98 protein-coding genes (2 of these 98 running past the window's edge) are annotated in these 115343 nt (G+C 60.3%); 43 read left to right on the top strand and 55 right to left on the bottom strand.

Translation table 11 applies throughout. From position 1 onward, the window contains the following. The 4 genes in view from I9H07_RS01540 to I9H07_RS01525 are tightly spaced (each overlapping or abutting the next) and all read left to right on the top strand, a layout consistent with a single transcriptional unit that may run on beyond the window. On the top strand, nt 1-1030 hold the 3' portion of the coding sequence (locus I9H07_RS01540) for a beta-ketoacyl-[acyl-carrier-protein] synthase family protein (protein ID WP_024675895.1). The gene continues 167 nt to the left of window position 1, outside the view; 1030 of the gene's 1197 nt are visible here — the last part of the coding sequence; the start codon falls outside the window, past its left edge; the stop codon is at nt 1028-1030. Next, nucleotides 1027-1482 carry a hotdog family protein gene (locus I9H07_RS01535; protein ID WP_024675894.1) on the top strand — a complete coding sequence of 152 codons (456 nt, stop codon included), beginning with the start codon at nt 1027-1029 and terminating at the stop codon, nt 1480-1482. The genes I9H07_RS01540 and I9H07_RS01535 overlap by 4 nt, the downstream gene beginning before the upstream one ends. Beyond that, complete coding sequence (fabG, locus tag I9H07_RS01530) at nt 1479-2207, top strand: 3-oxoacyl-ACP reductase FabG (protein WP_024675893.1); 729 nt, start codon at nt 1479-1481, stop codon at nt 2205-2207. The genes I9H07_RS01535 and fabG overlap by 4 nt, the downstream gene beginning before the upstream one ends. Beyond that, nucleotides 2207-3433 (top strand): beta-ketoacyl-ACP synthase, encoded by a 1227-nt coding sequence (locus tag I9H07_RS01525; protein ID WP_236425138.1) that lies wholly within the window; start codon nt 2207-2209, stop codon nt 3431-3433. Before fabG ends, I9H07_RS01525 begins: the two co-directional genes overlap by 1 nt. 103 nt (nt 3434-3536) lie before the next feature. Here the strand turns inward: I9H07_RS01525 and I9H07_RS01520 are convergent, their stop codons facing one another. After that, the gene (locus I9H07_RS01520; RefSeq protein WP_236425131.1) at nt 3537-4427 is read right to left on the bottom strand and encodes a LysR family transcriptional regulator; all 891 of its coding nucleotides are present in this window, start codon (nt 4425-4427) and stop codon (nt 3537-3539) included. A gap of 116 nt (nt 4428-4543) precedes the next feature. Here I9H07_RS01520 and I9H07_RS01515 point away from each other — a divergent pair, with 116 nt between their 5' ends. The 4 genes from I9H07_RS01515 (at nt 4544) to I9H07_RS01500 (ending at nt 9719) form a co-directional block, all read left to right on the top strand. After that, entirely contained in the window at nt 4544-5797 is a 1254-nt protein-coding gene (locus tag I9H07_RS01515; RefSeq protein ID WP_236425132.1) for an MFS transporter, read from the top strand. A 232-nt stretch (nt 5798-6029) separates the two neighbouring features. Continuing rightward, nucleotides 6030-7379: a GntP family permease gene (locus I9H07_RS01510; protein WP_236425133.1), complete on the top strand. Its 1350-nt coding sequence runs from the start codon at nt 6030-6032 to the stop codon at nt 7377-7379. Beyond that, nucleotides 7380-8240, top strand: a complete 861-nt coding sequence (locus I9H07_RS01505) for a MurR/RpiR family transcriptional regulator (RefSeq protein WP_024674915.1) — start codon at nt 7380-7382, stop codon at nt 8238-8240. Between the two features lie 3 nt (nt 8241-8243). Further along, nucleotides 8244-9719, top strand: coding sequence for an N-acyl-D-amino-acid deacylase family protein (locus I9H07_RS01500; RefSeq protein WP_024674916.1), 1476 nt, complete (start codon nt 8244-8246; stop codon nt 9717-9719). A 60-nt stretch (nt 9720-9779) separates the two neighbouring features. Here the strand turns inward: I9H07_RS01500 and hemE are convergent, their stop codons facing one another. The 13 genes from hemE to I9H07_RS01435 form a co-directional block, all read right to left on the bottom strand. Then, nucleotides 9780-10844 (bottom strand): uroporphyrinogen decarboxylase, encoded by a 1065-nt coding sequence (gene hemE, locus I9H07_RS01495; protein WP_024674917.1) that lies wholly within the window; start codon nt 10842-10844, stop codon nt 9780-9782. Nucleotides 10845-10977: 133 nt separating this feature from the next. Beyond that, nucleotides 10978-14211, bottom strand: a complete 3234-nt coding sequence (locus I9H07_RS01490; RefSeq protein ID WP_236425134.1) for a dermonecrotic toxin domain-containing protein — start codon at nt 14209-14211, stop codon at nt 10978-10980. Between the two features lie 327 nt (nt 14212-14538). Then, complete coding sequence (locus tag I9H07_RS01485) at nt 14539-16086, bottom strand: amidase family protein (RefSeq protein WP_236425135.1); 1548 nt, start codon at nt 16084-16086, stop codon at nt 14539-14541. 165 nt (nt 16087-16251) lie between these two features. Then, on the bottom strand, nt 16252-17670 hold the full coding sequence (locus I9H07_RS01480) for an FAD-dependent oxidoreductase (protein ID WP_024674920.1): 1419 nt from the start codon (nt 17668-17670) through the stop codon (nt 16252-16254). Between the two features lie 118 nt (nt 17671-17788). Beyond that, nucleotides 17789-22234, bottom strand: a complete 4446-nt coding sequence (gene gltB, locus I9H07_RS01475) for a glutamate synthase large subunit (protein ID WP_058825213.1) — start codon at nt 22232-22234, stop codon at nt 17789-17791. A gap of 357 nt (nt 22235-22591) precedes the next feature. Continuing rightward, a complete protein-coding gene (locus I9H07_RS01470; RefSeq protein ID WP_024674922.1) occupies nt 22592-24211 on the bottom strand; it encodes an SPOR domain-containing protein in 1620 nt (539 codons plus the stop codon). Nucleotides 24212-24221: 10 nt separating this feature from the next. Then, entirely contained in the window at nt 24222-25325 is a 1104-nt protein-coding gene (gene aroB / locus I9H07_RS01465) for a 3-dehydroquinate synthase (protein ID WP_024674923.1), read from the bottom strand. Nucleotides 25326-25441: 116 nt separating this feature from the next. Beyond that, nucleotides 25442-25960 carry a shikimate kinase AroK gene (gene aroK / locus I9H07_RS01460; RefSeq protein WP_024674924.1) on the bottom strand — a complete coding sequence of 173 codons (519 nt, stop codon included), beginning with the start codon at nt 25958-25960 and terminating at the stop codon, nt 25442-25444. Between the two features lie 4 nt (nt 25961-25964). Then, the gene (gene pilQ, locus I9H07_RS01455; RefSeq protein ID WP_236425136.1) at nt 25965-28043 is read right to left on the bottom strand and encodes a type IV pilus secretin PilQ; all 2079 of its coding nucleotides are present in this window, start codon (nt 28041-28043) and stop codon (nt 25965-25967) included. Between the two features lie 47 nt (nt 28044-28090). Beyond that, on the bottom strand, nt 28091-28618 hold the full coding sequence (gene pilP / locus I9H07_RS01450) for a type 4a pilus biogenesis lipoprotein PilP (protein WP_236425137.1): 528 nt from the start codon (nt 28616-28618) through the stop codon (nt 28091-28093). After that, nucleotides 28615-29238: a type 4a pilus biogenesis protein PilO gene (pilO, locus tag I9H07_RS01445; protein WP_024674927.1), complete on the bottom strand. Its 624-nt coding sequence runs from the start codon at nt 29236-29238 to the stop codon at nt 28615-28617. The genes pilP and pilO overlap by 4 nt, the downstream gene beginning before the upstream one ends. Beyond that, complete coding sequence (locus I9H07_RS01440) at nt 29235-29810, bottom strand: PilN domain-containing protein (RefSeq protein WP_024646247.1); 576 nt, start codon at nt 29808-29810, stop codon at nt 29235-29237. The genes pilO and I9H07_RS01440 overlap by 4 nt, the downstream gene beginning before the upstream one ends. After that, a complete protein-coding gene (locus I9H07_RS01435) occupies nt 29810-30874 on the bottom strand; it encodes a pilus assembly protein PilM (RefSeq protein WP_024674928.1) in 1065 nt (354 codons plus the stop codon). Before I9H07_RS01435 ends, I9H07_RS01440 begins: the two co-directional genes overlap by 1 nt. 209 nt (nt 30875-31083) lie before the next feature. On the opposite strand from I9H07_RS01435, the gene I9H07_RS01430 reads away from it, so the two are divergent. Continuing rightward, nucleotides 31084-33525 carry a penicillin-binding protein 1A gene (locus I9H07_RS01430; RefSeq protein WP_419149708.1) on the top strand — a complete coding sequence of 814 codons (2442 nt, stop codon included), beginning with the start codon at nt 31084-31086 and terminating at the stop codon, nt 33523-33525. A 655-nt stretch (nt 33526-34180) separates the two neighbouring features. Here the strand turns inward: I9H07_RS01430 and I9H07_RS01425 are convergent. From I9H07_RS01425 to rpmE, 3 genes are all read right to left on the bottom strand, one after another. After that, nucleotides 34181-35449: a malic enzyme-like NAD(P)-binding protein gene (locus I9H07_RS01425; RefSeq protein ID WP_024672916.1), complete on the bottom strand. Its 1269-nt coding sequence runs from the start codon at nt 35447-35449 to the stop codon at nt 34181-34183. Between the two features lie 120 nt (nt 35450-35569). Further along, the gene (locus I9H07_RS01420; RefSeq protein ID WP_236425183.1) at nt 35570-36373 is read right to left on the bottom strand and encodes a thermonuclease family protein; all 804 of its coding nucleotides are present in this window, start codon (nt 36371-36373) and stop codon (nt 35570-35572) included. Nucleotides 36374-36391: 18 nt separating this feature from the next. Continuing rightward, complete coding sequence (gene rpmE, locus I9H07_RS01415) at nt 36392-36619, bottom strand: 50S ribosomal protein L31 (protein ID WP_007248065.1); 228 nt, start codon at nt 36617-36619, stop codon at nt 36392-36394. Between the two features lie 166 nt (nt 36620-36785). On the opposite strand from rpmE, the gene I9H07_RS01410 reads away from it, so the two are divergent. From I9H07_RS01410 to I9H07_RS01360, 11 genes are all read left to right on the top strand, one after another. Next, on the top strand, nt 36786-39005 hold the full coding sequence (locus I9H07_RS01410) for a primosomal protein N' (protein ID WP_236425184.1): 2220 nt from the start codon (nt 36786-36788) through the stop codon (nt 39003-39005). Between the two features lie 97 nt (nt 39006-39102). Continuing rightward, nucleotides 39103-40839: an arginine--tRNA ligase gene (gene argS / locus I9H07_RS01405; protein ID WP_024672913.1), complete on the top strand. Its 1737-nt coding sequence runs from the start codon at nt 39103-39105 to the stop codon at nt 40837-40839. A 1-nt stretch (nt 40840) separates the two neighbouring features. Further along, nucleotides 40841-41536: an SPOR domain-containing protein gene (locus I9H07_RS01400; RefSeq protein WP_024672912.1), complete on the top strand. Its 696-nt coding sequence runs from the start codon at nt 40841-40843 to the stop codon at nt 41534-41536. 746 nt (nt 41537-42282) lie between these two features. Continuing rightward, on the top strand, nt 42283-43536 hold the full coding sequence (gene glyA / locus I9H07_RS01395) for a serine hydroxymethyltransferase (protein ID WP_236425185.1): 1254 nt from the start codon (nt 42283-42285) through the stop codon (nt 43534-43536). Between the two features lie 17 nt (nt 43537-43553). Then, a complete protein-coding gene (locus I9H07_RS01390; protein WP_002555602.1) occupies nt 43554-44804 on the top strand; it encodes a sarcosine oxidase subunit beta family protein in 1251 nt (416 codons plus the stop codon). Between the two features lie 15 nt (nt 44805-44819). Beyond that, the gene (locus tag I9H07_RS01385; protein WP_058825112.1) at nt 44820-45116 is read left to right on the top strand and encodes a sarcosine oxidase subunit delta; all 297 of its coding nucleotides are present in this window, start codon (nt 44820-44822) and stop codon (nt 45114-45116) included. Beyond that, nucleotides 45113-48133 (top strand): sarcosine oxidase subunit alpha, encoded by a 3021-nt coding sequence (locus I9H07_RS01380; protein ID WP_058825113.1) that lies wholly within the window; start codon nt 45113-45115, stop codon nt 48131-48133. The genes I9H07_RS01385 and I9H07_RS01380 overlap by 4 nt, the downstream gene beginning before the upstream one ends. Nucleotides 48134-48169: 36 nt before the next feature. Next, nucleotides 48170-48802: a sarcosine oxidase subunit gamma gene (locus I9H07_RS01375; protein ID WP_024673003.1), complete on the top strand. Its 633-nt coding sequence runs from the start codon at nt 48170-48172 to the stop codon at nt 48800-48802. Nucleotides 48803-48996: 194 nt separating this feature from the next. Next, on the top strand, nt 48997-49854 hold the full coding sequence (gene purU, locus I9H07_RS01370) for a formyltetrahydrofolate deformylase (protein WP_058391327.1): 858 nt from the start codon (nt 48997-48999) through the stop codon (nt 49852-49854). Nucleotides 49855-49944: 90 nt separating this feature from the next. Continuing rightward, nucleotides 49945-51144 carry a formaldehyde dehydrogenase, glutathione-independent gene (fdhA, locus tag I9H07_RS01365; RefSeq protein ID WP_024673475.1) on the top strand — a complete coding sequence of 400 codons (1200 nt, stop codon included), beginning with the start codon at nt 49945-49947 and terminating at the stop codon, nt 51142-51144. Between the two features lie 292 nt (nt 51145-51436). Further along, complete coding sequence (locus I9H07_RS01360) at nt 51437-51997, top strand: DUF2780 domain-containing protein (RefSeq protein WP_024673474.1); 561 nt, start codon at nt 51437-51439, stop codon at nt 51995-51997. Here I9H07_RS01360 and I9H07_RS01355 read toward each other — a convergent pair. Further along, nucleotides 51977-52876, bottom strand: a complete 900-nt coding sequence (locus I9H07_RS01355) for an acyltransferase (RefSeq protein WP_024673473.1) — start codon at nt 52874-52876, stop codon at nt 51977-51979. The genes I9H07_RS01360 and I9H07_RS01355 overlap by 21 nt on opposite strands. Before the next feature lie 193 nt (nt 52877-53069). Between I9H07_RS01355 and I9H07_RS01350 the strand changes: the two genes are divergently transcribed. Continuing rightward, a complete protein-coding gene (locus I9H07_RS01350) occupies nt 53070-53573 on the top strand; it encodes an ATP-dependent zinc protease family protein (RefSeq protein ID WP_024673472.1) in 504 nt (167 codons plus the stop codon). 676 nt (nt 53574-54249) lie between these two features. Here I9H07_RS01350 and I9H07_RS01345 read toward each other — a convergent pair. From I9H07_RS01345 to I9H07_RS01300, 10 genes are all read right to left on the bottom strand, one after another. Beyond that, on the bottom strand, nt 54250-54879 hold the full coding sequence (locus I9H07_RS01345) for a glutathione S-transferase family protein (RefSeq protein WP_024673631.1): 630 nt from the start codon (nt 54877-54879) through the stop codon (nt 54250-54252). 69 nt (nt 54880-54948) lie between these two features. Next, entirely contained in the window at nt 54949-55131 is a 183-nt protein-coding gene (locus I9H07_RS01340) for a hypothetical protein (protein WP_058392826.1), read from the bottom strand. Beyond that, a complete protein-coding gene (locus I9H07_RS01335; protein ID WP_024673633.1) occupies nt 55128-56261 on the bottom strand; it encodes a PepSY-associated TM helix domain-containing protein in 1134 nt (377 codons plus the stop codon). The genes I9H07_RS01340 and I9H07_RS01335 overlap by 4 nt, the downstream gene beginning before the upstream one ends. A gap of 118 nt (nt 56262-56379) precedes the next feature. Next, nucleotides 56380-57363 (bottom strand): FecR domain-containing protein, encoded by a 984-nt coding sequence (locus I9H07_RS01330; protein ID WP_236425186.1) that lies wholly within the window; start codon nt 57361-57363, stop codon nt 56380-56382. Then, a complete protein-coding gene (locus I9H07_RS01325; RefSeq protein ID WP_024673635.1) occupies nt 57360-57878 on the bottom strand; it encodes an RNA polymerase sigma factor in 519 nt (172 codons plus the stop codon). The genes I9H07_RS01330 and I9H07_RS01325 overlap by 4 nt, the downstream gene beginning before the upstream one ends. A gap of 334 nt (nt 57879-58212) precedes the next feature. Continuing rightward, nucleotides 58213-59919 carry a choline dehydrogenase gene (betA, locus tag I9H07_RS01320; protein ID WP_024673539.1) on the bottom strand — a complete coding sequence of 569 codons (1707 nt, stop codon included), beginning with the start codon at nt 59917-59919 and terminating at the stop codon, nt 58213-58215. Between the two features lie 140 nt (nt 59920-60059). After that, nucleotides 60060-61532 carry a betaine-aldehyde dehydrogenase gene (betB, locus tag I9H07_RS01315; protein ID WP_024643499.1) on the bottom strand — a complete coding sequence of 491 codons (1473 nt, stop codon included), beginning with the start codon at nt 61530-61532 and terminating at the stop codon, nt 60060-60062. A gap of 104 nt (nt 61533-61636) precedes the next feature. Next, on the bottom strand, nt 61637-62230 hold the full coding sequence (gene betI, locus I9H07_RS01310; RefSeq protein WP_010432384.1) for a transcriptional regulator BetI: 594 nt from the start codon (nt 62228-62230) through the stop codon (nt 61637-61639). 435 nt (nt 62231-62665) lie between these two features. After that, entirely contained in the window at nt 62666-64054 is a 1389-nt protein-coding gene (locus tag I9H07_RS01305; protein ID WP_236448564.1) for a GTPase/DUF3482 domain-containing protein, read from the bottom strand. Next, nucleotides 64047-65426: a DUF2868 domain-containing protein gene (locus I9H07_RS01300; protein WP_236424094.1), complete on the bottom strand. Its 1380-nt coding sequence runs from the start codon at nt 65424-65426 to the stop codon at nt 64047-64049. The genes I9H07_RS01305 and I9H07_RS01300 overlap by 8 nt, the downstream gene beginning before the upstream one ends. A gap of 109 nt (nt 65427-65535) precedes the next feature. On the opposite strand from I9H07_RS01300, the gene I9H07_RS01295 reads away from it, so the two are divergent. Both I9H07_RS01295 and I9H07_RS01290 read left to right on the top strand, forming a co-directional pair. Continuing rightward, nucleotides 65536-66048, top strand: a complete 513-nt coding sequence (locus tag I9H07_RS01295; protein ID WP_236424095.1) for a dihydrofolate reductase — start codon at nt 65536-65538, stop codon at nt 66046-66048. Between the two features lie 190 nt (nt 66049-66238). After that, the gene (locus I9H07_RS01290; protein ID WP_024672813.1) at nt 66239-67297 is read left to right on the top strand and encodes a hypothetical protein; all 1059 of its coding nucleotides are present in this window, start codon (nt 66239-66241) and stop codon (nt 67295-67297) included. A gap of 61 nt (nt 67298-67358) precedes the next feature. On the opposite strand, the gene trmB is transcribed toward I9H07_RS01290, so the two are convergent. The 4 genes from trmB to I9H07_RS01270 form a co-directional block, all read right to left on the bottom strand. Further along, complete coding sequence (trmB, locus tag I9H07_RS01285) at nt 67359-68006, bottom strand: tRNA (guanosine(46)-N7)-methyltransferase TrmB (RefSeq protein WP_229631596.1); 648 nt, start codon at nt 68004-68006, stop codon at nt 67359-67361. Nucleotides 68007-68103: 97 nt separating this feature from the next. Further along, on the bottom strand, nt 68104-68898 hold the full coding sequence (locus I9H07_RS01280; RefSeq protein ID WP_005896373.1) for a thiazole synthase: 795 nt from the start codon (nt 68896-68898) through the stop codon (nt 68104-68106). 52 nt (nt 68899-68950) lie between these two features. Further along, nucleotides 68951-69151, bottom strand: a complete 201-nt coding sequence (gene thiS, locus I9H07_RS01275) for a sulfur carrier protein ThiS (protein ID WP_024645177.1) — start codon at nt 69149-69151, stop codon at nt 68951-68953. Nucleotides 69152-69250: 99 nt separating this feature from the next. Next, nucleotides 69251-69631, bottom strand: coding sequence for a DUF423 domain-containing protein (locus tag I9H07_RS01270; protein WP_024672812.1), 381 nt, complete (start codon nt 69629-69631; stop codon nt 69251-69253). A gap of 80 nt (nt 69632-69711) precedes the next feature. Here I9H07_RS01270 and mtgA point away from each other — a divergent pair, with 80 nt between their 5' ends. Beyond that, entirely contained in the window at nt 69712-70422 is a 711-nt protein-coding gene (gene mtgA, locus I9H07_RS01265) for a monofunctional biosynthetic peptidoglycan transglycosylase (protein WP_024672811.1), read from the top strand. A 389-nt stretch (nt 70423-70811) separates the two neighbouring features. On the opposite strand, the gene rpoH is transcribed toward mtgA, so the two are convergent. From rpoH to ftsY, 4 genes are all read right to left on the bottom strand, one after another. Then, nucleotides 70812-71666, bottom strand: a complete 855-nt coding sequence (rpoH, locus tag I9H07_RS01260) for an RNA polymerase sigma factor RpoH (RefSeq protein WP_236424097.1) — start codon at nt 71664-71666, stop codon at nt 70812-70814. Nucleotides 71667-71784: 118 nt separating this feature from the next. Beyond that, a complete protein-coding gene (gene ftsX / locus I9H07_RS01255) occupies nt 71785-72819 on the bottom strand; it encodes a permease-like cell division protein FtsX (RefSeq protein WP_058392818.1) in 1035 nt (344 codons plus the stop codon). Next, the gene (ftsE, locus tag I9H07_RS01250) at nt 72816-73487 is read right to left on the bottom strand and encodes a cell division ATP-binding protein FtsE (protein ID WP_003379871.1); all 672 of its coding nucleotides are present in this window, start codon (nt 73485-73487) and stop codon (nt 72816-72818) included. The genes ftsX and ftsE overlap by 4 nt, the downstream gene beginning before the upstream one ends. Continuing rightward, on the bottom strand, nt 73484-74980 hold the full coding sequence (gene ftsY / locus I9H07_RS01245) for a signal recognition particle-docking protein FtsY (RefSeq protein ID WP_236424099.1): 1497 nt from the start codon (nt 74978-74980) through the stop codon (nt 73484-73486). Before ftsY ends, ftsE begins: the two co-directional genes overlap by 4 nt. Nucleotides 74981-75236: 256 nt before the next feature. Between ftsY and I9H07_RS01240 the strand changes: the two genes are divergently transcribed. The 4 genes from I9H07_RS01240 (at nt 75237) to I9H07_RS01225 (ending at nt 80013) form a co-directional block, all read left to right on the top strand. Then, the gene (locus I9H07_RS01240; protein ID WP_024645172.1) at nt 75237-76589 is read left to right on the top strand and encodes a M16 family metallopeptidase; all 1353 of its coding nucleotides are present in this window, start codon (nt 75237-75239) and stop codon (nt 76587-76589) included. Beyond that, nucleotides 76586-78097, top strand: coding sequence for a M16 family metallopeptidase (locus tag I9H07_RS01235; RefSeq protein ID WP_236424101.1), 1512 nt, complete (start codon nt 76586-76588; stop codon nt 78095-78097). Before I9H07_RS01240 ends, I9H07_RS01235 begins: the two co-directional genes overlap by 4 nt. Further along, on the top strand, nt 78097-78681 hold the full coding sequence (gene rsmD, locus I9H07_RS01230; RefSeq protein ID WP_024672487.1) for a 16S rRNA (guanine(966)-N(2))-methyltransferase RsmD: 585 nt from the start codon (nt 78097-78099) through the stop codon (nt 78679-78681). Before I9H07_RS01235 ends, rsmD begins: the two co-directional genes overlap by 1 nt. Before the next feature lie 285 nt (nt 78682-78966). After that, nucleotides 78967-80013: a hydrolase gene (locus I9H07_RS01225; RefSeq protein WP_268946315.1), complete on the top strand. Its 1047-nt coding sequence runs from the start codon at nt 78967-78969 to the stop codon at nt 80011-80013. Between the two features lie 4 nt (nt 80014-80017). Here the strand turns inward: I9H07_RS01225 and I9H07_RS01220 are convergent, their stop codons facing one another. Together I9H07_RS01220 and I9H07_RS01215 are read right to left on the bottom strand one after the other, a co-directional pair. After that, on the bottom strand, nt 80018-80875 hold the full coding sequence (locus tag I9H07_RS01220) for a sulfurtransferase (RefSeq protein WP_236424105.1): 858 nt from the start codon (nt 80873-80875) through the stop codon (nt 80018-80020). A gap of 55 nt (nt 80876-80930) precedes the next feature. After that, complete coding sequence (locus I9H07_RS01215; protein WP_024672707.1) at nt 80931-81593, bottom strand: TetR/AcrR family transcriptional regulator; 663 nt, start codon at nt 81591-81593, stop codon at nt 80931-80933. Nucleotides 81594-81883: 290 nt separating this feature from the next. On the opposite strand from I9H07_RS01215, the gene coaD reads away from it, so the two are divergent. Then, nucleotides 81884-82363, top strand: coding sequence for a pantetheine-phosphate adenylyltransferase (gene coaD, locus I9H07_RS01210; protein ID WP_024646639.1), 480 nt, complete (start codon nt 81884-81886; stop codon nt 82361-82363). A 102-nt stretch (nt 82364-82465) separates the two neighbouring features. Then, nucleotides 82466-82717, top strand: coding sequence for a YfhL family 4Fe-4S dicluster ferredoxin (locus I9H07_RS01205; protein WP_003316325.1), 252 nt, complete (start codon nt 82466-82468; stop codon nt 82715-82717). A 4-nt stretch (nt 82718-82721) separates the two neighbouring features. Here the strand turns inward: I9H07_RS01205 and I9H07_RS01200 are convergent, their stop codons facing one another. The 3 genes from I9H07_RS01200 to I9H07_RS01190 form a co-directional block, all read right to left on the bottom strand. After that, the gene (locus I9H07_RS01200) at nt 82722-83060 is read right to left on the bottom strand and encodes a hypothetical protein (protein ID WP_024672708.1); all 339 of its coding nucleotides are present in this window, start codon (nt 83058-83060) and stop codon (nt 82722-82724) included. Between the two features lie 94 nt (nt 83061-83154). Continuing rightward, nucleotides 83155-83967 carry a bifunctional DNA-formamidopyrimidine glycosylase/DNA-(apurinic or apyrimidinic site) lyase gene (mutM, locus tag I9H07_RS01195; protein ID WP_236424107.1) on the bottom strand — a complete coding sequence of 271 codons (813 nt, stop codon included), beginning with the start codon at nt 83965-83967 and terminating at the stop codon, nt 83155-83157. A 46-nt stretch (nt 83968-84013) separates the two neighbouring features. Then, nucleotides 84014-84826 (bottom strand): HDOD domain-containing protein, encoded by an 813-nt coding sequence (locus I9H07_RS01190; protein ID WP_201022782.1) that lies wholly within the window; start codon nt 84824-84826, stop codon nt 84014-84016. Nucleotides 84827-85065: 239 nt separating this feature from the next. Between I9H07_RS01190 and I9H07_RS01185 the strand changes: the two genes are divergently transcribed. Next, nucleotides 85066-85605, top strand: coding sequence for a type 1 glutamine amidotransferase domain-containing protein (locus tag I9H07_RS01185; protein WP_058823839.1), 540 nt, complete (start codon nt 85066-85068; stop codon nt 85603-85605). 81 nt (nt 85606-85686) lie between these two features. After that, the gene (locus I9H07_RS01180) at nt 85687-86883 is read left to right on the top strand and encodes a class I SAM-dependent rRNA methyltransferase (protein ID WP_024672712.1); all 1197 of its coding nucleotides are present in this window, start codon (nt 85687-85689) and stop codon (nt 86881-86883) included. A gap of 358 nt (nt 86884-87241) precedes the next feature. Here I9H07_RS01180 and I9H07_RS01175 read toward each other — a convergent pair whose 3' ends face one another. Next, on the bottom strand, nt 87242-87988 hold the full coding sequence (locus tag I9H07_RS01175) for a TraX family protein (RefSeq protein ID WP_236424108.1): 747 nt from the start codon (nt 87986-87988) through the stop codon (nt 87242-87244). A 99-nt stretch (nt 87989-88087) separates the two neighbouring features. On the opposite strand from I9H07_RS01175, the gene I9H07_RS01170 reads away from it, so the two are divergent. From I9H07_RS01170 to msrA, 6 genes are all read left to right on the top strand, one after another. After that, nucleotides 88088-89137, top strand: a complete 1050-nt coding sequence (locus tag I9H07_RS01170; protein WP_024675807.1) for a low specificity L-threonine aldolase — start codon at nt 88088-88090, stop codon at nt 89135-89137. 104 nt (nt 89138-89241) lie between these two features. Next, nucleotides 89242-90684: a TldD/PmbA family protein gene (locus I9H07_RS01165; RefSeq protein WP_236424110.1), complete on the top strand. Its 1443-nt coding sequence runs from the start codon at nt 89242-89244 to the stop codon at nt 90682-90684. Next, nucleotides 90684-92009, top strand: a complete 1326-nt coding sequence (locus tag I9H07_RS01160; RefSeq protein ID WP_236424111.1) for a TldD/PmbA family protein — start codon at nt 90684-90686, stop codon at nt 92007-92009. The genes I9H07_RS01165 and I9H07_RS01160 overlap by 1 nt, the downstream gene beginning before the upstream one ends. 9 nt (nt 92010-92018) lie before the next feature. Continuing rightward, the gene (mdtD, locus tag I9H07_RS01155; RefSeq protein WP_058392981.1) at nt 92019-93431 is read left to right on the top strand and encodes a multidrug transporter subunit MdtD; all 1413 of its coding nucleotides are present in this window, start codon (nt 92019-92021) and stop codon (nt 93429-93431) included. 253 nt (nt 93432-93684) lie between these two features. Then, nucleotides 93685-96378 (top strand): sensor domain-containing phosphodiesterase, encoded by a 2694-nt coding sequence (locus tag I9H07_RS01150; RefSeq protein WP_058392980.1) that lies wholly within the window; start codon nt 93685-93687, stop codon nt 96376-96378. Nucleotides 96379-96523: 145 nt separating this feature from the next. Next, nucleotides 96524-97171: a peptide-methionine (S)-S-oxide reductase MsrA gene (gene msrA / locus I9H07_RS01145; RefSeq protein WP_024675812.1), complete on the top strand. Its 648-nt coding sequence runs from the start codon at nt 96524-96526 to the stop codon at nt 97169-97171. Nucleotides 97172-97430: 259 nt separating this feature from the next. Here the strand turns inward: msrA and I9H07_RS01140 are convergent, their stop codons facing one another. Continuing rightward, nucleotides 97431-98267: a 23S rRNA (adenine(2030)-N(6))-methyltransferase RlmJ gene (locus I9H07_RS01140; RefSeq protein WP_024673770.1), complete on the bottom strand. Its 837-nt coding sequence runs from the start codon at nt 98265-98267 to the stop codon at nt 97431-97433. A 379-nt stretch (nt 98268-98646) separates the two neighbouring features. Here I9H07_RS01140 and I9H07_RS01135 point away from each other — a divergent pair, with 379 nt between their 5' ends. After that, the gene (locus I9H07_RS01135; RefSeq protein ID WP_024673771.1) at nt 98647-98877 is read left to right on the top strand and encodes a DUF6124 family protein; all 231 of its coding nucleotides are present in this window, start codon (nt 98647-98649) and stop codon (nt 98875-98877) included. Between the two features lie 122 nt (nt 98878-98999). Beyond that, the gene (locus I9H07_RS01130) at nt 99000-99266 is read left to right on the top strand and encodes a hypothetical protein (protein ID WP_024673772.1); all 267 of its coding nucleotides are present in this window, start codon (nt 99000-99002) and stop codon (nt 99264-99266) included. Between the two features lie 224 nt (nt 99267-99490). Here the strand turns inward: I9H07_RS01130 and gbcB are convergent, their stop codons facing one another. Beyond that, entirely contained in the window at nt 99491-100591 is a 1101-nt protein-coding gene (gene gbcB, locus I9H07_RS01125) for a glycine-betaine demethylase subunit GbcB (protein WP_024672101.1), read from the bottom strand. A 309-nt stretch (nt 100592-100900) separates the two neighbouring features. Between gbcB and gbcA the strand changes: the two genes are divergently transcribed. Beyond that, complete coding sequence (gene gbcA, locus I9H07_RS01120) at nt 100901-102199, top strand: glycine-betaine demethylase subunit GbcA (protein ID WP_024672100.1); 1299 nt, start codon at nt 100901-100903, stop codon at nt 102197-102199. A gap of 686 nt (nt 102200-102885) precedes the next feature. On the opposite strand, the gene I9H07_RS01115 is transcribed toward gbcA, so the two are convergent. The 6 genes from I9H07_RS01115 to I9H07_RS01090 all read right to left on the bottom strand — a co-directional run bounded on the left by I9H07_RS01115 (nt 102886) and on the right by I9H07_RS01090 (nt 110631). Beyond that, entirely contained in the window at nt 102886-103683 is a 798-nt protein-coding gene (locus I9H07_RS01115) for an electron transfer flavoprotein subunit beta (RefSeq protein ID WP_236424128.1), read from the bottom strand. Beyond that, nucleotides 103673-104893 (bottom strand): electron transfer flavoprotein subunit alpha/FixB family protein, encoded by a 1221-nt coding sequence (locus I9H07_RS01110; protein ID WP_236424113.1) that lies wholly within the window; start codon nt 104891-104893, stop codon nt 103673-103675. Before I9H07_RS01110 ends, I9H07_RS01115 begins: the two co-directional genes overlap by 11 nt. Beyond that, a complete protein-coding gene (gene dgcB / locus I9H07_RS01105; protein ID WP_236424115.1) occupies nt 104893-106854 on the bottom strand; it encodes a dimethylglycine demethylation protein DgcB in 1962 nt (653 codons plus the stop codon). The genes I9H07_RS01110 and dgcB overlap by 1 nt, the downstream gene beginning before the upstream one ends. Nucleotides 106855-106963: 109 nt before the next feature. Beyond that, a complete protein-coding gene (gene dgcA, locus I9H07_RS01100) occupies nt 106964-109024 on the bottom strand; it encodes a dimethylglycine demethylation protein DgcA (protein WP_024672096.1) in 2061 nt (686 codons plus the stop codon). Between the two features lie 15 nt (nt 109025-109039). Further along, nucleotides 109040-109570 (bottom strand): DUF5943 domain-containing protein, encoded by a 531-nt coding sequence (locus tag I9H07_RS01095; RefSeq protein WP_024672095.1) that lies wholly within the window; start codon nt 109568-109570, stop codon nt 109040-109042. A gap of 83 nt (nt 109571-109653) precedes the next feature. After that, nucleotides 109654-110631: a dipeptidase gene (locus I9H07_RS01090; protein WP_024672094.1), complete on the bottom strand. Its 978-nt coding sequence runs from the start codon at nt 110629-110631 to the stop codon at nt 109654-109656. A 228-nt stretch (nt 110632-110859) separates the two neighbouring features. Here I9H07_RS01090 and I9H07_RS01085 point away from each other — a divergent pair, with 228 nt between their 5' ends. Together I9H07_RS01085 and I9H07_RS01080 are read left to right on the top strand one after the other, a co-directional pair. Further along, nucleotides 110860-111270 carry a lysozyme inhibitor LprI family protein gene (locus I9H07_RS01085; RefSeq protein ID WP_236424117.1) on the top strand — a complete coding sequence of 137 codons (411 nt, stop codon included), beginning with the start codon at nt 110860-110862 and terminating at the stop codon, nt 111268-111270. Nucleotides 111271-111325: 55 nt separating this feature from the next. Continuing rightward, the gene (locus I9H07_RS01080; RefSeq protein ID WP_024672092.1) at nt 111326-111745 is read left to right on the top strand and encodes a DUF3010 family protein; all 420 of its coding nucleotides are present in this window, start codon (nt 111326-111328) and stop codon (nt 111743-111745) included. Nucleotides 111746-112415: 670 nt separating this feature from the next. On the opposite strand, the gene fba is transcribed toward I9H07_RS01080, so the two are convergent. From fba to I9H07_RS01055, 5 genes are all read right to left on the bottom strand, one after another. Next, the gene (fba, locus tag I9H07_RS01075) at nt 112416-113480 is read right to left on the bottom strand and encodes a class II fructose-bisphosphate aldolase (protein ID WP_007252810.1); all 1065 of its coding nucleotides are present in this window, start codon (nt 113478-113480) and stop codon (nt 112416-112418) included. A 114-nt stretch (nt 113481-113594) separates the two neighbouring features. Then, entirely contained in the window at nt 113595-113921 is a 327-nt protein-coding gene (locus I9H07_RS01070; protein ID WP_024672592.1) for an MliC family protein, read from the bottom strand. A gap of 33 nt (nt 113922-113954) precedes the next feature. After that, nucleotides 113955-114152, bottom strand: coding sequence for a hypothetical protein (locus tag I9H07_RS01065; protein ID WP_024672591.1), 198 nt, complete (start codon nt 114150-114152; stop codon nt 113955-113957). A gap of 86 nt (nt 114153-114238) precedes the next feature. Further along, entirely contained in the window at nt 114239-114472 is a 234-nt protein-coding gene (locus I9H07_RS01060; protein WP_024672590.1) for a hypothetical protein, read from the bottom strand. A gap of 27 nt (nt 114473-114499) precedes the next feature. Then, nucleotides 114500-115343 carry the 3' portion of a phosphoglycerate kinase gene (locus tag I9H07_RS01055; protein ID WP_058823828.1) on the bottom strand. 320 nt of this gene lie beyond the right edge of the window, so the window shows 844 of its 1164 coding nt (coding positions 321-1164); its start codon lies beyond the right edge, outside the window; its stop codon occupies nt 114500-114502.

The raw sequence follows: 115343 nt of genomic DNA, 5'->3' as shown, positions 1-115343 counted from the left end.
CATGCCGCCCGCCATGGGGGCGCAGCACAGTCGCAATAACCAGTTGCTGCTGGCCGCCGCCTTGCAGATCGAAGACGACATTCGCCTCGCCATTCAGCGCTATGGCGCTGCGCGTATCGGCGTGATCATCGGCACCAGCACCTCCGGCATCGATGAAGCCAGCAGCAGCATGGCCATCTGGCTGCGTGACAAGGCGTTTCCCGAGCATTACGACTATCAACAGCAGGAACTCGGCGCACCCGCCAATTTCCTCGCCAGCTGGTTGCAATTGACCGGCCCGGCTTACGTCATTTCAACGGCCTGCACCTCCAGCGCGCGGGCGTTGCTCAGTGCCCGGCGGGCGCTGGACATGGGCCTGTGCGACGCGGTGCTGTGTGGCGGCGTCGACAGCCTGTGCAAGCTGACGTTGAATGGCTTTCTGTCACTTGAAGCCATGTCCTCACAGTTATGCAACCCGTTCTCCAGCAACCGTGACGGGATCAATATCGGCGAGGCGGCGGCATTGTTTCTCATGACCCGCGAAGCCAGTGGCACGCACTCGATTGCGCTGCTGGGCGCAGGCGCCAATTGCGACGCTCACCACATCTCCGCCCCGGAACCCAGCGGGCGCGGCGCACGCGATGCCATGCTGCAAGCGTTGCACAGCGCCCGCCTGGAAGCGGCGCAGATCAGTTACCTGAACCTGCACGGCACGGCCACGCCGCTTAACGATGCGATGGAAAGCCTGGCGGTGCAGGCAGTGTTTCCGGACGGCGTGACCTGCTCCTCGACCAAACCGCTCAGCGGCCACACGCTGGGCGCGGCAGGGGCGCTGGAAGTCGCGTTCTGCTGGCTGAGCCTGGCGCCGCACAACAGCGAACAGGCCCTGCCCCCGCACGTGTGGGATGGCGAGGCCGATCCGCTATTGCCTGCACTGCGCTGGACAGCGCCGGGGACGCGCCTGACACCTGCCGACGCTCGCTACATGATGAGCAATTCCTTTGCCTTCGGCGGCAACAACATCAGCCTGATTATCGGAGATGCCCCATGATCGAGTGGTCGCTCGCCGAACTCATCCCCCATGCTGGCGACATGATCCTCATCGATCAGGTGCTGGCGTTTGACGAAGAGCAGATTCATACCCGCCTGACCGTACGCGCCGACGGCCTGTTCAACCAACCGGACGGCAGCCTGCCCGCCTGGCTCGGCATAGAGCTGATGGCACAAAGCGTGGCGGCCTACGCGGGCTGTCAGGCGCGCAGCAAGGGCGAAACGGTCAAGCTGGGCTTTCTGCTGGGCAGCCGCAAGTTCGAATGCAACGTGGACCGTTTTGCGCCGGGCAGCGAACTGCACATTCACGCGGTGCGTTCCCTGCAGGACGACAGCGGCATGGGCGTGTTCGAATGCACCCTCACCGGCCCGGACATCACAGCGCTTGCCCGCCTCAATGTATATTGCCCACCCAACACTGCTGACTATCTGGCTGAAGGAGCCCCGGCATGACTGAATCGATACTGGTCACCGGCTCCAGCCGTGGCATCGGCCGCGCCATTGCCTTGCGTCTGGCGCAGGCCGGATTCGACCTGATCCTGCATTGCCGCACCGGACGCAGCGAAGCCGAAGCCGTGCAAGCCGAAATCATCGCGCTGGGCCGTCAGGCGCGGGTGCTGCAATTCGATGTCTCGGACCGTGCGGCCTGCAAGGCCATTCTCGAAGACGACGTGGAAACCCACGGCGCGTATTACGGCGTGGTGCTCAATGCGGGCCTGACCCGCGATGGCGCCTTTCCAGCGCTCAGCGACGACGACTGGGATCAGGTGCTGCGCACCAATCTGGATGGTTTCTATAACGTCCTGCACCCGCTGACCATGCCGATGATTCGCCGTCGTGCGGCGGGCCGCATTGTCTGCATCACCTCGGTGTCGGGCTTGATCGGCAATCGCGGTCAAGTCAATTACAGCGCCTCCAAGGCAGGCCTGATCGGCGCCGCCAAAGCGCTGGCCATCGAGTTGGGCAAACGCAAGATCACGGTCAATTGCGTCGCACCGGGGTTGATCGATACCGCGATGCTGGACGAAAACGTTCCCGTGGATGAACTGATGAAAATGATCCCCGCACAGCGCATGGGCACCCCGGAAGAAGTGGCGGGCGCGGTGAATTTCCTGATGTCGGCGGAAGCCGGTTACATCACTCGCCAGGTGCTGGCCGTCAACGGGGGGCTGTGTTGATGAAGCGCGTGGTGGTCACCGGCATGTCCGGCATTACCTCGGTGGGCAGCGACTGGCCCACCATCAATGCGAGCTTTACCGCCAATCGCAGCGGTATTCGGCGGATGGACGAATGGGAACGCTTCATTGAGCTGAACACTCGGCTGGCCGGCCCTATCGATGACTTCGCCGTGCCTGCGCACTGGACACGCAAACAATTGCGCAGCATGGGCCGCGTGTCACGCCTGGCGGTGGCCGCTTCGGAGCGGGCGCTGATCGACGCCAGGCTGCTGAATGATCCGATCATCCGCGACGGCCGGATGGGCACAGCCTGTGGCTCGTCCACCGGCAGCACCGACGAGATCAAGGCGTTCGGCAACATGCTGATCAACTCGGTGGCGCTGAACCTGAACGCCAACTCGTACGTACGCATGATGCCGCACACCACAGCGGCCAATATCAGCATCTTTTTCGGTCTGACCGGGCGGCTTATTCCCACCTCCAGCGCCTGCACCAGCGGCAGCCAGGGCATCGGCTACGCTTACGAGGCGATCAAATTCGGACGTCTGCCGCTGATGCTGGCGGGCGGTGCGGAAGAACTGTGCCCGACCGAAGCGATGGTATTTGACGCGCTGTACGCCACCAGCCTGAAAAACGACGCACCCCACACCACGCCACGCCCCTACGACAGCGGGCGCGACGGCCTGGTGATCGGCGAAGGCGGCGGCATGATGGTGCTTGAAGAGCTTGAACACGCCCAGGCACGTGGCGCGCCCATCTATGCCGAGATCGTCGGCTTCGGCAGCAACGCCGACGGGGCCCACAGCACTCGCCCGGAGCAAGCCACCATGCGCCGCGCCATGGAGCTCGCTCTGGAAGATGCCGGTTTGCCGCCCGAAGCCATTGGCTACGTCAACGGCCACGGCACCGCTACCGAACAGGGCGACATCGCCGAAACCCTGGCCACCAGCAGCCTGTTCGGCTCACGCATGCCGATCAGCTCGCAGAAAAGCTTCCTCGGCCATACGCTGGGTGCGTGCGGAGCGCTGGAATCGTGGTTCAGCATCGAAATGCTCAATAGTGACCGGTACATCCACACGCTGAACCTCACCGACATCGACCCACAGTGTGGCGAACTGGACTACATCGTCGGCGAACCCCGGCAGATGAGTAACGAATACGTGATGAACAACAACTTCGCGTTTGGCGGGGTGAATACCTCGTTGATCTTCAAGCGCTGGGGCTGAGACCTCGCACGCCGGGGCGTGGGGAACGATAGGCGTCCGAAAGAACACTATCGTGCCCATGCTCCGCGTGGGCATGCCGTTCTGGACGCTCTGCGTCCGATCCTCACCCCACGTTGCGCGTTAACAGCTCGGTGAACGCTTTCGCCATCGGCGATTGTTCGTCCTTGCGCTGCACCAGCCATACGGCGCTGGTCGCGCCGGGGTCGAGGACGTTGCGGTAGACCACGCTGTCGATACGCATCCTTCGGTAGGATGCGGGCAACACCGTCACGCCCAATCCGGCCGCAACCAGACCGATGATGGTCATGACTTCGCCCGCTTCCTGGGTGATCAACGGGCTGAAACCTGCGGCGCGTGCCAGGCTCAGGACCTGCGCGTAGATGCCGCTGCCATAGGTACGCGGAAAGAATACAAACGGCTCGTTGGCCAGTGCCGACAGGTAGATCCCGTCCTCGCTGCCCGCCGCCAGCGGATGGTCAGCGCGCATGATTGCCACCAGCGGTTCGTTCAGCAACTCGAACACCACCAATGAGTCGGGCAACGCCAGCGGGCGCATGATGCCGACCTGTATGGTTCTGTCCTCAAGACCTGCGGCCACTTCCTGGCTGGTGATTTCGCTCAGGGTCAGGTGGACGTCAGGGTAGGCCTGGCGGAACGCAAAGATCGCCTGCGGGATGCTGGACGTAAAGGGCGCCGACGAGGTGAAGCCAATTTTCAGCTCGCCGATTTCCCCCAGTTGCGCACGCCGTGCGACATCAGTGGCTTTGTCGACTTGCACCAACACCAGCCGCGCCTCATCCAGAAACAGCCGTCCGGATTCGCTCAGTTCAACCCGACGATTGGTGCGGTCGAACAGGCGCGTGCCCAGTTCCTGCTCCAGCGTCTGGATCTGCTGGCTGAGCGGCGGCTGAGAAATCCCCAGCGCCTGCGCTGCACGGCCAAAATACAGCTCCTCGGCAACCGCGATGAAGTAACGCAGATGGCGGAATTCCATGCGACCTCCATTAAGTCGTTTTACCTATCAAACAGGTCGAACAATATATTGGATGGAATGATTGGCGGGCTATATGATTTTTCCATTGCCCGCCCCATCGTGCCCCGAGGTCTCCCTTGAATCCTGCCGTCGCCCCGCACACCACCGACCTGCATACGCCTGCCCAGCCGTCCGGCGACAGCTACATCGAAAAGAACACACCGCTGTTCAAACGCACCGCATTGGCACTGTTTGCTGGCGGGTTCTCGACCTTCACCCTGCTGTATTGCGTACAGCCGATGATGCCGACACTGTCCAGCGAGTTCTCGCTCTCGGCAGCCCAGAGCAGCCTGATCCTGTCGGTCGCCACGGCAATGCTCGCCATCGGTCTGCTGATCACCGGGCCGATATCAGACCGGCTCGGGCGCAAGTCGGTGATGGTCATGGCGCTGTTCTGCGCATCGCTGTTCACCATCGCCAGCGCCTTGATGCCCAGTTGGGAGGGCGTGCTCATCACCCGGGCACTGGTCGGCCTGTCGCTGAGCGGGCTGGCGGCAGTGGCGATGACCTACCTGAGCGAGGAAATACATCCCTTGCACCTCGGCCTGGCGATGGGACTGTATATCGGTGGCAGTGCAGTCGGCGGCATGAGCGGCCGATTGATCGTCGGGGTATTGATTGACTACGTGAGCTGGCACGCAGCAATGCTGGTGGTCGGCGGGCTGGCGTTGATCGCAGCCGTGGTGTTCTGGAAAATCCTGCCGGAATCACGCAACTTCCGCCCGCGCTCGCTGCACCCTCGCAGCCTGCTGAATGGCTTTGTCGTGCAGTTTCGGGATGCCGGGCTGCCGCTGCTGTTTCTGGTCGGTTTTCTGCTGATGGGCGCATTCGTCACACTGTTCAACTACATCGCGTATCGCTTGCTGAGCGAGCCCTACAACCTGAGCCAGGCGGTGGTCGGCGTATTTTCGGTGGTGTATCTATCCGGCATCTACAGCTCGGCAAAGATCGGTTCACTGGCCGATAGACTGGGCCGCAGGCAAGTGCTATGGGCCGTGATCGTCATGATGCTGGCAGGCTTGATCCTGACGCTTTTCACGCCTCTGCCGCTGGTCATCCTCGGCGTACTGATCTTCACCTTCGGCTTCTTCGGCGCACACTCTGTGGCCAGCAGCTGGGTCGGCCGCAGGGCCACGACCGCCCGAGGTCAGGCAGCCTCGCTGTACCTGTTCTGCTACTACGCCGGCTCCAGCGTGGCCGGAACCGGCGGCGGCGTGTTCTGGCACTACGCGGGCTGGAACGGCATCGGGCTGTTTATCGGCGTGTTGCTGTTGATTGCTCTGGGGGTGGCTTTGCGGCTGGCAAGGTTGCAGCCGCTGGGAACCACATAAAAGCCAGGCAAGAAATTTATTTTCATATATTTGTTTATATTTCATTTTCGTGTAATTTATTTTCATCACGAAAACAGAGATAAAAACAATGAATGCCTGTGATCGCCCTGAAACCTTGCTGCTCCCTTTTCTTGCGTCATCCCTGCCGAGTACTCACGGGTCGCCTCCAGGCTGACGGCTTCAGCCGTTGGTGTTGCGCCCTCGCCCCTCTACTCTGCAAGGAACCGTCGCTATGTCGCCGTCACCCGGTATGTCGCTGTTGGTCTACGCCGCTGTCGCAATCATTGCCTTGATCGTGCTGATCGCGCGCTATCGTCTCAATCCGTTTATCGTCATTACGCTGGTTTCGGTCGGTCTGGCGCTGGTTGCCGGGATGCCGGCCAGTGGTGTGGTTGCCTCGTATGAAGCAGGGGTCGGCAAAACACTCGGGCATATTGCGCTGGTGGTTGCACTGGGCACGATGCTTGGCAAGATGATGGCCGAGTCCGGCGGTGCCGAGCAGGTGGCGCGTACCCTGATTGACCGCTTTGGTGAACGAAACGCGCACTGGGCGATGGTCTGTATTGCGTTTCTGGTGGGTTTGCCGCTGTTTTTCGAGGTGGGCTTCGTGCTGCTGGTGCCGATTGCCTTTACCGTAGCGCGCCGTGTCGGGGTGTCGATTCTAATGGTCGGCTTGCCGATGGTCGCCGGCCTGTCGGTCGTACACGCGCTGGTGCCGCCGCACCCTGCGGCGATGCTGGCTGTGCAGGCTTATCAGGCATCGGTCGGGCAAACCTTGTTCTACGCCATTCTGATCGGTATACCCACGGCCATTATCGCCGGCCCGGTGTATGCAAAATTCATTGTGCCGCGCATCCATCTGCCTGCTGAAAACCCGATGGCCAGGCAGTTCCTCGACCGCGAACCACGGCAAAAACTGCCCAGCTTCGGCCTGACCATGGCAACCATTCTGTTGCCGGTGGTGCTGATGTTACTGGGCGGCTGGGCCAACCTGATCAGCACGCCGGGCAGTGCCTTCAATGGCTTCCTGTTGTTCATCGGTAACTCGGTGATCGCCCTGCTGCTGGCCACGTCGCTGAGTTTCTGGACGCTGGGCATCGCGCAGGGTTTCAATCGCGACTCGATCCTGAAATTCACCAATGAATGCCTCGCGCCGACCGCCAGTATCACCTTGCTGGTCGGTGCCGGTGGCGGCTTGAACCGCATCCTGATCGACAGCGGCGTGACCAATCAGATCGTTGGCCTGGCGCAGGACTTTCATCTGTCACCCTTGCTGATGGGCTGGCTGTTCGCGGCATTGATGCGCGTTGCGACGGGCTCGGCGACGGTGGCGATGACCACCGCATCAGGCATCGTTGCACCGGTTGCGATGGGCCTCGGTTATCCGCACCCTGAGTTGCTGGTGCTGGCAACGGGCGCGGGCTCAGTGATCTTTTCCCACGTCAACGACGGCGGTTTCTGGCTTATCAAGGAATACTTCAACATGACCGTAGCGCAAACATTCAAGACCTGGACGGTACTGGAGACGCTGATTTCCATTGTCGCCTTTGCCTTGACGCTGGGCCTGGCACAGGTGCTCTGAGTGGACATTCTGTACCAGATACGTGCCCGTCAGGAGTCACTCAGCGCAGGCGAAGGCCGGATCGCCAGGCTGCTGCTCAGCGACATTGCCTTTGCTGCCAGTGCCAGCCTGGATGAGCTGGCCAGCCGCGCCGAGGTCAGCAGCGCTACATTGTCGCGCTTTGCACGCAGCATCGGTTGCCGGGATTTACGCGACTTGCGGCTGCAACTGGCCCAGGCCAGCGCGGTCGGCAGTCGCTTTCTTCATCCGGAACAGGCTCCAGAACAGTCAGCCTTTTTCACCCAGATTGTCGGCGACATCGAAGCCACGTTGCGTCAGCACCTGGCCGGGTTTGATGCGTCGCGCTTTGCGGCGGCCGTGGCATGTGTCGCTGAGGCAAGCATGATTCATGCGTTCGGCATGGGCGGATGCTCCAGCCTGTGCAGCGAGGAACTGCAAACCCGGCTGGTGCGCCTGGGCTACCCGGTAGCGGCCTGCCGCGATCCGGTGATGATGCGCATGATTGCCGCCACGTTCGGCCCGCAACACAGTTTGATTGTCTGCTCGCTCAGTGGCCGTACGCCAGAACTGCTCGACGCGGTGGCCCTGGCGCGCAGCTATGGCGCCCGCGTGCTGGCTATCACCTTGCCCGACTCACCCCTGGCCCAACTGGCCGAGGTGGTGTTGCCGCTGCAGATTGCTGAAACCAATTTCATCTACAAACCCACGGCAGCACGTTACGGCATGCTGCTCACCATCGATGTGCTGGCCACTGAACTGGCGTTGTTGAACCCTGAAGATAATCAGGAGCGGCTGCGCCGGATCAAACTCGCGCTGGATGAATACCGTGGCGGCGAAGACGGCCTGCCACTGGGAGACTGAACCATGCTGTATGACCTGATCATTCGTGACGCACTGGTGATCGATGGCAGTGATACGCCGGGGGTGCGCGCCGATGTGGCGATCAGCGACGGACGCATCCAGCGCATCGGCAGCCTGACCGATGCCCGTGCGCGGGAAGAGACGGATGCTGCGGGTCGCGTACTGGCCCCCGGATTTATCGACGTGCACACCCATGACGACACGGTGGTCATTCGCAGACCCGAGATGCTGCCCAAGATCAGCCAGGGCGTCACTACGGTTATTGTCGGTAACTGCGGGATCAGCGCGTCCCCCGTTTCGCTGAGCGGCAACCCGCCCGACCCGATGAACCTGCTGGGCGACGCGGCGGCGTTTGTCTATCCACGTTTCGCCGACTACCGCGCAGCCGTGGATAACGCCCGGCCGGCCGTGAACGTGGCCGCACTGATCGGTCATACGGCACTGCGCAGCAACCACATGGATGACCTGTTGCGTAGCGCCAGCCTGGAAGAGATCGCTGCAATGCGCGAACAGTTACGCGACAGCCTCGAAGCCGGGGCGCTGGGGTTGTCGACCGGCCTGGCGTACGCCTCGGCGTTCTCGGCCGAAACCAGCGAGGTCAAGCAATTGGCCGAAGAGCTCACCGCGTTTGGCGCGATCTACACCACCCACTTGCGCAGCGAGTTCGAGCCCGTGCTGGAGGCCATGGCAGAGGCATTCGATATCGGCCGCCATGCGCGCTCGCCAGTGGTGATTTCGCACATGAAATGCGCGGGCGCAGGTAACTGGGGCCGCAGCCCGCAACTGCTGGCGGCGCTGGAAAAAGCCGCGCAGGACCATCCGGTAGGCTGCGATTGCTATCCCTATGCGGCCAGCTCTTCGACGCTGGACCTTAAACAGGTCACCGACGCTTTCCGCATTACCATCACCTGGTCAACGCCGCACCCGGACCAGGGCGGCCGGGATCTACAGGACATTGCTGCCGACTGGGGGCTGTCTTTACAGGCCACCGCCCGCAAGTTGCAACCTGCGGGCGCGGTGTATTACGGCATGGATGAGGGCGACGTCGAGCGGATCATGTCGCACCCGCTGTCGATGATCGGCTCCGATGGCCTTCCGGAAGACCCGTTTCCCCATCCGCGCCTATGGGGAGCGTTCCCCCGGGTACTCGGCCACTTCAGCCGGGACAAGGGACTGTTTGCACTGCACACCGCCGTACACAAAATGACCGGGATTTCGGCAGCGCGCTTCGCCTTGCATGAACGCGGGCTGATCCGCGAGGGCTATTGGGCGGATCTGGTGTTGTTCAACCCGCACACCGTGCGTGACGTCGCGGACTTCAAAGACCCCCAGCGAGCGGCAGAAGGCATTGACGGCGTTTGGGTCAACGGCCACTTGAGCTATGCCGAAGGCAAGCCGCAAGGCCAGCGTCAGGGTAGATTCCTGCCGCGCAGCGGTTCATTGAGGGACGGTTTTACCGATGGAAAAACGCCGACGTAGCCGTCGGCGCTGACCAGGATGGATGCGTCTTGAGCTATCGACGCATCGTTATCTCAACAGTTACTGATGATACTGCGCCGACAACTCATGCACCGCTTCGATGAAGGCACCGGCATTGGCCGGGTCGACTTCAGGGGTGATGCCGTGGCCGAGGTTGAAGACATGGCCGGTGCCGCTGCCGTAGCTGGCAAGGATGCGCGCGACTTCCTTACGAATGGCTTCCGGGCGGGCATAGAGCACGGTCGGGTCCATGTTGCCTTGCAGCGAAACCTTGCTGCCGACACGCTGACGCGCTTCGCCGATGTCGCAGGTCCAGTCCAGGCCAAGTGTGTCAGCACCGATATCGGCGATGCTTTCCAGCCACAGACCGCCACCTTTGGTGAAGACGATAACCGGCACCTTGCGGCCGTCGTTTTCGCGAATCAGGCCGTTGACGATCTTGCGCATGTAGGCCAGCGAGAACTCCTGATACGCCGCTGAAGACAGGCTGCCGCCCCAACTGTCGAAAATTTGTACAGCCTGGGCACCGGCCAGAATCTGGCCGTTCAGGTACGAGGTCACCGACTGTGCCAGTTTGTCGAGCAGCAGGTGCATGGCCTGCGGGTTGTCGTAGAGCATGGCCTTGGACTTGCGGAAGTCCTTGGAGGAGCCGCCTTCGACCATGTAAGTCGCCAGGGTCCATGGGCTGCCCGCGAAACCTATCAATGGCACTCGACCGTTGAGTTCACGGCGAATGGTGCTGACTGCATCCATCACGTAGCCCAGGTCTTGTTGGGCATCCGGGATCGGCAGTGCTTCGATATCGGCCAGTGTCCTGACGGTTTTCTTGAAACGCGGGCCTTCGCCGGTCTCGAAGTACAGGCCCAGGCCCATCGCATCGGGAATGGTCAGGATGTCGGAAAACAGGATCGCTGCGTCCAGCGGGTATCGATCGAGCGGCTGCAGGGTGACTTCACAGGCGAACTGCGGGTTCTTGCACAGGCTCATGAAGTCCCCGGCACTGGCGCGGCTGGCACGGTATTCCGGCAAGTAGCGGCCCGCCTGACGCATCATCCATACCGGTGTGACGTCTACGGGTTGCTTGAGCAAAGCGCGAAGGAAACGGTCGTTCTTCAGGGCAGTCATGTCGGCATCCGCAATAAAAGTGCGCGCATTTTCTCAGAGCGCGACGCAAAAGGCACGGCGAGAGCCGTGCCTTTTGTCTATCGGGGCGATTTGCGTTAGTTAAACGCCGCGGCTGAGTGTGCCGCAGCGGTACCTAGCCTCTCTTTTTGTGGGTGTCCTTGATGTTTACAGCCTTGATGACGCCCTTTTTGCTTGGCTCGAGTATCAAGCGCCATTTCCCCCGTCCGGTACTCCCGCCGATGCTGGGAAGATCCAGCGAAAAACCCGTGTCACCATGCTTATGCAGACTGCCGTTGCCGTCATCCAGGAATCTTTTAACTGCCTTCTCGACCGCAGCGACAAGGTCACCGTCGATGTCTTTCAGAGCGTTATTGAAGTTGCGACTTTCAAAGAACCCCTCTAGATCAATCTCGTACCTCTTTACGCGGTGACCGTTGTCCGGCGATCCGCTATCGCTGCCCGAGCCACTGGAGGACTTGGGTTTTGAATGCTTCTTGCCACCGCGCAATCCTACCGAGGCGTGTACCCACACATTTTGCCTGTCGAGCTGAATCGGCAATTGGTAATACGCATCTGGCCGGCGCGGATCGATCACCCGCCACGCGGCGGAGTCGGCGTCGTACCTGACGGCATAGGCTTTACCGTTCTGCACGGCATAAAAACGGCTTGCCGCACCGTCCGGAGTCTTTTCGTAAACACCTTTGTAAAAGCCGTCATCGCGTAATTTCAACCCGCCGGGGATTTTTGCCACGGCGGTTTTCGGATCGAGGACAGAACGACCAATAGAGTTCGCCGCGGGCGTCTTGACCCGTCGTCCCTTGGGCAGCGCCAATCCATCGGCCAGTAGCAGCGCCGCCTGGACCAAATACAGCGGCGCGCTTGCCTTGTCGGCAGCCGTCGTTGCGACGCCCTGCCATATGGCATAAAAACTGCGCAACGCGGCAATCGGCAGCCTCACCTTGAAAGGTGCGAAGGTGAGCACGATGTCACCAACGGCTTTGGTGATTTCCCAGGCGCTCTCCCAATTGGTTTCCCATGTGGTGTTGGTCTGTTCATCGACAGCAGAAATCACCCGTGCGACTTCAGACTCATAAACCGCATCGAGAAAACTGCCGGTGCAGGGCTGCAGTTCCATGAACAGCGTGTCACGGCCAGAGGTCAGGACGCGCCTGACATGGGCCTGGGACGTTAGAGGTGCCCTGCTCACCAGATAGTCCAGCAATTCAGGCTCAAGCAGTACTTGTTGCTGAAATGCCTGCGTATCGCTCACTTCCCGGAAGCATCTGCCGTCGGGCACCTGCGGAGTGAACACCACCAGGCTGGCCACGCTGGAGAGAGACTCCGCGCCGACCAGCAATATGCCGCTCAATGTCACACCATTGATCGACAACTGACTGACCTGAATACGGTGCCCCTCCACCGCCGCACGATCATTGCCTTCAGCCGGGTGATCCAGCACGGCGGCGAGCCATTTGTAACCTCTGTTCGCCAACTCGGGAGGAAGCCCGCCATCGCCAAGAAAGTCTCCGGCCATTTTTGCTTCGAGGGCATCCAGACGCATCTGTGCGCGCATGACGCTCGCGAAACGTTCGCGGTGCCATTGCCCGGCTGTCGAGGTCAATAATTCAGTGTTGAGGAATCGGACATAGTTTTCGCCGACGTTCAGATCACGAATCAGACTGAACAGATAACCGGCGCTCAAAAAGCTGATCAGTTGCTCCTGATCGTCAAACGCGCGACCGGTGAGCAGAAAGTTGATATCGGTAACGGCAATGTTTTCCAGAGACAGCTCCGTCAGGCTGCGCTGCTGCGTTTCAATATTCGGCTCGACTTCTGAAGGACCGACGTAGGTGTAATCCGTATCAATGATAATGCCTGGGTCAATCTCGATGCTCGCGGTGTGGACAGTGATAGCGTCAGGGTCCACTGCCACCCCATGGTCGAGCAGGATTCGCTCCTGGAGTTTCTCGCGCGCATATTTGCGCAACAGATCAGGCTCTCCGTACCCGGAAGGATCGAGCAGCTCCGGCGCCTGAGCCTCGAGCAATGCCTGAGTGTAATCCTGCACTGCCGCTTTCCAGCGTTGCTTTTCGACATCCGCCGCATTCGCGAACCACTCGGGTAGAAACCCGCTTTCGATTTCAGTCGGCTTTTCGGGGTCAAACCAGCCGCGATTTTCCTTGATGGCGAGGCGGGTCAGAAGGTCGCGAAAACTCTTGACGTCCTGTTCGAACTGCATGCCCAGCAGTGCTCGTTGTTCGGCCTTCAACTGCGCACTGATCGCCAGATAAAAGCTGTCGGTGCCCTCTTTGAATGAGGTGATTTCACCGTTGCCGATGTCCTGTGCACTGTAATTGCCGTAGTTGTCATGCAGCAAAACGATGCTCGTATCGTCAGGGCCTGGGGTGAGATACCGGGTCATGCCGGAGTCGATGATCACCAGCTCTCGTCCCAAGGTGTCAGCCAGCAGCTGACCGGCAAGGTCGCGGGCCAGCTCATCCGTATGGATATTGAAACTGCGCGTTCGCGCCAGACCATCGATAGCCAGACTGCTGCGCCACTCATCCAGAGAAATGTTCAGCGCTTCGCCAAGAGCATCCGGCAATAGCGTTTTCTCCAGCAAGTCGGCTGTCTCCTGCTCCGTCAACGGCATCTGCTCCAGCAACTCCTCAAGACGTGCGACCGGAACCTCGGGGCATAAGGCACACAGCACACCCAGCGTCGGAGTCAGAAAAATCTGCTGGCGAACCCACAATGGCAGGAGAGGGTTACGCGTGCGGGTATCCAGCTGGCTTTTCGAAACGCCCTCATTCGCCGCCACCAGGGCATCGAACAACAGCGGCCTCTGGTCTTTTGCCAAGCCGGCGATCTGCTCACGCAGGGTCACTATTCGTCCGGCGACACTGTGGCTGCCCGGAAAGTTACCGCCCATCCCGAGGTCAGAACCCGCAGGCAACTGGCTGAACACCAAGTGCAGCAGCGGCTCCTCAGCGGAGATCGGAACATCATCCGGCGCGACATAAGCGTCACCGTTTTGCATCAGGACAATACTGTTCTGAACGACGCGGTCATCGCTGCCCTTCAGAAAAACCGCAAGCACTTCGTCGTTCTCGTTGTGAATCCTGATCGACAGGTCTGCTGGCCATTCAGGCAACTGAACCAGCAAGGCAAACAAGGCGTCATCGCCGTCATCCGGAAAAAAATCTTTCTCTGTGAAGCGCTCGACGAACTGGTCGATGATGCGGTCGGCCCTTTCCCGGTTGCGGTGTTCGCGGACGGCAACGCTACTGGGCGTGAACCTGTCCGGGCCGAGAGATTGCTGTTCAGTGGAGCGCGCAAGCTTGCCCATGGGTGCTGCTTTCAACATGGCTATTTCCTTATAGCGACATGGATGGCGGGAGTATCGAAGGCTTAAGCTCCCGATGAGGATCAGGAGCTTAAGCCTTTTCAGGAGCGGGTACAGGGGGCGGAAAAAAGCTGTAAACAATCACCTGTCGCATACGCCGCAACAGGCCTTGACCGGGGTTCGGGGAAGGGGTTGAAAGCTTGATACACCGCCCTTGGCAGGGCGGTGTATCTCGATGAAAAGCGCGTTGTAATACCGGGATCGAGTTATTTCAAAACGTCACAAACCCGTTTTCCGAGCCCCGTCGCTGCCATCCAGGCCTGGCCTGCGCCACGCTGGAATAGGGAGTCAATTATCCTGGCTGACACCCGAATGACTCGAAGCTGCAGACGCTGCAAGCGACTGTTCAAGTGCGTAGGCATAGCTCAGCAAATCAGCTTCATCCCAGGCCGTGGAAAGAAAATATAACCCTCTTGGCAGGCCATTCTCTTCGAGCCCGACGGGCACGGTTATTCCCGGATATCCCGCGATTGCGCCAACCGCTTTGAACGAAACCTCTGACCAGTCAATCAGCGCGTCAAGCGCGTGTTGTTGCAGGAGCCCATCGATCAATTGCCGATGGGCAGTGCGCAGACTGGTTGCAATGGACAGGTAATCCTCCTGATCGAGAATCGCGCCCGAGGAGTCGATCATTAAATCCTGGTCATAGGCTTGCGCCCCATCCGACGCGGTGTTGAATGCAATGATGTCATCCAGCGTGCTGACACCCAGCCCGGTGCGTGTGCTCAAGTAAGCGTTAAGCTCACGCTTGAAGTCATGCAGCAGCACTAGATACTCCGGGGTGCTGTCAATCGACGGAACGTCGACTGGAACCAGTATCGCCCCGGCCGAAATCAAACGACTCTTCACCTTTTGGAATTCAGGATCGTCGTCCATCAGCATGCCGTCATGGGTGCGGCTCGAATAGCCCAGGCGCCTGCCATTCAACGCGTCCGCTCTGAGCTGATCGACATAGTTCACGGTGTTAGCGGTGGCTTGGGCGGTGGCGTCGTCGAGAGGGTCGGTGCCGCTCATCGCCGTCAGCAGGATGGCGGCATCCGTGACCGTTCGCGCCATGGGTCCGGGGGTGTCCTGACGACTGGAGAGCGGAATCATGCCGGTGCGGCTGAGCAGACCCAGCGTAGGCCTCAGCCCTATCACACCACTCGTGGCGGCAGGCTGGATGATCGACCCATTAGTCTCGGTACCCACTGCCAGGGGTGAAAATCCAGCCGCAAGGCCCACTGCCGAACCGGAGCTGGAGCCAAGCGGATCAGCGCTCAGGTCATAGGGATGACGCGTCTGCCCGCCGCGACCACTCCAGCCGCTCGGCACCTCGTATCCACGGAAATACGCCCATTCGCTGAGATTGGCCTTGCCGATAATGATCGCGCCGGCCTCGCGAAGCCGCTGCACCACAAAAGCATCGCGTTGCGCAGGCAAGCCGACCATCGAGAGAGAGCCCGCAGTGGTCTGCATCTGATCGCCCGTATCGAGATTGTCTTTCACCAGTACGGGAATGCCGTGCAGCGGCCCACGTTCCTCACCGCGAGAACGCTCTTCATCCATTTGCGCGGCTAGCTGGAGCGCGTCGGGGTTGATTTCAATGACCGCGTTAAGCGCCGGGCCATTTTTGTTCAGCGCTTCGATGCGCTGGAGCAGGTCTGTCACCAGCCCGGCAGAGGTCAGGCTGCCTGCGCTCATGCGTCGCTGGAGCTCGACACTGGATTCAAAGTAAACCGCCTTGTTTTCGATGATCGAACCGAAAACCGGTCCATCGAAGCTGGCGTGCGCCTGGCTGGCAAATGTGCAAGACGCTATCGAGAGCGCGAGACAGAAACCAAACTGATTTTTCATGATGTCCTTCCTTGGTTGATAAAACGCTCGTCTTGAGCGAGTTACACCGAGCTTAGGAAGGAGGGGGCAGAAGGGATGTCAGAGAAATCGGTAAATCACCCGTGATAGGTAGACGCTTGTTGCCAGAGCGCGCCTTGGTAGCGGCACGCTCTGGCAACACAAGGCTCAGACCCCGAGGTAATCCATGATCCCTTCAGCCGCATTGCGGCCTTCGAAGATCGCAGTCACCACCAGATCAGACCCGCGCACCATATCGCCACCGGCGAAGATTTTCGGGTTGCTGGTCTGGTGCTTGTACTGCGCCTGTTCCGGGGCTACGACACGCCCCTGGCTGTCCGTGCTGACGGTGAACTGCTCGAACCAGGGCGCAGGGCTTGGCCGGAAACCGAAGGCGATGACCACGGCGTCTGCCGGGATGATTTCTTCGGAGCCCGGAATCGGCTCGGGGCTGCGACGGCCACGGGCATCGGGTTCGCCGAGACGGGTCTCGACCACTTTCACACCTTCGACCTTGCCTTCACCGACGATGGCGATAGGCTGGCGGTTGTAGAGGAAACGAACGCCTTCTTCCTTGGCGTTCTTCACTTCCTTGCGCGAGCCCGGCATGTTTTCTTCGTCGCGACGATAAGCGCAGGTCACCGATTTGGCGCCCTGACGAATCGAGGTACGGTTACAGTCCATCGCCGTATCGCCGCCGCCCAGTACAACAACACGCTTGCCCTTCATGTCGACAAAGTCTTCCGGGGCCTTTTCGAAGCCGAGGTTACGGTTGACGTTGGCAATCAGGAAGTCGAGTGCGTCGTGTACGCCTGGCAGGTCTTCACCGGCAAAACCACCCTTCATGTAGGTGTAGGTGCCCATGCCCATGAACACAGCATCGTATTCTTCCAGCAGTTGATCGATGGTGACGTCCTTGCCGACTTCGGTATTGAGCCGGAACTCAATACCCATGCCGGTGAACACTTCACGTCGATGGCTCAACACGGTTTTTTCCAGCTTGAACTCCGGAATACCGAAGGTCAGCAGACCGCCGATTTCCGGGTTCTTGTCGAACACCACCGGGGTCACGCCGCCACGTACCAGCACGTCGGCACAGCCCAGGCCCGCAGGCCCTGCACCAATGATCGCAACGCGCTTGCCGGTCGGCACGACCTTGGACATGTCCGGACGCCAGCCCATGGCGAAGGCGGTATCGGTGATGTACTTCTCGACCGAACCGATAGTGACCGCGCCGAAACCGTCGTTCAGCGTGCAGGCACCTTCACACAGGCGATCCTGCGGGCAGACACGACCGCAGACTTCCGGCAGGGTGTTGGTCTGGTGAGACAATTCCGCCGCCGCAAGAATATTGCCTTCGGCGACCAGCTTGAGCCAGTTGGGAATGAAGTTGTGCACCGGGCACTTCCACTCGCAATACGGGTTGCCGCACCCCAGACAACGGTGCGCCTGATCGGCGGACTGCTGGGGTTTGAACGGTTCGTAGATTTCCACGAACTCTTTCTTGCGTTGACGCAGCAGTTTCTTCTTCGGATCTTTACGCCCGACGTCGATGAACTGGAAGTCGTTACTGAGACGTTCAGCCATTCTCTGGAGCCTCTTTGCGGCAGCTTCAAGCGACACGCTTCAAGCTGCAAGAAATCAATTCAGTTCAATTCACAGGGTGGCAAACTTGCGGCTTGAAGCTAACCGCTAGCAGCTGCTTTTACTGCGGATTCGCCCGGGTGCTGGAAAGCAGCGATTTCAGGTTGGCCGCCTTCGGCTTGACCAGCCAGAAACGACGCAAGTAGTCATCCAGGTTTTCCGCGAGGTTGCGACCCCATTCACTGTCGGTTTCCGCCACGTACTCGTTGAGGACGCTTTGCAGGTGAGTGCGGTAGGCCTCCATCGATTCGCCGCTGATGCGCTGGATCTCGACCAGTTCATGGTTGACCAGGTCAACGAAGGTGTTGTCTTGGTCGAGCACGTAGGCGAAGCCGCCGGTCATCCCGGAACCGAAGTTGTAACCGGTCTTGCCAAGCACACAGACGAAACCGCCGGTCATGTATTCGCAGCAGTGATCGCCGGTGCCTTCCACAACCGCATGGGCGCCCGAGTTACGCACTGCAAAACGCTCGCCTGCCGTGCCCGCTGCGAACAGCTTGCCGCCGGTTGCGCCATACAGGCAGGTGTTGCCGATGATGGCGCTTTCGTTGGTCTTGAACGGGCTGCCTTTGGGCGGCACGATCACCAGCTTGCCAGCAGTCATGCCCTTGCCTACGTAGTCGTTGGCGTCGCCTTCCAGGTACATGTTCAGGCCACCGGCGTTCCACACCCCGAAGCTCTGACCGGCAGTGCCTTTGAAACGGAACGTGATGGGCGCCTTGTTCATGCCCTGATTGCCGTGCAGCCTGGCGATTTCGCCGGAAATCCGCGCGCCGATGGAGCGGTCGCAGTTGCAGATGTCCAGTTCGTACTCGCCACCGCTGAGGGATTCGATAGCCGGTTTGGCCAGCTCCACCATCTTCTCGGCCAGCAGGCCCTTGTCGAATGGCGGGTTACGATCCACCAGACTGAACTGCGGCTTGTCAGCCGGAATATGGTCACTGCCCAGCAAGGGGGTCAGGTCCAGATGCCGTTGCTTCTCGGTTTCGCCCGGCAGGATGTCCAGCAGATCAGTACGACCGATCAGTTCTTCCAGCGAACGAACGCCCAGCTTTGCCAGCCACTCACGGGTTTCTTCAGCCACGTAGGTGAAGAAGTTGATCACCATGTCGACGGTGCCGATGTAGTGGTCCTTGCGCAGCTTTTCGTTCTGTGTTGCCACGCCGGTGGCGCAGTTGTTCAGGTGGCAGATACGCAGGTATTTACAGCCCAGCGCGATCATCGGCGCGGTACCGAAGCCGAAGCTTTCAGCGCCGAGAATCGCCGCCTTGATGACGTCCAGACCGGTTTTCAGACCACCGTCGGTCTGCACCCGGACCTTGCCGCGCAGGTCGTTGCCGCGCAGGGTCTGGTGAGTTTCAGCCAGGCCCAGTTCCCACGGCGCGCCAGCGTACTTGATCGAGGTCAGCGGCGATGCGCCGGTGCCGCCGTCGTAGCCGGAAATGGTGATCAGGTCGGCATAGGCCTTGGCCACGCCAGCGGCGATGGTGCCGACGCCCGCCTCTGCGACCAGCTTGACCGAGACCAGCGCCGCCGGGTTGACCTGTTTCAGGTCGAAAATAAGCTGCGACAGGTCTTCGATGGAATAGATGTCATGGTGCGGCGGCGGTGAAATCAGCGTCACGCCCGGTACGGCATAGCGCAGCTTGGCGATCAGGCCATTGACCTTGCCGCCCGGCAGTTGCCCGCCCTCGCCCGGCTTGGCGCCCTGCGCGACCTTGATTTGCAGCACATCGGCGTTGACCAAGTACTCGGGAGTTACGCCAAAGCGACCCGTGGCGATCTGCTTGATCTTTGAGCTGCGGATGGTGCCGTAGCGCGCCGGGTCTTCACCGCCTTCACCAGAGTTGGAGCGCGCGCCCAGGCGGTTCATTGCCTCCGCCAGCGCTTCGTGCGCCTCAGGTGACAAAGCACCCAGCGAGATACCGGCCGAATCGAAGCGCTTGAGGATTTCGCTCAATGGCTCGATTTCGTCGATGTTCAGCGGCTGATCAAGGGTCTTGACCTGCAGCAGGTCACGAATCATCGACACCGGACGCTGATCAACCAGCGCGGTGTATTCCTTGAACTTGCTGTAGTCGCCTTGCTGCACAGCGGCCTGCAGGGTGCTGACCACGTCCGGGTTATAAGCGTGGTATTCGCCACCGTAGACGAATTTGAGCAAGCCGCCCTGCTGGATCGGCTTGCGCGGGCTCCAGGCTTCGGCGGCCAGCGCTTTCTGTTCGGCTTCGAGATCGACGAAGCGTGCGCCTTTCAGGCGGCTCGGTACGCCACGGAAACTGGTGTTGCAGACTTCTTCGGACAGGCCGATGGCTTCGAACAGCTGCGCACCGCGATAGGACGCAACCGTCGAAATGCCCATCTTCGACAGAATCTTGAGCAGGCCCTTGGTGATGCCTTTGCGGTAGTTCTTGAAGACTTCATACAGATCGCCCAGCACTTCGCCGGTACGGATCAGGTCGCCCAGCACTTCGTAGGCCAGGAACGGGTACACCGCCGAGGCACCAAAGCCGATCAACACGGCAAAGTGGTGCGGGTCACGCGCTGTCGCGGTTTCGACCAGAATGTTGCTGTCGCAACGCAGGCCCTGCTCGGTCAGACGGTGGTGAACGGCACCGACCGCCAGTGAAGCGTGAACCGGCAGTTTGCCCGGTGCAATGTGGCGGTCACTCAGCACAATCAGGGTATGCCCGGAACGCACGGCTTCTTCGGCCTGATCGGCGACGTTACGCACAGCGGCTTCGAGACCGAGGCTTTCGTCGTAGTTCAGGTCGATGATGTGGCGTTCGAAACCCGGACGTTCCAGGTTCATCAGCGAGCGCCATTTGGCCGGAGAAATGACCGGCGAGCTGAGGATCACGCGCGAAGCATGCTCTGGCGATTCCTGGAAAATGTTGCGCTCGGCACCGAGGCAGATCTCCAGCGACATGACGATGGCTTCACGCAGCGGGTCGATCGGCGGGTTGGTGACCTGCGCGAACTGCTGGCGGAAGTAATCGTAAGGCGAGCGCACCCGGCGCGACAGCACGGCCATTGGCGTGTCGTCACCCATTGAACCGACGGCTTCCTGCCCCTGCTCGCCGAGCGGACGCAGCACCTGATCACGCTCTTCGAACGTGACCTGATACATCTTCATGTACTGCTTGAGCTGCTCGCTGTCATAGAAAGCCGAACCGTGGTCGTTGTCTTCCATGGTGGCCTGGATGCGCAGGGCATTCTTGCGCAGCCATTGCTTGTACGGATGACGCGACTTGAGGCGGTTGTCGATGGCATCGGTGTCGAGGATCTGACCGGTTTCGGTGTCCACGGCAAAGATCTGCCCCGGACCGACACGGCCCTTGGCGATGACGTCTTCCGGCTTGTAATCCCACACGCCGATTTCCGACGCCAGGGTGATGTAGCCGTTCTTGGTCGTGACCCAGCGCGCCGGGCGCAGGCCGTTGCGGTCGAGCAGGCAGACTGCGTGACGACCTTCGGTCATCACGATGCCGGCCGGGCCGTCCCACGGCTCCATGTGCATGGAGTTGTATTCATAGAAAGCCCGCAGATCCGGGTCCATGGTCTCGACGTTCTGCCACGCAGGCGGAATGATCATGCGCACGCCACGGAACAGGTCGATGCCGCCAGTGACCATCAGCTCCAGCATGTTGTCCATGCTCGACGAATCAGAACCCACACGGTTGACCAGCGGGCCGAGTTCATCCAGATCCATCAGATCGTTGCTGAATTTGGTGCGGCGCGCCTGCGCCCAGTTGCGGTTGCCGGTGATGGTGTTGATCTCGCCGTTGTGGGCAAGAAAGCGGAACGGCTGGGCCAACGGCCATTTCGGCAGGGTGTTGGTCGAAAAGCGCTGGTGAAACACGCAAATGGCGGTTTGCAGACGCTCGTCGCTCAGGTCCGGGAAGAAGGCCGTGAGATCGGCCGGCATCATCAGGCCTTTATAAATGATGGTCTTGTGCGAAAAGCTGCAGATGTAGTGATCGCTATCAGCAGCGTTGGCCACCGATGAACGGCGACGGGCACTGAACAGCTTGATGGCGAATTCCTGATCGCTCAGGCCTTCACCGCCAATGTACACCTGCTCGATTTTCGGCAGACGCTCCAGCGCCAGTTGACCCAGCACGCTGGTGTCGATGGGCACCTGACGCCAGCCCACCAGTTCGAGGCCCTCGGCGAGGATCTCGCGGTTCATGTTTTCGCGGGCAGCTTCGGCCTTGGCGTCGTCCTGATTGAGGAACACCATGCCCACAGCGTATTGGCGGGGCAGATCGACACCAAAGTGTTGCTGGGCCATCGCACGCAGAAAACCGTCGGGCTTCTGGATCAACAGGCCGCAACCGTCACCGGTCTTGCCGTCGGCATTGATACCGCCACGGTGGGTCATGCAGGTCAGGGCTTGGACGGCCGTCTGCAACAGGTGATGACTGGGCTCGCCCTGCATATGAGCGATCAGGCCGAAGCCGCAGTTATCCTTGAATTCATCTGGTTGGTACAGACCTGCTTTCATAGACACTTTCTCACCAGGCTGCCTCTATTTGAGGCAAATTTCCTTTTAATTCAACCAATTACCTGACACGCCGAACGTACGCCGGCTTCGGACGGGCAAAACGGAGGTCATTGTACACAGCGACACTGAGGCTCACAAATTTAACGACGACTGGTTGATAATCAATGTCGCAATTATGAAAGTTTTAAAGCGGGTCGCTGTGCTAGTCAAAGCATTTTGTCATTAATCTGACTGACGCGACGGAGACTGTAAGGCGCTTGTAACGCGGACGCCGCATGGCGCGCCTCAATAAGGCGCGTCCAGGCGGGTTTAAGTCAGGTTTGCCGGGTGAGCGGCCCGGATAGGGCCGCTGCGACTTCAGCGACTGGCGCCGAGCTCTTGTTGGACGCTGGCGACAGTACGAGGCCAAGGTTTACCAGCCTGAACCTTCGCTGGCAATACCTTGATGGCTGCCAAGGCGGCAGCACGGTCAGGAAAGTTGCCATACGTGATCACGTACAGCGGCTTGCCCTGCAGGGTTTTCTTGAAATAACGGTACTCGCCGCCTTGTTCTGCAATGTAGGCCTGAGCAGTCGCTTCGGAACTGGTGCCGAGGATCTGCACAACGTAATGGCCTGGCGCCTGACTGGCGTACCAGCTGCCACCGGCAGCCGGTTTAGCGGCCGCCGCGGCTGGTTTTTCAGCAGGTTTGGCAGCCGGGGCTGGCGCTGGCTTGGCTGTCGCAACCTGAGCCGGCGCCGGGGCTGGTTTGGCGGCCGGAGCGGGTGCAGGAGTGGGTGCCGGAATCGAAGAGCGAGGCGCCTGAGCGGCGGCCTGACCTGCCGGAACGCCGGCTGGCGGCGCAGTGGTGGTCACGGTGGGCGGCTGGGCGGGCGAACCGCTCGGCACGGCGTCTTCGTCGCTATCACTGGAACCGGCGGCTTCAGCCAGCGGACCACGCATTACCGGCTGTGAGTTGCCATTCATCGGCAACGGCTGGGAATTGCCCGCGAACTCGATGGCCGGGCCACCGTTATTCGATTGCTGAGCAGTCGGCTTGCCTTCACCCAGTGGCAATTGCGCCTGAGCGGAAGCAGGGGCATTGGCGGTTGTGGCAGTCTTGTCACCGCGACCCGGGATCAGCACTGCTGCTGCCACGGCCACTATGACGACGGCACCCAAGGCCAATACGTGTTTTTTCGGCATGTTGAACCCCACACTTGGACGCTTGACCGCGGAACGACTCGCGATCATCGCCTCGATCATTGAATCGCGGGCCACCTGGTTGATAGCTCCAGGCCAGCCATCGGACTGTTCATGAATATCGGTGATCTGGTCGGCAGTAAACAACGCGATTCCCTGCCCTGCACCCTCCAGACGCTGAGCCAGATACTCTCGGGTTTCCTCTTCCGTATAGGGTTGCAGCTCGATAACGTGAAAGCGTTCACCTTCGGTAGCGCCCTGCAATTCGGCACACAGCTGATCGAGACGATCGAGCAGCGATGGCTCGCCAAACAGGAACACGTGCGGACGCCCTTCAGGGGTGCCCGCTGCAAGACCCAGCAACGCTTCGAGCGCCGAATCGCCGAGTTGTTCCGCATCGTCGACCAGCACGTACACTTCCTGGCCCGTTAGCCCGAGCTGCACGACCTGCGACAGAATCGACTGCATCTCGGCCTGGGCAACGCTCAACGCCTGGGCAACCTGCTGCAGAACGCCTGCGGCGTCGCTGGCTCCGCGCGCGGAAATCACCACGCTCTGCACCGACTGCTTGTTGGTGCTGGCGACCAGCGCCTGGCGCAGTAACGTCTTGCCACTGCCCTGCGGCCCGGTGACGGCCAGCAGCAACTGGCTGTAACGCGCCAGATGGTGCAACTGCCCCAACACCGGCTTGCGCTGGGCAGGGAAGAATTTGAAGCCAGGTACCCGCGCCGCAAAGGGGTCATGACTCAACTGATAATGGCCGAGGAAGGCCTCGTCGGCATGCAAACTAGTCATGGGGTTTCCGTTAACCTCTAAGCTGATCCACCAGGGCGCGATAGTCCGCAACCAGAGTGGCCTGTAATACTTCTTTTGGATAATCGTCCGTGATAACCGCTTCGCCTATCTGGCGCAACAGCACCAGACGCAGGCGACCGTCGATGACCTTCTTGTCGATCGCCATGTGTTCGAGGAAGTTGTCTTCCGTCATGTCCTGCGGAGGTACGACGGGCAACCCGGCACGCTGAAACAGACGAATGCCGCGATCCCGCTCTTGAGTGCTGATCCAGCCCAGGCGCGAGGACATTTCCAGCGCCATGACCGTGCCGGCAGCCACCGCCTCGCCATGCAGCCAGACACCATAGCCCATATGCGTCTCGATGGCGTGGCCGAATGTGTGACCCAGGTTCAATGTGGCGCGAATACCGGACTCACGTTCGTCGGCACCGACCACCAGCGCCTTGGCCGCGCAGGAGCGCTCGATGGCAACCGTCAGGGCAGCCTGATCCAGGCCGCGCAGAGCGTCGACATGCTCTTCGAGCCAGGTCAGGAACGGCTCGTCGCAGATCAGGCCGTACTTGATGACTTCTGCCAGCCCGGCGGACAGTTCACGCTCGGGCAGGGTGTTGAGCGAGGTGGTATCGATCAGCACGACACTCGGCTGATAGAAGGCACCCACCATGTTCTTGCCCAGCGGGTGGTTGATACCGGTCTTGCCGCCCACCGACGAGTCCACCTGGGACAACAGCGTGGTAGGAATCTGAATGAAGTTCACGCCGCGCTGATAACAGGCGGCAGCAAAACCTGCCATATCGCCGATCACCCCGCCGCCCAGTGCAATCACTGTGGTACGGCGATCGTGGCGAGCGGTGAGCAGGCCATCGAAAATGGTTTGCAGGGTTTCCCAGTTCTTGAACGCCTCGCCATCCGGCAAGACAATCGGCAAAACGTTGTAACCGGCCAGGGTCCGGGTCAGACGCTCCAGATACAGCGGTGCCACTGTCGTGTTGGAAACGATAGCCACCTGACGCCCGACGATGTGCGGGGTCAGGAGTTCAGGCTGATCCAGCAGGCCTTCGCCTATATGGATCGGGTAGCTACGCTCACCCAGCTCGACCTTAAGTGTCTGCATGTGTCCCCACATTGATTACCGGTTGCACGATGGTGCGCTTCAGCAGGTCATGGCGCCAGGCCATGCACCGTCGCTGTTTTTATGGTCGACGAGGATAGCGCATTTTCGTCTGCGCTTTAACGGGGAGGAAGCTCTGCCAGACGCGCAAGTATCTCGAGAACGACCATTCGGGGTGGCCGCTCATCGGTTTGGATCACCAGATCGGCTATTTCGCGGTACAGCGGATCGCGAATGGCCAGCAGCTCGCTCAATACCCGCGCCGGATCGGCGGTCCGCAGCAAAGGACGATTGCGGTCACGCGCCGTGCGCCCGACTTGCTGTTCGATAGAAGCATGCAGGTACACCACTCGCCCGCCGGCTCTTAGCGCCTGACGGTTTTCGCTGCGCATCACCGCGCCACCACCGGTCGCCAGAACCACGCCATCGGCCTCGCACAGCTCGGCAATCATGGCTTGCTCGCGATCACGAAAACCCGGCTCGCCTTCCTTGTCGAAGATCCAGGGGATGTTGGCGCCTGTACGCAGCTCGATTTCCTTGTCGGAATCCTTGAACGGCAGTCGCAGCTCTTTGGCAAGCAAGCGGCCGATGGTGCTCTTGCCAGCACCCATCGGCCCCACAAGTATTAAATTTCGCACAAAATCAACGACTCACAGAAATCGCCTGGTTGTTCATGATACGCGGAGTCAGAAATACCAACAGCTCGGATTTGGACTCGGATACCACATCGCGCCGGAAAAGCCGGCCAAGATACGGTACATCGCCAAGAAATGGCACTTTATCCACACTTTTACTTTGCGTATTCGAGAACACACCACCAATCACGATGGTTTCACCGTCGGAAATCAGCACTTTGGCGTTGACTTCGTTTTTCTTGATCGGCGGGACGCCCAGCACCGCATTCACGTAATCGGGCTCATCCTTGGTGACTTTGACCTCCATGATGATGCGGTTGTCGGGGGTAATCTGCGGGGTGACTTCAAGCGACAGAGACGCTTCCTTGAAGCTGACGGTGGTGGCGCCGCTGGAGCTGGATTCCTGATACGGAACCTCGGTGCCCTTGAGGATCTTGGCGGTTTCCTTGTCGGACGTGACCACCTTGGGCTGGGAGACGATTTCACCGTTGCCGGTCTTTTCCATCGCAGTCAACTCAAGGTCCAGCATCGTGTTGTTGGTCAGGAAGCCAAGGCCGATTCCGGAGGTGGCGTTGGCAGCGCCCATATCCACAAACGTTGAGCTGTTGGCCGTGGAGCCGCCCGTTGAGGTGCCCGTCGACCAGTTGCTGCTGCCGCTGGTGTTCGTCGCGCCACCCCAGCGCACCCCCAGCTCTTTGTCGTAATCGACGTTGGCCTCAACGATGCGCGCTTCGATCATCACCTGACGCACCGGAATATCCAGCTGCGAAACGATGCGCCGCAGCTCGTCGAGACGGTCCTGGGTCTGGTAGGCAATGATGTTGTTGGTCCGGTCATCGACCGTGATCGAGCCACGCTCGTCCGTCTTGGACTCGGCACTGGTCACCGACTGGAACAGCTTGGCGATGTCAGCAGCCTTGGCGTAGTTGACCTGCAACAGCTCGCGACGCAACGGCGCCAGCTCGGCGATCTGCTTGAGCGATTCCAGTTCCTGACGTTCGCGGGCGGCAATTTCATCGGCCGGGGCGACCAGCAGGACGCTGCCGATCTTGCGCTTGTCCAGCCCCTTGGTTTTCAGCACCAGATCCAGCGCCTGATCCCAGGGCACGTTCTGCAGGCGCAGGGTGATGCCGCCCTGAACCGTGTCACTGGCGACCAGATTGAGGTTGGTGAAATCGGCGATCAGTTGCAGCACCGAGCGCACGTCAATGTCCTGGAAATTCAGCGAGAGCTTTTCGCCGGTATACACCGGCTTGTCGGCGGCACGCCGGTCCATGTCTTCGTGGGTCAGCGGACGCACACTGATGGTCAGCTTGTTTTCGGTCTGAAACGCCGAGTAGTCGAATGCGCCCGACGGCTCGATCAGAATGCTCGCTTTGTCGCCTGCGGCCGAAGCACTGACGAACTGCACCGGCGTTGCGAAGTCCTTGACGTCGAGCCGGACGCGCAACGGCTCGGGCAGCAATGTCTTGGCGAAGTCCACGCGAATCTTGCCGCCCTGCTCCTGAATATCAGGCGCAATATTGGCGTTGCTCAGGTCGATGACCACGTTGCCTTCGCCCAGCTCGCCGCGCTGAAAGTCGATATTCCTGATGGCCTTGGCACCGGCAGGGACAAAAGGTCTGGCGGACGCAGGCGTGGGCGGTGGCACTGCCACTCGGGATGCGCCCATCGCGGTGCTTGGCTGGGAAGCCTGGGCCGCGGTTGCGCCCTGACCGATGACCACGAACAGATTGTTACCGTCGACCCGAGAGCTGTAAGGCGACAGCGTCGTCAGGTTGATGATCACCCGCGTGCGATCCTGAGCCTGCACCACCACAACGCTGCGCGCGTTGCCGGTGCCCAGCTCACGACTCTTGGTCTCCAGCTGGCTGGTCACCCCGGGCAGGTCCAGCGCGATACGCGCCGGTTGCGCAGTGGTGTAGCCACGCGGGGCTGGCACCGGTGCGTCGAACGACAGCTTGAGTTCGATACGGTCACCCGGCAACGCGGCGACATCCAGGGTCTTGAGGGTGGCCGCCTGGACAACCGGAGACAGCATCGCGATGCATAACGACGCGCCGATAATCGAGAGAATCCGGGTCATGATCAATTTCCGTTGAGCGCTACTGTGCATACTTGGCCTTGCCCACTTCATGAGCGTTCCTTGAGCTGGATGGTGCGCGGCCTTTCCAGCCAGGCCCCCTCACCGTCAGGAACAATTTCGATGACATCGACCTGCGCATCGCCGACCGACACAACCCGTCCGTTATTGCGGCCCAGGTAATCTCCCACCTTGACGCGATGAACGCCCCCGGCGCCGCGCAACAGGGCGAACGTACCCGACCCGTTGCCAATCGTGCCGACCATCTCGAACGACTCGATGTTGAACCCTTCAAGGAACTGCTTAACCCGGTTTTCATCCGGTGCCACCAGCCGCGTGCCTTTTTGCCGATTCAGCAGGTCAATCTTGACTGGCGGCTGAAACGGGCTGCGCAGAGCCGCGGCGTTATAGGTAAATGCTTCATACGGCCGAAATTTCGGCAGGGGCTCGATAGTGCCGCTCGGCCGGGCCTTGACCTGCTCCATGAATGCAGTCAGGTCGGCAAAATCATTGTCGCTGCCACACCCTGCCAGCCCGGCCAGAACCATACTGACGCACAACAATCGCGCCGCCCTCATTTCTTCAGCCCTTCATCGTTGTAGCGGTAAGTCTTGGCCAGAATGCTCATGCGCAACTTGGTCGGAACCTTGGGATCGACCGGCTTGATCTCGAAATCATGCAGCGTGACGATGCGCGGCAGGCTGGCGACGCCACTGACAAAAGTCGCCAGATCGTGATAGCCGCCGACCACCGTGATCTGTATCGGCAGCTCGATATAGAACTGCTGGACCGCCTCGGGTAACAGCTTGATCTCTTCGAATTCAAGGCCGCTTCCCAGGCCGGTGCGGGTAATGTCCTCAAGCAGACCGGGCACTTCGGTGTCGCTGGGCAGTTGCCGCAGCAGCGCACCAAAGGTGTTTTCCATCTCTTCCATCTGCTTCTTGTAAGGCTCCAGGTTGGCGGCCTGGAACGCCTTGTTGGAATACTGCTCCCTGAGCGTCATTTCGCCAGCCTGCGCACTGTCGAGCTGGGTCTCCAGGTCCTGAATGAAGAAAAAGTAGCCCAGCGCAAAAATCAGTATCGCCACCAGCAGCCCGGCAATCGCCTTGACCGCCGCCGGCCATGAGCCGAGGTTGTTCAGATCCAGTTCGCTCACATCGATCTTGCGAAGCCCGTCCAGCCATTCGGACATGTTCATGGCTTGGCTCCTTCGGCAGCGACAACCGGAGGTTGGGTCTGACGCACGGTCAACTGAAACACGTTGGCCTGATCCACGGCACCGGCAGTGGTGGCCTTGACCTCGGTCAGGCTGGGCGCTTCCAGCCAGTCCGAGGCTTCAAGGTTGCGCATCAGGTCAGAAACCCGGTTGTTGGATTCGGCAGCACCATTGATGGCAATCAGCTTGTTGGTCATTTTGACCTGCGAGTAATAGACGCCGTCCGGCAGGGTGCGCGCCAATTGATCGAACACCCGACCCGTGACTGGCCGGTTGCCTTGCAGGTCCTGGATGATCTTCATGCGCTCCAGCAATTGCTTGCGGCGCGCCTTCAGATCGCTGATCTCCTTGATGCGGATATCCAGCTGGGCGATCTGGGTCTGCAGAAACGCGTTACGCGCCATCTGATGCTCGATGGCGTTGCTGACGTAGCGGTCGATCAGAAACAGGATGCTGACCGACACCACCAGCACGCCGACCAACGCCGTCAGAAAGCGCTTTTTGCGTTCTTCGCGAAGCTCTTCACGCCACGGTAATAAGTTGATCCGCGCCATCAGTCGAAGCTCCTCAACGCCAGACCGCACGCGATCATCAGGGCCGGGGCGTCACTGGCCAGTGCTCCGGCGTTGACCTTGGCGCTCAAGGCCATGTCGGCAAACGGGTTGGCGACCATGGTCGGCGTGCCGATGCGTCGCTGGATCAGATGCTCCAGCCCGGAAATGGAAGCCGTACCGCCTGCCAGCATGATGTGATCCACCGAGTTGTATTGCCCGGCTGCAAAAAAGAACTGCAACGAGCGAGAGACCTGTTGCACCAGTGCATCCTTGAACGGGTCGAGCACTTCGCTGACATAATCGTCGGGCAGCCCGCCCTGTTTCTTGGCGAGCCCGGCCTCTTCCATGGACAGGCCATAGCGGCGCTGAATCTCGTCAGTCAATTGGCGGCCGCCGAACAGTTGCTCGCGGGTATAGATGATCCGGCCATGGTGCAGCACGCTCAGGGTGGTCATGGTCGCGCCAATGTCCACCACGGCCACAGTCAGTTCGTCGTGACCGTTGCCCAGTTGCGCAGCCAGCAGGCCGAACGAGCGCTCCAGCGCATAGGCCTCAACGTCCACGACGCGCGCCGTCAACCCGGCCAGCGCCAGTGCAGCTTCGCGTACTTCGACGTTTTCCTTGCGGCAAGCCGCCAGCAGGACCTCGACACGCTCGGGGTTGCGAACCGAGTAGCCCTGCACTTCAAAATCGATGGCGACTTCTTCAAGCGGATAAGGAATGTACTGGTCGGCTTCGAGCTTGAGCTGGTTTTCCATGTCGTCGTCGGAAAGACCGGCGTCCATCTCGATGGTTTTGGTGATCACCGCAGAACCGGCCACTGCCACCGCCACAATCTTGACACTGGTCTTGGCCTTTACCAGTACGCGAGACAGCGCCTGGCCAACCCCTTCGAGTTCGGCAATATTCTTTTCGACGACAGCGTTGGCCGGTAACGGCTCGACTGCGTAGGACTCGACCTTGTAACGGGTGCCGGAGCGACTCAATTCCAGGAGTTTTACCGAGGTGGAGCTAATATCGATCCCTAGAAGGGTATTGGCCTTCTTGTTGAAGAGTCCGAACACAACCTGATTCCTATGAGTTTCCGCCACTTACGGAGTTATTTCGGGTCAACGCCACTGCCGACAGTCTTGACAGTAGCGCAAATCACGCTTGGGGACGAAAAATGCTTATAATGCCCAGCGTTTTTTTCGTTTAACAAAGCTTCAAGGCATGTTCATTTGTAAATGCCTGCGCTTAACCCATTATTTTTTCTGGAAATCCAAAAGCCTTGATACGCCTGCTGAAGTTTTTGTGGTGGTCCCTCGTCGCGGTCTTCTGCTCGCTGTTACTCGGCCTGAGCGGCGCGTTTCTCTACCTGAGCCCGACCCTGCCATCCGTTGAGGCGCTGCGAAGCATCCAGCTGCAGATCCCCCTGCGCGTGTTCAGCAGCGACGGCAAGCTGATTGCCGAATTCGGCGAAATGCGCCGCACGCCGATTCGCTTTGCCGAAATCCCGCCCAACTTCATCAATGCACTGCTATCAGCCGAAGATGACAATTTCGCCAATCACTACGGTGTCGATCCAGGCAGCCTGATGCGCGCCGCCTCGCAATTGGTCAAGAGCGGTCACATTCAATCGGGCGGCAGTACCATCACCATGCAGGTCGCGAAGAACTTTTTCCTGACCAGCGAAAGAAGCTTTTCACGTAAAACCACCGAGATCCTGCTTGCCTTGCAAATCGAGCGCCAACTCACCAAGGACGAGATTCTCGAGCTGTACGTGAACAAGATTTATCTGGGTAACCGGGCCTACGGTATCGAGGCAGCGGCGCAAGTCTACTATGGCAAATCGATTCGCGATGTAAGCCTTGCGCAAATGGCCATGATTGCCGGTCTGCCCAAGGCACCGTCACGTTTCAACCCGCTGGCCAACCCGACCCGTGCCAAGGAACGCCGCGACTGGATCCTCGGACGCATGTTCCGCCTGGGCAAGATCGACCAGACCGCTTACCAGGCCGCACTGAACGAGCCGCTCAACGCCAGCTACCACGTTCCTACGCCGGAAGTGAATGCGCCGTACATCGCTGAAATGGCGCGTGCGGAAATGGTCGGCCGTTATGGCAGCGAGGCCTATACAGAGGGCTTCCGCGTCACCACCACGGTGCCGAGCGACTTGCAGGAACACGCTAACAAGGCTATCCAGCAGGGCCTGATCGATTACGACCAGCGTCATGGCTATCGCGGGCCGGAAAGCCGCTTCGCTGGCATGACCCGCGCCAACTGGGTACAGGAACTCACCAAGCAACGCACGATCAACGGCCTTGAGCCTGCCATCGTCACCCAGGTCGACAAGACCGGGTTGCGCGTGCTGACCCGCAACGGCGAAAAGGAAGAAACCGTCGACTGGGCCACCATGAAGTGGGCGCGTCCTTATCTGAATACCAACAGCCTGGGCGCCAATCCCAAGCAGCCGGGCGACGTTGCAAAGGTTGGCGATTTGGTTCGCTTGCTGCGTCAGGACGATGGCTCGCTGAAATTCAGTCAAATTCCCGTCGCGCAAAGCGCACTGGTGTCGCTTGATCCGCAGAATGGCGCCATTCGGGCGCTGGTGGGCGGTTTCGCGTTCGAGCAGAGCAACTACAACCGGGCCATGCAGGCCAAGCGTCAGCCGGGCTCCAGCTTCAAGCCGTTCATCTACAGTGCCGCACTCGATAACGGCTACACCGCTTCAAGCCTGGTGAACGACGCCCCTATCGTGTTCGTCGACGAATATCTGGACAAGGTATGGCGTCCGAAAAACGACACCAACACGTTCCTCGGCCCGATCCGCCTGCGGGAAGCGCTGTACAAGTCGCGTAACCTGGTGTCGATCCGTCTGCTTCAGGCACTGGGCATCGACAGCACCATCGATTACATCACTCGCTTCGGCTTCTCGAAACAGGATCTGCCGCGCAACCTGTCACTGGCCCTCGGTACGGCAACCCTGACCCCGATGGAAATCGCGACCGGCTGGGCGACCTTTGCCAACGGCGGCTACAAGGTCAGTCCTTATCTGATCCAGACCATCGAGAACCGTGACGGCCAGACGCTGTTCGTCGCCAACCCGCCAAGCGTTCCGGCCAACGACGTCAAGACCGCGCCGAATACGTCGACCTTTGCCGTACACGACGCTCCGAGCGTGGCAACCACTGCACCGGGCACGCCGGCTGAACCGCAAGCGCCTGCCTTTGCAGAGCGCATCGTGGATGGCCGCACGACGTACATTCTGAACAGCATGCTGCAGGACGTGATCAAGCGCGGCACGGGTCGTCGCGCGCTGTCCATGAATCGCCCGGACATCGCAGGCAAGACCGGTACCACCAACGACTCCAAGGATGCGTGGTTCTCCGGCTACAACGCGGACTATGTCACGACGGTGTGGAGTGGCTTCGACCAACCCGAGAGCCTGGGACGTCATGAGTTTGGCGGTACGGTTTCGCTGCCGATCTGGATGGACTACATGAGCGCTGCGCTCAAGGACAAGCCGCCGCACCAGCAAGCAGAACCAGACGGTATCCTCAGCCTGCGGGTCGACCCATTGAGTGGTCGCGCTGCCACGCCAAGCACGCCGAATGCATTCTTCGAACTGTTCAAGAGCGAAGACACGCCACCTAGCGTCAACGAACTGGGCGGCAGCAGCGCCCCCGGCAGCCCACTGCCAGCAGACGAGTCCGCCCCTATAGATCTGTTCTGATACACAGACGTGTGACGCAGTGTGGGAGAGGCCAGTGGTGACTGAACCTATCGTGCCGATGCTCCGCGTCGGTATGTAGTTCTGGACGCCCCGCGTCCGATCCTGACTCTGCGGCGCGGCGCAGATTTGTGACGCAGAGCGTCACCCAAGGCGTTCCCGCGCTGGAGCGTGAGGAACGATAGGTGGAATCTCAACTATCGTGCGACGCTCTGCGTCGGCATGCCGTTCTGGACGCTCCGCGTCCGACCCTGACTCTGCGGCGCGGCGCGGCGCGGCGCGGCGCAGATTTGTGACGCAGAGCGTCACCCAAGGCGTTCCCACGCTGGAGCGTGAGGAACGATAGTGGAATCTCAACTATCGTGCGACGCTCCGCGTCGGCATGCCGTTCTGGACGCTCTGCCTCCGATCCTGACTCTACGGCGCGGCGCAGATTTGTGACGCAGAGCGTCACCTAAGGCATTCCCACGCTGGAGCGTGAGGAACGATAGGTGGAATCTCAACTATCGTGCGACGCTCTGCGTCGGCATGCCGTTCTGGACGCTCCGCGTCCGATCTTGAGTGACGGAGCTAGAGCGAGAGGTGTGCGGCGACGAGCCAAACGCCAGGCATAAAAAAACCCCTGCAGCGCTGCAGGGGTTTTTTATTGCTTCATGGATCAGCCGTTGAACACGTCGTCCACGCTGGTCAGCGGGTAGTGCTTCGGATACGGCAGGGTGGCAACGCCGCTTTCGATGGCAGCCTTGGCGACCGCGTCGGCGATCAGGCCCAGCAGGCGGGTGTCCATTGGTTTCGGGATGATGTACTCACGACCGAATTCCAGTTTGATGCCGCCGTAGGCGTCGCAGACTTCCTGAGGCACCGGCAGCTTGGCCAGTTCACGCAGGGCGTTGGCCGCAGCGATTTTCATTTCTTCGTTGATGCGCTTGGCGCGAACGTCCAGAGCACCACGGAAGATGAACGGGAAGCCCAGCACGTTGTTGACCTGGTTCGGGTAGTCCGAACGGCCAGTTGCCATGATCACATCGCTACGGGTGGCATGAGCCAGTTCCGGGGAAATTTCCGGATCAGGGTTCGAGCAAGCGAACACGATCGGGTCCTTGGCCATCAGCTTGAGGTTTTCAGCGCTCAACAGGTTCGGACCGGACAGGCCGACAAACACATCGGCACCGTCCAGCGCGTCGGTCAGCGAGCGCTTTTCGGTGGCGTGCGCGAACACCGCCTTGTACTGGTTCAGATCGGTACGGCCGGAGTGAATGACACCGGTACGGTCGACCATGAAGATGTTTTCGATCTTCGCGCCCATGCTCACCAAAAGCTTCATGCACGAGATGGCAGCAGCGCCAGCGCCCAGGCAGACAATTTTCGCGGTGTCGAGGCTTTTGCCGACGATTTCCAGCGCGTTGATCATGCCGGCTGCGGTCACGATAGCGGTGCCGTGCTGGTCATCGTGGAAAACCGGGATATCGCACTGTTCGATCAGCGCTTTCTCGATTTCAAAGCACTCAGGCGCCTTGATGTCTTCCAGGTTGATGCCACCGAAGGTGATGGAGATACGCTTGACGGTGTCGATGAAAGCCTGCGGGCTCTCGGAATCGACTTCGATATCGAAAACGTCGATACCGGCGAAACGCTTGAACAGAACCCCTTTACCTTCCATGACGGGCTTGGAAGCCAATGGGCCCAGATCGCCGAGGCCCAGAATTGCGGTGCCATCGGAAATAACTGCTACCAGATTGCCTTTGCCGGTGTACTTGTAAGCCAGCTCAGGGTCACGGGCGATTTCACGCACGGGTTCAGCAACGCCAGGGCTGTAGGCCAGAGCCAGGTCACGAGCGGTTGCGGTCGGCTTGGTGAGTTCGACGCTCAGCTTCCCCGGACGAGGATTGGCATGGTATTCGAGCGCGGCAGTTTTCAGATCTGACATGTATTGGATTCCGCTTTTTTTACTGTGGGACAGACGGACCGCCGAGGATACGCAAGATGCCTGGTCCTAACAAGACTGACCAGTCACTGCTGTCAAGAGGCCCAGGGTTAGACTTTACGCTTAGATAGCGGGCAGGTTCAGCATCGCAGGGTGCGTCAACGGCAGCAGCCAGCGTGACTGTCCTGACTTAAGGCCACCCCGCCGGGAGCGATCGACCACCCAGCCGCGCGCTTCGATTTTCCGGCCCTTGAGGCGTTCGAGCGTCACCATGTCGAAGGCGGACATCTGGTCAGGCGCAATGCGCAGCACCAGCGCGCCTTGCAGCTCGATCCAGACGCCGCCGCGATTGCGCTGCACACTTTTGACCTGACCAGAGACCACGGCAAAACCGCTTTTGGTAACAGTGTCTGAAGCCTGCACGGGCGAGTTGCGCCATAGACCCAGCCTGGCCTGACGCGCCTGGCGTTCCGCATTTTGCTGACAATCGATCAGCGCGACGTTGGGCGCGACCGCTACCAGATAGCCTAGACCTTCGCTGAGCAATTGCGCTTCGAGGTTGGCACCGTCACGCCCATAGACGTTGGCCAGCGTGCGACCGTAATGGTCCTTGCCCTGCTGACCCACGCGCAGACTGACCTGACCGCCGCTGGCATCCACCAGCGCTTGCAGCCTGCGCCTGGCGGCTTCTGCAAAAGGCTCGGCAGACTGCCCCTTTTTGCCGGTTTCAGGCGTGTTCAGCCCGATCATCCGCACACTACGGCCGTCCGTCAGGCGCAGTGTGTCGCCGTCGACCACGCGCTGTACCTGCGCGACGGGCAAGGAGGCCGGCGCGGGGCAGAAAGCCTGTGCGCCGGACAGCCAAATTGCGGACATAAAAAAGACGCCCACAAGGGGCGCCTTTTCAAGCAGCCTGGAAATGCCCAAGGGGCAGCCAGTTCAGCTTCAGTCTTGCTTCGCTTTGGTTGCGCCGAACGCACCGAAACGGGATTTGAACTTGTCGACACGGCCGCCAACGTCAAGCATCTTCTGCTTGCCGGTGTAGAACGGGTGGCACTCGTTGCACACGTCCAGGCTCAAAGGGCCGGTCAGAGTGGAACGGGTTTTGATGACATTGCCGCAGCTGCAGGTCGCGTCAATGGCTTCGTAAACTGGATGGATATCAGCTTTCATCGGTACTTCCTCGGTCTAACGCGCCGCCACCCAACACAATTGTTGAATACCGCACGGAAATAGGCTGCGGATAGTACCAGACAATTGCACCGATGCAAGCGAACCTTCACACCGGTCGTCTGCTAAGATCGCGCCTTCGCCACTCTTCATCACAGGGAAATACCGCGTGCCCGACGCCATCCTGCGCCTTGCCCTGCCCTCCCCGCTTCGCCGCCTGTTCGACTACCGTGCCCCTGCCGGTGTGTTGCGCAGCGCCTTGCAGCCCGGCATGCGCCTGCGGGTTCCGTTCGGGCGACGGGAGATGATCGGTATACTCGTGGAAGTGGTCGATCACAGCGAAGTGCCTGCTGACAAGCTCAAACCCGCCATCGCCCTGCTCGACAGTGAAGCGCCGCTGCCGCCCGCACTGTTCAAGTTGTGCCTGTGGACGTCGCAGTATTATCAGCACAGCCTGGGTGACACGCTAAGCTGGGCCTTGCCGGTGCTGCTGCGTCAGGGCGAGCTGGCCGAGAGCCGTCAGGAACGCTTCTGGCACGTGACCGAGCATGCCAGCGTCGACGATCCGCGTATCGCTCGCGCGCCCAAACAACGTGAAGCGCTGACCACCCTGGCCCAGCATCCGCACGGCGTGGCGCATCAGTTACTCAGCAAGTTGATGCTTAATAAAGACAGCCTCAACCTGCTGCTGGCCAAAGAGCTGGTGTATGTCGAGGTTCGCAGCCACGCCCCCAGCGCTCGTCATGAGCATTGGCTGGCGCAACCGGAACTGCCGCTCAATACCGAGCAACGGGCCGCCTACGAAGCGATTCGTGCCGGGTTCGACAGTTTTCACGCGTTTTTGCTGGCCGGCGTAACGGGCAGCGGCAAGACCGAAGTCTACTTGCAACTGATTCGCGAGACGCTGGAGGCGGGCAAACAGGCGCTGGTGCTGATTCCGGAAATCAACCTCGGTCCGCAAACCCTGGCGCGCTTCGAACAACGCTTCAATGCCCGCATTGCGCTGGTGCATTCAGCTGTCAACGACCGCGAACGACTGGATGCCTGGCTGGCCGCCCGCGATGGCGAGGCCGACATTATTATCGGCACCCGCTCGGCCCTGTTCACGCCGATGAAGCATCCCGGCCTGATCATCATCGACGAAGAACACGATGGCTCCTATAAACAGCAGGAAGGTCTGCGTTACCACGCCCGCGACCTGGCACTGGTGCGGGCCCGTCAGGAAAACATTCCGATCGTGCTCGGCTCGGCCACGCCGTCTCTGGAAAGCCTGCACAACGCCTACACCGGACGCTACGGCCTGCTGCGCCTGAACCAGCGCGCAGGCGGCGCGCAACAGCCACGCTTCATGCGTCTGGATGTCAAAAGCAGACCGCTCGACAGCGGGATTTCCGGGCCGATGCAACAAGCCATCGGTCAGACGCTCGCGGCGGGCCAGCAGGTGCTGGTGTTTCTCAACCGCCGGGGCTTCGCGCCGACGTTGCTGTGCCACGATTGCGGCTGGATGTCCGGCTGCCAGCGCTGCGACGCACGCATGACGGTGCACCAGCGTTCCGGCGAACTACGTTGCCACCACTGTGGCTATGTCGAACGCGTGCCGCGGCAGTGCCCATCGTGCGGAAAAGTGGATTTGCGCCCTGTAGGCGCAGGCACCGAGCGCGCCGAAGAGCGGCTGGGCATCATGTTCCCGGACTTTCCGGTATTGCGCGTCGACCGTGACAGCACCTCGCGCAAGGACGCCATGAATCAGCTATTCGCGACCATCCAGCGCGGACAGCCGTGCATTCTGGTCGGTACGCAGATGCTCGCCAAGGGCCATCATTTTCCAAGGGTGACGCTGGTGTCGATTCTCGACGCCGACGGCGGGCTGTTTTCCGGCGACTTCCGGGCCAGCGAGCGCATGGCGCAGTTGATCGTGCAGGTCGCAGGGCGCGCAGGGCGGGCCGAAGAGCCGGGCAAGGTCATCATCCAGACGCATCTGGCCGATCATCCGCTGCTGATTCAGCTCACCGAACAGGGTTATTTCGCGTTCGCCGAGCAGGCCTTGAGCGAACGTCGCTCGGCCGGCTTGCCACCGTTTTCGCACCTGGCCCTGCTACGCGCTGAAGCCCACAAGCCTGGCCAGGCCGAAGCCTTCCTTGATCAGGCGTGCGGCGAGGCCGAACAGCTTCTGACGCAGATGAGCCTGGGTGGCATCGAGCTGCTGGGTCCGGTTCCAGCGCCCATGGAACGCCGCGCCGGGCGCTATCGCGCGCAGTTGCTGGTGCAGTCCAGTGCGCGTGCGCCGCTGCACAAATTGCTCAGCACCTGGCTGCTGGCGCTGGAGCAAATGCCCAGCGGCCGACAGGTCAGATGGTCGCTGGATGTCGACCCGGTGGATCTTTATTAGGTCACGCCGTTGGCAAGCAGGCTCCAGCAACGGATAATGCGGAGTTTTTCCACCCGCGCATCCAGGCGCCACCGCGCTTGCGGTCGAAGAGAGCATCATGAAAGACACCATTCGCCAGCTGATTCAACAAGCCCTGACCCGTCTTGTCACCGAGGGCGTCTTGCCAGAAGGGCTGACGCCGGCGATTCAGGTGGAAAACGCCCGTGACAAGACGCACGGCGACTTCGCCAGCAACATTGCGATGATGCTCGCCAAGCCTGCCGGCATGAAACCGCGTGATCTGGCTGAAAAGCTGATCGCTGCGCTGCCTGCCGACGATCAGGTGAGCAAGGTCGAAATTGCCGGTCCGGGTTTTCTGAACTTCTTCCAGAATACAGCCGCGCTGGCCTCGCGCCTTGACGCCGCGTTGGCCGATCCGCAACTGGCGGTTCGCAAGGCTGGCGTCACACAGCGTGTGGTGGTCGATCTGTCGGCACCCAATCTGGCCAAGGAAATGCACGTCGGTCACCTGCGCTCGACCATCATTGGCGACGGCGTGGCGAACGTTCTGGAGTTCCTCGGCGACACGGTCATTCGCCAGAATCACGTCGGCGACTGGGGCACACAGTTCGGCATGCTGCTGGCCTATCTGCAGGAAAAACCGGCAACCAGCGACGAGTTGTCTGACCTGGAAGATTTCTATCGCGCCGCCAAGCAGCGCTTTGACGAGTCCGAAGAGTTCGCCGAGCGCGCACGCGGGCTGGTGGTCAAGTTGCAGGCCGGTGACGCTGAATGTCTGACACTGTGGACGCGTTTCAAGGATATCTCGCTGTCTCACTGTCAGGAGACCTACGAGCGCCTGAACGTCAAACTGACCCCGGCCGATGTCATGGGCGAAAGTGCCTACAACGATGATCTGGCCAATGTGGTCAATGATCTGAAAGCGACCGGCCTACTGGTCGAAAGCAACGGCGCGCAGTGTGTGTTCCTCGAAGAATTCCGCACCGCCGATGACACGCCACTGCCGGTCATTGTGCAGAAGGCCGGTGGCGGTTATCTGTATGCCACCACCGACCTGGCGGCCATCCGCTATCGCAGCAAAGTGCTCAAGGCCGACCGGGTGCTGTATTTCGTCGACCAGCGTCAGGCCCTGCATTTCCAGCAGGTATTCGAAGTGGCGCGCCGTGCGGGCTTCGTCCACGAGGGCATGCAACTGGAACACATGGGCTTTGGCACCATGAACGGTGCCGACGGCCGCCCGTTCAAAACGCGCGATGGCGGCACGGTCAAGCTCGTCGACCTGCTCAATGAAGCCGAAGAGCGTGCCTACACGCTGGTAAAGGAGAAGAATCCGGAAGTCGCCGAGGCCGAGTTGCGCAGCATCGCCAAGGCAGTGGGGATCAGTGCAGTGAAATACGCCGACCTGTCCAAGCACCGCGCCAGCGATTACAGCTTCAACTTCGATCAGATGCTGAGCTTCGAAGGCAACACCGCACCTTATCTGTTGTACGCCTACACCCGTGTAGCCGGTGTGTTCCGCAAGCTGGGAACGCCTTTCGACGCCAGCAAGGGGCACATCGCCCTTGAAGCGCCGCAGGAGCAGGAACTGGCTGCACGTCTGGCGCAGTTCACTGAAACATTGAATAACGTCGCAGAAAAAGGCACACCGCACGTACTTTGTGCTTACCTGTATGACCTTGCGGGCCTGTTTTCCAGCTTTTATGAAAACTGCCCGATCCTTGGTGCGGAAAATCCCGATCAGCAACAGAGCCGTCTGCGTCTGGCTGCCCTGACCGGTCGCACCCTCAAGCAAGGCCTGGACCTGTTGGGTCTGGAAACTCTGGAGCGTATGTAAGTTGGCAGTTGCGAAGAAGAAACCGGCACCCAAGCGGGGCGCCAGCCGTTATCAGGCACCCGCGAAGAAACCGATTCCAGGGTGGTTGTGGCTGGCAATTGGTCTGAGCGTAGGCGCATTCGTGGTCTTTCTGATGAAGCTCGAACCGGGTGGCGAAGACGTCAAGCGGGTCAGGGCGGACGCCAAGGCTGCGAAAATCGCCGAAGCGAACAAGACGCCACCGAGCCCGACCGCTCCGGTCAAGCCCAAGTACGACTTCTACACGCTGCTGCCGGAATCGGAAGTGATCGTGCCTAACGAAGCGGTCCCGGAGAAGACTCCGCCGCCTGTCGCGCCGACCGCACCGGTTTCGCCGGAGCAGGCCGCCAAGATCGACACGGCGCGGGCTCAGGCAGCGCTTAGCGGTCTGACACCGCCACCGGCCCCGCCTGTTGCCACGACCAAGCCAGCGGCGGTCACGACGTTCTATCTGCAAGCGGGCTCGTTCCGCAAACAGGCCGACGCCGAGAAAGTCCGCGCGCAGATCATCCTGCTGGGCCAGACGTCGACCGTCGAATCCGGCACCGTGAAGGATGAAACCTGGTATCGCGTACTGGTCGGCCCGTTCAGCAACCGCGAACAACTGACCACTGCCCAGAAGCAACTGGCAGGCGGCGGCTTCAGCAACCTGTTGCTGCAACAACGCCAGAGCCGCTAGCGGGAGCTGGATTCACATCGATGCTCATGCCAATGCCCCGCATTGGCATGCCATTCCGGATGCTCTGCTTCCCTTGCGACGCAGAGCGTCGTGAAATGCATTCCCACGCTGGAGCGTGCGGAACGAGAATCTTGTAACTATCGTACCAATGCCCCGCATTGGCATGCCATTCCGGATGCTCTGCTTCCCTTGCGACGCAGAGCGTCGTGAAATGCATTCCCACGCTGGAGCGTGCGGAACGAGAATCTTGTAACTATCGTACCAATGCTCCGCGTTGGTATGCCGTTCAGGACGCTCCGCGTCCTCGTTGCGACGCAGGGCGTCGCGAAATACGTTCCCACGCCGGAGCGTGCGGAACGAGAATCTTGTAACTATCGTACCAATGCTCCGCGTTGGTATGCCGTTCAGGACGCTCCGCGTCCTCGTTGCGACGCAGGGCGTCGCGAAATACGTTCCCACGCCGGAGCGTGCGGAACGAGAATCTTGTAACTATCGTACCAATGCTCCGCGTTGGTATGCCGTTCTGGACGCTCCGCGTCCTCTTGCGACGCAAGGCGTCGTGGTTTGTGTATTTCCCTCCCCCCTTCATCTATTTATCTCTGCGCGCCAGGCCATGTCGTAAACGCACCTTTGTGTGGCGTCCATAGGCATTTGGCGTCTTTGGTCCGGCCCTACCATCGCTCTCAGAGGGCTCTGTTCGGCCCGACCAAAAAGTCAGGCGCAGCGCCGCCGCCGGGAGATCCGCGATGTTCAGCAAGCAAGACCAGATTCAGGGTTATGACGATGCACTGATGTCGGCGATCAACGCCGAGGAGCAGCGTCAGGAAGACCATATCGAGCTGATCGCCTCGGAAAACTACACCAGCAAGCGAGTGATGCAGGCCCAGGGCAGCGGCCTGACCAACAAGTACGCCGAGGGCTATCCCGGCAAGCGCTACTACGGTGGTTGCGAGCATGTCGACAAGGTCGAGCAACTGGCTATCGAGCGCGCCAAGCAGTTGTTCGGTGCCGATTATGCCAACGTCCAGCCGCACTCCGGCAGTCAGGCCAACGCGGCGGTCTACCTGGCGCTGCTCCAGGCCGGCGATACTGTGTTGGGCATGAGCCTGGCGCACGGCGGTCACCTGACTCACGGTGCCAAGGTCAGCTTTTCCGGCAAGCTGTACAACGCAGTGCAGTACGGCATCGACACCACGACCGGGCTGATCGATTACGACGAAGTCGAGCGCATCGCCGTCGAATGCCAGCCAAAAATGATCATTGCCGGTTTCTCGGCCTACTCGAAGACCCTGGACTTCCCGCGCTTCCGCGAAATCGCCGACAAGGTGGGCGCCTACCTGTTTGTCGACATGGCGCACGTCGCCGGCCTGGTCGCCGCCGGTCTTTACCCGAATCCGCTGCCCTACGCTGATGTGGTCACCACCACCACGCACAAGACCCTGCGTGGGCCACGTGGCGGCCTGATCCTGGCCAGGGCCAACGAAGAGCTGGAAAAGAAATTCAACTCTGCCGTCTTCCCCGGTGGTCAGGGCGGGCCGCTGATGCACGTCATCGCCGCCAAGGCCGTGTGCTTCAAGGAAGCCATGGAGCCCGGCTTCAAGGCTTATCAACAGCAGGTCATCGATAACGCGCAAGCGATGGCGCAGGTGTTCATCGAACGGGGCTTCGACGTGGTCTCCGGCGGCACCGACAACCACCTGTTTCTGGTCAGCCTGATCCGTCAGGGCCTGACCGGCAAGGAAGCCGACGCCGCGCTGGGCCGTGCACACATCACCGTCAACAAGAACTCGGTGCCCAACGATCCACAGTCACCGTTCGTGACCTCAGGCCTGCGCATCGGTACGCCGGCCGTCACCACGCGTGGTTTCAAGGTGACCCAGTGCATCGAGCTGGCAGGCTGGATCTGCGACATTCTCGACAACCTCGGTGATGCCGATGTCGAGGCCGACGTCGCCAGACAGGTCGCCGCCCTGTGCACCGATTTCCCGGTTTATCGCTGAGTCAGGAGTAGCCCTACATGCAGCATTACTCAGGCTTCGGCCTTCTCAAGCATTCCCTCAGCCATCACGAAAACTGGCAGCGCATGTGGCGCACGCCGACGCCGAAAAAAGTCTACGACGTGGTTATTGTCGGTGGCGGCGGACACGGTCTGGCGACGGCTTATTATCTGGCCAAAGAGCACGGCATCACCAACGTGGCAGTGGTCGAGAAAGGCTGGCTGGGCGGCGGCAACACGGCTCGCAACACCACCATCGTGCGCTCCAACTACCTGTGGGACGAGTCGGCGCATCTTTATGAGCACGCGATGAAACTGTGGGAAGGCCTGTCTCAGGATCTGAACTACAACGTCATGTTCTCCCAGCGTGGCGTCTACAACCTGTGCCATACCTTGCAGGACATGCGCGACTCGGAGCGCCGCGTCAGCGCCAACCGCCTCAACGGCGTAGACGGCGAACTGCTCAACGGCAAGCAGGTCGCCGAAGAAATCCCGTATCTGGATTGCTCAAAAAACACCCGCTACCCGATCATCGGCGCAACCGTTCAACGCCGTGGCGGCGTGGCCCGTCATGACGCAGTAGCGTGGGGCTTTGCGCGTGCTGCCGACGCGTTGGGCGTTGACCTGATCCAGCAAACCGAAGTGATCGGTTTTCGCAAGGAAAACGGCGTTTGCATCGGCGTCGAAACCAACAAGGGCTTCATCGGTGCCAAGCGTGTCGGGGTGGTAACAGCCGGTAACTCCGGGCACATGGCCAAACTCGCAGGCTTTCGTCTGCCGATCGAATCACACCCGTTGCAGGCGCTGGTTTCCGAGCCGATCAAGCCGATTATCGACAGCGTCATCATGTCCAACGCCGTGCACGGCTACATCAGCCAGTCCGACAAGGGCGACCTGGTGATCGGTGCCGGTATCGACAGTTGGGTCGGCTACGGCCAGCGCGGCTCGTACCCGGTGATCGAACACACCATTCAGGCCATCGTCGAGATGTTCCCGGTGCTGTCCCGCGTGCGCATGAACCGTCAATGGGGCGGTATCGTCGACACCACGCCGGACGCCTGCCCGATCATTTCCAAGACGCCGGTGCCGAACATGTTCTTCAACTGCGGCTGGGGTACGGGCGGCTTCAAGGCCACACCGGGCTCGGGCAACGTATTTGCCGCCAGCCTGGCAAAAGGCGAGATGCACCCGCTGGCCAAGCCGTTCTCCATCGACCGTTTCCACAACGGCGCACTCATCGACGAACACGGCGCTGCAGCCGTAGCCCACTAACAGGAGAACCCGACCATGCTGCATATCTTCTGTCCTCACTGTGGCGAACTGCGCTCCGAAGAGGAATTCCATCCGTCCGGCCAGGCGCATATCCCGCGCCCGCTGGACCCCGGTGCCTGCACCGATGAGCAATGGGGCGATTACATGTTCTTCCGTGACAACCCGCGGGGCCTGCATCACGAACTGTGGATTCACGCCGCCGGTTGCCGCCAGTACTTCAACATGACGCGCAATACCGTGACCTACGAGATTCTCGAGACCTATCCGATCGGTACCACGCCGCAGTTCACGGATCAGGGAGACAAGGTATGAGCCAGACCCATCGCCTGCCCAACGGCGGCCGTATCAATCGCAGCAAGGTGCTGAACTTCACCTTCAACGGCCAGACCTACCAGGGCTTTGAAGGTGACTCGCTGGCCTCTGCCCTGCTGGCCAACGGCGTCGACATCATTGGCCGCAGCTTCAAGTACTCCCGGCCACGCGGCATCTTCGCGGCAGGCTCGGAAGAGCCGAACGCCGTGTTGCAGATCGGCGCGACCGAAGCCACGCAGATCCCCAACGTGCGTGCTACGCAGCAAGCGCTTTATTCAGGACTGGTTGCGACCAGCACCAACGGCTGGCCCAGCGTGAATACCGACGTGATGGGTATTCTCGGCAAGGTCGGCGGCAAGCTGATGCCGCCCGGCTTCTACTACAAAACCTTCATGTACCCGCAATCGTTCTGGATGACTTACGAGAAGTACATCCGCAAGGCTGCCGGCCTGGGTCGTTCGCCGACCGAGAACGACCCGGACAGCTACGACGCGATGAACCAGCACTGTGACGTGCTGATCGTCGGCGCAGGCCCTGCCGGTCTGGCTGCCGCGCTGGCAGCGGGTCGCAGCGGTGCCCGAGTGATCATTGCCGATGAACAGGAGGAGTTCGGCGGCAGCCTGCTCGACAGCCGTGAAAGCCTGGACGGCAAGCCGGCCACCGAGTGGGTCTCGACGGTAGTTGCCGAGCTGAAAAGCCTGCGCAATGTGACGTTGCTGCCCCGCGCAACGGTCAACGGCTATCACGATCACAATTTCCTGACCATTCACGAGCGGCTGACCGATCACCTCGGTGATCGCGCGCCTATCGGCATGGTCCGCCAGCGCATGCACCGGGTGCGCGCCAAACGCGTGGTGCTGGCAGCCGGTACTCACGAGCGCCCGCTGGTTTACGGCAACAATGACGTGCCGGGCAACATGCTGGCCGGTGCGGTCTCGACGTATGTCCGTCGTTACGGCGTCGCGCCGGGCAAGAAGCTGGTGCTGTCGACCAATAACGACCATGCCTACCGCGTCGCTCTGGACTGGCTCGATGCCAGCCTGCAGGTCGTTGCGATTGCCGATGCGCGGCATAACCCGCGCGGCCCGCTGGTTGAAGAAGCACGGGCCAAAGGTATTCGCATTCTGACCGGCAGCGCGGTCATCGAAGCCCGTGGCAGCAAACACGTGACCGCTGCGCGGGTTGCTGCCATCGACCTCAAGGCGCACGCCGTTACCAGCCCTGGCGAATGGCTTGAGTGCGATCTGGTGGCCAGCTCCGGGGGTTACAGCCCGATTGTGCACCTTGCTTCGCACCTGGGTGGCAAGCCGGTCTGGCGCGAGGACATCCTCGGTTTCGTGCCGGGTGAAGCACCGCAGAAACGCATTTGCGTGGGTGGCGTGAACGGCGTCTACAGCCTGGCCGACAGCCTGGCCGATGGTTTTGAAGGCGGCGCGCGCGCGGCCAGCGAGGCGGGCTTCGGGATTGTCGAGGGCGTCATGCCCAAAGCCCTCAACCGGGCCGAAGAACCGACGTTGGCGCTGTTTCAGGTGCCACACGAAAAAGGTACCGCACGAGCGCCCAAGCAATTCGTTGACTTCCAGAACGACGTCACCGCCGCCGCCATCGAACTGGCGACACGCGAGGGTTTCGAGTCGGTCGAGCACGTCAAACGTTACACCGCGCTGGGGTTCGGCACCGATCAGGGCAAGCTGGGCAACGTCAATGGCCTGGCCATTGCCGCCCGCTCGTTGAACGTGTCGATTCCGGAAATGGGCACCACCATGTTCCGCCCCAACTACACGCCGGTGACGTTCGGTGCGATTGCCGGACGCCACTGCAAACACATCTTCGAACCGGTGCGTTTCACGGCGCTGCACGCCTGGCACGTCAAAAACGGTGCCGAGTTTGAAGACGTCGGCCAGTGGAAGCGCCCCTGGTACTTCCCGAAGAACGGTGAAGACCTTCCGGCAGCCGTTGCTCGCGAATGCAAGGCGGTGCGTGACAGCGTCGGCCTGCTGGACGCCTCGACGCTGGGCAAGATCGACATTCAGGGCCCGGACGCGCGCGAATTTCTCAACCGCATCTACACCAACGCCTGGACCAAACTGGACGTGGGCAAGGCGCGTTACGGGCTGATGTGCAAGGAAGACGGCATGGTCTTCGATGACGGCGTGACCGCCTGCCTCGCCGACAATCACTTCCTGATGACCACTACCACGGGCGGCGCTGCACGGGTTCTGCAATGGCTGGAAATCTATCAGCAGACCGAATGGCCGGACCTCAAGGTTTACTTCACCTCCGTGACCGATCACTGGGCGACCCTCACGCTGTCCGGTCCTAACAGCCGCAAGCTGCTAAGCGAAGTCACCGACATTGATCTGGGCCGTGAAGCCTTTCCGTTCATGACCTGGAAAGAAGGTCTGGTCGCCGGTGTACCGGCCCGAGTATTCCGTATTTCGTTTACCGGCGAGCTGTCCTACGAGGTCAACATTCAGGCCGACTACGCCATGGGCGTTCTGGAAAAGATCGCCGAGGCAGGCAAGCAGTACAACCTGACGCCTTACGGCACTGAGACCATGCACGTGCTGCGCGCCGAAAAGGGCTTCATCATCGTCGGTCAGGACACCGATGGCTCGATGACCCCGGACGATCTGAACATGGGTTGGTGTGTCGGTCGTACCAAGCCATTCTCCTGGATCGGCTGGCGCGGCATGAATCGCGAAGACTGCGTGCGGGAACAGCGCAAGCAACTGGTCGGCCTCAAACCGATCGACCCGAACAAGTGGCTGCCGGAAGGTGCACAACTGGTCTTCGACACCAAGCAGACGATCCCGATGAGCATGGTTGGCCACGTGACCTCCAGTTACGCGCACAACTCGCTGGGCTATTCGTTCGCCATGGGCGTGGTCAAAGGCGGCCTGAACCGTATTGGCGAGCGCGTGTTTGCGCCGCTGGCCGATGGCAGCGTGATCGAAGCCGAGATCGTTTCTTCGGTGTTCTTCGATCCGAAGGGCGAGCGGCAGAATGTTGAGTAAACATCAGCGCCAAACAGAATTCAAAGCAGGTGACTCATGACCACAGCCAACGTTTACCAGCAGCGCCCGACCACCGACGTCAAAGCCGAGTCGCCGCTGTTCCACGCCAGTCTCGACAGCCTGATCGGCAAAGGCCGCGCCAGCCCGGGCGTGTTCCTGCGCGAGAAGAAGCTGCTGGGCCATCTCACCCTTCGTGGCGATGCCCATGATCCAGCCTTCGCCGCCGGCGTACACAAAGCGCTGGGCATGGAGCTGCCTGGGGCACTGATGCTGGTCAGCAACGGCGAAAGCTCTCTGCAATGGCTCGGCCCGGATGAGTGGCTGCTGATCGTGCCGAGTGGCGAAGAATTCGCGGCGGAGCAGAAATTGCGTGCTGAACTGACCGGGCTGCACATCGCCATTGTCAATGTCAGCGGAGGCCAGTCGATTCTGGAGCTGAGCGGGCCGAAGGTGCGCCAGGTGCTGATGAAATCCACCAGCTACGACGTACATCCGGACAACTTTCCGGTGGGCAAGGCCGTCGGCACGGTGTTCGCCAAGTCACAACTGGTCATCCGCCGGACCGGCGAAGAGACCTGGGAGCTGCTGGTCCGCCGCAGCTTCTCGGATTACTGGTGGCTGTGGCTGCAGGATGCGAGTGCCGAGTACGGGCTGAGCATTCAGGCGTGAAGAGCCCGAGAAACCGGGACGCTCAGGCTTCTGCCCGTAACGCTCATTCCCACGCTCCGCGTGAGAATGCATGTCTAGACACTCTGCGTCGCAAAATAGGGACGCAGAGCGTCCCGAACTGCATGCCAACGCGGAGCATTGGCACGAGAGTCAGCCAGATATGTGCATAACGAACATTCAGGAGCATTCATTAAATGAGCCGCGCGCCCGACACATGGATTTTGACCGCCGACTGCCCAAGCGTGCTGGGCACGGTAGATGCAGTGACGCGCTTTCTGTTCGAGCAGGGCTGCTACGTCACAGAACACCACTCCTTCGATGACCGCCTCTCGGGACGCTTCTTCATTCGTGTGGAGTTTCGTCAGCCCGAGGCTTTCGACGAGCAGGCGTTCAAGGCCGGATTGAGCGAACGGGGCGCAGCATTCGGCATGATCTTCGAGCTGACGGCACCCAACTACCGGCCAAAAGTAGTGATCATGGTTTCAAAAGCCGATCACTGCCTGAACGACCTGCTCTATCGTCAGCGCATCAATCAACTGTCCATGGACGTGGTCGCGGTGGTGTCCAATCACCCGGATCTTGAGCCGCTGGCTGGCTGGCACGGAATTCCGTACTACCATTTCCCACTGGACCCCAACGACAAGCCCGCGCAGGAAGCCAGAGTCTGGCAGGTCATCGAGGAGTCCGGCGCAGAGTTGGTGATTCTTGCTCGCTACATGCAGGTCCTGTCACCGGACCTGTGCCGCAAGCTGGATGGCAAGGCGATCAATATTCATCACTCGTTGCTGCCCGGTTTCAAGGGTGCCAAACCGTACCATCAGGCCTACAACAAGGGCGTGAAACTGGTCGGCGCGACAGCGCATTACATCAACAACGATCTGGACGAAGGCCCTATCATTGCCCAAGGCGTGGAGGTGGTCGATCACAGTCACTACCCCGAAGACCTGATTGCCAAGGGTCGAGACATCGAAGGGCTGACACTGGCCCGCGCGGTGGGCTATCACATCGAACGGCGGGTGTTCCTCAACGCCAACAGGACGGTGGTTTTATAGGCGCAAGCTGCAAGCAATGAGTATTTCTTGCCGCTTGAAGCTTGCAACTGTTTTTCTCTGCTCCAAAACAATAAAAGCGAGGCGACATGTATGTCTGGTAATCGCGGTGTAGTTTATCTCGGCGCTGGCAAGGTCGAAGTGCAATCAATTCCTTTCCCGAAAATGGAAGACCCACGCGGCAAGCGCATTGAACACGGCGTGATCCTGCGCGTGGTTTCCACCAACATCTGCGGCTCGGACCAGCACATGGTACGCGGCCGCACCACGGCGCAGACCGGGCTGGTGCTCGGTCATGAAATCACCGGTGAGGTGCTGGAAGCCGGTCGTGACGTGGAACATCTGAAAGTCGGTGATCTGGTTTCTGTGCCATTCAACGTGGCGTGCGGTCGCTGCCGCAGTTGCAAGGAACAGAACACCGGCGTCTGCCTGACGGTCAACCCTGCGCGTCCCGGTGGTGCCTATGGTTATGTCGACATGGGCGACTGGGTTGGCGGCCAGGCTGAATACGTGCTGGTGCCTTACGCGGACTTCAACCTGCTCAAACTCCCGGACCGCGACGCGGCGATGGAAAAAATCCGCGACCTGACCTGCCTGTCCGACATCCTGCCCACCGGTTACCACGGCGCCGTGACTGCCGGGGTTGGACCTGGCAGTACCGTCTACGTTGCAGGCGCTGGCCCGGTCGGTTTAGCCGCTGCCGCTTCGGCCCGCTTGCTGGGTGCGGCAGTGGTCATCGTCGGCGACGTTAATCCGACACGCCTGGTTCACGCCAAGGCCCAGGGCTTCGAAATTGCCGACTTGTCCCAGGACACACCCTTGCACGAGCAGATCGCTGCCCTGCTCGGCGAACCTGAAGTGGATTGCGCCATCGACGCGGTAGGTTTCGAAGCACGCGGTCATGGCCATGCTGGCGCTCAGGCCGAAGCACCCGCCACCGTGCTCAACTCATTGATGGGTGTGGTGCGAGTGGCAGGCAAGATTGGCATTCCCGGCCTGTACGTCACCGAAGACCCGGGAGCCGTGGACGCCGCTGCAAAAATGGGCAGCCTGAGCATCCGCCTCGGTCTGGGCTGGGCCAAATCCCACAGCTTCCACACCGGCCAGACCCCGGTCATGAAATACAATCGCCAGTTGATGCAGGCGATCATGTGGGACCGCATCAAGATCGCTGATGTGGTGGGTGTCGAGGTGATCAGCCTGGACGACGCTCCGCGTGGTTATGGCGAATTCGATGCGGGCGTGCCGAAGAAGTTTGTGATTGATCCGCATCGGTTGTTTAGTGGCGTGTAGCGTTAACAAGCGGGCAGCCGAGCCATAGGGTCTTGGCGATAGATGCAAAGAACAGCCGGGGCGGCGGAAGTCATGGGGGCATTTTCTGGAATTGAACATCAGGGTGCCAGCTTGAACCTGCACCTTCCAGCCGTCCAGCCGTCCAGCTAGCAGAACGGCCAGGCAAAAATGTCTGGCGCTGAAATAACCTGCACCCTGTCATGCACGCCGGGAACAAGCCTCGGTTCCTCCAGTCAAATCGTCAGCTTTACCGCTCACTAATAGGCGGTTCAGGTTTGATAAGGGTGACGCAATGAAAACTGCACGCAGTATGGCTTTGGTAACGTTGATGGCGCTGGCGGCAAGCCCGGCGTTTGCCTTCAATCTGAATGACGCAGCGAATGCCGTCTCCAATGCCACGAATGGCAATCAGAAAGCCACGGCGGCACCCGAAGTGGCGGGTCTGCTCAATACCCTCGGCACGCAGCTCAATGTCACCCCTGAACAGGCTGTTGGCGGGACGGGCGCATTGCTCGGGCTGGCGAAGAACAAACTGACCAGCACCGATTATTCGCAACTTGCCAAATCGGTGCCGGGGCTGGAGCAAATGTCCGGGACGTCTGCGCTGGACAGCCTGGGTGGCGCCAACGGGCTGGGCAGTCTGCTGGGCAAATCGGGCAATAGCTCGATGCTCAACAGCGCACTGGGCAACGTGCAGAACATGGGCGACGTGAATAACGCCTTCAAGGCACTGGGCATGGACAGCACGATGGTCAGCCAGTTTGCCCCGCTGATTCTGCAATACCTCGGGCAACAAGGTGCCAGTGGTTCGGCGTTGCAGAGCCTGAGTGGATTATGGGGTGCCGGTAGCTAACTCAATCCGCAATGCGCCGATAAGCGCATCTTTCTCGACCCAGAGCTGATTGACCCAACCCTGCACTTTCTCGCGAAACACCGGGTCGTTCTCGTAATCGCCCTGCCAGAGTGAAGGGTCCAGCTCGCGGGTCTTGATGTCGACGATCACTCTGGAGACCCGACCGCACAACATGTCCCAGAAACCGGGAATGCCTGAGCCGGGATACACCACCGTGACATCCAGAATGGCATCCAGCTGTTCGCCCATCGCCGCCAGCACAAAGGCCACGCCGCCCGCCTTGGGTTTGAGCAGGTTGGCGTAAGGCGATGCCTGCGCCGCATGTTTAGCCGGGGTGAAGCGCGTGCCTTCCAGGTAGTTGACGATGGTTACCGGCTGACGTTTGAACAGTTCGCAGGCGGCTTTGGTGATTTCCAGGTCCTTGCCCTTGAGCTCCGGGTGCTTTTCCAGAAAAGCCTTGCTGTAGCGTTTCATGAACGGGTAGTCCAGCCCCCACCACGCGAGCCCCAGCAGCGGCACCCAGATCAGCTCCTTTTTCAGGAAAAACTTGAAAAAGGGTGTACGCCGGTTGAGCGCCTGAATCAGCGCGGGAATGTCGACCCATGACTGGTGATTGCTGATGACCAGATAAGACGTATCACCGCGCAGCCCTTCATCGCCACGAATGTCCCATCGCACAGGAATGAACGTCGCGAAAATAGCCTTGTCGATTTCGGCCCAGGTCTCGGCTACCCACATTGCACCGCGTGAGCAGCGATCGCGCATCGAGCCCCGGAACAGCAGCTTGAGCAGGGCAAAAATCAGCAAGGGCCCGATCAGCACCAAGGTGTTGACCAGCAATAGAAAGGTGACGAAACAGCCGGTGAGCAGACGGCGCATAGCGGACTCTTGAAGGTTCAGGGGCGGCAATGATAAAGACCCTCGCGTTTTACGCCAATTACACAGGTGCTTACAAATGTTTCACGTCTCGGCATTTATGCTGGCGTGACATGCTTGCTGCCGAACCTCCTGCAGGTTCGCTGTCTAAAACCGGGCGCCAATCAGGCGCTGACCACTGCGAGGAACCTCTCACGTGAAACCGATCCTGGCGCTACTGTCGTTGCTGGCCCTGCCAGTCATGGCCGCTGAACCGACGTTGTATGGCCGCTACGAGAACATCAAGGTTCTCGACGTAGACCAGACCTTCAAGGCCAAAATGGACACCGGCGCGCTGACCGCTTCGCTGTCGGCCAAGGACATCGAGCTGTTCAAGCGTGATGGTGATGACTGGGTACGATTCCGCCTGGCCACCAAGGGTGCGGACAACAAGGTGTACGAGCACAAGGTGTCGCGGATCAGCAAGATCAAGGGCCGTGCCGAAGGTGATGACGAGGACGATGAAAGCATCAACCCTGCCAAGCGCCCGGTCGTTGACCTGGAACTGTGCCTGGGCGACAAGAAGCGTACGGTCGAGGTCAACCTGGTAGACCGCAGCCACTTCAACTTCCCGCTGTTGATCGGCGTCAAAGCCTTGCGTGAGTTCGATGCAGCGGTCAATCCGGCCCGTCGTTACACCGCTGACGAGCCTGATTGCTGAGTTTTTTCATAGTCCTCAGCTAGCGTGCGGAACGATAATCTCAACTATCGTGCGATGCTCCGCGTCGCATGCTGTTCTGGACGCTCTGCGTCCGATCCGGAATGTGCGGCGCAGATCTGTGACGCGGAGCGTCACCCACGGCATTCCCACGCTGGAGCGTGCGGAACGATAATCCCAACTATCGTGCGACGCTCCGCGTCGCATGCTGTTCTGGACGCTATGCGTCCGATCCGGAATGTGCGGCGCGGCGCAGATTTGTGACGCGGAGCGTCACCCACGGCATTCCCACGCTGGAGCGTGAGGAACGATAATCCCAACTATCGTGCGATGCTCCGCGTCGCATGCTGTTCTGGACGCTCTGCGTCCGATCCGGAATGTGCGGCGCGGCGCAGATCTGTGACGCAGAGCGTCACCCACGGCATTCCCACGCTGGAGCGTGCGGAACGATAATCCCAACTATCGTGCGACGCTCCGCGTCGCATGCTGTTCTGGACGCTATGCGTCCGATCCGGAATGTGCGGCGCGGCGCAGATCTGTGACGCAGAGCGTCACCCACGGCATTCCCACGCTGGAGCGTGCGGAACGATAATCTCAACTATCGTGCGATGCTCCGCGTCGCATGCTGTTCTGGACGCTATGCGTCCACTCTTGAGTGTGCGGCGCGGCGCAGATTGACTCAAACCGGCGGCTGGGTCGCGATCATCGACGGGCGTTGACTGACGTCCAGGTACCACGCCGCCAGTCGCGGATAGGTGCTGCGCCAGTTGAGATCCGGCTGGCGGAAATCCAGATAGCCAAGCGCCGCGGCGACGCTGATCGATGCGACATCGAAGGAACTGCTGAGCTCGGTGATCGCGTTGCTTTCGAAGTAATGCAGCGAGCGTTCAATCTTCTGCTGCTGATTGTCCAGCCACTGGTCCCAGTGCTTTTCCTGCGGGCGCAAGGCGGTTTCGTAGCGGATCAGCACGGCGGCGTCCAGCACAGCATCGGCCAGTGAGGCCAGGGTAAGGCGCCTCCAGCGTGCCGTACCTTCACGGGGTATCAGCGGCAAGCCAACATGCTGATGGTCCAGATAATCAAGGATGACCCGGCTGTCATGAATGACATTGCCATCGGCCAGACGTAGTGCGGGGAGCTTGCCTGCCGGGTTGTCTTCATTGAGTTCTGCAGACGGATTGACCGGGGTCAGCACCGTGGCCTGCAACTCGACGCGATCGAGCTGAGCGGTTTCATGAAGCATCACTACCACTTTGCGAGCAAAGGGCGAAGCTGCGTTGAAGTACAACGTCATCGTGGGCGCAGACATGGGTGTTCCTCGAATGAGACAGCCTACTAGACTAGTCAGCGTGTGGCAGGTCTGCAATCGACGTTTCAATCAGCCACGCCGCACCAGCAATCCCCGGATACTCAACCCGGCAGCAAGCCCCATACCCAGCCAGGCCAGCGTGTCCCACCAGCCGTCACCCAGCAGCGCAGCGAACAGGCCCACCGCGATGAGCAACGCCAGTACGCCAGGTATCGCAAAGGTCTTCCAGAACCGTGACGGCCTCGAACTCATTGCGTCACCCGGGCTTGAACAACGCTCATCGAGCGTGCGGTACGACGCCTCACCCACCACAGATAAACCCCGCTGCCGAGTACGATAATGGTCAGCACATCCAGCACTGCCCAGAGAATTTTCATCGGCATGCCGCCGTAATCGCCGAAATGCAGAGGTTGCGACATGCCCAGAGCGTCCATGTACCAGGGACGTTCGACCACGGCAGTGACTTGCAGGGTCTGCGCGTCGATCAGCACCGGCGTGGCGAGGTGCGCAGTCAGATGCGTATTGCCTTTGAGGAACACCGCGTAATGATGCTCGCTGGAGAAGCGCGTACCCGGGAAGGCGATGAAATCGGCCTGCATGCCGGGTGCAGCGGATTCGGCGATTTCCAGCAAGCGGGTCGCCGGGGCGCGCAGCGTCAGGGGCGGCGCGTCTTTGTACGGGGCAATCATGGTTGCCAGCGCATCGTTGCGCCATGAGGCAATCAACAGGTCGGCGCAGGCGCTGATCACGCCCGTCACACCGACGACCAGCGCCCAGGTCAGCGTCACCACGCCAATCAGGTTATGCAGGTCGAGCCAGCGCGTGCGCCGGGATTTATTCGCTCGCACCTGGGCGAATTCAAGTTTGCGCATGAACGGTGAATACAACACGGTCCCGGAAACGATCGCCACGACAAACAGCAGCCCCATGAAAGCCAGCAACAGTTTGCCGGGCAGTTCGGCGTACATGTCCACGTGCAGACGCAGCATGACCATCATGAAACCGCCATTGGCCGAAGGCATTTCCAGCGCTTCGCCGGTGCGCGCATCAAGGGCGAAGGTGTGGGATGAGTTAGGCTCGGTGCCCGCCGTCGCCGCAGTAATCGCCATCACGCCATTGGGGTCTTCGTCATCCCAGCCGAAATACTGCATCACCTCGCCAGGGCGATGCGCTTCGGCAGCGCGTGCCAGTTGCTCAAGGTCCAGGCGCGGCGTGTCGGCGGGCATCTCCCGGTAGTGCGGCGCGTCGCCCAGCAGATGATCGATTTCATGATGAAAAATCAGCGGCAGCCCGGTTATGGCCAGCATCAACAGGAACAGGGTGCAGATCAGGCTGCTCCAGGTATGGACGATGGACCAGCGACGCACGGTTTGGCTTTTCATGAATTATCCACAGGCGAAGAGGACCGCCGAGCGTGCCCTTGAATGACGTGTAAAACCAAGCCGCATGAAACCCGGAAAGTGTCAGGGGCAATTGGCTGGCAACATGAAAAGGTGTGTTTCAGAGTTTTGCCGGACTGTCGTCAATCTGGCCGTCCTTTGCCTGCACGTTGACCCACCATTTCGTGTGCTGCTCAATCTGCACCGGCAGCGTTGGCAGCAGCGCCTTGAGCGCCAGATCGGTATCCGCCAGCGGAAAGGTGCCGGTGATGCGCAAATCAGCGACTTGCGGGTCAACACCCAGATGGCCGGCACGGTAACGTCCCAGCTCGGCGAGCAGGTCGGCCAGGCGGGCGTTATCCACCACCAGCATGCCCCGTGTCCAGGCATCAGTACCGGAAGGCATGCTGAGCAGCGGACCCAGACCGTTGCCAGTCAACAGGATCTGCTGGCCTGCGCGCAGTACTTGTCCATCGCTGGTGTTGCGGGAATTGGCTGCCACCGCCGACTGCAAGACGCTCAACAGCGTCCCGCCCGACTCGCGCCTGACCAGAAACCGCGTGCCCAGTGCGCGCATGCTGCCGTCCGGAGTCTCCACGATGAATGGACGTGGATCATCGTGGTTACCGGTCTGCACCAGTATTTCACCCTCCTGCAGGATGATCCGGCGTTGCTGTGCGTCGAAACGCACGTCGATGGCGCTGTGGGTGTTGAGACGAATCAGGGTGTTGTCCGCGAGGCGCACTTCGCGTTGTTCGCCGGTGGCCGTGCGTTGATCGGCCAGCCAGTAATTCACCGGCAGGTAACCATCCCCCATGAACAGTGCCAGACCGAACGCCACACACATCACCGCCAGACTGCCGCCCAGTTTGCGCAAGCTATGACGCAGCGTACCGGGTGATTGCTGCAACGCCTTGCGCGCCGGACCTGCTGGCAGGGCAAAACGTTGATTGACCATGCCCAATTGACGCCAGGCCCTGGCATGTTCTTCGTCCGCCGCCAGCCATTGGGCGAGTTCAGCACTGTTGCCATGAGTGCCATCCAGATCCAGTTGCCACTGGATGGCAGCATCGAGCACACGGGCGGAGACAGGTCTGGCGCTCATGTCGGCTCGCCATAGAGCGCCACATAGCACTGCCGCATCGCCTGAGCCAGGTATTGCCTGACCCGCGACACCGAAACGCCCAGCCGCTCGGCAATCTCTCCATGGCTCATACCGTCAAGACGGCTATACAGAAACGCGGCCCGTGCCTTGCTCGACAACGTGTCGAGCAGACGATCGATGGTTTTCAGGTCTTCGAGAATCAGCAACTGTTCTTCCGGCGAAGGCTGCTCTGCTTCCGGCAGTTGCATCAACTCCCCGAGATAAGCCTGCTCCAGCGCGGCACGACGGAAGTAGTCGAACATCAGGCCCTTGGCGATGGTCGCCAGAAACGCGCGCGGCTCCCGAGGCGGATGCAGTTCATCCCGACCCAGCAGGCGCACGAAGGTGTCCTGACTCAGGTCTTGCGCACGTTGTGGGCAGGCGACATTGCGCCGAAGCCAGGCCAGCAGCCATCCGCGATGATCGCGATACAACGCACCAACGATTTCGCTATGAGCGCTTGGGACTGACGACACGCACGGCCTCGATGAGAAAGTTCTAACTAAAGAGAATCATTCGCGATTGTGGCAGAGCGGAGGGGTAGTGGCAATTGGCGTCTGTCGGGAGTAGGATCTGAACGTTTTGGCTCTCGCGCCAATGCTCCGCGTCCATTGCGACGCAGAGCGTCGAGACATGCATTCCCACGCTGGAGCGTGAGGAAGAGAATCTTGTAACTATCGTGCCAATGCTCCGCGTTGGTATGCCGTTCAGGACGCTCCGCGTCCCTTTTGCGACGGGAAGCGTCGTGAAATTCATTCACACCGGGGCGTGCGGAACGACTGGCGTCCGGGGAGGACGCCAGTCGTCAGATCAAGCCTGGTGGCTGATCTCGCGCAGCGGCTTGCCGCGTGCTGGCTTGTCGCCTGCGACGAAGTAGTCGGCAGAGCTGCGTGGCAGCGGCTGGCGACCGCGAATCTTGTCGGCGATTTTCTCGGCGATCATGATCGTCGGTGCGTTCAGGTTGCCAGTGGTGATGATCGGCATGATCGAGGCATCGACCACGCGCAGGCCCTGCAGGCCATGTACGCGACCCTGGCCATCGACTACCGCCATCTCGTCGGTGCCCATCTTGCACGAGCAGGACGGGTGATAAGCCGTCTCGGCATGCTCGCGCACGAACTGGTCCAGCGCCTCATCGGACTGCACGTCAATGCCCGGGCTGATTTCACGGCCACGGTACGGATCAAGCGCCGGTTGCTGCATGATCTCGCGAGTCAGGCGGATGCCGTCGCGAAACTCCTGCCAGTCCTGCTCCGAAGCCATGTAGTTGAACAGGATGCTCGGATACTCGCGCGGGTCTTTGGATTTGACCTGCACGCGACCACGGCTCGGCGAGCGCATGGAACCCACATGCGCCTGGAAACCGTGTTCCTGAACACCCTTGGTGCCGTTGTAGTTAATCGCGACTGGCAGGAAGTGGTACTGAATGTTCGGCCATTCGAACGCTTCGCTGGAGCGAATGAAACCGCCCGCTTCAAACTGGTTGCTCGCGCCGATGCCGGTGCCGAGGAACATCCACTCTGCACCAATGGCTGGCTGGTTCCACCACTTCAGCGAAGGGTAGAGAGACACGGGTTGGGTGCAGGCATACTGCAGGTACATCTCCAGGTGATCCTGAAGATTCTGGCCTACGCCAGGCAGGTCATGAACCACCGGAATATCGAGCTTGTTCAGCACCTCGGCCGGGCCAACGCCGGAACGCTGGAGAATCTGTGGCGAAGCGATCGCGCCGCCACACAGCAGCACTTCCTTGCGGGCACGGGCCTGGATGCGGGTGTCGCTGTCGCCCACCAGGTACGCCACGCCGACGGCACGCTTGCCTTCGAACAGAATGCGGTCAGTCAGCGCGTGAGTGACGATGGTCAGGGTCGAGCGCTTCTTGGCCTCGTCCAGATAACCACGAGCGGTACTGGCGCGACGACCGTTAGGCGTCACGGTGCGGTCCATCGGACCGAAACCTTCCTGTTGATAACCGTTGAGGTCGTCAGTGCGCGGGAAACCGGCCTGCACGCCCGCCTCGACCATCGCGTGGAACAGCGGATTGTTGCCCGCCTTGGGTGTGGTCACGCTGACCGGACCTTCACCACCGTGGTAGTCATTCGGGCCGATGTCGCGGGTTTCGGCCTTGCGGAAGTACGGCAGGCAGTCGAGGTAGCTCCAGTCTTCAAGACCCGGCTCTTTTGCCCAGCCATCGTAGTCCATCGCGTTGCCGCGGATATAGCACATGCCGTTGATCAGCGACGAGCCGCCCAGGCCTTTACCGCGACCGCATTCCATCCGGCGGTTGTTCATGTGCGGCTCTGGCTCGGTCTCGTAGGCCCAGTTGTAGCGACGGCCCTGCAGCGGAAATGCCAGGGCGGCAGGCATCTGGGTACGGAAATCCAGACGGTAGTCCGGGCCACCGGCTTCCAGCAGCAGAACGGTGACGCCTGCGTCCTCGGTGAGACGGGCTGCCAGGGTGTTACCGGCAGAGCCGGCACCAATGATGATGTAGTCGTATTCGGATTGAGTCGTCATAGAGGCTCCCTCATAGAGCTGCGAGTTTCAAGCCTTGGCCGCAAGCAGAAGCAGCCAGGCGATACTCGTGAAAATGGGGTGCGGCAGGCAGCTTTTGAGTGCGTCTGCTTGAGGCCTGCCGCGTGCCACTGAAACCGTATTTAGAAAACCGAGGCGTAGTCGCCCAGTTCGATCTGTACAGATTTGATGCGCGTGTACTGGGCCAGCGAGCTGATGCCATTCTCACGACCGACACCCGACTGCTTGTAACCGCCGACCGGCATCTGTGCCGCCGACTCGCCCCAGGCATTGATCCAGCAGATACCGGCTTCCAGCAGATGAATCACGCGGTGGGCGCGGTTCAGGTCGCGGGTCACGATGCCTGCGGCCAGACCGAAGTCAGTGTCGTTGGCGCGACGCACCACTTCATCTTCGGTGTCGTAACCGAGGATGCTCATCACCGGGCCAAAGATCTCTTCGCGCACGATGGTCATCTCGTCGGTGCAGTCGGTGAACACGGTCGGCGCAACGTAGGCGCCCTTGTCGAATACACCACCGGTCAGACGATCGCCGCCGCACAACAGACGTGCGCCCTGCTCTTTGCCCTTGGCGATATAGCCCAGCACGCTTTCCATGTGTTCGAAGCTGACCAGCGGGCCGAAGTTGATGTTCTCGTCTTCCGGGTTACCGGCACGGATACGCTTTACACGCTCAAGGATTTTCGCTTCGAACTCGGCTTTCAGGGCGTTCGGCACAAACACGCGAGTGCCGTTGGTGCAGACCTGACCAGAACTGTAGAAGTTGGCCATCATCGCGATGTCGGCGGCACGGTCCAGATCGGCGTCGTCAAACACGATCAGCGGTGACTTGCCGCCCAGCTCCATGGTCACTTCCTTGAGCGACGAGCTCGAGGCGCTGGCCATGACTTTTTTGCCGGTGTCGGTACCGCCCGTGAAGGAGACTTTCTCGATGCGCGGGTGCTCGGTGATCCAGGTGCCGACTTCACGGCCGCTGCCGGTCAACACGTTGAACACGCCGTTCGGCACGCCTGCTTCGGTGTAGATTTCTGCCAGCTTCAGGGTGGTCAGCGAGGTGACTTCACTTGGCTTGAAGATCATCGCGTTGCCCGCCGCCAGTGCTGGAGCGGATTTCCACAGTGCGATCTGGATCGGATAGTTCCATGCGCCGATACCCGCCACCACACCCAGCGGCTCACGGCGTGTGTAGACGAACGAGGAATCACGCAGCGGGATCTGCTCGCCTTCGATGGCGGGCACCAGGCCTGCGTAGTACTCCAGCACGTCGGCGCCGGTCACGATGTCTACGTAGCGGGTTTCAGAGATGGCCTTGCCGGTATCCAGGGTTTCCAGCGCAGCCAGTTCATCGTTGCGCTCACGCAGGATGTCGACGGCACGGCGCAGGATGCGCGAACGCTCTATGGCCGTCATGGCGGCCCAGATTTTCTGGCCTTTTTCAGCCGCAACTACGGCCCGCTCGACGTCGTCTTTGCCGGCACGCTGGATCTGCGCCAGGACTTCGCCGTTCGCCGGGTTGATGGCGTCGAACGTCTCGGGGTTGCTGGCGTCAACGTAGCCGCCGTCGATGTAAAGTTTCTGCAATTCAAAACGGGCCATAAAGTCCTCGCAAATTCAGTGGGGGGCGATGACTGATTTCAGTGTGCCGGCTTGGTTCGGCAACAGGCTGGTGCAGTCGTTCGGTGAGCGGGCTTCGAAAGCGCTTAGCTCGCCGATTTCGCCAATTGAAAATCCATGTACTCGTAAGCGATCCGTTGCGCTTGCTCGGTGTCGAATGCATCGCCTGACAGCGCGCCTCTCAGCCACAACCCGTCTATCAGGGCTGCCAGCCCGCGGGCGGCGCTGCGTGCCTGTTCCAGTGGCAAGGTACGGCGGAACTGACAGCACAGGTTCGAATACAAACGGTGGTCGTTGATACGCTGCAATCGGTGCAGCGAAGGGTGATGCATGCTGGTCGCCCAGAAGGCCAGCCAGGTTTTCATGGCCGGGCCGCTGACCTGGCTGGCGTCGAAGTTGCCCTCGATGATCACTTGCAGGTGCGCCCTGGGGCTGTCGTCGGTCAGCGCCTGTCGGCGCTCGCGGACGTTCTGGATCAGGGCATTCATCAGGTGTCGCATCGTCGCGGCAATCAGGCCGTTCTTGTCCTGAAAGTAGTGACTGATGATGCCGTTGGAGACGCCTGCCAGTCGGGCAATCAAGGCAATGCTGGCATCGCCCATGCCGACCTGATCGACCGCGGTAAGCGTGGCCTGGATCAGCTGTTGGCGGCGGATGGGTTGCATACCGACCTTGGGCATTGGCGCGAATCTCCCGGTTGTCTGCAGTGATCGTTGTATCGAAATGACAGGGCCAGTCTAAAGATTTTTTATTGAACGATCAATCAATAAAAAATCAGCGGCGAGTTTTCAGTGGCAAACGGCACGTTGAAAAGCGCTTGATGGCGGGGCTGATCGGGGTTCGGTGCGGCGCAGATTTTGTGACGCGGAGCGTCACGACAGGCGTTCCCACGCTGGAGCGTGCGGAACGATAACCTCAACTATCGTGCGGCGCTGCGCGTCCGATCTTGAGTCCGTGGTGCAGCGCAGATGTGTGACGCGGAGCGTCACGACAGGCATTCCCACGCTGGAGCGCGCGGAACGAGAGGTGCCTGGAAGACCGCAACTATCGTGCGACGCTCCGCGTCGCCATGCCGTTCCGGACGCTCTGCGTCCGATCTTCAGCATCAACAACGCTCAATCCTGCAACACCACGTCCGCCAGTTCATCGATTGCTTCCTGCCTCTCGCCCTGATTCGGTCTGGGGTGCGGGTTGAGCGTCGACCATTGCGGGTGGGCTCGGGCACGAGAGAGAGGCTCGGGGATTTTGCCTTTGCGCCAGGTCTTGTCCTGCGGCGTGGTCAATTCCATGCTGTGGATGGCGGCGTGGCCTCTGACTCCCAGCGCCAGCAGCAGATGCCCTTGCCGCAGGGCGAGCAGGCGCAGCACGGCATCGTCCACGGTCAGTTCTCTGCGCCCCTTGAGCTTGCCCAGTAACCGCCCGCCATAGCTGCGCGCCGTCGACAGAGCGCCGCCCGCAATCGCTCCGACCAGCGCCGCTGCGCCAAGCGTTACGCCACCGACCATCAAGTCGACCCCCGCCCCGGCCGCCGCGCCAGCGGCCACACCACCCCCAACGCGCACGCCCATCAACTTGAGGGTTTCCGGATTGAACAGGTCATCACCCCAACGGCCGTCCATCAATGGCAAGTCGCTGGTGGACACATCATCCTTGCGAAAAGAATAAAGCTTGAGCAGCGCCTCGACACATTGCTGCTCACGCTGGCGAACAGCCTTGCGCAGCGCTTCCACCGCCTGCTGCTCCTGCTCCGGAGCGGTCTCGACGCTGCGCCGGCAGGCTGCACAATCAATCAACAGCTCGGCTATCAGGCGCGCCGCACTGTGCTTTCTGGCCCGACGTTGTTGCTCCTGATCTTCAATCAAGCGCTCCAGCCGAGGCCGCGCGCTTTCCAAGAGCAATGCCAGGCTTTCATACAGACGTCGGCCGCCGTCTTCCGGAGGAGCCACGCTGTCGAAACGCACCAGCGCATGCAGGCCCAGACGAGAAAGCGCTTCTCGCCATTCAGGCTCACGATGCTGACGCGTACTGACAAAATTCAGCACTGGCAGCAACGGCTTGCCACAACTGGCCAGCACCGCCAGTTCGTCACGGTATTTGGCCAGCACCGGTTCACGCGCATCGATCACATACAGCCCTGCATCCGAGTCGAGTAGCTGGCGCAGGACCTTGGCTTCCTGTTCGAAACGCTGTCGCGCTTCACTGCCCTCCAGAAAACGCGCCAAACGCGCCGGACCGTCCAGCCGCTCGCCGGGGCGGTCCAGGCGCTCCAGATAATCGAGCAGCGCAATGGCGTCTTCCAGACCGGGCGTGTCATACAGCTCAACCAGCGCCTGCCCATCCACAAAAAGGCGTGCGCCCTCAACATGACGGGTAGTGCTGGGTCGATGGGAGACTTCGCCAAAGCTCACATCACCGGTCAAGGTACGCAGCAGCGAGGTCTTGCCGACATTGGTGTGACCGACCACCGCCAGCTTGATCGCACGGCTGCCTTCTGCTTCAGTCATGACCTGTCTCCAGCCAGTTCAAAGGCGCGCTGTCGGTGCGTGGAAGTTGTAAATGATCGAGCGCGACATGCCAGTCATCCAGACGCTCGGGGTCGAGCGTCTGCCCGCCAGGCGCAGGCAGCAGCCAGATGCGGGTGGCTCCGGCGCAGCGTGCCAGTTCGGCGATCAACGCCAGGCTGCCACGGTCCGGTGAGCGACGCGGGTCGCAAGCGATCAGCATGCGTGCAGGCGGATAGTGGGTCAGCTGTTCCAGCAGCTTCTGGCGCGACTCACGGCTGTCGAGAACACCGGCATTGGCGACACCCGAGGGCAACTGCGGAGGCCAGACCTGCTGATCATCCAGCTCGATCGCCACCAGCAAGGCGCCATTGCTTTCAACAGCGCCTGCGCCGGACTTCACCTGATGCAGCGCAGCAGGCTCGGCATCGTTGACGCCCAATCGCTCGCTGCTGGGCATCAGCCGTTCGCGCAGTTCAAGGTACTCCGGCAGTTCAAGGTCGAGACACAGCGCGGCTCGCCCGCGCTTCCAGCGCCACAGGCAGAACCCGGCCAGTAACAGACGCGGCACGATGCCGTACACCAGCAGCACACCCACCAGCCATGCCGCCCAGGCCTGCCGCGCATTCTCGATACTCAGCGCGCCATTGCCGCTCGCGCGAATCATGGTTTCGTCCGGCACGCTGAAACCCAGCCAGGCCGGAAGGGTACTGAGGGTCTGCGTCAGGCTGACAAAGGTGTCGCTGCTCAGGATCGTGGTTTCCCAGACAAAGCCGTAGCGCCGGGTCGCCATCAGCATCAGCAGCACTACCAGCGCGCTGAGCAACGCCAGTAGCCACAGACTGTGAACCACCAGCGCCAGCACCCAGCGATTCAAGCGTTTGCGTTGCAGCAGCAGAACCAGCGCAGGCGCGAGTTGCGCTGCCTGAGCGTCGCGGGCGAGCTTTTCGCTCAGCCACAGCCACAGACGGCCCAGCCCGCTATTACTGCGCCCGGCAGCGATCAGGCCTAGCGCCCAGCTCGCCAACATCACCAGGTTCAACCCCAGCAGGCTGCCCAACGCCCAGAACACGTTGACCGGCGTCTGCCCGTCCCCCATCGCGGCGAAGGCCAGCCCTGCCCCGCTGATGACGGCCAGCACGGCCATCGCCATCAACGCCAGACGCGCGCCCTGCTTCCAGCGATGCAGCGCCGCAAGCATGCCGTCGCGTTCCGCCAGCCCAAGGGCGCGGTGTGTTATGCGGGCAGTCAGGTCACCTCCGGCGGCGCGGGCACGACGGTTGGCTTCCTGGTCATCCAGCGCGCCAGCCTGCTGTTCACGCAGGCGCACGGCTTCGGTCAGCCAGAGGGTATCGAGGGGGGTCAGTGCAGTCACACGGCGTCTCTTGATTGAATGCTGCGGTGAGCATAACCGCTGTCATCGGACTGAGCACGGCGCGTATCAGTTCATTCGCCCGCCCTGCGACCTCTGATATCCTCGCGGCATGAAAACTCATCTGCCCCTCAGCCTGATTGCCGCCCTCGGCGAAAACCGAGTGATCGGCGTCGACAATTCCATGCCCTGGCATTTGCCGGGGGATTTCAAATATTTCAAGGCCACGACGCTCGGCAAGCCGATCATCATGGGTCGCAAGACCTGGGACTCGCTGGGCCGCCCCCTGCCCGGCCGCCTGAACCTGGTGGTCAGCCGCCAGACGGACCTGCAACTCGAAGGCGCTGAAGTCTTCTCTTCACTGGACGCCGCCGTGACGCGCGCCGAGCAGTGGGCGCAGGAACAGGGTGTCGACGAGGTGATGCTGATCGGCGGCGCACAGCTGTATGCGCAAGGGCTTGCGCAGGCGGACCGCCTGTACCTGACGCGCGTGGCCTTGAGCCCTGAAGGCGACGCGTGGTTTCCGGAATTCGATACGACGCAGTGGGCATTGGTATCGAACACCGAAAACGCCGCCGTCGATGACAAGCCTGCTTACAACTTCGAAGTCTGGGAACGCGTCTGATCAGCGCTTTTCGGCGCAACTGCGGCCGCTGACGAAAAACTGCAACAAAAGTGTCGTTTTTGGTTTCGACGTCGCAAATAAAGGGGCAAACGACGTCTTTTGGCCTTTTTCGGGTCGCTGACGTACTTTTGCCTTCACAATAATTTGTTACGGTCTGCCCCTTCGTTTTTTCGACAAGGGGAAATTGCCTATGAAACTCGTGCCAAAACTGCTGGCTGCCGCCGTCTGTCTGGGGCTTGCCAGCCAGGCCATCGCGGCCACCGAATTGAAGCATTGGCCCGAGCCTGCTGCCAAAGCGCTCGATGCGATGATTGCGGCAAATGCCAACAAGGGCAATTACGCGGTCTTCGACATGGACAACACCAGCTACCGCTTCGATCTCGAAGAATCGCTGCTGCCGTACATGGAAAACAAAGGGCTGATTACCCGCGAAAAACTCGATCCTTCACTGAAGCTGATCCCCTTCAAAGACACCGCCGAGCACAAGGAAAGCCTGTTCAGCTACTACTATCGTCTTTGCGAAATAGACGACATGGTCTGCTACCCGTGGGTTGCGCAGGTCTTTTCCGGCTTCACGCTTCAGGAGCTGAAAGGCTACGTCGATGAGCTGATGGCTCTGAAAAAACCGATCCCGGCGACCTATTACGACGGCGACACCGTCAAGCAACTCAGCGTCGAGCCGCCCCGCGTGTTCACCGGGCAGACCGAGCTGTACAACAAGCTTATGGAAAACGGCATCGAGGTCTATGTGATGACCGCTGCGTCCGAAGAGCTGGTGCGCATGGTCGCTGCCGATCCGAAGTACGGCTACAACGTCAAACCCCAGAACGTGATTGGCGTGACCACGTTGCTCAAGGACCGCAAGACCGGCGAACTGACCACGGCACGCAAGCAGATCACCGCAGGCAAATATGATCCGAAAAGCAACATGGGCCTGGAGCTGACGCCGTACCTGTGGACGCCGGCAACCTGGATGGCCGGCAAGCAGGCAGCGATCCTGACCTACATCGATCAGTGGAAAAAACCGGTGCTGGTCGGCGGCGATACCCCGACCAGCGACGGCTACATGCTGTTTCACAGCGTCGATGTGAGCAAGGGCGGCGTGCACTTGTGGATCAACCGCAAGGACAAATACATGACCCAGCTGAACGGCATGATCAAGGCTAACGCCGAGGCTCAGGCCAAGGAGAAGTTGCCGGTCACTGCGGATAAAAACTGGGTGATCGTCAAGCCGGACGAGATTCAGTAAACGACGGGATACGCGTCACGTTGCAGGATCGTGCCCAAATAATTGGGCACGATCAGCACATTCAGTCGACTTTCTCGAACTTCAGGTCCCAGACACCGTGGCCGAGTTTTTCACCACGGCGTTCGAACTTGGTGATCGGCCGTTCCGCAGGCCGTGGCACGTACTGGTTGTCTTCGGCCTGATTGCGATAGCCAGGCGCCACGCTCATCACTTCCAGCATGTATTCCGCGTAAGGGCCCCAATCGGTGGCCATATGGAACACCCCGCCCACCTTCAGCTTGCTGCGCACCAATGCAGCGAACTCGGGCTGCACGATACGGCGCTTGTGGTGACGGCTCTTGTGCCACGGGTCCGGGAAGAACAGCATCAGTCGATCAAGGCTGTTATCGGCGATGCAGCGGTTCAGCACTTCGATGGCGTCGCAATCATAGACGCGCACGTTGGTCAGCCCTTGGGTCAGCACACCATTGAGCAGCGCGCCCACGCCCGGGTAATGCACTTCAACGCCGATGAAATCCTGTTCGGGGGCAGCCGCTGCCATTTCCAGCAGCGAGTGGCCCATACCGAAACCAATTTCCAGGGTGCGTGGCGCAGAGCGGCCGAACACCTGATCGAAGTCCACCGGCGCGTCGGTCAACTCCAGGCCGAACAGCGGGCGGCCCTGATCCAGACCACGCTGCTGGCCTTCGGTCATGCGACCGGCACGCATCACGAAACTCTTGATGCGGCGGTGCGGGCGCTCTTCGCCTTCTTCGGTAGCAGGCGACTCTGGGTGCGGAACGTGCGAATCAGTCATCAACGGGCTCTTACTTGATCAGGCCATCCAGCGGCGAAGATGCGCTGGCATAGAGTTTTCGTGGCATGCGCCCGGCGAGGTACGCCAGACGACCGGCAATTACAGCGTGCTTCATGGCTTCAGCCATCATGACCGGTTGTTGAGCATGGGCGATGGCCGAGTTCATCAGTACCGCCTCACAACCCAGCTCCATCGCGATGGTGGCGTCGGACGCAGTACCGACCCCGGCATCGACCAGCACCGGTACTTTGGTTTCTTCCAGGATGATCTGCAGGTTGTACGGGTTGCAGATACCCAGACCGCTGCCGATCAGACCGGCCAGCGGCATGATCGCAATGCAGCCGATTTCAGCCAGTTGGCGGGCGATGATCGGGTCATCGCTGGTGTAGACCATGACGTCGAAACCGTCCTTGACCAGTATCTCGGCGGCCTTGAGGGTTTCGATGACATTCGGGAACAGGGTTTTCTGATCCGCCAGCACTTCCAGCTTGACCAGATTGCGGCCATCGAGCAGCTCACGAGACAGGCGGCAAGTACGCACGGCCTCGACGGCATCGAAGCAGCCAGCGGTGTTCGGCAGAATGGTGTAACGGTCCGGCGGCAGCACGTCGAGCAGATTCGGCTCGCCCGGGTTCTGGCCCAGGTTGGTGCGACGCACGGCAACGGTGACGATTTCAGCACCGGAGGCTTCGATGGCCAGACGGGTCTGCTCCATGTCGATGTACTTGCCGGTGCCCACCAGCAGGCGCGACTCGAAAGTCCGGCCGGCCAGGACGAAAGGCTTGTCGCTGCGAACATTGCTCATCGGGAATCCTCTATGACGTGCAGATTGGGGTTCGGGGCCGTGTGAGTTCGAACTAGCCGCCACCGATGGCATGCACCACTTCGACCTGATCGCCTTCGCGCAGAGCCGTCGCTGCATGCTGGCTGCGCGGCACGATATCCAGGTTCAGTTCCACCGCAACCCGGCGTCCGGCAAGGTCCAGGCGGGTCAATAACGCCGCGACGGTCTCGCCATCGGGCAATTCAAAGGGTTCACCGTTCAACTGAATGTGCATGCGAGAGCAGCCATCATTTTAGGGGGCCAGCATTCTAGCCCGATCAGCCGGTATGACCAAGGCAAAGCCACGCCATTCGTCTCAAGCGTAGCCTGTCGTTCAGGGCGCGGAACCCAGCCGCCACGCCGCCAGCCCCAGCATCGACCAGCCAAACAGAAACGCCAGACCACCGAACGGAGTGATGATGCCCAGCTTGCTGATGCCGGTCAGAGTCAACGCGTACAGGCTGCCGGAGAACAGCAGGATGCCGATGGCGAACGAGAACCCGGCCCAGGTGACAAGACGTCCGGGGACCTGCGTTGCCAGCACTGCCACGCCAAGCAAGGCCAGCGCGTGGACCAGTTGATAAAGCACACCGGTATGAAAAACCGCCAGGTACTCGGCGCTCAGTCGCTCTTTCAGGCCGTGAGCCGCAAAGGCGCCCAATGCCACGCCGGTAAAGCCGAAAAAGGCGGCCAACATCAAAAAGCTACGCAGCATCAGGAACTCCAGGGAAAAATCGTCGAAAGGCGCACGGTCTGTATAATGGCCCGCTCAACGGGTTCGGCCAAGCCATCTCTATGCTGCAAACTATTCTTCATCGCATCGTCAAAGCCCTGCTGTGGTTCGCCGCAGGCAGTGTTCTTGTGGTTCTGGTCCTGCGCTGGGTACCGCCACCGGGCTCGGCACTGATGGTCGAGCGCAAGGTCGAATCGTGGTTTGACGGTGAGCCCATCGACCTGCAACGCGACTGGGAACCGTGGGACAAGATCTCCGATAACCTCAAAATCGCGGTGATTGCCGGCGAAGATCAGAAGTTTGCCGAGCACTGGGGTTTCGACGTCGACGCGATTCAGGCGGCGATTCTGCATAACGAGCAAGGCGGCTCGATCCGTGGCGCCAGTACCCTGAGCCAGCAGGTGTCGAAAAACCTGTTTCTGTGGTCGGGCCGCAGTTACTTGCGTAAAGGGCTTGAAGCCTGGTTCACGATGCTCATCGAACTGCTGTGGTCCAAGGAACGCATCCTTGAGGTGTACCTGAACAGCGTCGAATGGGATGAAGGCGTATTCGGCGCTCAGGCTGCCGCGCAGCACCACTTCCGCACCAACGCCAGCGCCCTGTCGGTCCAACAGGCCAGCTACCTCGCCGCCGTCCTGCCCAACCCCCGCCAATGGAGCGCCAGCCACCCCGGCAGCTACGTCTCGCGCCGCGCGGGCTGGATTCGTCAGCAGATGCGTCAACTGGGTGGGAATGAGTACCTGCAGGGGCTGAACAGCAGTCGTCGCTGGTGATGGGCTGACGCCAGTTCGGAGATTATCGCTCCCTACGCTCCAGCGTGAGAGTGGGAGAGCTTTCGTAGGAGCGAACTTGTTCGCGAAGGCGTTGTTTTGAACGCCAAATCTTCTGCGATTGCTCGGGCTCTTTCGCGAACAAGTTCGCTCCTACGCGGAAGCATCAATCGGAGCGGGAGCATGGGAGCGAGAGGGCTTTTGTAGGAGCGAACTTGTTCGCGAAGGCGTTGTTTTGAACGCCAAATCTTCTGCGATTGCTCGGGCCCTTTCGCGAACAAGCTCGCTCCTACGCTGGAGCATGGGAACGCCGACGCAGATTATTGGCACCATAGCTGATACACACAAAAACGCCCCGATCATCTCGGGGCGTTTTTCGTTGCCGGGTAGCCTTACGCAGCTATCGACGTCTTGAGCTTGTTCATCGCGCTTTTTTCCAGCTGACGAATACGCTCGGCGGAGACGTTGTACTTCTGCGCCAGGTCGTGCAGCGTGGCTTTTTCTTCTGCCAGCCAACGCTGGTAGAGGATGTCGCGGCTGCGCTCGTCCAGTACGTCCAGCGCCTGGTGCAGATTGGCGGTGGAGTTGTCGGTCCAGTCAGCGTCTTCCAGTTGACGCGCCGGGTCGTACCGGTGGTCTTCCAGGTAGTTGGCTGGCGACTGGAATGCGCTGTCATCATCCGCCTCGGCTGCCGGGTCGAACGCCATGTCATGGCCGGTCAGACGGCTTTCCATTTCGCGGACTTCACGTGGCTCGACGCCCAGGCTTTCAGCCACGCGATGCACTTCATCGTTGTTCAGCCAGGCAAGACGCTTCTTCTGGCTGCGCAGGTTGAAGAACAGCTTGCGCTGCGCCTTGGTGGTGGCGACCTTGACGATGCGCCAGTTGCGCAGGATGAACTCGTGAATCTCGGCTTTGATCCAGTGCACAGCAAAGGAAACCAGACGCACGCCCATTTCCGGATTGAAGCGCTTCACGGCCTTCATCAGGCCGACGTTGCCTTCCTGGATCAGGTCAGCCTGAGCCAGACCATAACCCGAATAACTGCGAGCGATGTGCACAACAAAGCGCAGGTGGGCGAGGACCATTTGTCGGGCCGCGTCCAGATCCTGCTCATAGTAGAGACTCTCAGCCAGTTCACGCTCCCGCTCGGGCGTCAGCAAGGGAATGCTGTTGACCGTCTGCACATAGGCCTCAAGGTTCGCACCCGGGACTAGAGCATAAGCAGGTTGCAAAGAAGTGGTCATACGAAAAAACCTCCAGCGCACATGTGATGTGCAGTTCAGCACTAGCCAGATTGACCCGGAACCGCTAACCAAGTTCCTTGATTTTCAGAGGCCAGTCTGGTGAAACAATATTGATGCTCTATCGGGGCGCCAGCTCACGCAGGTGACGGGCGACCGCAATCCAGGCACCGATATACCCTAACAGAACCGCTCCAAGCAAGAGCGAAAAACCATCGGCCATCGGTACGCCAGCCAGCGAGAAGTCACTGCCGTACAGACCTGCCAGCCCGACAACCGCGCCATTAAGCCAGTCCAGGCCATACGCCAGCACCCCCCATGACAGGATGCCTGCGCCGAAGCCATACAGGGCGCCCATATAAAGAAAGGGTCTGCGCACGTAGCTGTCTGTACCACCGACCAGCTTGATGACTTCGATTTCGGTGCGGCGGTTTTCGATGTGCAGACGTATCGTGTTACCAATTACCAACAGCAAAGCCGAGACCAGCAGAACCGTCAAGCCGAAGACGAATCGATCACCCAGTTTAAGAATCGCTGCCAGCCTTTCAACCCAGAGCAGGTCCAACTGAGCCTGCTGTACCTTCGGCAGTTCAGCAAGCCGGGTACGCAAGGCCTCCAGCGCAGGCTTGTCCACTTCATCCGGTGTTACCAGCACCACGCCCGGAAGCGGGTTTTCCGGCAGTTCCTTGAGCGCTTCGCCCAGACCGGACTGCTGCTGGAACTCCTTAAGCGCCTGATCGCTGCTGATGTACTCGGCATCTGCCACGCCGGGCATTGCCTTGATCTCGTCACGCATTTTCGTGCCGTCGGCAGAGCTGGCATCCAGATTCAGGTAAATGGATATCTGCGCAGCACGCTGCCATGAACCGCCAAGACGCTCGACATTGCTCAGCAGCAACGACAGGCCCATTGGCAGGCTCAGGGCAATCGCCATGACCAGGCAGGTGAAGAAGCTGCCGATAGGCTGCTTGCCCAGACGACGCAGGCTGTCTAGCAGACTGGAGCGATGGCTTTCCAGCCAGGCCGACAGCAACATGCTGAAGTCCGGGCCGTCATCATCGTGGTCGTGACGCTGTTTGTTCTTTTTCGGCGGCAACGGGTCAGCCGCTTTGGGCGCGACGCGTTCCGACACCTTGGGGCTACGTGTAGCACTCATACCCCGGCCTCCCCGTCACCGATCAGGCGTCCGCGTTGCAGGGTCAGCATGCGATGGCGCATGCGGGCAATCAACGCCAGGTCGTGACTGGCGATCAGCACGCTGGTCCCCAGTCGATTGATGTCTTCGAACACGCCCATGATTTCCGCGGCCAGGCGTGGATCGAGGTTACCGGTCGGTTCATCGGCCAGCAGCAGCGCCGGACGATGAACGATGGCGCGGGCAATGCCGACACGCTGCTGCTGACCTGTAGACAGATCGCCGGGGTACAGATCGGACTTGTCCGACAGCGCCACGCGCTCAAGTGCCGAATCGACCCGCTTGGCAATCTCTGGCTTGGAGAGGCCAAGTATCTGCAACGGCAACGCGATGTTGTTGAACACCGTGCGGTCGAACAGCAACTGGTGATTCTGGAACACGACACCGATCTGGCGGCGCAAAAAGGGGATCTGCGCATTGCTGATCTGCCCAAGGTCCTGACCGGCCAGCATCAGCTTGCCGGTTGTCGGACGCTCCATGGCCAGCAACAGGCGCAAAAGCGTGCTTTTGCCCGCACCGGAGTGGCCGGTGACAAACAGAAACTCGCCGCGACGTACTCGAAAGCTCAGTTCATGCAACCCGACGTGTCCATTCGGATAGCGCTTACCGACCTGCTCGAATCGAATCATGGACGCTCCCGCTCCGCAAACAGAGCCTGAACAAAGGGTTCGGCTTCGAAGGTCCGCAGATCGTCGATCCCTTCTCCCACACCGATATAACGAATAGGCAGGCCGAACTGCTTGGCCAGAGCAAAAATCACACCGCCCTTGGCCGTGCCATCCAGTTTGGTGAGCGCCAGCCCGGTCAGGGTGACGGTCTGGTTGAATTGCTTGGCCTGATTGATTGCGTTCTGGCCAGTGCCTGCATCAAGCACCAGCAGCACTTCATGAGGAGCATCGGCGTCCAGCTTGCCGATAACGCGGCGTACCTTCTTCAATTCCTCCATCAGGTTGTCCTTGGTGTGCAGACGACCGGCCGTATCAGCGATCAATACGTCAATGCCGCGCGCCTTGGCAGCCTGAACGGCATCGAAGATGACCGAAGCAGAGTCGGCGCCGGTGTGCTGGGCAATCACCGGAATATGGTTACGCTCACCCCACACCTGCAATTGCTCTACTGCGGCGGCGCGGAATGTATCGCCGGCCGCAAGCATGACTTTCTTGCCTTCCAGCTGCAGCTTCTTGGCCAGCTTGCCAATGGTCGTGGTCTTGCCCGCGCCATTGACGCCCACCACCAGAATCACGAACGGCTTCTGTTCGGCCTTGATCACCAATGGCTGCTCGACAGGCTTGAGCATCGCGGCCAGCTCACCCTGCAACGAGGTGTACAACGCCTGAGCGTCGGTCAGCTGCTTGCGGGCGACTTTCTGGGTCAGGCTCTGAATGATGACCGAAGTGGCCTCGACACCGACATCTGCCGTTAACAGGCGGGTTTCGATTTCTTCCAGCAGGTCATCATCGATGGCTTTCTTGCCCAGAAACAGGCTTGCCATGCCTTCGCCAATACTGGCGCTGGTTTTCGACAGCCCTTGCTTGAGGCGGGCAAAGAAGCCGACCTTGGCGCTTTCAGGCTCTTGTACCGGGGCAGGAACGGGCGCGGGAACAGGAGTGGTTTCCTGAACGGGCGGCACTGCCAAAGCTGCTGGCTGGACGGGTTCTGGTCGAGCTGTTTCCGGTGCTGCAACGCTGATCGGCGCAATGTCGGCTACAGGCTCGGCAATGACTGGCGCGGCCTCGACCAGTTCAGCCACTTGCGGCTCAGGGCTTTTGTAAAAATGGCTCTGCTCCGGGATCACCGGTGTGACATGCGGCGCACGGTCATCACTCAGCGCCACCGGCTCTTCCGCTACCGGCAAGGTCAACCACGGCTGTGGCGACGGGGCACCCGGCTCCACAGGCGTCTGCGGCGCAGGAGCGGCTTTGGTTATCGCTTCCGGCACTGACTGCGAGGCGACAGGAGACTCAACCTGCGACGTCGTTTCGACAATCGGGTCTGGCTGCGTCGGGGTCGATTCGGGTGGCGTTGGCTCGGCTTCCTGCGGCTTCTTGCGCAGCCATCCGAACAGGCCTTTCTTCTCTCCAGCCGCAGCTGGGGTCTTCTTGTCGTCGTTGGAACCAAACATGGAGGACGGCTATCTCAAGGTTGCGGGACGCCAGAGGGCGACCCGGAAAAATTCTGACATGCAAAACAGACTGCGTTTAGGACTTCTTGTTCACTCAACGGCCGCTTGTGCAGCTACCTTTACCTGCGTTTCAGACAGATTTCACTCGCAATCGGCCAGTGAAGGCTGTCTCTGAAGCAAACGGATCAGTATCCTAACACCCCCGCGCCCGCCGACGCTAAGTTCACGCGGGCCGTCCTACAGGTTCGAACTACGAATGAATGCTCTAGCCCGCCGCGCCGCAGGCCTGCTGCTCAGCACAGTTTGTCTGCCTTTGACTGCATTGGCTGCTGACCCGCAACCAACCCACGAATTCACCCTCGACAACGGCCTGAAGGTCGTTGTCCGTGAAGACCACCGCGCTCCTGTGGTGGTTTCCCAGATCTGGTACAAGGTCGGCTCCAGCTACGAGACACCGGGCCAGACCGGTCTGTCCCACGCGCTAGAACACATGATGTTCAAAGGCAGCAGCAAGACCGGGCCGGGAGAATCCTCGCTGATTCTGCGCGATCTGGGTGCTGAAGAGAATGCCTTCACCAGTGATGACTACACCGCCTACTATCAAGTGCTGGCCCGTGACCGCCTGAGCGTGGCGCTGGAGCTGGAAGCCGATCGCATGGCGACGCTGAAACTGCCGCCTGACGAATTCAGTCGCGAGATCGAAGTCATCAAGGAAGAACGCCGCCTGCGCACCGATGACAAGCCGATGGGCAAGGCGTTCGAGCGCTTCAAGGCGATGGCTTACCCGGCCAGCGGCTATCACACGCCAACCATTGGCTGGATGGCAGACCTGGAACGCATGAAAGTCGAGGAACTGCGCCACTGGTACGAGTCCTGGTACACCCCGAACAACGCCACGCTGGTGGTGGTCGGTGACGTGCAGCCGGATGAGGTCAAGGCGCTGGCAGAGCGCTTCTTCGGGCCGATCCCGCGTCGCGACGTGCCGCCTTCGAAAAAACCGCTTGAACTGGCCGAACCTGGCGAGCGCAAGATTACCCTGCACGTCAAAACTCAGCTGCCGAGCCTGATTTACGGCTTCAACGTGCCAAGCGTCGCCACGGCTGAAGATCCACGTTCGGCCAACGCCCTGCGCCTGATCGCCGCCCTGCTCGACGGTGGCTACAGCGCGCGCATCCCGGCACGACTGGAGCGTGGCGAAGAGTTGGTCTCCGGTGCATCGTCGCGTTATGACGCCTTTGCCCGTGGTGACAGCCTGTTCATGATCAGTGCCACGCCGAATACGCAAAAGAAGAAGACGCTGGCCGATGTCGAAGCCGGGATCTGGCGCCTGCTCAATGACTTGAAAACCAAGGCTCCGTCCGCCGAAGAGCTGGAGCGTGTAAGGGCTCAAGTCATCGCTGGCGTGGTGTACGAACGTGATTCAATCACCAGCCAGGCGACCATGATCGGCGAGCTGGAAACCGTCGGCCTGTCCTGGAAGCTGATGGACAACGAACTCGAGGCGCTGCAAAGCGTGACGCCGCAGGACATTCAGAAAGCTGCCAATACCTATTTCACCCGTGAGCGCCTCAGCGTTGCGCACGTTCTGCCTGAGGAGAAAGCCAAATGATCAAGCGCAATGCTTCACGTCATGCGCTGCTCGGCCTGATCCTGGCCGGTTCGCTCGGCGCCTTTGTCGCCCAGCCGGTGCTGGCCGATAACGCCGCTGTTGCCGAGCCCACCCAGACAACCCAGGCCGCTCAAACCACACCGGCACTGGGCAGCAACCTGCAAACCTTGAAGGAGCTGGATGGCAAGGCACCGGCCCGCCGCGCGCTGAATATCCAGACCTGGAAGACTGCCGAAGGCGCCAAGGTCCTGTTCGTCGAGTCGCGCGAGCTGCCGATGTTCGATATGCGCCTGATCTTTGCCGCTGGCAGCAGCCAGGACCAGAAATCACCGGGTATCGCCCTGCTCACCAACGCCATGCTCAATGAAGGAGTGAAAGGTAAGGATGTCAGCGCCATTGCTCAAGGCTTCGAAGGCCTGGGCGCAGACTTCGGCAACGGTTCCTACCGCGACATGGCCGTTGCCTCGCTGCGCAGCCTGAGCGCGGTCGACAAGCGTGATCCGGCCTTGAAGCTGTTCGGCGAGGTGGTGGGCAAGCCTACCTTTCCGGCCGACTCGCTGGCGCGCATCAAGAACCAGTTGATCGACAGCCTCGAAAGCCAGAAGCAGAGCCCGGCCGCTATCGGCACCAATGAACTGTTCAAGCGCCTGTACGGTGATCATCCCTACGCTCACCCGAGCGAAGGTGATGTCAAAAGCATCAATGCCATTACGCTTGCTCAGCTCAAGGCTTTCCACGCCAAGGGCTATGCGGCTGGCAATGCGGTGATCGCCCTGGTCGGTGACCTGTCGCGGGACGAGGCGCAAGCCATTGCCGCGCAGGTTTCCGCCTCGCTGCCAAAAGGCCCGGCGCTGGCCAAGGTCCCCGCTCCGGTCGAACCCAAGGCCGGCCCGACGCACATCGAGTTTGCTTCCAATCAGACCCACCTGATGCTCGCGCAACTGGGCGTCGACCGTAACGATCCGGATTACGCGGCTCTGACCGTCGGCAACTCGGTACTCGGCGGTGGCGGCTTCGGCAGCCGACTGATGACCGAGGTGCGTGAAAAACGCGGCCTGACCTACGGCGTGTCGTCCGGTTTTACCGCCATGCAAGTGGCTGGGCCCTTCATGATCGGCCTGCAAACCCGTGCCGAGATGAGTGAGAACACGCTCAAACTAGTGCAGGACATCGTCCGCGACTTCCTTGCCAACGGTCCGACCCAGAAAGAGCTCGATGACGTGAAACGCGAACTGACCGGCAGCTTCCCGCTCACCGCCGCCAGTAACTCGGCAATCGTCGGCCAGTTGGGTGCCATCGGCTTCTACGATCTGCCGCTGACGTACCTGGAAGACTACATGGCCGCTGCCCAGAGCGTGACGGTCGAACAGGTCAAGGCGGCAATGAGCAAGCATTTGAGCGCCGACAAGATGGTGATCGTTACGGTCGGCCCGACTGTCGCGCAGAAGCCATTGCCTGCACCGACTGACACACCCACTCGCCAACCTGTAGGGGTCCCGGAACACTGATGGCCAATCCACGTCCGAAGGGCCATAACGGCCTGGGTCAGCTTCGTATCATCGGGGGAGAATGGGGCAGCCGCCGCCTGACGTTCCCGGACGCCCCCGGCCTGCGTCCGACGCCGGATCGCGTGCGCGAAACCCTGTTCAACTGGCTGGCGCCGTATATTGCCGGCGCCAGGGTACTGGATGTCTTCACCGGCAGCGGCGCACTGTTTTTCGAGGCCCTGTCGCGGGGTGCCAGCATGGGCCTGGCACTGGACAGCAACGCCGCTGCCATCGCCAGCCTGCGCCAGAACCTCAACGCGCTGAATTGCACCACTGGCCAGGTTTCCCAGACCGACGCCCTGCGCCACCTGGAAACATCCGTGGCAACGCCTTTCGACTTGGTCTTCCTCGACCCGCCCTTCCATCAGGGCTTGCTGGCATCCGCCTGCAACCTGCTGGAAACCCGCGGCTGGCTGGCAGACAACGCCTGGGTCTACACCGAGAGCGAGACACCACCGTCGACCCTCGGCCTGCCCGGCAGCTGGCGCTTGCATCGCGAGAAGAAGGCGGGGCAGGTTTATTACGCGTTGTGGCAGCGGGGGTAAAAAAGGCGCACAGACTTCTCACGACTACCGTGCCAATCACTCCGTTGGCCACTCCATGTCCTCTTGCGACGCAGAGCGTCGTGAACGGCATTCCCACGCAGAGCGTAGGGAACGATCAACTATCGTGCGACGCTCCGCGTCGTCATGCCGTTCCGGACGCTCCGCGTCCTCTTTTGCGGCGGCGAGCGTCACGAAGTGCATTCCTGTTCGGAACGACGTCGCCAAGGCTACTTACATCCCGGCCCACTTAATGGCACCGTAAGGCATCAGCCCTTGAATCGATCGTTGAGCAAGCACGTGCCTACACACCTCTCCTTCCTGTCCCACGCAAACCCGTTCACGCCGGCTATCGGGATGAGCAACCCGCATCTGCAAACGCTTTGGGGGCCGCTGTTGCGCAAGCCGACGTTGCTGGCGCGGACTCGCGAGCGGTTGTGGCTGAAGGACGGGGATTTTCTGGACATGGACTGGCATGGGCCTGACAGGGCCGATGCGCCGCTGGTGCTGGTGCTGCATGGCCTGACCGGATCGTCAAACTCGCCGTACGTCGCGGGGCTGCAAAAGGCGATGGCGGCGCAGGGCTGGGCCAGCGTTGCGCTGAACTGGAGGGGCTGCTCGGGCGAGCCAAACCTGCTGTCACGCAGCTACCACTCGGGGGCCAGCGAGGATCTGGCTGAGGTGATCGCTCACTTGAAAGCCCTGCGTCCACTGGCGCCGCTTTACGCTGCCGGGTATTCACTGGGCGGCAATGTACTGCTCAAATACCTGGGTGAAGCGGGCCGGAACAGCGATCTGCTGGGGGCCGTTGCCGTGTCAGTGCCGTTTCGGCTCGATGAATGCGCCAACCGCATTGGCCAGGGCTTTTCCAGGGTCTATCAGCGGCACTTCATGCGCGCGATGCTCACCTACGTTCGCGACAAACAGCAGCGTTTTCAGCATGAGGGGCTGACCGAGGGGCTCGCCGAGCTGGCGGCCCTTGGCTCGCTGGAGAACATGCGCACGTTCTGGGACTTCGATGGCCGGGTAACCGCGCCACTGCACGGCTTCGCGGATGCCACCGATTACTACCGCAGAGCGTCCAGTCGTTACTATCTGGGGCAGATCGAGACGCCGACGCTGATTATCCAGTCCACTGACGACCCGTTCGTCTTCCCCCACAGCCTGCCCGAACCAAGCGAGCTGTCGCCCTGCACGGAATTCGAGCTGCACGCCAAGGGCGGCCACGTCGGCTTCGTCGAGGGCTCGTTGCGTAATCCGGCCTACTACCTCGAACGGCGCATTCCGCTATGGCTAAGCGCTGCCCACGAGCGTGACGCCCGCTCCCGCCAATAGCTGATCAATCGCTGCCGGTGGCAACTTCCCGGGACGGGTCGGTGATCCACTCACTCCACGAGCCGGCATACAGCGTCCCCAGCGGATAACCGGCCAGGCACAGGGCAAACAGGTTAAGGCAGGCCGTCACGCCCGAACCGCAGTAGGCCACCAGACTCTCCGGCGGGCGACCTTGCAGTTTCTCGGCAAACCGCTGCCTGAGCCGTTCAGGCGGCAGAAACAGCCCGTCGGGTCCGAGATTGTCGCTACAGGGCGCACACTGCGCGCCGGGGATATGGCCGGCCACGGGGTCAAGAGGTTCTACATCGCCGCGAAACCGGGCTTCGGCGCGGGCGTCGATCAGGGTCATTTCCGGACGCCCGAGACGACCCTGCAACCGACTCGCGCTCAGCAACAGGGACATGTCCGGCTCACCGCTGAAATGACCGGGCGTATGGCTCGGCGCGTCAAGGCTCAGCGGCAGCCCGGCCGCGTGCCAGGCCTTCAAGCCACCCTCAAGCAGATACACCCCATCGCGCTTGCCCATCCAGGCCAGCAGCCACCAGGCACGCGCGGCGAACATTGCGGGGCCGTCGTCGTAGAGCACGACATCGCTGTCGGGGTTGATACCCCACGCTTGAAAACATTGCCGCAAGGCGTCGGGGTCTGGCAACGGATGACGTCCGGTCTTGCCCTTGATGGCTGGCCCGCTGAGGTCGCGCTTCAGGTCGGCAAAGGACGCACCTTCGATATGCCCCTGAGCATAACTGCGCTGCCCGTAATCAGAGTCTTCCAGTGCAAAACGGCAATCCAGAATCACCAGCCCGGGGCTTTTCTGGCGCTCGGCCAGTTGCCGCGGGCTGATCAGTTGCGCGATAGACATGACACACTCCTGAGACAGAAAACCTCATAATCAGGCCGCCGAACGACCCGTCAATTCATTCCAGAATCTTCTGCAGCGGCGCATGAAACGTTGCGCACAAGGCGTCGAACGCCTCGCGGGCCTCAGGCGCGACGAAGCTGGATTCGAGCATAAGCACCTGATAGACCCCGCGTCGAATGGCTTCTTCGTTCACGTGCGTGGAATTTTCCCGATTCGTACACAGAAACCGCACCCATGACGTCAGAACGATCCAGGTGTTGAGGCTGGTCCACTCGATCTGCGCCTCATCCATTTGCAGGATGCCCGCCTTGATGAACCCGCGATAGATGGTCATCGCCTGCATCAGACAGCGATAAGAGAAGCGCCGATAGCGCGCAGCCAGCTCGGCATCCGATGTCAGCAGATGCTCAAGATCACGATGCAGAAAACGGTAGCGCCACATGGCGTCGATGATCGCCAGAAAATAATCGCGCTTGTCTTGCATGGTGGGCGGACGATCGGAGGGCAAGGTCAGAAAGCTGCCTATCAACACTTCGTATTCGCGGAACAGCTCGGCAATGATCACCTGCTTGTTAGCGAAGTGGTAATAGAGATTCCCGGGCGAGATTTCCATGTGCGCCGCGATATGATTGGTGGTCACGCTACGCTCACCCTGCTGGTTGAATAACTCCAGGCTGGTTTGCACGATTCGTTCACGGGTTTTGGTACGAGGTGCCATGCTGGGCCGGGCCGCTCTTCTGATGAGATGGTGGCGATATTAGCGCAAGCGTTTGCGCAACGGGATAGGCCAGCAGTGGCAGATCGACATAGCGTCTGACTTGCAAACTGATCAGGGGCTGCGCAGATTAATATCAAAATGTCAGATACCCCCATAATCAGGGCATTTCGCGCGAAACATGGCCGATAATCGGCGCAATACGACCTTCAGTGCATACCGGGCAGCTTGGCCCGTAGGGAAGGCTGCGATACCATCCGAGTCCCACAACGGACTCCGACCAGGACGACGCGATGAACCGAGTGTTGTACCCAGGCACCTTCGACCCTATCACCAAGGGCCATGGAGATCTGGTTGAACGTGCCTCGCGCCTGTTCGACCAAGTGGTCATTGCGGTTGCCGCCAGCCCGAAGAAAAACCCGCTGTTCCCGCTGGAGCAACGCGTCGAACTGGCCCGAGAGGTCACCAGGCACTTGCCCAACGTGGAAGTCGTCGGCTTCTCCACACTGCTCGCGCATTTTGCCAAGGAGCAGAACGCCAACGTCTTTCTGCGCGGTCTTCGTGCGGTGTCGGACTTCGAATACGAGTTTCAGTTGGCCAACATGAACCGACAATTGGCGCCGGACGTCGAAAGTCTGTTTCTAACGCCGTCAGAACGCTACTCGTTCATTTCGTCGACGTTGGTGCGTGAAATCGCAGCGTTGGGCGGAGATATCACCAAGTTTGTCCACCCTGCCGTTGCCGATGCGCTGACCGAGCGTTTCAAGCGCTGATCACTGGCATTGCAAGTCAAGGTGCATCCTGAGGCCTAATGCGGCACAATTCGCCGCATTGGTTTTCATGTGCCCCGGCGTCGGCCGAGGCAGGAGCAATTCATGTCCCTTATCATCACTGACGATTGCATCAACTGCGACGTCTGCGAACCTGAGTGCCCGAACGAGGCGATTTCACAAGGCGAGGAGATCTACGTGATCAACCCGAACCTGTGTACCGAATGCGTGGGCCATTACGACGAGCCGCAATGCCAGCAGGTTTGCCCGGTCGACTGCATCCCGCTGGACGAGAATCACGTCGAAAGCAAAGAGCAACTGATGGACAAGTACCGGATCATCACCAGCAAGGCCTGATCCTCTACTGCTGTTTACCGTATCCATCGCCGGTGCAACCCAGACAGCGCACAAATGCTGCCTTGCCCGGATCGACCACCAGTGCCTTGCCCGTTGCCCCGAGATTGCCCCCTGCCGCTGCAAAGGGCGAAGCAATCACAAATAGCCCAGTGCCTATAATCGTCGCCGCGATCAACAACGGCCGCGCGATCAGCAGGTCGCCCATCATGGCGTAGGCCGGTGGATTCTGGATGGCATAAACCGGATCACCGCTGCCCTCGGTGACGTCGCCCGCAATGGCGGGCATCGCCTGCAAGCCTATGAACAGCGCCAACGTGGCAGCGAAAATACGAAACAGGCTCATGGCGTGGTCCTTCAGGCGTAGCGAATTGAGGTGCCATCACTATAAACAGGGATGGAGGTTACGCAAGTGGCCCAAGGTGTACGGTCCCGCTATTTCAGCGCTGGCACTTCGGGCAATAGACGCTGGCACGCTGGCCCAGCTTGATCTCGCGCAATATTGACCCACAGACCTTGCACGGCTGGCCACCACGCCCATAGGCGAACAACTCCTGCTGAAAATACCCTGGCTTGCCGTCGCCGCCGATGAAATCCCGCAGCGTGGTGCCGCCACGCTCGATGGCATAGGCCAGAATGCGTTTGATCTCTATCGCCAGTTTCAGATACCGCGCTCTGGAAATCGCTTTAGCCTCACGGCGCGGATCGATGCCCGCCGCGAACAGCGCTTCGGTGGCGTAGATATTCCCCACTCCCACGACGACGGCGTTATCCATGATGAACGGCTTGACGGCAATCGACTTGCCACGCGAGCGTTCGTAAAGTCGCTCGCCGTCGAACAGATCGGTCAGAGGCTCCGGCCCGAGCCGGATCAGCAGTTCATGGTTATGCGGATCATGACTCCAGAGCATCGCGCCAAAACGACGCGGATCGGTATAGCGCAGCGCCAGACCGGATTCCAGCTCGATGTCGACATGCTCATGCTTGAGTGCGGGCATGCCGACTTCAACCATGCGCAGGTTGCCGGACATGCCCAGGTGACTGATCAGGGTGCCGACTTCGGCCTGGATCAACAAATACTTGGCGCGCCGCTCGACCTGCACAATGCGCTGCCCCGAAAGGCGCACATCAAGGTCTTCAGGGATCGGCCAGCGCAGGCGGCCATCGCGCACGATCACGCGGCTGACGCGCTGGCCTTCAAGATGCGGCGCAATGCCACGGCGGGTGGTTTCAACTTCGGGTAATTCAGGCATGGATAACTCGGTCGTGCGGAAGGAAAAGCGCCGGCGGCGCGCAGGATCAACGCGCGCCCAGTTCGCGAATGCTTTCCCTCAGGTATTCAAAGTCGTATTCGGACAGCGCGACATAATCCAGCACCAGCGGCCCGACACTTTCCCACTCGTGATCAACATCCTGACTGCCCAGAACACGATAGGACTGGCAAATATGTTCAGCCATTTTCAGTGGGGCCAGCAGATTCTTGAGCGTGGGATCGCGGCTTGAGTCGTCCTGGAAAATCGCCAATGCGTTGTGATGATTGGCGATGGCGTTGGTGACATGCTCCGGCAAACGCCAGGATTTGGCCGTGTAGTAACCCACCACCGAATGGTTGGTGTCGAACGCACGGTTTTCAGTGTCGACCACCCGGCAGTCAGGTCCGGCATTGGCGTAGGCCTCTTCCAGCACCGTCATGTAATCGGGAAAGCGTTTGAGCATCAGCGGGATGCCGCAGTCATGAAACAGACCCAATGCGTAGGATTCATCCACCGTTTGCGAGCCGATGCGCTTGGCCAGCGTCAGACTGGTCATCGCCACATCCTGCGCCGTGTCCCAGAAGCGGTTCAGCGTCACAATGGCCTCGTCAGTCATCTCGCCCCTGATCGACTGCGCGTTGATCAGATTGATGACGGTACGGCTGCCCAGCAGGTTCACCGCCTTATCGATGGAGGCGATCTTGCTGGACAGGCCGTAATGCGGCGAGTTGACGATCTTCAGCAGCGCCCCGGACAACCCCGGGTCCTGTGCAATCAATCGCGCGATGGCACCCAGGTCCGGATCAGGCATGTACTGCTCCATCTGCAGATCAACCATGATCTGCGGTTGAGGCGGCACGCTGATGCCCTGTAACGCTAGCTGTATCTGCTCGGAAGTAAGCTCTTCGGACATAGGTATTCACTCGCAGTAATGAGTGGATTCTCCGCTCTTGGACGTGAACGGTCCATCACCGCAGACGAAGATTTTCTCGGAACTTTGGCTCATATACAGCTTCGGACCCTAGGTACATGGCGTAGACAGCGGCCTCAAAAAGGCCTGCCGTGCGCCATCCATCAAGCCTGACACTGGAGGATCCCATGTCCAAAGCACTGACTGGCAAGCGCATCGCAATTCTTGTAACCGACGGTTTCGAGCAGGTCGAACTGACCGGTCCGAAACAGGCTCTGGAGCAGGCAGGTGCCACCGTGGAAATTCTTTCTGCAGAAGAAGGCCAGGTCAAAGGCTGGAATCACGACAAGCCGGCTGACGACTTCAAGGTCGACCGGACGTTCAAAGCGGCCAATGCCAGCGACTACCACGGCGTGGTATTGCCGGGCGGCGTGCAGAATTCCGACACCATCCGCGTGGACACTGACGCGCAGAAGATCGTCAAGGACATCGACGCGTCCGGCAAACCCCTGGCCGTCATCTGTCATGGCGGCTGGTTGCTGATTTCTGCCGGCCTGGTCAAGGGTAAGACGCTGACCAGCTTCAACTCTCTGAAAGACGACCTGGTCAACGCAGGCGCCAAATGGGTCGATCAGGAGGTAGTGACCGATGGCACGCTGATCAGCAGCCGTCAGCCCGATGACATCCCGGCCTTCAACAGCAAGCTGATTGAAGCCTTGTCCGCATAATACATCGCGTTAATCGTCGTCATCCCGGTGCACAACCGGGATGACGCGCTATAATCCCGCTCTTTTTTCAGGAGCGACGTCATGTCCCTGCCTAGCTTGCGCCTCAAAGCCAACGCCGACCGCCGCCTGCGCGCCGGTCATCTGTGGGTCTACAGCAACGAGATCGACGTAGCCGCCACGCCGCTGAGCGGTTTTGCGGCCGGTGATCAGGCACTGCTGGAAGCCGCTGGCGGCAAACCGCTGGGCATCGTCGCCATGAGCCCCAACAACCTGATCTGCGCACGCCTGCTGTCGCGCGACATCAAGCTGCCCCTCGACAAGTCGCTGCTTGTTCACCGCATCAACGTTGCCCTGTCGCTGCGCGAGCGCCTGTTCGACAAGCCTTTCTATCGTCTGGTGTTCGGCGACTCCGACCTGCTGCCAGGCCTGGTAGTCGATCGTTTCGGTGACATTCTGGTGGTCCAGCTGGCGTCGGCCACCATGGAAAACCACAAGGAAGACATCATCGCGGCGCTGGTGCAGGTCATCAAACCGAGCGGCATCCTGTTCAAGAATGACTCGGCAGCACGCGACGCTGAAGGCCTGAATCGTTACGTTGAAACCGTGTTCGGCCTGGTGCCGGAATGGGTCGCGCTGGAAGAGAACGGCGTGAAGTTCGAAGCGCCGGTCATGGCCGGGCAGAAGACTGGCTGGTTTTATGACCACCGCATGAACCGCGCGCGCCTGGCGCCTTATGTCAAAGGCAAGCGCGTACTGGACCTGTACAGCTACATCGGTGGCTGGGGCATTCAGGCCGCAGCATTTGGTGCAGCCGATGTTACCTGTGTCGATGCCTCGTCTTTCGCCCTGGATGGCGTAGAGCGCAACGCAGCGCTGAACGGTTTTGCGGAAAAAATGACCTGCATCGAAGGCGACGTATTCGAAGCCTTGAAAGAGCTGAAAGCCGGTGAAGAGCGTTTCGACGTGATCGTTGCCGACCCGCCTGCGTTCATCAAGCGCAAGAAAGACATGAAGAACGGTGAAGGTGCCTATCGTCGCCTGAACGAACAGGCCATGCGCCTGCTGTCCAAGGACGGCATTCTGGTCAGCGCCTCGTGCTCGATGCACCTGCCGGAAGACGACCTGCAGAACATCCTGCTGACCAGCGCCCGTCACCTGGACCGCAACATCCAGCTGCTGGAACGCGGCAGCCAGGGCCCGGACCATCCCGTCCACCCCGCCATCGCCGAAACGCGCTACATCAAGAGCATCACCTGCCGGCTGCTGCCGAACAGCTGATGCCGAAGGGCCGGGACGAGAGCAACACGCCCAGACACCTCTCGTTCCCACGCTCTGCGTGGTAACGCATTTCGTGACGCTCTGCGTCACATTGCAGCCATGGCACATCACTCAACCCGGCACGATACAGGCAGCACTAAAGCCTCGGACTCCTTTGCGTTTGATGCCACGCCAGGCTGCAGATTTGTGACGCGGAGCGTCACCCAATGCGTGCCAACGCGGAGCATTGGCACGATAGTCACGAGAGCAACACGCCCAGACACCTCTCGTTCCCACGCTCTGCGTGGTAACGCATTTCGCGACGCTCTGCGTCGCAAGAGGCCTGGCGACATGCGGCACTGGCGCAGCGGTCGTAAGCTCAAACCCGCCCCAACACCGCCCGCAGCCCCAGCAACAGCAGAAAATGCAGCGGATAGATCGCATAGGCCCAGCGCCGCATCGGAATCACTGCAAATCCCGGTTTGCTGCGCAGCAACGCAATGCCCAGCACAGGCGCCAGCACGCACGCGACTATCGAACCCACGGAAATCGGATCGCCCCAAGCCGCGCCGGCGAACATCTGCGGCCAGGCGTTGCCCGCCACACAGAAAACAGCCGGAAACGCCGCATACCAAAGTCGCCTTTGCAGCACCAGCACGAAGACCAGCGGCAGCAGCACTCCGGCAAACCCGAACATCAGGTATTTCTGAAAGATCGCGGTAAGCAACAACGCAACAATGGCCATGACTCGCGTCGTCGGGTTGCGCTGCTGCCAGCCCTGAGCAATCACCAACCCCAACAGCAATGTCGGCATCACATTGAGCACTGTCGCGTCGACCATGAACAGTCGATACGGAATCTCCGCCAGCCCGGCGAACGCCAGCAACCAGCCCAGATAGCGCCATTGCACGCGGGGGGCCAGCAACGCGGCACTGCGCCGCGAGAGGTTCACCGCAATCGCCAGACAGAACCAGGGAAAGGCAAAACGCCCCGGCACGTAGAGAAAATCCACTGACCAGCCAACGTAACGCAGGTGGTCGAGCACCATGCTCAGCATCGCCAGCCACTTGAGCAGGTCCAGCGACTTGTTGCGTCCCGGCAGAAAAGGCGGGTTGGAAAGATCCATATCACTCCTGAACGGGTCAGCCAGTCATGCAGCCAACACATGACCGCACCCTATATTGTCGCTACAGTGCGCACCAAATACGCCCACAAGGAATCGGCCATGACAGACCAAAGCCAACAGTTCGCCAGTGACAACTATTCCGGTATCTGCCCTGAAGCCTGGGCGGCCATGGAACAGGCGAACAAGGGCCATCAACGGGCCTATGGCGACGATCAATGGACTGCGCGCGCTTCAGATGATTTCCGCCGTTTGTTCGAAACCGATTGCGAAGTATTCTTCGCCTTCAATGGTACGGCGGCCAACTCGCTCGCGCTGTCTTCGCTGTGCCAGAGTTACCACAGTGTCATCTGTTCGGAAACGGCCCACGTCGAAACCGATGAGTGCGGCGCGCCGGAGTTTTTCTCCAACGGCTCGAAACTGCTGACCGCCCGCAGCCCCGGCGGCAAGCTGACCCCGGAGTCGATTCGTGAAGTGGCGCTCAAGCGTCAGGACATTCATTACCCCAAGCCGCGCGTCGTGACCCTGACCCAGGCCACCGAGGTAGGCGGCGTCTATCAGCCGGAAGAACTCAAAGCAATCAGCGCCACGTGCAAGGAACTGGGCCTGCACCTGCACATGGACGGAGCGCGGTTTTCCAACGCCTGCGCGTTTCTGGACGTTTCCCCGGCCGAGCTGACCTGGAAGTCCGGCGTCGATGTGCTGTGCTTCGGCGGCACCAAAAACGGCATGGCGGTGGGTGAAGCGATTCTGTTTTTCGACCATGATCTGGCCGTGGATTTCGACTACCGCTGCAAGCAGGCCGGGCAACTGGCGTCGAAAATGCGCTTCCTGTCTGCGCCATGGGTCGGGCTGCTGGAAAACGACGCCTGGCTCAAGCATGCACGCCACGCTAACCGCTGCGCGCAACTGCTGGCTGAACTGGTCAAGGACATTCCGGGCGTGGAGCTGATGTTCCCGGTGCAGGCCAACGGTGTGTTTCTGCAATTATCGGAACCGGCCATTGCCGCGCTGACGGCTAGAGGCTGGCGCTTCTATACCTTCATCGGCAACGGCGGCGCACGCTTCATGTGCTCGTGGGACACCGAAGAGGATCGCGTGCGCGAGCTGGCGGCGGACATCCGGCTGGTGATGCAGGGCTGTAGCGTCTAACTCAAGCTTGCGCGTGCAGCTTGTCGAGCTAACGGTTAATCTCCTTCTCAACGGCACTCGGCGCAAAAGGTCGTCCGACCGCCCTCAAGAAGGAGCTTGTCCGCATGTTCGATTTCTCCGCCCGGCTCAAGCAGCACTTCGCTGCTCTGCACAGTGAAGCGCAATTCTTTTCCGTGCGTTACGTGCGGCGCACCGGCCAACGGCTGTGCGTGCGCAAGAATGTGGCCGAGCCGCCCTCGCTGAGCAGCGACGAAGGCGCGATGCTGACCGTGCGCCTGAACGGCGTCGAAGCGTACGCCGCCACCAACGACATTTCCCGACAGGGTTTGCAGGCGGCCCTGCAGCAGGCCGAAGCGCTGGCGCGGCGTCTGGCACCGCATGCCTTGCTCGACCTGAGTACCCAGGCCGTGTCCACAGCCAAGGCCGACTACCTGTCGCCAAACCTCGATCAGGCCTTCCCGCCGCTGAGCGACTGCATCGGCCTGCTGATGAACGAGTCGAATGCCGTCCCGAAAGACGAGCGCCTGGTCAGTTGGCAAGCCTCGCTGGGGCTGGAAACCGTCGAGCAGATCTACTTCAACAGCGCGGGAGCCGAGCTTCGTCAGGCGCAGCGTTTCGTTTTTCCCGGCATGAGCGTGACCGCCTATGACGGCCGCGACAGCCAGACGCGCAACCTGGGTGGCGATAACTTCGGCCAACAGGGCGGTCTCGAAGTTCTGAGCAATTGCGGGCTGATCGGCGCTGCCGTCAGCGTGGCCGATGAGGCCTTGCAGTTGATTCTTGCGCCGAACACCCCGTCTGGCCCGCGCGACCTGCTGTTGATGCCGGACCAGATGGTGTTGCAGATTCATGAATCGATCGGCCATCCGCTGGAGCTCGACCGGATTCTTGGCGACGAGCGCAATTACGCAGGCACCAGCTTCGTCAAAACCTCCGACTTCGGCACCCTGCAATACGGCTCCAGCCTGCTGAACGTGACCTTCGACCCGGAGATTCCCGAGCAGTTGGCCAGCTACGCGCATGACGACGATGGCACGTCTGCAAGCAAGCAATTCCTGATTCGCGAAGGCCTGCTGCAACGCCCGCTCGGCGGTGCGCTGTCGCAATACCGCAGCGGTCTGGAGGGCGTTGCCAACAGCCGCGCCTGTAGCTGGAACCGCGCGCCCATCGATCGCATGGCCAACCTGAATATCGAGCCGGGCGACCAGTCGATGGACAGCCTGATCGGTAACATCGAGCACGGCATTCTGATGTCGAACAATCGCTCATGGTCTATTGACGATGCGCGTAACAAGTTTCAGTTTGGCTGCGAATGGGGTCAGTTGATCGAAGACGGCGAGCTCAAGGGCGTGGTGAAGAACCCCAACTATCGGGCGATTTCTGCACAGTTCTGGAAAAATCTCAGCGCCGTTGGCGATGCAAGCACGTTCAAAGTGCTGGGCACACCCAACTGCGGCAAGGGCGAGCCGAACCAGGTGATCCGGGTCGGCCACGCCTCTCCGGCGTGTGTGTTTGCCAATGTCGATGTATTTGGAGGGGACGCCTGATGTCGCACCAACAGCAATTCGAGGCACTGGTCGCCTTGCTCAAGGCGGCGATCAGCCCGACCGAACACTTTACCCTGGCTTACGATGCCGAGGCGTCGGACTTCATCCGCTTCAATCATGGCCAGGTTCGTCAGGCCGGTTGCGTGCAACAAGTGATCGTGACCTTCAAGCTGATCGACGACGGGCGTCATGCCAACCTGGAAGTGACCCTGTCGGGTGATACCGAAACCGACACCCGGCGCCTGACCGATGCCTTGCAGCAGTTGCGCGAAACGCTGCCGTCGCTGTCGAAAGACCCGTATCTGCTGCCCAATACGCAGGCCTGGCACAGCAGCAACGTGCAAGACCTGCCGCTGCCGGACAGCGCACAGGTCGTGGAGCAGATCAGCGCGCTGTCTCAGGGGCTGGATCTGGTCGGCTTTTATGCCGCTGGCCCGTTGTATCGCGGCTTTGCCAGCTCGTGGGGCGCGCTCGGCTGGCATCAGGCCAACAGCTTCAATTTCGACTGGAGCCTGTTCCATGAAAACGGCCAGGCGGTGAAAGCCAACTACGCCGGTCATGACTGGAACAGCGAGGCATTTGTGCGCCGTTTCGAGCAGGCGCGGGAACAACTGGCGTTTCTCGGACGCCCGCTGCACATCCTGGAACCTGGGCAATACCGTGCTTACCTGGCGCCAGCGGCCTTGGACGAAGTGATCGGCATGCTCACCTGGGGCGGGTTCTCCGCTCAGGCCCTGGCGAGCAAGCGCAGCCCGCTGCAACGGCTGTATGACGGCGATGCCCGTTTCAACCCGGGCGTCAGCATTGACGAGCACGTCACTGGCTCGCTCTCGCCTGCGTTCTCGCGCGAAGGTTACCCGCGCAAGGACCTGCCGCTGATCGCCAACGGACAAGCCCGCGAGCGCCTTGTGGATTCCAGCAGCGCAGCCGAATATGACCTGCCCGCCAATGGCGCGGACTACGGCGAAGGGCCCAGCGCGCTGAGCATGGCAGGCGGTTCGCTGGAGCTGGATCAGATCCTTGAAAAGCTCGGCACCGGCCTTTACATCAGCAACCTGTGGTACCTGAACTTCTCGGACCGCGCCGCCGCACGTCTGACCGGCATGACACGCTTTGCAACTTTCTGGGTCGAAAATGGCCGGATCGTCGCGCCGGTCAGCACCATGCGCTTCGATGACAGCGCCTACAGCCTGCTCGGCAGTGCGCTGGAGGACCTGACCCGCGAACGGGAACTGATCCTGCAATCAAGCACCTACAGTCAGCGCCAGACCGGTTCTACGCAATTGCCGGGTGCGCTGGTCAGTCGAATCACCTTCACGCTATAGCAGGAGCCTATGTCGAACTCAGCAGCGCCGATCATGGACGAAAAGACCCTGCGGTGGATGCCCTGGGTCATCGCCATCGCCTTCTTCATGCAAAGCCTGGACGGCACGATCCTCAACACGGCCCTGCCGTCCATGGCCGGTTCGCTGGCAGAAGACCCGCTGCGCATGCAGTCGGTGGTCATTGCCTACATGCTGACCATCGCCCTGCTGATTCCGGCTTCGGGCTGGATTGCCGACCGCTTCGGCATCAAGCGGATTTTCTTCAGCGCCATCCTGCTGTTCAGCTTCGGGTCGCTGCTGTGCGCGCTGTCCTGGTCACTCAACGTGCTGGTGGCGGCCAGGGTGATTCAAGGGCTGGGCGGTGCACTGATGCTGCCCATCGGGCGGCTGATTGTGTTGCGCGCCTATCCGCGCTCGGAGCTGGTGCGGATCATGGGTTTCATCACCGTGCCCGGCCTGCTTGGCCCGTTGCTGGGGCCGACGCTGGGCGGCTGGATGGTCGAATACCTGAGCTGGCACTGGATCTTTCTGATCAACATCCCGGTCGGGATTCTGGGCTGCTACGCCGTCAAACATTACATCCCCGATCTCCCCGGTGGCGGCCGGACGCGCTTTGACGGTGTCGGCTTCATCCTGTTTGGCGCGGCGATGGTGCTGATCACCATCGCGCTGGAAGGCCTGGGTGAACTGCACCTGCCGCACATGCGGGTGGTGCTGCTGTTGTTCGCCGGGATGGGTTGCCTGGCAGCCTACTGGCTGCGCGCCGGTCATATCGAGTCACCGCTGTTCGCCCCGTCGCTGTTTCGCACCCGCACGTTCGCGGTCGGCATCATGGGCAACCTGTTCGCCCGCCTGGGCAGCGGTGCACTGCCGTTTCTGGTGCCGTTGCTGCTGCAAGTGGCGCTGGGTTATTCACCGTCTCAGGCCGGTATGAGCATGTTGCCGCTGGCGGCAGCCGGCATGTTCGCCAAGACCGTGGCACGCTGGCTGATCGAACACCTGGGGTATCGCCTGATTCTCACCGGCAATACGCTGCTGCTGGGTATCCTGCTGGCAAGCCTGGCGCTGGTCGATATGCAGACACCTTACTGGGTCTTGCTGGTGCAACTGGGGCTGCTCGGGGCGGTGAACTCGCTGCAGTTCACCGCGATGAATACCGTGACCCTGATCGACCTCGATGACGCCAGCGCCGCCAGTGGCAACAGCCTGCTGTCAGTGGTCGCTCAGCTTTCTTTGAGCCTTGGCGTGGCAAGCGCTGCCGCTTTGCTGGGTGGCTTCAGCGAAGAAGTGACCACCGGCGAAGTCAGTAGCGTGCTGGGGGCATTCCAGCTGACGTTCCTGAGTGTGGGTGTGCTTGCGATGTTTGCCGCAGGTATTTTCTTGCAACTGCCTGCGAAAGAGGGCAATACGACCAAGTCCTGAAGCGTGATGCCATGAACCGCCAGTGAAGAGTTTTTAATCATTGTCGACTGAAAAAAACGGTTTTAGCCCCCGAAAACACTGCGCTTTAGGTAACCGACCAGATACATTGAAGAAGTGCGACAACTGGCCGACACTTTTATAGCACTAAGCCATCGTGGTCTCTTGTAAGCACGGCCTGCATCATGCAACCTTGCCGTACGCGAAAAGAGGTTTCACGCCCGTCGCGACTAGTATTCCGGAAGCGAGTTTGTTCATGAAAAGCCAAACCGATGCTGCCGGTAGAACCGCAGCCGAGGTAGTGACGCAATTGCCAGTGCCATCGCGCTTGGGAATGCTGCGTTTCGAGAGGCTGAATGAAGCCAATTGGGCGCTATTGTTTCTCGATCCAAATTGCGAAAAGCAGCTTGGCCTGCCTGCCGTCGACCTTTGTGCCTTGATTGGATCCCCTTATGCCAGTCTCATGGAACCGGAAGTACGCTATCAGCTGCATGACGACGTTCAACTGCAACTGTCCTCATCTCCGAATTACTTGATCCGCTATACCCTGCATACACCCAAAGGTCCGCTTGGGCTGCTGGAAATAGGCGAGGCCTACAAGCAGCACAATCGTCATTTGCTGCGCGGCTACTTCATGATCGTCGACGAGCTGGTCGCGGAGAGCGAACAACCTGTCGACTCCGATCTGGAAACCCGCAACTCCCGCTTGCAGATCGCTCTGGAGCTCAATCAGCGAGCCCAGCGAGACCAGTTCGCCCACCTTGAGCGTGTGCGCGCTCAGCAGGACCTGATCCTGCGCCTGACCCGCCACCGCTATACCACCGCCAACACCCTGCTGGAGGCGGCAGAGCTGATCACCCGAAGCGCCTGCGATATCTACGACGTCGACCATGTCAGCATCTGGAATCTGAACGACAAGCGCCTCGAGCCGATCACTGACTATGACCGGGAAAGTGGTGATTATCGGGCTCGCACGCCGATCGACATCAGCCCTTATCCCTCGTATCTCCAGGCCCTGCATACCAGCAGAGCCATTGATGCGAGCAATATCCAGACTGACCCGCGTACCCGGGAAATGGCCGAAAGCCTGACCCCCATGGAAAACCGCGCAGTGCTGGACGCCAGCATTCGCATCGACGGGCAGGTGGTGGGCGTGCTTTGCCTGGAGCAGTCCGCTTCGACACGCGAATGGCAGTCCGACGAAATAGCCTTCGCCGGCGAGCTGGCCGATCAGTTCGCTCAGGTGATCAACAACCATAACCGTCGCGCCGCAACCAACGCGCTGCATCTGTTCCAGCGCGCGGTCGAGCAGAGCGCCAACGCGTTTCTGCTGGTCAACTGCGACGGCGTGGTGGAATACGTCAACCCCAGCTTTACGGCGATCACTCAATACAGCTCCGATGAGGTTTCCGGGCGCAAACTCTCGGAATTGCCGGCGCTGGAAAACCTCAATCAGCTGCTGCTGGAAGCCAATTCCAGCCTGACCAACAGCAACAGCTGGCAGGGCGAATTCAAAAGCCGCCGCAAGAACCTCGAACCGTACTGGGGCCAGCTGTCGATTTCCAAGGTCTACAGCGATACACGTGAACTGACGCACTACATCGGTATTTACGAGGACATCACTCAGAGCAAGCTGGCCCAGCAGCGCATCGAGCGCCTGGCCTACACCGATAACCTGACCAATCTGGGCAACCGCCCGGCGTTCATCCGCAATCTGGACGAACGCTTTGCCCGCGACACCGACACGCCGATGAGCCTGTTGCTGGTCGACATCGACAACTTCAAGCGCATCAACGACAGCCTTGGCCACCAGACCGGTGACAAGCTGCTGATCAGCCTGGCGCGGCGCCTGCGCAACACGCTGAGCCCCACCGACGTGCTGGCGCGCTTCGCCAGTAACGAATTTGCCGTCCTGCTGGACAACACCGGCCAGGAAGCCGGACAGACGACTGCCAGCCAGGTGCTGGCCACGCTGGACAAGCCGATGTTCGTCGACAACCAGTTGATCAGCGTCACCGGCTCGGTGGGGCTGGCCTGCGCTCCGCTGCACGGCCGCGACCCGCAGACCCTGATGAAAAACGCCGGTCTGGCGCTGCACAAGGCCAAAGCCAACGGCAAGCATCAGGTGCAAGTGTTCACCGAAGCGCTGAATGCCGAGGCCAGCTACAAGCTGTTCGTCGAAAACAACCTGCGTCGCGCCCTGACCCAGAACGAGCTGGAAGTGTTCTATCAGCCAAAACTGTGCCTGCTGACCGGTCGTCTGCTGGGCATGGAAGCGCTGCTGCGCTGGAATCATCCCGAAAAAGGCATGATCCGACCGGATCAGTTCATCAGCGTGGCGGAAGAAACCGGGCTGATCATTCCTATCGGCAAATGGGTCGCCCGGCAATCCTGCCGCATGAGCAAGGACCTGACCGCCGCGGGCTTCGGCCATCTGCAGGTGGCGATCAACGTGTCGCCCAAACAGTTTTCCGACCCGGAACTGGTGTCGTCGATTGCCTCGATCCTCAAAGAGGAAGCGCTTGATCCCTCGCTGCTGGAGCTGGAGCTGACCGAAGGCTTGCTGCTGGAAGCAACCGAAGACACCCGCCAGCAACTCGACTCGCTGAAAAAACTTGGCCTGTCGCTGGCCATGGATGACTTCGGCACCGGCTACTCGTCGTTCAGTTACCTGAAGAAATTCCCCATCGATGTGATCAAGATCGATCGCAGCTTCATTCGCGATATTCCGGATGATGAAGACGACATGGAAATCACGTCTGCGGTGATCGCCATGGCCCACAACCTCAAGCTCAAAGTGGTTGCCGAAGGCATCGAGACCGCCGCCCAGCTGGCGTTTCTGCGCCGTCATCGGTGCGATGTCGGCCAGGGTTATCTGTTCGACAAGCCGATTCCTGGCGAAGAGTTGATCGAAAAACTGCAACGTTACCCCCGTCTGCCATCCGCCTGACCACCTTCCCTGTACCCCGCTTACTTGGGCACACTGTTGGTCTGTTTTTACACGGCAGCACTTGTTTCTACGTGTAACGGGACCTATGTAATGCTATTCATCCGTCCTGGCCTGCTGCCTGTCTCTAATTGAGAGGATACGGTTCATGACTCTGCGCTCGGAAATTCTAGTGAACAAAAACGTACTGCCTACCGCCGAACAAGCACTGCCGGGTCGTGAAACACCTATGGCGCTGCCGGAAACTCACTTCGTCAACGGTAACCCGCTGCTGGGGCCGTTCTCGAATAACGTCGAATTCGCCATCTTCGGCATGGGTTGCTTCTGGGGCGCAGAACGTCGCCTGTGGCAACAGGAAGGTGTGGTGAGCACTGTCGCCGGCTACGCAGGCGGATTTACCCCGAACCCGACCTACGAGGAAGTCTGCTCCGGGCTGACCGGCCACACCGAAGTGGTGCTGGTGGTCTACGAGCCGGCAAAAATCAGCTACGAAGCGCTGCTCAAGGTGTTCTGGGAAGTGCACAACCCGACTCAAGGCATGCGTCAGGGCAACGACATCGGCACTCAATACCGTTCGGTAATCTACTGCACGACTCCCGAACAGCTCGACGCCGCCAAAGCCAGTGCCGAAACGTTCCAGGCTGAACTGAGCAAGGCCGGTAAGGGCAGCATCACTACTGAAATCGAGCAGGCACCGACGGTTTACTTTGCCGAAGCCTACCACCAGCAATACCTGGCCAAGAATCCTCAGGGCTACTGCGGTCTGGGCGGCACGGGTGTGTGCATGCCGGCCTGATTCGAGCCTGGCGGCCCGAAAACAGCGTTTTTCAGGCTTCTGCCCGCAGGGCGTAGGAGCGAACTTGTTCGCGAAGATAGTAGTTCAGGTGACGCATTTTCGTCGAATATACTGGCCCTTTCGCGAACAAGTTCGCTCCTACCACCTACGGTCAGAATCAAAAGCGGGCTTATGTATAACGCTGAGCTCCGCGTCGGAATGCAGTTCTGGACGCTCTGCGTCCGCTAGGCAGCGCAACCCGGCCTGGCTGTGAACACGCTTACTCGGCAATCAACCAGTCCATCTTCCAGCCGCCCTGGGTCTGGCCAAGTTTTTCAGCCAGATACGGCATCAGCTCACGCAGTTCTTCTTCCAGGCCCCATGGCGGGTTGGCGATGGCCAGGCCTGAGCCGTTGAGGCTCGCCGGGGTGTCCAGCGGATGAACGTACAGTTCGACGCGTAGCAGCTTGGGTGCGCCGGTTTCTGCCAGATCCTGATAGAAACGCCGCAACAGACGCGGGTCCTTGATCGGGTACCAGATCGCGGCCACTGTCTGACGCATGCGCCCGATGGTTTCCTTCAGCGCCACGGCGCAACGTTTCATTTCGTCGAGCTGCTCGAAGGGCGGATCAATGAGCATGACGGCGCGCTTTTCAGCGACTGGCAGCAAGGCGCGTGGCACATGCCAGCCTTCACCCAAATGGACCGCCACGCGGCGGTCGCCCTTCATGTTTTCCTTGAGCAGACGCCCGTCTTCCGGGTGCTTCTCGTTGAGCAGCACACGTTCGCGCTCGCGGGTCAGGCGGCGGGCCAGTTCAGGCGAACCGGGGTAATAGCGCAGCTCGCCATCGGGGTTCATGTCGTGCAGCACTTGCAGGTAATCGGCAGCCAGCGCAGGCAGGTCTGCGGTATTCCACAAACGCCCGATGCCCTCTAGCCATTCGCCCGTGCGAGTGGCCTGGTCGCCCTTGAGGTCATACAGCCCGAGACCGGCGTGGGTGTCGAGATAGGCAAACGGCTGCTCCTTGCGTGCCATAAGGGCAATCAAGCGAGTCAACGTGAGGTGTTTGAACACATCGGCGTGGTTGCCGGCATGGTAGGCGTGGCGGTAATTCATGGCAGCTCCTGGCAAGCTGCGCAGTTTAGCAAACCTGAGCAATGAACAAGAATTTGTAACGAATTTGCAGGACTTGTCTCTTTCGTTTGAAGGAAGTTTCCGAGAAACTCCCGGCCTATTGTGCCTGCCGATTTCGATCTCTACTCTGCGCCGGTCGCTGCATATTCAGCGATGAGGATTAGTAGCCCTCGATGTGATTAGGCGCAATGCGCCACCTTGTGCAAGGCGCTTTTATACGGCCTGCATCTTTATGGTGGCCGTGCGTAGGGCGTCTTCGGATGCACCGGTTCCTAATCACCGGGCTACTACCTGCGCGCGGCCGCCACCTTCGATTAGTAGCCGAAGTGACGACCTTCCAGTTATTGATTAGGAGTCTCACATGCTAAAAATCGTCCCCGACCCGCCCCTCTTCACCGCCAACCCGAACATCAGCCATGAAGACGCACTCATGCACGCCAGCGACCTGCTGCGCTGCGCCATGACCAGCGCCGCAGAATTCAGCGACAGCATGACTGGCAACCAACGGGACATGACGCTCTCGATCATGCACCTGATGGAGATGGCAAAAGTGATGCTCGACTGGACGATAGACAAATCCGGGACCGAATGAGCGCGTCATGAACTGAAAACGACGTACTTGTAGCCAATCCAGCCATGCGCGACATGCAGGGCTTGCCCGCAGTCGGCTGTCCTACCAGAATCGGAAAAAGCCCGATCACAGGAATAGACGCCATGATGCACGCGGACTTGATTGACCAGGAAGACCTGCTCAGCCAGCTCAGAGCCTTGGGATTCGAAACACCCGGCGGCGCAACAGCCGAACAGGCCTGCGCACACGCGGTCTGCGCCCTTAACGCAGAGCGTGCCACAGCCTTGCGCCGCATGGTGGAAAAGCTCCTCACCGGCAGCGCCACCCTCCTCCCCGCCGTCCGCCAGGCTATCGACCAGCAACTGCTGCCCGCGCTGGCGGCTTATAAGCAGAGTCACAGTGGATCATGACCGATAGGTGAAGAACGCCTATCTTACCCATGCTTCGCGTGGGTATGCCGTTCCGGACGCTCTGCGTCCTGCCTTGAACCTGCTGCGCGGCGCAGATTTGTGACGCGGAGCGTCACCCACGGCATTCCCACGCTGGAGCGTGAGGAACGATATCCCAACCATCGTGCGACGCTCCGCGTCGTCATGCCGTTCGTGACGCTCTGCGTCACAGGGTTCAGGCGTGCTCAATACTCAATCCGCACATCCCCCCTCGGCACGCTGCAGCAGGACAGAATATAGCCCTCAGCCACGTCTTCGTCGGTGATGCCGCCGTTGTGTTCCATTTCCACTTCGCCACTCAGCTTCATGACCTTGCACGTTCCGCAAATGCCCATGCCGCAGGCTTTGGGAATCATCAAACCGAGTTTGGCGGCAGCGGCATGCACGGTTTCGCCCGGTCCCACACGGATGCTCTTGCCGGTGTCGGTGAATTCCACCTGATGCAGGTCGGCGATATCGACGTCGGGCGCGTCGGCAGCGATTTCGGCCTGTTCGACGGCATCAGCCCTGGCCTCGGGCGGTGTCGCACCAAATGACTCTTCATGGTATTGCGCCATGTTGAAGCCGTTTTCCTGCAACAGACGCTTGACCGCAGTCATGTAAGGCGTCGGCCCGCAGCAGAACACCTCGCGGTCCATGAAGTCCGGCGCCATCAGCTCAAGCATTTTCTGGTTCAGGTAGCCACGATAACCGGCCCACGGCTCGCCCAGCCCATGTTTTTCGCAGACCAGATGCAGGCTGAAGTTGTCGATCCGCGACGCCATGTGCTCCAGCTCGCGGTGATAGATGATGTCTTTCGGTGAACGCGCACTGTGCACGAAGACCATGTCGACGTTGGCGTTGGTGTCGTAGAACCAGCGCGCCATGGACATCACCGGCGTGATACCGACACCGCCGCTGAGGTAGAGAATTTTCGGGTTCGGGAAATCAATGGCGTTGAACAGCCCGACCGGCCCGTGCACCGCCAGCTCCTGCCCTTCAATCAGCGTGTCATGCAGGTAATTGGAAACCTTGCCACCCGGCACACGCTTGACGGTGATCGAAAAACTGTACGGCACCGATGGCGAGCTGGAGATGGTGTAAGAGCGCATGATCGGCAGGCCGTCGATCTCCAGCTCCAGGGTCACGAACTGGCCTGGCTTGAAGAAGAACATGATCGGCTGGTCGGCCATGAAGCAGAACGTGCGCACGTCCCAGGTTTCCTGGATGACTTTGACGACACGTACCAGGTGACGCCCGTTGGCCCATGTCTGGGTCGTGACCGGGCTCAGGAAACTTTGGGACATACTCGATCTCCACGGCCGACTGTCGGCCTCTCATGCTGCGGATTCTGCGTAACGCGCGAGGCGACCATTTACCTATCAACGACATTCACGTACTTACCGCGACCAGCCCCCGGGAACAAGGCCTTCCGCGTCGGGAACGGATGCGGCCATGTCGCCCATAGACAAGGTTCGCCATGCGCCCGGCTCCACACTCGGCATCAAAGGAATCGAGCATGAACGACTGATCTATCGTCTTGCGTGCAACGCGACAACAACCGTATCAGCCACATTCGCAGGCCGCCCATGATGCGGTCATGAGGGATTTTAACGATGGACGTCACCGCAACCTTGAGCCTGGGCGATCCGCTGGAACCTGCACGCAAGGCCACTGCAGAAATGCTGCAGAGCCGCGAGCGCACTTACTCGCTGCCGCAGCCCTTCTACAGTGATGAACGGCTGTTTGAAATCGACATGCAGGAAATCTTTCATAAAGAATGGCTGATTGCCGGGATGACCTGCGAAATCCCGACCAAGGGCAACTACCTGACGCTGCAGATCGGCAAGAACCCGATCCTGGTCGTGCGTGGCCCGGACGGGGCGGTCAACGCGTTTCATAACGTGTGTCGCCACCGCGGCTCACGGCTGTGCACCGCCGAGAAAGGCAAGGTCGCCAAGCTGGTTTGCCATTATCACCAGTGGACCTACGAACTGGACGGGCGCCTGCTGTACGCAGGCACCGAAATGGGCGACGACTTCGACATGAAGCAGTTCGGCCTCAAGCCGGTACACGTCAAGACCGCGGGCGGTTACATCTTCATCAGTCTGGCGGAGAACCCTCCGGCCATTGACGAATTCCTGTCGACGCTCCGCCACTACATGGAGCCCTACGACATGGAAAACACCAAGGTGGCGGTGCAGACCACCTTGATGGAAAAAGCCAACTGGAAGCTGGTGCTGGAGAACAACCGCGAGTGCTACCACTGCAGCGGCTCGCACCCGGAGCTGCTCAAAACCCTGCTGGAATGGGACGACGTTACCGACCCGCGCGCCGATCAGGCCTTCAAGGATCATGTGGCCGCATCCGCCGCGGCCTGGGATGCCGAGAAAATTCCTTACGCCCATGCCAGCTTCGGCCTGCGTAACCGCATCGTACGCATGCCGCTGCTCAAAGGCACAGTCTCGATGACCATGGATGGCAAGGTCGGCTGCAAGAAACTGATGGGCCGCATCCAGAACCCTGAACTGGGCTCCATGCGCATCCTGCACCTGCCACACTCCTGGAACCACTGCATGGGCGATCACATCATTGTGTTCACCGTGTGGCCGATCAGCGCCCAGGAGACCATGGTCAGCACCAAGTGGATCGTCCACAAGGACGCAGTGGAAGGCGTGGACTATGACGTGCAACGTATGCGTCAGGTCTGGGACGCTACCAACGACCAGGACCGCCGTCTGGCCGAAGAGAACCAGCGCGGCATCAACTCCTCCGCTTACCAGCCAGGCCCTTACTCGAAGACCTATGAGTTCGGCGTGGTCAACTTCATCGACTGGTACAGCTCGCGGATGCTGGAGAACCTGGGTGCAGAGCCTGCTCCCTATCTGAAAGGTGTGGCGGTGAATCACGAGTAAGAGGGTTCCTCTCCGGGCATACCCTTCAGCGTCGAGCCAGCTCAATCCTCTCTGGAACAGGCTGGCTTGCGATCCTGCCAGTCATCTGGCAAGCGATAGGCGCTGCCCTATCAGGCCCCTGTTGAAAAAAGGCAGTCCTTTCATATGCTTGCCCGAGCGTAGAGCCTGTATGTTTTTTAACCAGAAGCCGGAAACCCTTACACCATAACGCTTACAGCAGATCGCGAACATCTTATCCACAGAAGCGCCAACAGACTTTGGGTACAACTTTGCCCGATCGCGCACCTTGCTGTGGAAAACTTTTAAAATACGCTTGAGGGACGAAATACAGACCCCCTTCGTGCTCGGCCTCTCGCAATTGATCGTTTTTTGTACAAAACCTTGAGACCCCCTGTTTAAAAGGCTTGCAGCTGATCACGAACAACTTATCCACAGATACGCCAACAGAGATTGTGAGCAAATCAGTCACCGAAAGCCGTGAGCAAGCGCGTTATTCACTGAAAATCCTCAATGAAAACCGAAGGTTATGCTGATCAATTTTCGAACATCCCTCTGCAAGCCCCGTCTCACGTGCGCTTCAGCCATCCGCAAACATATTATCCACAGGCACACGCACAGGGATTGTGTGTAACTAGCTGCCGAACAATGACACCACGTTCATGAATGCTGCGTCAGGCTGGAATACCTCACCTGACAACGCCTTCCTCGACCAGCACTTTCAGTATCGCTGCCGCAGCCTCATCCGGGCTCAACCCTTTGAGCACCTGCCCGCCACCGCCACTGGCCTTGGCGGTGGCGGCTTTCATACGGTCTGCGCCGCTCTTGGCCTTGATGACTTTCAGGCGCTTGGGCCGAGGTTTGGCGGGTTGCAGGGAAGAAGCTGTCAGCACATCATCGACCACCACTTCAACTTCATCGATAGTCAGTGCCCCGCGCTGCGCAGGGCCGAATGCACTTTGTCGGGCTGTTGGCGCCGCGTTATCCACAGTGGCCAGAAACGGCAGACGGACCTTGAGACGCCGCCGCTGGCCACGAGGCAACGCCTGTAACACCAGCGCCGTACCGTTTTCCAGGGACTCGACTTCAGCCAGACCGGTCACCAATGGCCAGCCAAGCGTCTCGGCCAGCAGGAACGGCAACATGCCCGAGCCCTCACCGGTTTCAGCCTGGCTACCGGTCAGTACAATCTGTGCCGACGAATCGCGAATATGCTCGCCCAAGGCCGCCAGTACATCGGCACCTGGCGGCTGTTCCAGAATGTGCAACTCGCTCAAACCCATTCCCAGATAGGCGCGCAGCGCAGGCTCGCCAGCGTCGCCAGCGTGCAGCACCTGCAAGTTATCCCCAGCCAGTTGCAGGCCGAGCTCGACAGCTCGGGCATCCTGTTCGGCGCGGCGCGCACGTCCTGAAGTCGGATGCGCGCCGATGGACACCAGGCTGATGATCTGCACCCCATACTTATCCACAGCGGAGTCAGGCTGCATCACGTCTCTCTCCATCAGAGCGGGCTTCAACCGCTGCAATCAGCGCCCTGAGAATGTCCGAGCTTTCGCCGATCACGGACAAGTCTGCGCGCTTGATCATGTCGCAGCCCGCATCCAGATTGATTGCAATGACCTTGTCGCAAGCACCGATACCTTGCAGGTGCTGGATGGCCCCGGAGATACCGACAGCCATGTAAACCCTTGCGGTGACCCATGTACCACTGGCACCCACCTGACGCTCACGACCCATGAAGCCATCGTCCACCGCTACCCGCGAAGCGCCTTCGGTTGCACCGAGGGCCGAGGCGGCACGGTGGAAGAGGTCCCAGTCCTTGACGCCGTTGCCACCCGACAAGATGAATTCTGCTTCAGCCATGGGGATAACTGCAGGATCGACAGCCACCGCGCCAAGGTCCTCGATGCGCGACAGGCTGCGCGCCACAGCTGTGGATAACTCGACCGGCAATACCTCATGACGGGTTTCACTCTCGGGTTCGGCACACTCGGCAGCGGCCAGAATCAAACGCGCCAATGGGCGAGCCAGATCCTCACGCCCTGCCCCGGCGCGGCTTATGCACTGTTCATCCTTGACCTGCCAGACCCGCGTTGCAGGTCGCTCGCCGAGGCTGGCCGCAAAGCGCCGTCCCAGCTCGCCACCCCCCGTACGGCTGTCCGGTAGCAGCCAGTGACGGGGGCTGAACTGGTTATCCACAGCACGAAGTCCCTGGACGCGCTGTTCGGGTGAGTAACCGCTGAATTCAGTACCGTCGAGCAGCAACAAACGGTCCACGCCCGCCGTGTCGAAGGCGGTCTCTTTATGCTCGCCGAAAACGACGGCAAGCACTGCCCCTTCGGTACCCGCCAATTGCCGCGCCAGGCCCAACAGATCACGGTCATGACTGCTCAGGCGCCCGCCAACCATGTCGGGCACGACATTGATGTAAAACGCTGGCGCGGCAATTACATGCAGTGGCAGCTGGACTGCGGATGCCGTCAAGCGCCTGGTCGTACCGCCCTGCTGCGCGCCACTGCGGTCAATCCGCTTGATGCCATTGGGGCCGATAAAACCGAGGCCATGCACGTTCTTGCGCATCAGACCGTTCGGTCCCATCCAGCTGCTCTGCGCAGGTTGCATGGCCGCATGCAGCGGATGTAACCGGTTACGGGCGATCCACTCGGCACGAGGATCGCGGCGGATAATGTCGCTCATCAGTGCACCTCCGCAGGTTCACGTTTGGCAGCAACGGATGGGCTGGGGATAACTTCTTCCACCAGCGCGTCGGCCACCAGTTCGGCAATGTCCTTGATCAGCGGCCGGGGCTCGACCACACCTTCGAGCATCGCCGTGCATTGTGGACAACCCACCGCCACGACCTCGGCCGCCGTTTCACGAATGTCGTCCATGCGCATATCGGGAATCCGCTGTCTGCCGGGAATGTCTGTGATGGGCGCGCCACCACCGCCACCGCAGCAGCGGGAACGGAAGCCCGAGCGCTGCATTTCCCTGATCTCGATCCCCAGCGCACGCAGCACTTCACGCGGCGCCTCGTATTCGCCGTTGTAACGGCCCAGGTAACACGGGTCGTGATAGGTCACGCTGGCACCTTTGTGCTGCCCCAGGTTCAGGGCGCCGCGCTTGACCAGTTCCGCCATGAAGGTGCTGTGGTGCTGCACCTGATAGTCGCCACCAAACGCACCGTATTCGTTTTTCAGCACATGAAAGCTGTGCGGGTCGCAGGTCACGATGCGTTTGAAACTGTAATGGGACAGGGTCTGAATGTTGCGTCGGGCGAGCGTCTGGAAGGTCGCTTCATCACCCAGCCGCCGCGCCACATCGCCACTGTCTCGCTCCTCCAGCCCCAGCACGGCGAAATCGACCCTGGCCGCTTTGAGGACTTTGACGAAAGCGCGCAGGGTCCGTTGATTGCGCATGTCGAACGCGCCATCGCCGACCCAGAACAGCACATCCACCGTTTTTTTCTCGCTGAGCAGTGCCAGGTTCAGATCTGCCGCCCAGTTCATTCGCCCGCCCGGCGCAAACCCGCCGGGGTTGTCGGTGGCGATCAGGTTGTCCAGCACTTCAGCGCCCTTGTTCGGCGTAGCGCCCTTTTCGAGGGTCAGGTAACGGCGCATGTCGACGATGGCATCGACGTGCTCGATCATCATCGGGCACTCTTCGACGCAGGCGCGGCACGTGGTGCAGGACCACAGCGTTTCGGCATCCACCAGCCCGTTGACGATGGGCTGATGCGGATTGCCGCCGTGTTCGCCAAGTGGCTTGCCTTGGCCATCCAGCGAGGGATAAGGACTGCCGGCGAACTTCGCATCGGTACCGCCCGCCAGACCGACGACCATGTCCTGAATCAGCTTTTTGGGGTTCAGTGGCTGGCCTGCCGCAAAGGCCGGGCACGCCGCCTCACATTTGCCGCACTGTACGCAGGCGTCGAAACCCAGCAGTTGATTCCAGGTGAAGTCTTCAGGTTTCTCGACGCCCAGCGGCGCGGATCGATCGTTCAGATCAAGCGGTTTCAGGCCGGTGGAACGCCCGCCGCCAAAACGCTCGGCACGCCGGTGCCAGGCAAGGTGCAGGGCACCGGCGAAAGCGTGCTTCATCGGCCCGCCCCAGGTCATGCCGAAAAACAGCTCGCTCACGCCCCACAACACGCCCAACCCAAGAATGACGACCAGCACCCAGCCGCCGAAGTGCTCGGGAAGAATCCCCGCCACTGGCAACGTGACCAGAAAAAAGCTCGCGGAAAACGCCATCAGGCTTTTCGGCAGCCGCATCCATGGGCCTTTCGACAGGCGCGCAGGCGGATTGAGGCGACGCCAATAGACAAACACTGCCCCGACAAACATCACCGCCGTCATTAACAGCAGCGCATAGCCAAGCAGGCGATTATGCAGGCCGAAACCGTGCACCAGAATCGCCAGCATAATCGAGGCCACCGCACCGCCCGCTGTGGCCACGTGGGTGTTGGCGATGTATTTGTCCCGCGCGACTACGTGGTGCAGATCGATCATGTAGCGCTTGGGCATGGCCAACAGCCCGCCGAGCAAATCGACTTTGGAAGGCCGACCAGCGCGCCACAGGTTCATCCGCCGCAAAGCACCCAGTGCCGCAAGGGCCAGAGCGCTGAACAGCAGGATGGGAAGAAGAGTGTCTAGCATCACGTTGCCCTCAAGACGCGAGCTGCAAGCTTCAAGCGACAAGCTGCAAGAAAAAGCTCTGAGCGAAGGCTTTTACTTGCCGCTTCAAGCTAAAAGCTTGTAACTGCCGTCAGAAATCCTTACACAGCCGCAAGCCGTCGTAGATCGCTGCATGGGTGTTGCGTTGCGCCACGCAGTCGCCGATACGAAACAGCAGGTAACCGTCACCCGGCTGGCTCAATGAAGGCTGCGGCTGAATGGCGAACAGCGCGTCGATGTCGATCTGGCCCTTGTTGCGCGAGCCTTCCTTGAGCGCGTAGTAGATCGCTTCGTCCGGACGCACACCGTTTTCCACTACCACCTGATCGACAACGCGCTCTTCCTTGGCGCCGGTGTATTCGTTTTCCAGCACCGCCACCAGCTTGTCGCCCTCGCGATAGACCTTTTCCAGCATCATGTCGCCGGTCATGATCACTTCCTTGGGGTACATGCTGCGGTAGTAGGTCGGGAATGAGGTGCCGCCAATCGCGACACCCGGTTTGATGTCATCGGTAACGATTTCGACCTGGCAACCCTTGTCGGCCAGAAAGTCAGCCACCGACATGCCGGTGAACTCGCAGATGGTGTCGTAGACCAGCACGTTCTTGCCCGGCGCGACCTTGCCGTCCAGCACGTCCCAGCTGCTGACCACCAGCCCTTCTGCCGCGCCCCAGTGTTCGTTCTGCTCCAGAAACGGATGACCGCCCACGGCCAGCACCACGATGTCCGGGCGCAGGTCCAGAATGGTCGCCGCATCGGCCGCAGTCCCGAGCCGCAGGTCGACCTTCAGGCGCGCCAGTTCCAGCTGGAACCAGCGCGTGATGCCCGCAATCTGGTCGCGCTGTGGTGCCTTCGATGCAGTCGTGATCTGGCCGCCGATAAACGCCTTCTTTTCGAACAGCGTCACATCGTGACCGCGCTCGGCAGAGACCCGCGCCGCTTCCATGCCCGCCGGCCCGGCACCGACCACGACCACCTTGCGCTTCGGCCCGGCAGATTTTTCGATGATGTGCGGCACGCCCATGTATTCGCGGGACGTGGCGGCGTTCTGGATGCACAGCACATCCAGCCCCTGATATTGACGATCGATGCAGTAGTTGGCGCCGACGCACTGTTTGATCTGATCGATCTGCCCCATCTTGATCTTGGCGATCAGGTGCGGATCAGCGATGTGCGCGCGGGTCATACCGACCATGTCGACGTAGCCGCCTTCCAGAATCCGCGTCGCCTGATTCGGGTCCTTGATGTTCTGCGCGTGCAGCACCGGCGCCTTGACCACTGCCTTGATGCCGGCCGCCAGGTGCAGGAACGGCTCCGGTGGATAACTCATGTTCGGGATGACGTTGGCCAGGGTGTTGTGGGTGTCGCACCCCGAACCCACCACGCCGAGGAAATCGATCATGCCGGTGTCGTCGTAATATTTGGCGATCTGCTTCATGTCCTCGTGGCTCAGGCCATCAGGGTGAAACTCGTCGCCGCAGATGCGCAAACCGACGCAGAAATCAGGGCCGACTTCCTTGCGCACCGCTTTGATGACTTCGAGGCCGAAGCGCATGCGATTCTCGAAGCTACCGCCCCACTCATCGGTGCGCTTGTTGACGCGCGGGCTCCAGAACTGGTCGATCATGTGCTGATGCACGGCCGACAGCTCGACGCCATCCAGACCACCGGCCTTGGCGCGAGCGGCTGCACTGGCGTAGTTGCCGATCACCCGCCAGATCTCTTCCGGCTCGATGGTTTTGCAGGTTGCGCGGTGCACCGGCTCACGAATGCCCGACGGCGACAGCAGGGTCGGCCAGTGATCGCCATCCCAGCGTGAACGACGGCCCATGTGGGTAATCTGGATCATGATCTTGGCGCCGTGCTTGTGCATGGCATCGGCGAGGTTCTGAAAGTGCGGGATGATCCTGTCAGTCGCCAGATTGACCGATTTCCACCAGCCTTGCGGGCTGTCGATGGCCACGCTTGAAGAGCCGCCGCAGATGGCCAGACCGATACCGCCCTTGGCCTTCTCTTCGTAATACTTCACGTAACGGTCCGTGGTCATGCCGCCGTCAGTGGCATAAACCTCGGCGTGCGCGGTACTCAGCACGCGATTGCGGATCGTCAGTTTGCCGATCTGGATCGGCTGGAACATCGCTTCGAAAGCCATAACCCGATCCTCGATTTACAGCGGCTTGACGACAAACAGACCGTCGTCGTGGCCTTCTTCGGAACCCCCGTAAACCTGCTCGGCGACGGTACGAATCGAGCTGCCGCTGGCCGCGAGAATCTGGTCCATCGCCCCGGCGAACCAGCCGGTGAACATGTAATCGACCTTGCGCCCGACCTTGCCGTAGACGTACACAAAGCAGGAGTGCTCAAGCTTCACGCTGGCGGTGCCTTTCTCGATGTCGATGTCCTGAATCCTGAACAGCCCCCAGCCGCGTTGCGACAGGCGCTTCATGTAGTGTTCGAACACCGCGACGCCTTCCAGACCATGGCACTCGGCTTCTTTTTCACACCAGTGCCAGGCGGATTTGTAACCCGCCTTGTAGAGAATGTCGGCGTAGGCATCGGCGCCCAGTACTTCTTCGATGCCCATGTGATTGTTGACGAAAAAGTGCCGTGGCACGTAGAGCATCGGCAATGCATCGGAGGTCCAGACGCCGGTTTCGCTGTCGACTTCGATGGGCAGTTGCGGGGCGATTTTAGCCATGGGGTCAAACTCCAGATGATTCGGGTTACACCCACCGCCGTTAAGGCCATGGGGGCTCAATTCGATTAGGTATGGCTGGCGGGTTACTCGCCCCAGACGTCGGTCAGCACGTTGACCCAGTTCTCGCCCATGATCTTGCGCACCACGCGCTCGGGGTGGCCGCGCTTGAGCAGGGTTTCCGTCAGATTGGGAAACTCGCCCACGGTGCGGATACCCAGCGGGTTGATGATCTTGCCGAAGCTGGTCAGGCGGCGGGCGTAGCCTTTGTCGTGGGTCAGGTATTCGAAAAAGTCCTGACCGTGGCCCTGAGTGAAATCGGTGCCGATACCGATGGCGTCCTCGCCCACGATGTTCATCACGTACTCGATGGCTTCGGCGTAATCGTCGATGGTCGACTCAATGCCCTTGGCCAGGAAGGGCGCGAACATGGTCACGCCGACAAAGCCGCCGTGGTCGGCAATGAACTTCAGTTCGGCGTCGGACTTGTTGCGCGGATGTTCCTTGAGGCCGGACGGCAGGCAATGGGAGTAGCAGACCGGTTTCTTCGATTCGAGAATGACTTCTTCGGAGGTTTTCGAGCCGACGTGGGACAGGTCGCACATGACGCCGACACGGTTCATTTCGGTGACAATTTCACGCCCGAAACCCGAAAGCCCGCCGTCGCGCTCGTAGCAGCCGGTGCCGACCAGATTCTGGGTGTTGTAGCACAGCTGCACGATGCCGACGCCGAGCTTCTTGAAGATCTCGACATAGCCGATCTGGTCTTCGTAGGCGTGCGCATTCTGGAAGCCGAACAGGATGCCGGTCTTGCCCAGCTCCTTAGCCTTGCGGATGTCGGCGGTAGTATGCACCGGCATGACCAGGTCGCTGTTTTCGCGCATCAGTTTCTGGCTGGTGCAGATGCTGTTGATGGTGGCCTGGAAGCCTTCCCATACCGACACGGTGCAATTGGCCATGGTCAGGCCACCCTTGCGCATGTCTTCAAACAGCTCGCGGTTCCACTTGGCGATGATCAGCCCGTCAATAACGATGCTGTCGGCGTGCAGTTCGGCTGGGCTCATCAGGCTGTCCCCTTTTTTGCTTGCGGCGCACCGAATCGGCTGTCGGCGCTAATAGGGTCAGCATATGCCGGAGGGTTGGGCGAGCCGGGTGCAAAAACGACAGGGGGTTTGCCGAAAGCGTCAAGATGCGACAAAGGGCGACAGCACTTCGCCGGGCGGTGTCGTAAACCTGTTCATTGTCTCGCGCTTGAGACAGAATCAGGCGTATCAATGGATCGGAGCGACTCGATGAAAACGTTTTTGCTGACCCTGGCCCTGATGGCAACGGCTGTGACAGGCGTGCAGGCTGCTCAGAACCCGGATGCCACGCCGTGCGACGGTGTCGAAGACGACAAGCAGACGCTGGAGTGCTCGGTTTACAGCCGGACCACCGCTGAACAATTGCTCAAGGAAAATTTCGACAACCTGCTCAAGCGTGTTCAATCCCAGTTCGTCGCCAACAAGACGCAATTCAACGATTTTACGAGCAAACTCAAAACTGCCCAGCAGGCGTGGGAGAAGCTGCGTGACGCCGACTGCGCGGTTGAAGTCTTCCCTTCTGCAGCAGGCAGCAAGGCCTTCACCATCAGCGAAAACGACTGCATTGCGCGCATGAGTGACGAACGCTCGGAGTACCTGGAGTCGATTGCACAGGAATAACGTCTACGATGGGATAACCTGCTTCTTTATATGAACGAGCTCATCAGGTTTTCTCATGATTATTTGCGGTGTAGAAATCAAAGGCAGTGAGGCCATTTTTGCCCTCGCCACTCGACGTAACGGCGACATTGAGCACCTGCCGCTCGCCACGAAGAAACTGGCGCTGGAGGACGATGACGAGGCCGTCAACGTCAAAGCCTTCGCCACGCAACTCGCCGGTTTCGTGCGTGAAAACGGCATCAGCCATGTGGTCATCAAGAAGCGCAGCAAAAAAGGCGAGTTCGCTGGCGGCCCGACCACCTTCAAGATCGAAACCATCTTCCAGCTGATGTCAGATTGCGAAGTACTCCTGATCTCACCACAGACCGTCAATGCGCAGAACAAGAAACACAACTTCGCCCTGCCAGGCACGCTGAACAAGTACCAACACGAAGCTTACAAGGCAGCGTGTGCCGGGTTGATGAAAAGCGCCTAAGCACTTCAAGGGCGTACGCAGAGCACGGGTAACATGATCGTTCCTACGCTCCCCGCAGGAATGCATTTCGTGACGCTCTGCGTCACATACTGGAGCCTTGACGCCTGATTCAGGCCGTACGAGGTTCAGGCCTGAGCTTCGGTTACGCGAACTGTCTCGCCAGACTTAAGATTTGTGACGCAGAGCGTCACCAACTGCGTACCAACGCGGAGCATTGGCACGATAGTCAACTCAAGAGCGTCCAGAACGGCATGCCCACGCGGAGCATGGGCACGATAGTTGCGCATTATCGTTCCTCACGCTCCAGCGTGGGAATGCATTTCGTGACGCTCTGCGTCACATACTGGAGCCTTGACGCCTGATTCAGGCCGTACGAGGTTCAGGCCTGAGCTTCGGTTACGCCAACTGTCTCGCCAGACTGAAGATTTGTGACGCGGAGCGTCACCAACTGCGTACCAACGCGGAGCATGGGCACGATAGTCAACTCAAGAGCGTCCAGAACGGCATGCCCACGCGGAGCATGGGCGCGATAGTTGGGCATCGTTCCTCACGCTCCAGCGTGGGAATGCCGTTCGTGACGCTCCGCGTCACCTCCATTCACCGCGCAGCTACTTTTGAACCGACATAAAAAAACCCGCATTTCTGCGGGTTTTTTCAGTGCTCAGTCAACTCAGTTGACCTTGGCATCCAGCTCGCCACGGGCGTAGCGTTCGAACATGGCGTCCAGGGAGATCGGTTTGATCTTCGAGGCGTTGCCAGCGGTGCCGAAGGCTTCGTAACGGGCGATACACACATCACGCATGGCCGAGACCGTTTTTGCCAGATACTTGCGCGGGTCGAACTCGCTCGGGTGCTTGGCCATGAACTCGCGGATGGCACCGGTGGACGCCAGACGCAGGTCGGTGTCGATGTTGACCTTGCGCACGCCGTGCTTGATACCTTCAACGATTTCTTCGACCGGCACGCCGTAGGTTTCTTTGATGTCGCCGCCGAACTCGTTGATGATCTTCAGCCATTCCTGAGGGACCGACGAAGAACCGTGCATCACCAGGTGAGTGTTCGGGATACGCTTGTGAATCTCTTTGATGCGCTCGATCGCCAGGATGTCGCCGGTAGGCGGCTTGGTGAACTTGTAAGCGCCGTGGCTGGTACCGATGGCGATGGCCAGGGCATCGACCTGAGTGCGTTTGACGAAGTCAGCGGCTTCTTCCGGGTCAGTCAGCATCTGGCTGTGATCCAGAACGCCTTCAGCGCCCACGCCGTCTTCTTCACCGGCCATGCCGGTTTCCAGCGAACCCAGCACGCCCAGCTCGCCTTCCACGGAAACGCCGCAGGCGTGAGCGAAGGACACCACACGACGGGTGACGTCGACGTTGTAGTCGTAATCGGCCGGGGACTTGCCGTCTTCACGCAGCGAACCGTCCATCATGACCGAACTGAATCCCAACTGGATCGAGCGCTGGCAGATGTCGGGGCTGGTGCCGTGATCCTGGTGCATGACCACCGGGATGTGCGGGAATTCTTCGATGGCCGCAAGGATCAGGTGACGCAGAAACGGAGCACCGGCGTATTTGCGGGCACCGGCCGAAGCCTGAACGATCACCGGGGAGTCGGTCTTGTCGGCCGCTTCCATAATGGCGCGCATCTGTTCCAGGTTGTTTACGTTGAAAGCTGGAACGCCATAGCCGAATTCGGCTGCGTGGTCCAACATCTGGCGCATGCTGATAAGTGCCATTGTCTGTCTCTCTCCCGGTAGGGTCGTTGATCGTGCAGCCTGCCGTAGTGGCGGCCGCTATTCAAGTTATAAGCATTGGCCGCAAGGACCAAGCGTGTGTGCCATGGGTCCGGTTTATCGGGCCTTGCAGCCGCGACCAATCAGATCGTTGGTAGCGTCCCAGTAGATCAGGCCTTCGCTACCCTTGTTGACGAATGCCAACACATTATTACTGTACAGCGTGCCACTGGCAGCGCCAGGTTCAGCCTTGAGCCTGAACACCTGATCGCTTTGATTCAAACGCACGTCGACTTCCTTTTGGGCCGAGTCGATGTAACGCCAGTGAACCTCGGCGTTGCTGTCGCAAACCCAGCGATTCCACGGGTCGTTCTGCTGCGGAGTGCTCATGCTCGAACAACCGCCAAGCGCCGCCAAAGCCACAAGGGCCAACAAGCCTTTCATCATTTCTCCTGCCTGCCCTGCCAAACCGGTGTATCAGGGGCAGTTCTGTTCCTGTTTACTGTCGTCGGCCGGTTCACCCGTGACATGCGCCTCGACCCGTTGGGTATTTTCGGTCGTTGGCACATTCACCGGGGCCGGGCTGAATAGTTGACACGTCCTGGCGTGCGAGCCAGAACCGGTACAGCCAGCCAGTGCAATACAGCTGAGCAGAGCCAGGGCAGCGATCTTCATGACGAAACTCCTTCCTCGGAAAAAATATCCACTCAATAAAGACCGCTGAAGCCCGTCAATGTTGCCAGACGGGTTTCAGGCCTGAATTACAGGCAACCCACACTCCCTGTCTTGCGGGGCATGAATTCGTACCGATCCCACACCTCCTGACCGCCACGCTTGTAGATCACCGGCACCGTTTCGGCCTGCCAGCCCGCCTGATAGCAGCTCAACTGAAGCGGCTGGTTCGGCGCGTCTGCCTCGACGTCTTCAGCTTCGGGCTTGCTCGCGCAACCGGCCAGCAAACCTGCGATGAGCACCCACGGTAACGCCCTGACCATTGCCTACTCCTTGTCCAAGGCCTTCATTCAGGCCTTGGCACGTTGTTCGAGCACTTCAACCGCAGGCAGAACCTTGCCTTCCACGAATTCGAGGAACGCACCGCCGCCGGTGGAGATATAGGAAATCTGTTTTGCCACGCCATACTTGTCGATCGCCGCCAGCGTATCGCCGCCACCAGCAATGGAGAATGCACTGCTTTCGGCGATGGCCTTGGCCAGCGTCCGGGTGCCTTCGCCAAACTGATCGAATTCAAACACGCCGACCGGACCGTTCCACAGGATAGTCCCGGAAGATTTCAACAATTCGGCGAAATGCGCTGCCGTTTGCGGACCAATGTCCAGAATCATGTCGTCATCGGCTACATCGGCGATCAGTTTGACGGTTGCAGGGGCGCTCTCGGCAAACGCCTTGGCAACCACGACGTCGGTCGGCAATGGCACGCTGACTTTCGCAGCGATGGCACGGGCCGTGTCGAGCAGATCAGGTTCATACAGCGACTTGCCAACCTTGTGACCGGCTGCGGCCAGGAAGGTATTGGCAATGCCGCCGCCGACGATCAACTGATTGCAGATGCCGCTCAGGCTGTTGAGTACGTCCAGTTTAGTGGACACCTTGGAACCGGCAACGATGGCGGTCATTGGCTGGGCCGGAGCGCCCAGCGCCTTGCCCAGCGCCTCCAGCTCGGCGGCCAGCAACGGACCCGCAGCAGCGACCTTGGCAAACTTGGCCACGCCGTGAGTCGAACCCTCTGCACGGTGAGCGGTGCCGAAAGCGTCCATCACGAATACGTCGCACAGGGCCGCGTACTTCTGCGCCAGTTCGTCGGCATTCTTTTTCTCGCCCTTGTTGAAGCGAACGTTCTCGAACAGG

The sequence above is a fragment of the Pseudomonas syringae genome (assembly GCF_023278085.1).
In the GTDB taxonomy this organism is placed as follows: Bacteria; Pseudomonadota; Gammaproteobacteria; order Pseudomonadales; family Pseudomonadaceae; genus Aquipseudomonas; species Aquipseudomonas syringae_Q.
Note: the sequence above shows the minus strand (reverse complement) of the source record. Positions and strands in the feature narration are given on the sequence as shown.

Coding starts and splice junctions, on each gene's coding strand:
- I9H07_RS01090 (WP_024672094.1), bottom strand. CDS start 110,631: ATGAGCCCAGCCGAACTGCACGCCGACAGCATCGTTATTGACGGGCTG.
- msrA (WP_024675812.1), top strand. CDS start 96,524: ATGACTCTGCGCTCGGAAATTCTAGTGAACAAAAACGTACTGCCTACC.
- I9H07_RS01490 (WP_236425134.1), bottom strand. CDS start 14,211: ATGTTGAAAGCAGCACCCATGGGCAAGCTTGCGCGCTCCACTGAACAG.
- I9H07_RS01520 (WP_236425131.1), bottom strand. CDS start 4,427: ATGGAATTCCGCCATCTGCGTTACTTCATCGCGGTTGCCGAGGAGCTG.
- I9H07_RS01295 (WP_236424095.1), top strand. CDS start 65,536: ATGAAAACTCATCTGCCCCTCAGCCTGATTGCCGCCCTCGGCGAAAAC.
- I9H07_RS01060 (WP_024672590.1), bottom strand. CDS start 114,472: ATGGTCAGGGCGTTACCGTGGGTGCTCATCGCAGGTTTGCTGGCCGGT.
- I9H07_RS01220 (WP_236424105.1), bottom strand. CDS start 80,875: ATGTCTATCGCGCAACTGATCAGCCCGCGGCAACTGGCCGAGCGCCAG.
- I9H07_RS01380 (WP_058825113.1), top strand. CDS start 45,113: ATGAGCCAGACCCATCGCCTGCCCAACGGCGGCCGTATCAATCGCAGC.
- mdtD (WP_058392981.1), top strand. CDS start 92,019: ATGTCGAACTCAGCAGCGCCGATCATGGACGAAAAGACCCTGCGGTGG.
- argS (WP_024672913.1), top strand. CDS start 39,103: ATGAAAGACACCATTCGCCAGCTGATTCAACAAGCCCTGACCCGTCTT.
- I9H07_RS01180 (WP_024672712.1), top strand. CDS start 85,687: ATGTCCCTGCCTAGCTTGCGCCTCAAAGCCAACGCCGACCGCCGCCTG.
- I9H07_RS01240 (WP_024645172.1), top strand. CDS start 75,237: ATGAATGCTCTAGCCCGCCGCGCCGCAGGCCTGCTGCTCAGCACAGTT.
- I9H07_RS01235 (WP_236424101.1), top strand. CDS start 76,586: ATGATCAAGCGCAATGCTTCACGTCATGCGCTGCTCGGCCTGATCCTG.
- mutM (WP_236424107.1), bottom strand. CDS start 83,967: ATGCCTGAATTACCCGAAGTTGAAACCACCCGCCGTGGCATTGCGCCG.
- betA (WP_024673539.1), bottom strand. CDS start 59,919: ATGACGACTCAATCCGAATACGACTACATCATCATTGGTGCCGGCTCT.
- ftsX (WP_058392818.1), bottom strand. CDS start 72,819: ATGAGTGCTACACGTAGCCCCAAGGTGTCGGAACGCGTCGCGCCCAAA.
- betI (WP_010432384.1), bottom strand. CDS start 62,230: ATGCCCAAGGTCGGTATGCAACCCATCCGCCGCCAACAGCTGATCCAG.
- I9H07_RS01335 (WP_024673633.1), bottom strand. CDS start 56,261: ATGAAAAGCCAAACCGTGCGTCGCTGGTCCATCGTCCATACCTGGAGC.
- rpoH (WP_236424097.1), bottom strand. CDS start 71,666: ATGACCACTTCTTTGCAACCTGCTTATGCTCTAGTCCCGGGTGCGAAC.
- I9H07_RS01115 (WP_236424128.1), bottom strand. CDS start 103,683: ATGCAGCCTGACTCCGCTGTGGATAAGTATGGGGTGCAGATCATCAGC.
- I9H07_RS01095 (WP_024672095.1), bottom strand. CDS start 109,570: ATGGCTAAAATCGCCCCGCAACTGCCCATCGAAGTCGACAGCGAAACC.
- I9H07_RS01425 (WP_024672916.1), bottom strand. CDS start 35,449: ATGTCAGATCTGAAAACTGCCGCGCTCGAATACCATGCCAATCCTCGT.
- I9H07_RS01080 (WP_024672092.1), top strand. CDS start 111,326: ATGATTATTTGCGGTGTAGAAATCAAAGGCAGTGAGGCCATTTTTGCC.
- I9H07_RS01480 (WP_024674920.1), bottom strand. CDS start 17,670: ATGGCTGAACGTCTCAGTAACGACTTCCAGTTCATCGACGTCGGGCGT.
- I9H07_RS01085 (WP_236424117.1), top strand. CDS start 110,860: ATGAAAACGTTTTTGCTGACCCTGGCCCTGATGGCAACGGCTGTGACA.
- mtgA (WP_024672811.1), top strand. CDS start 69,712: ATGCTGCAAACTATTCTTCATCGCATCGTCAAAGCCCTGCTGTGGTTC.
- coaD (WP_024646639.1), top strand. CDS start 81,884: ATGAACCGAGTGTTGTACCCAGGCACCTTCGACCCTATCACCAAGGGC.
- fdhA (WP_024673475.1), top strand. CDS start 49,945: ATGTCTGGTAATCGCGGTGTAGTTTATCTCGGCGCTGGCAAGGTCGAA.
- fba (WP_007252810.1), bottom strand. CDS start 113,480: ATGGCACTTATCAGCATGCGCCAGATGTTGGACCACGCAGCCGAATTC.
- I9H07_RS01525 (WP_236425138.1), top strand. CDS start 2,207: ATGAAGCGCGTGGTGGTCACCGGCATGTCCGGCATTACCTCGGTGGGC.
- I9H07_RS01355 (WP_024673473.1), bottom strand. CDS start 52,876: ATGCGCCGTCTGCTCACCGGCTGTTTCGTCACCTTTCTATTGCTGGTC.
- I9H07_RS01070 (WP_024672592.1), bottom strand. CDS start 113,921: ATGAAAGGCTTGTTGGCCCTTGTGGCTTTGGCGGCGCTTGGCGGTTGT.
- purU (WP_058391327.1), top strand. CDS start 48,997: ATGAGCCGCGCGCCCGACACATGGATTTTGACCGCCGACTGCCCAAGC.
- pilP (WP_236425137.1), bottom strand. CDS start 28,618: ATGAGGGCGGCGCGATTGTTGTGCGTCAGTATGGTTCTGGCCGGGCTG.
- thiS (WP_024645177.1), bottom strand. CDS start 69,151: ATGCACATTCAGTTGAACGGTGAACCCTTTGAATTGCCCGATGGCGAG.
- I9H07_RS01360 (WP_024673474.1), top strand. CDS start 51,437: ATGAAAACTGCACGCAGTATGGCTTTGGTAACGTTGATGGCGCTGGCG.
- I9H07_RS01385 (WP_058825112.1), top strand. CDS start 44,820: ATGCTGCATATCTTCTGTCCTCACTGTGGCGAACTGCGCTCCGAAGAG.
- I9H07_RS01345 (WP_024673631.1), bottom strand. CDS start 54,879: ATGTCTGCGCCCACGATGACGTTGTACTTCAACGCAGCTTCGCCCTTT.
- I9H07_RS01535 (WP_024675894.1), top strand. CDS start 1,027: ATGATCGAGTGGTCGCTCGCCGAACTCATCCCCCATGCTGGCGACATG.
- I9H07_RS01215 (WP_024672707.1), bottom strand. CDS start 81,593: ATGGCACCTCGTACCAAAACCCGTGAACGAATCGTGCAAACCAGCCTG.
- trmB (WP_229631596.1), bottom strand. CDS start 68,006: ATGCGTGCCGGTCGCATGACCGAAGGCCAGCAGCGTGGTCTGGATCAG.
- I9H07_RS01470 (WP_024674922.1), bottom strand. CDS start 24,211: ATGACTAGTTTGCATGCCGACGAGGCCTTCCTCGGCCATTATCAGTTG.
- I9H07_RS01170 (WP_024675807.1), top strand. CDS start 88,088: ATGACAGACCAAAGCCAACAGTTCGCCAGTGACAACTATTCCGGTATC.
- I9H07_RS01130 (WP_024673772.1), top strand. CDS start 99,000: ATGATGCACGCGGACTTGATTGACCAGGAAGACCTGCTCAGCCAGCTC.
- betB (WP_024643499.1), bottom strand. CDS start 61,532: ATGGCCCGTTTTGAATTGCAGAAACTTTACATCGACGGCGGCTACGTT.
- I9H07_RS01330 (WP_236425186.1), bottom strand. CDS start 57,363: ATGAGCGCCAGACCTGTCTCCGCCCGTGTGCTCGATGCTGCCATCCAG.
- I9H07_RS01305 (WP_236448564.1), bottom strand. CDS start 64,054: ATGACTGAAGCAGAAGGCAGCCGTGCGATCAAGCTGGCGGTGGTCGGT.
- I9H07_RS01150 (WP_058392980.1), top strand. CDS start 93,685: ATGAAAAGCCAAACCGATGCTGCCGGTAGAACCGCAGCCGAGGTAGTG.
- I9H07_RS01140 (WP_024673770.1), bottom strand. CDS start 98,267: ATGAATTACCGCCACGCCTACCATGCCGGCAACCACGCCGATGTGTTC.
- rpmE (WP_007248065.1), bottom strand. CDS start 36,619: ATGAAAGCTGATATCCATCCAGTTTACGAAGCCATTGACGCGACCTGC.
- I9H07_RS01390 (WP_002555602.1), top strand. CDS start 43,554: ATGCAGCATTACTCAGGCTTCGGCCTTCTCAAGCATTCCCTCAGCCAT.
- I9H07_RS01280 (WP_005896373.1), bottom strand. CDS start 68,898: ATGAGCAATGTTCGCAGCGACAAGCCTTTCGTCCTGGCCGGCCGGACT.
- I9H07_RS01110 (WP_236424113.1), bottom strand. CDS start 104,893: ATGAGCGACATTATCCGCCGCGATCCTCGTGCCGAGTGGATCGCCCGT.
- I9H07_RS01205 (WP_003316325.1), top strand. CDS start 82,466: ATGTCCCTTATCATCACTGACGATTGCATCAACTGCGACGTCTGCGAA.
- I9H07_RS01440 (WP_024646247.1), bottom strand. CDS start 29,810: ATGGCGCGGATCAACTTATTACCGTGGCGTGAAGAGCTTCGCGAAGAA.
- I9H07_RS01290 (WP_024672813.1), top strand. CDS start 66,239: ATGAAACTCGTGCCAAAACTGCTGGCTGCCGCCGTCTGTCTGGGGCTT.
- I9H07_RS01485 (WP_236425135.1), bottom strand. CDS start 16,086: ATGAAAAATCAGTTTGGTTTCTGTCTCGCGCTCTCGATAGCGTCTTGC.
- I9H07_RS01340 (WP_058392826.1), bottom strand. CDS start 55,131: ATGAGTTCGAGGCCGTCACGGTTCTGGAAGACCTTTGCGATACCTGGC.
- hemE (WP_024674917.1), bottom strand. CDS start 10,844: ATGACTGCCCTGAAGAACGACCGTTTCCTTCGCGCTTTGCTCAAGCAA.
- pilO (WP_024674927.1), bottom strand. CDS start 29,238: ATGAACATGTCCGAATGGCTGGACGGGCTTCGCAAGATCGATGTGAGC.
- ftsE (WP_003379871.1), bottom strand. CDS start 73,487: ATGATTCGATTCGAGCAGGTCGGTAAGCGCTATCCGAATGGACACGTC.
- I9H07_RS01510 (WP_236425133.1), top strand. CDS start 6,030: ATGTCGCCGTCACCCGGTATGTCGCTGTTGGTCTACGCCGCTGTCGCA.
- I9H07_RS01160 (WP_236424111.1), top strand. CDS start 90,684: ATGTCGCACCAACAGCAATTCGAGGCACTGGTCGCCTTGCTCAAGGCG.
- dgcA (WP_024672096.1), bottom strand. CDS start 109,024: ATGGCTTTCGAAGCGATGTTCCAGCCGATCCAGATCGGCAAACTGACG.
- I9H07_RS01165 (WP_236424110.1), top strand. CDS start 89,242: ATGTTCGATTTCTCCGCCCGGCTCAAGCAGCACTTCGCTGCTCTGCAC.
- rsmD (WP_024672487.1), top strand. CDS start 78,097: ATGGCCAATCCACGTCCGAAGGGCCATAACGGCCTGGGTCAGCTTCGT.
- gbcB (WP_024672101.1), bottom strand. CDS start 100,591: ATGTCCCAAAGTTTCCTGAGCCCGGTCACGACCCAGACATGGGCCAAC.
- gltB (WP_058825213.1), bottom strand. CDS start 22,234: ATGAAAGCAGGTCTGTACCAACCAGATGAATTCAAGGATAACTGCGGC.
- I9H07_RS01375 (WP_024673003.1), top strand. CDS start 48,170: ATGACCACAGCCAACGTTTACCAGCAGCGCCCGACCACCGACGTCAAA.
- I9H07_RS01500 (WP_024674916.1), top strand. CDS start 8,244: ATGCTGTATGACCTGATCATTCGTGACGCACTGGTGATCGATGGCAGT.
- dgcB (WP_236424115.1), bottom strand. CDS start 106,854: ATGCTAGACACTCTTCTTCCCATCCTGCTGTTCAGCGCTCTGGCCCTT.
- I9H07_RS01135 (WP_024673771.1), top strand. CDS start 98,647: ATGCTAAAAATCGTCCCCGACCCGCCCCTCTTCACCGCCAACCCGAAC.
- I9H07_RS01200 (WP_024672708.1), bottom strand. CDS start 83,060: ATGAGCCTGTTTCGTATTTTCGCTGCCACGTTGGCGCTGTTCATAGGC.
- ftsY (WP_236424099.1), bottom strand. CDS start 74,980: ATGTTTGGTTCCAACGACGACAAGAAGACCCCAGCTGCGGCTGGAGAG.
- I9H07_RS01270 (WP_024672812.1), bottom strand. CDS start 69,631: ATGCTGCGTAGCTTTTTGATGTTGGCCGCCTTTTTCGGCTTTACCGGC.
- fabG (WP_024675893.1), top strand. CDS start 1,479: ATGACTGAATCGATACTGGTCACCGGCTCCAGCCGTGGCATCGGCCGC.
- gbcA (WP_024672100.1), top strand. CDS start 100,901: ATGGACGTCACCGCAACCTTGAGCCTGGGCGATCCGCTGGAACCTGCA.
- I9H07_RS01175 (WP_236424108.1), bottom strand. CDS start 87,988: ATGGATCTTTCCAACCCGCCTTTTCTGCCGGGACGCAACAAGTCGCTG.
- glyA (WP_236425185.1), top strand. CDS start 42,283: ATGTTCAGCAAGCAAGACCAGATTCAGGGTTATGACGATGCACTGATG.
- pilQ (WP_236425136.1), bottom strand. CDS start 28,043: ATGACCCGGATTCTCTCGATTATCGGCGCGTCGTTATGCATCGCGATG.
- I9H07_RS01185 (WP_058823839.1), top strand. CDS start 85,066: ATGTCCAAAGCACTGACTGGCAAGCGCATCGCAATTCTTGTAACCGAC.
- aroB (WP_024674923.1), bottom strand. CDS start 25,325: ATGCAGACACTTAAGGTCGAGCTGGGTGAGCGTAGCTACCCGATCCAT.
- I9H07_RS01065 (WP_024672591.1), bottom strand. CDS start 114,152: ATGAAGATCGCTGCCCTGGCTCTGCTCAGCTGTATTGCACTGGCTGGC.